Here is a 115,343-nt window from a genome sequence, read left to right as displayed (position 1 = left end):
TCGTGCACGAAGGCGGTCTCCGGCGTCAGGTCGCTGAAGTGGCGCGTGTCGCCGGCGCGGTAGACCACCGTCCGTGACCTTTCCGCCGCCCGAGCGCGAGCGTGCCGTACCGTCGGTCAGCGCCGTCCAGAAATAGGGCCGGTCGTGGCGATGGGGGCGAAGCGGTTCACCGGGCTTCAGCCGCAGATGCCAGACGCGCAGGCTCTCTTCCTCTAGCACCAGCTTCGGTGCCAATGTGATCGTTGACCAGGGCTTCCGCGCGCTCGTGTTCCGTCAATGGCGCGCTCATGCGGCGTCCTCCAGGGCCGGATAGGTACAATATCCGTCGGCACTGCCGCCGAAAAGCTTGGTTCCGTCGAAGGTCGCAAGCGGCAAGCCTTCCTTCAGCCGGCGCGGCAGGTCCGGATTGGCGATGAAGGAGCCCTGACCCTGCGTCGAGGCCGAGGCGCGCTGCGCATAGTATTCGGCCATCAGTGTATTCGGGACGTTGCCCGGCTGGCTGCTGCGCGCCCGCGTCATCGGCGCAAGCGCGATCCGGTTCGGCAGGGTCAACGAGCCGAGGGAGACAGGAGAAAAGAGCGTTGTCGGCATGGGACGGTCCTCTTGCGGGCGAAATGTCGGAACGGTTTGCGTCAGTTGATGAGCGCGCCGCCTTCGATGTCGATGACGGATCCGGTGACGAATGGATTGTCGATAGCAAAGAGGTAGCCGTGGGCGATGTCCTGCGGCTGCCCGAAGCGGCCGGCGGGCAAGGTCGCTGCGGCGCGATCGAACATGGCGTCGCGGGCGTCGCCGGTCATGCCGGCATAGGCCTCGGTCTGCGTCAGTCCGGGGCTGACGACATTGACGCGCAGCGGCGCCAGTTCCCTGGCCAGGATCTTCGCCACGGCTTCGAGAGCAGCATTCATCGCGGTCTTGACGAAGGTGCCGGGAACAGTCCGGCGGGCGAGAAAACCTGAGGTGAAGGTGATCGTGCCGCCTGGACGTATATACCTGGCCGCTTCGCGGGCGAGCACGATCGAGCCCCAGAACTTGACGTCGAAGGCGGCCTTGGCGGCATCCAGGTCGATATCGGCAACCTTGCCGCCGGGGGCCGAAGAACCGGCCGTGACGACCAGATGGTCGATCGGCCCGAGCTTGCGGAAGTAGGCGGCAACGGAAGCGGCGTCGGCGATATCGAGGCCGGTGGCGCGGCTGGCGATCTCGACCCGGCCGGGACGCTGGGTCAGCGCCTTGGCAACGGCGGCGCCGATGCCGCTCGTGCCGCCGATGACGACGGAAACGGTATTGTCATTGAATGTCATCGTCATTCTCATGCTCCAGGGGAATGTGGGGGAACGGGTTCGGAAAAGAGTGCTTCAAGCAACGGACCGCCGGGCGTGCGCAGAAACAGCCGGCGCTCGCCGATGTCGGCAAGGTCCATGGTCGAGTAGGGAATGGCGAGCCGGTCGAGCCTGGCCCGGAAGGCTGCGTAGTTGTCGAGCCGGAAGCCGACGTGATCGATAGCCTCGGCGGCCCGGTCGAAACCGCTGCCTTGGCTGCCGATGATGTGCACGATCGGTTTGCCGTCGGCGTAGAGCCAGTAGCCCGGGATGCGCCGGATCGCCGCCGGGCGCTCGCCGACGGTCAGGTCGAAGACCGTCTCGAAGAACGCGCGCGTGCCCGCGATGTCGCCTGTGCGGATGGTTACGTGGTCGAGATGCATGCCGCGTCTCCTTTCGGGAAGGAATTTAGCTCTTGCGGCGCATCCGGATAATTGGCTTATTTCCAAAAGTATATTTCGGAAGAGGCGAAAGATGTTGCTCGACAATCTGGCTCTGTTCCTTTTGATCGTCGAAAAGGGCGGGCTTTCCGCCGCAGGTCGCGAAAAGGGCCTGTCGCCGGCCTCTGTTTCCGAGCGGTTGGCGGCGCTTGAAGCCCACTACGGTGCTGCCCTTCTGAAACGCACGACGCGCGCAATCAGCCTGACGGAGGAGGGCCGTCTGCTGGTCGATGGCGCCCGCCGGCTGCTGGCGGAGGCCGACGAACTTGAGACAGGCATCCGATCGGGTACCCGAACGATCTCGGGGCCGATCCGCCTCAGCGCCCCCGAAGATATGGGACGGCGCTACATCGTGCCGATCCTCGACCGCTTTCTTGCCGAGCACCCTGACGTGACGGTGGATTTCAATCTCACCGACGGCTACGTCGACCTCGTCGGTCAGGGCATGGACTTTGCCATCCGCCACGGCCTTCTCGCCGACAGTACGCTCCGGTCGCGCTCCCTCGGCGAAAACCGCCGGGTCGTCTGCGCCGCACCCGCCTATCTGGAGGCCAGGGGCCGGCCGGAGCATCCGGACGATCTTTCCCGTCACGACTGCATCATCATGCGCTTCGGCGCCAATCTCGACAGGGAGTGGGCTTTTCAGGTCGATGGCAAGCCGCACAAGGTCATGGTGCGCGGCAGGCGCGTCGCCAATGACGGCGGGGTGGTTGGGGAATGGTGTCGCGCGGGGCACGGCATCGCGCTCAAATCCGTTTGGGACATTGCCGAGGACCTGGCGTCCGGTGCCCTTGTCGAACTCCTGAAGGATTTCTCTATAGGTGGGACGGGATTGCAGATCGTCTATCCGCCGCTCACCGTCCAGCCGCGCCGGGTGCGACTGCTGATAGACCGCATCGCCTCGGAGCTGAGTTCCATCGAGAGGCCGAGCAAGGGACGAACCTGAAGCCGCCAATCAGGGTCGCGCCCGTACCAGACGCCGTGGCCTTCGCGCAACAGTCCTTTTCCAATAGACGGCGCGGCCGGTCCTGACGCAGTTTCGGCTCGTCATGCCGCACGTCAGTGCATTGCAGCACACCTCCGCTTCACTTATGAAACATGAGTAACGTATTCAAGATAAGCGGCAGCGACCCGGGCCGTACGTTCAGGATGATGGTGCGACAGCCGCACGCTGGAGAGGCAGATTGATGACCGATGCGATGGTGCGGGGGCTTCACGAGCGGGAAGAGGGCAGGATCCGCCGCTTCTTCAGCCGCCGCCTCAGAAACCGCGAGGACGCCGTCGACGCCACGCAGGAGACCTTCATGCGCATGCTGGAGGCATCGCGCTCGACGCTGATCGAGAACCCGCAGGCCTACCTGTTCCAGGTTGCCCGCTCGGTGGCGCGGGTCGCGTCCGAACGCGCTGCGCGCGAGCAAGCGATGTTCGTTGCCGACGAAGAGGGCATGGAGCATGCGGAAGACAGGCCGATCCAGGACCGCATCGTCAACGCCCGCCAGTGCCTGCTGATCATGGCGCGCACCATCCAGGGCCTTCCGAACCGCTGCCAGCAGGTCTTCATCCTCAGCCGCCTGCACGGCCTCAGCAACAGCGCGATCGCCGATGAGCTCGGCATCTCGAGAAATATGGTCGAAAAGCATATCATCCGAGCGCTGCTCGAATGCCGGAAGATGCGCGCCGAGATTATTTTCTGAACCGACGTCAGGTCAAACCGTTCTTTCAACTCTAAGATGATTGAAGCGATTCCCTTGGAGGGTTCGCCTGACGGCATTTTCAGTTCGACCGGAAGACGTGCATGAACGGCAATCGCCAGACCATCGATGACAGCACTCTGGAAGCGGCGGCGACGTGGGTTGCGAAGTTGCAGTCCGACGACGCGACGGCCGCCGACCGTGCGGCGTTCGAGCTCTGGGTTTCCGCACATCCCGATCACCGGATGGCCTATGAAGAATTGCGGGCGCTCTGGAGCGATCTCGGAGACGTGCCGATCCCAAGCGAGCGCCTCGGTGAATTGCGCGCCCAACGCCGCCGTCGGGTCGGCGGTTTCGTCGGGCTCTGTCTTGCAGCGGGTCTTGCCATGCTCTCGCTCGCGACGCCCTACGGCGACCGCTGGCGTGCCGACTTTTACACCGGCGTCGGTGAAATCAGGCGGATCACCCTGGAGGACGGGACCGAAGTCGACATGAACACCGACACGGCCCTCGTGGTTCGCTACGAGCAGGGCCGCAGAAAGGTGCGGCTCCTGCGCGGCGAAGCATTCTTTGCCGTTGCGAGGAACCCGCTTCGGCCGTTTGTGGTCGAAGATGGGGCGCTGAGCGCGATGGCATTGGGGACCCGGTACTCCGTAGGCACGGCCGGTGCAGAACGAGCCGCCGGCGTCCAGGTGGAGGAGGGCCGCGTTGAGGTCGCGGCGGCCGGCCAGAAAGCGATCCTGGGTGCGGGCGAGGTGGCAACGATCGACAAACAGGGACGCCTGTCCCTGTCGAAGACGGATGTCGCGGCCGGGACGGCGTGGCGCGACGGCAAGCTCGTCTTTTCGCGCCGCCCGCTGCGCGACGTCCTGGCGACCCTCGAGCGCTACCGTCACGGCCGAATCCTGCTGCTCGACGAGGCGGCGGGCGGTCTCGAAGTCTCCGGTATCTTCGATCTGCACGACACCGACGCTGCCCTGCAGGTTCTGGAAGCCAGTTTGCCGCTGCGTGTCATGCGGATTTCGGGCCTGATGGTCGTCGTTCAGTCGCGCTAGGAAAAACCCAAGCAGGCAAGGCCGCTCCAGGCCTGGCCATATTCATCGCTCAAAAAAATCGTCCGGTGACGTCAGGAGATCGCGTTCCCCGAACTCTTATTCAGAAGTGGCGGCGCTGCACATGGATCGAGGCAGCCTGCCCAGGAGTTGAGTAGGGGATCTCGGATGAGAATTATGCAGGGTCGCGGATCACGACGCCATTCTTTCACACGCCTGGCGCTTGCCGGCGTTTCTTTCATCGCCTGCGCGACGGCAGTTCAGGCACAGGCGACAACGGCACTGGCCGCGGTCATTGCGCCGAAGGCGTTCGCCGTTCCCGCGGGATCCCTCGAAGCGGGCATCCTGAAACTTGGCCAGCAGGCCGACCTGCGCCTTCTTTATCCGAGCACGCTGACGAGCGGAAAGACCACCAGCGGCGTCAGCGGCACGCTGGCGACGGAAGCGGCCGTTGCATCGCTTCTGGAAGGAACCGGCCTTCGCTATCGCTTCGTCGGTGAGAAGACCGTGCAGATCTTCGATCCGTCGGATGCAACGATCACCACCGGCGCCGTCGTCAAGGATGGCGCGACACAACTCGAAAAAATCACCGCGACCGGTGAGCGGACCGGTGCTGAGGGTATTGTCGAGACCGACGGTTATGTCGCGAAATCGGCGCGCGTCGCCACCAAGACCGATACGCCGGTCATGCAGACGCCGCAGTCGATGTCGGTGATCAGCCAGAAGCAGTTGCAGGACCTGAAGCCTCAGAACCTGCAGGAGGCGTTGAACTATACGCCCGGCGCCCGCGTTGGCCAGTACGGCGCCGAACCGCGCTTCGACGCCTTCAAGGTCCGCGGCATCGACCTGACGCTGACCGGCATCTTCCGCGACGGCCTGCGCCAGATTGCGAGCCCGAACGGCCTCTTCCGGCTGGAGCCCTATGGCGTCGAGGCGATCGCCATCCTGCGCGGCCCGGCGGCCTCCATCTACGGCGCCAGCAGCTCCGGCGGCATCGTCGACATCGTTTCGAAGCGGCCGACCAGCGATCCGCTGCGCGAAGTCGAAGTCCAGTACGGCTCCTACGGTCGGGTGCAGGGCGCCTTCGATGTTTCCGGGCCGCTCGATGACGAAGGCACGATGCTCTATCGCATGACCGGCCTTGCGCGTGACGGGCGCACCGAAATCGAGGCGGTCAAGGACGATCGTCTGTTCATCGCGCCCGCCTTCACCTGGCAGCCGGACGAGGGCACCAAGTTCACGCTGCTCGGCGAATACATGGATTCGACGACCGGTGGCACCTGGGGCTATCTCAACCGCTACGGGCCGGACGGCAAGTCGATCGGCGCGATCCCGACCTATGGTGGCGACGCCCGCTTCAACGATTTCACCCAGAAGCAGGCGCGTATCGGTTATGAGCTCGAACATGAGCTCTCAGACAACGTCACGCTCTTTCACAAGCTGCGCTACTCCGACATCTCGACGCAGCAGGAATGGGTGTTCGCCAAGTATCCGGGCCTCACCGTCGAGGACAATACCGGCGTTGCCAGCGACACCTACCTGAAGTTCGACTTCGACACCGGCGCCGCAGCACACCAGCTCATTGCCGGTATCGACTACAGCTACATGAAATATACCTCGCAGCAGGGCAGCGGGCCGGACCTCTTCACCGACGATTTCACCTATGTGCCGAAGCTGACCTCCACCCAGAAGCAATCGCAAAGCGGCATCGGCATCTATCTCCAGGACCAGATCGAATATGACGCCTGGCGCCTGACGGCGGGCGTTCGTCACGATTGGGTAGACAACAAGTATTCGGTCGACGGCTCACCCTTTGACCGGAACGACAGCGAAACGACGGCGCGCGCCGCGCTTGGCTATGTCCTGCCAAACGGCATGATGCCCTATGTCAGCTACGGCACCGCCTTCGTTTCCAATCCCGGCGTGATCATCAATCTCGGCGGCACCGATACGCCGGCCATGCCGACGCTCGGCAAGCAATGGGAAGCGGGCGTCAAATACGAGATCCCCGGCCAGAACGCGACGATCACCGCCGCAGTCTTCAACATCGACCAGGAAAACGCCACCGTCTACGAAACGTCCTCGGGCCTGAACCTCCTGCGCCAGCTCGACCTCAAGTCGCGTGGCTTCGAACTGGAAGGCACCGCTTCGCTCGACAATGGCTGGAACTTCATCGCCTCCTATTCCTACAACGATGTCGAGATCACAAAGCTGACATCGGAAACGCTCGGCAACCAGCTCAACTCCTCGCCCTACCACATGTTCTCGCTCTGGGCGGATTACGAGGTGCAATCCGGCGTGCTCGAGGGGCTCGGCGTCGGTGCCGGCGTGCGCTATGTCGGATCGAGCTTCGGCGACAACGTCCACACGCCGATCCTGAAGAACCAGGCGCGCACCTTCGTCGACGCTTCGGTCCGCTACGATCTCGGCGCCGCCAATCCGAACTTTGAGGGCGTGCGGCTGCAGCTCAACGCGACCAACCTCTTCAACGAGGTCGAGCAGCTCTGCACCACGGGCTTCTGCTACTTCGACGAAGGCCGCAAGGTCGTCGCCAGCGTCCGCTATCGCTTCTGATGGCGATCGATGCCAAGCCGTCAACAAGGCCGTCGCCCGCCGCGATCTTCTTCGCGGTCGGCGGGCTTTATGTGGCGCAGAGCGTGATCGGTGGGCTGACGATGCTCGGTCTGCCGGCGGTGCTCAGAACCCAAGGTTTGCCGCTCGACCAGATCGGCCTCGTCTATCTGACCGTGCTGCCCTGGGCACTGAAGTTCCTCTGGTCGCCGCAGGTGGAACGCTACCGCCTGCCGGCGATTGGCCGCAACCGCTCGGCTGTCATCGTGATTGCCGGCGGCGCACTCTCTGCCACGATGCTCGCGGTGCTGGGCTTGCTCGGGCCGGAGCGGCTCGCTCCGGTGCTCGCCTGCCTGGTGTTCATTGCGCTCTTCACCTCGACCGTCGACATCGCCTGCGACGGCTTTGCCGTCGAGACGTTGGCCGAAGAACACCATGGCTGGGGCAATGCCGCCCAGGTCGGCGGCTCCTATGTCGGCTCAGCGATCGGCGCCGGGCTGTTTCTGGTTCTGGTCGATTGGTTCGGCTGGGCGCCTGCCGTTTGGGTGATGGCGCTCGTCGTGCTTTTGCTCGGCCTTCCCTTCCTGTTTGGCCCGGGTTCGCGTCCGACAAGCGCAACGCGCAGCCATGTGCCGTCGCTCAAGGCCGCACTGCGGCGACCGGAGGTGCGCAAGGGGCTGCTACTCGCAGCGATCTATGTCTCGGCGCAGAAATGGGGCCTCGCCATGCTCGGGCCTTTCCTCATCGATTACGGCTTCGATCTTGCTTCGGTCGGAGTGCTGAACGGTGTTGGCAGCATGATCGTCGGTTTCGGCGGGGCGTTGTTCGGCGGCTTGCTCGTGCGGCTGTGCGGCGCTGCCACGATACTGATCGGCGCCCTGCTCTTGCAGGTCACGATGCTTGTCGCCTTCGCCTATGTCGGGGCGTCAGGCGATGTCTCGCGGCCGCTCGTGATGACCCTTGCGGTCGCCAGTTCTTCCGGCGTCATGGCGATCGGCTTCGTGGCGCTCTATGCCCAGTTCATGGGCTGGGCCGATCCGCGCCAGGCGGGGGTCGATTTCACGCTTTTCCAATGCGTGGACAGCCTCGTTGGCATGGCCGGCGGTCTCGGAGCCGGCTGGATTGCCGAGCGCTTCGGCTATGCGGCCTTTTTCCTTTGCGCCGCCGGCGTTTCAACCGCCGCAGTGCCTCTGCTGGCTTTTCTTCTACGAGCGCACTCGGTGACGCGAAGAATGCCTGTTTAATCAGTCTTGCGTATGGGAGCCATTGCCGCTCCCAGCGATATCCGCGCCTTCAACCGACTGCTTAATAGTCATACGCTCGCAAGTAGATAATTGGTCGGCCGTCGCGAACCAGGGCGATGCCCTCGTTGCCGTAGAGGGGCGCCACTTTCTTGGTGCGGCACAGCCATAAGGAATCCCCCGCGATCATCGCATCCAGCAAGGGCGCGAGCTCCACACGCGGGTCGGGGAGGCGGTAAACAAGATCTCGTGGAAGACTCTTGAGCCCACCAACCTTCTGAATAACCCACTCCCGAAAACCTTCAGGGGTGGTTTCCTGAACCAATTCAAGATCTTTGCGGTCGTAGTGTAGTCGTGGATCGTGGGCCATGTCGTTGGTCACCTGGATGAGCGCGGATCTAAGCGACGATATCAAGTGCCGGCCGGTTTCGGAACTGCCGGCGATAGCTCGCCGGCGAGATCGAGAAGGCGCGGGTAAAGTGCTGTCGGAGCGAGACGGTCGAGCCGAAGCCGGCCATCTCCGCCACGTGATCGACGGAACAGGAGCCGGTCTCAAGCAGGCGTTGGGCGACGGCGAGCCGCTGCTGAAGAAGCCATTGCGTGAAGGTCGTTCCCGTCTTCTTGCGGAAGTGCCGGGTGAAGCTGCGCAGGCTCATGCCGGCATGATCCGCCAGCCGTTCCAGCGAAAGCGGCTCATCGAGATGCTCGATCGCCCAGGCGATCGTTGCGCTGAGCGGATCGCCGCTGCCCGGAGCGGGCAGGGGCGCCTCGATATACTGCGCCTGGTCTCCGTGGCGATGCGGTGCAACGACCAGCCTGCGGGCGATGCGGTTGGCGATCTCGGCGCCGTGGTCGTTGCGCACGATGTGCAGGCAGCAGTCGATCGCGGCGGCGGTGCCGGCCGAGGTCAGGATATCGCCCTCGTCGATGTAGAGCGCGTTGCGGTTCAGGGCGACCCGAGGATAGGTCCGCTCGAATTCATCGGCCCAGGCCCAGTGCGTCGAGGCTGCTCGCCCGTTGAGCAGGCCTGCCTCTGCCAGCACGAAGGTGCCGAGACAGAGGCCGACAAGCCGGGCGCCCCTGATGTGGGCAGTGCGTAGCGCGTTCAGCAGGTTTTCCGATGGACGGGTGTTCGGGTCATCCCAGGCCGGGACGATGATCGTGTCCGCCTCCGCAAGACTGGAGAGGTCATCTTCCACCTCGATGCTGAAGCCGGACATGGTGCGGACAGATCCGGTCTTTTCACCGGCGATCAGCAGTCGGTAGCGCGGCACGCCGAGCTTCAGCAGGTCGTCGCCGAAGACGATGCAGGGAACGGACAGATGAAACGGGCTGATGCCCTCGAAGGCGACGATGGCGACGGTGTGCATTGCGGTATAAACCCGGTGGGCCTGAAGTTGGCCGGAACCTATCACATATTGTCGTTCAGGCCACTTTCGCAACATGGGCGTTTTCGCGACTTTCGCGGCGTCAGATTGCGAAAGGAACCTCCATGACACAACACCCGACCATCCGAACCATCGCCGGTGCGGCTGCTCCTGCTAGCCTCGATCCCCGCAAGACAGCCCTGTTGGTGATCGATTTCCAGAACGAATACTTTACGGGCCGCATGCCGATCCCGGATGGGGAAAAGGCGCTCGCCAATGCCAAGAGGCTGATCGAACGCGCCGACACCGAGGGCATGAAGGTCTACCACGTCAAGCACGTGACGCCGGCCGGCAGCCCGGTGTTTGCCGAAGACAGTGCGACCTCTGACTTTCACCGCGACATCCGGCCGGCAGCCAACCATTCCGTGGTCCGAAAGTCGTCGGTGAGTGTGTTTGCCAGCACCGACCTCGGCGAGCAGCTGAAGAAAACCGGGATCGATACGCTCATCATCACCGGGCTGATGACCCATGCCTGCGTTGCCGGCGCCGCGCGGGACGCCGTGCCGCTCGGCTTCAACGTGATCGTTGCAGCGGATGCCTGTGCCACGCGCGACCTCGACACTAACGACGGCGACGTCGTTCCACATGCCGTGCTGCATCGCGCGTCGCTGGCGACGATCGACGATACCTTCGGCGACATCCTGACGACCGATCAGATCCTGTCACTCGCGCGTCGGTCCTGATCTGCGCATAGGCTACCGGTTCGGCCCGGATTGTCGAAGGCGGAGCAATTCCAGGCGGACGCCCCCTCGTATCCTCTGGATCTGCCTAGGCCGAACCGCGCAGCATGATCTCGGCGCTGAGCAGAATGCGCTCATCCTCGGGGAAGGCACCGCCGTCGTCGGAGCTTTCCCCGAGCTTGAACAACAAGAGTTCGATCGCCAGTCGGCCGATCTCGTTGTAGTTCTGCGCCACCGTCGTCAGCGGCGGGCAGGTGTAGCGCGACAGCGGATGATCGTCGTGGCCGGCGACACGGATATCGGCGTCCGCCTCGCGTCCGACCTTGAGGCCCGACTGAAAGGCGGCGGCGATGACGCCGAAGGCGACGCGGTCGTTGGCGCAGAGCACCGTCTGCGTCGGGAAGCCGCCGGCGCCGAGGATGCGCAGCGTTTCGTCGAAGCCGAATTTTTCAAAATCCCAGGAGGCGTTCGGCGTGGTCTCGACCAGCGCCGGCTCCATCTTCAACTGCTGCATCGCTTCCAGATAGGCGTCGCGCCGGGCGATCGCGTTGTTGTTGACCGGCGGCATGCCGAAATAGCAGGGGGGGCTTCCCGAGCGGCAGAGATAATCGACCATCAGGCGGAAGCTCTGGCGGTTGTCGGTGCCGACGAAGGAGGAGCTGTCGTCGAGCGGCGAGTCCACGTAGATCAGGGGAATGCTTTCGCCGAGCGCCGTCAGGGTCTTGTGATGCGACTGCACACCGAGCGGTGCGATGATCGCACCGGCGACGTTCATCGACTTGAAGGTCTCGATCGCCCGCTCTTCCATCTCCGGCCGCCCATCGGAGGAGAGCACGAAGGCGAGGAAACCCGCCTGGTTGGCGATGTGCTCGATCCGGCGCGTCAGCGCCATGTAGAAGGGGTCGGTCGAGTTCGGGACGATGACGCCGAGGATGTTGGTGCGGCGGCGGTTGAGGTTGACGGCGAAGATGTTCGGGCGAAAGCCCGACTGCTTGATCGCCGCCTCGATAGCATCGCGGGTCTTCTTCCGAACAGAGCCCGGATCATTGAAGTATTTGGAGACCGTGGGGCGCGACAAACCGACGAACTCCGAAAAATCCTCCATCGTCTTGATCTGTCTGTCCACCGTTGCTGTACCCCATATTGTTTTGATTTCGTTTATAGGTTCATTTTGAGGGGATAGGCAGTACCGGCTCGGAAATATTTACCGAATGCATGACCTGCCGCTAAGCTCGGCAGGCCAAAAAATAATCCTCGAGAACCCGGTCGACCGCGGCAAGTGCCAGTGATTTTGCCTTGGCGGCAACTTCGCCGTCACGCACGCGCTCGTAACTGCCCGGAAGATACTGGCTGATCAGAGTTTCCGGGATGTTGACGCCTTCAAGCAGCGACAGAAGTTCTTCCACCGCTGCAGCAACCTTCGGGTGCGGCCAGTAATAGCGGATGCGGTCGCTGTAGGAGAAATGCCGCTGCAGCCGTTGGGCTTCCGGCGAGCCGTGGTAATACTTGCCCCAGTTCGCCGGTTCCTCGCGCATGACCATCTCGGTGACCGATGCCAGTGTCTGCTTGCGTGCCTCGGGGAAGAGGAAGGTAGCGATCTGGTCGAGGCCGTAGAGCGCCTCGCGCAGCGCGAAGGTAAGGCCGGGGCCGACCTTGAGGATGGCAAAGCCATCGGAGACGAGATCGCGCAATGCCTCCGGCGTCTGATAGTCGGTGGAATGCGCCTCGAAGACGATGCCATCCAGCTGCCTCAGGCTGGCGCTAAGCTTTGCCGCCTTCTGCCTGTCATAGGCGATGACGTTCTCGTTGCCGAACTCGACGCCCGGCTGGACGACGGCGCCGACCACACGCTTGAAAGCGTTAGCGGCGCCCGCCGCTTCGAAGGCCTGGCGATGGACGCCAACCGTCTCGATTGCCGCCTCGGGCGCCGTGACCTCCAGCGTATCCAGCTCTTCGAGTGCGCCGCCCGGAACCGGGACTTCTGTGCCGATGATATAGACGGGAGCGACCCCCTCTTGGCCGGAAATGGCGGCCTCGGCGGCGGCGGCAAGCCGCGCAGCGCGTTCCGCCGTCACGGCATCTGGAAGCGCCACCGGTTCGCCGGCGCAGCCCATGCTTGTATCGAGATGCAGCTTGGTGAAGCCGGCCCGCGCATAGGCCTCGATCATCGTCACGGCCTTGGCCATGGCGCCTTCCGCTGGCAGATGTTTCCACGGGTTTGGGCCAAGGTGGTCGCCGCCGAGGATGATCCTCTCCTTCGGGAAGGAGACGCGGTCGGCGATGCCGGCGACGAAACGGGTGAAATCGGCGGGCGTCATGCCGGTATAGCCGCCGTCCTGATTGACCTGGTTGCAGGTCGCCTCAATCAGCAGGGCGGCGTCTTCCTGTAGCGCACGCAGCATCGCGGCCTCGATCACCAGCGGGTGGGCGGAGCAGACGGAGGGAATGCCGCGCGGGCCGGGGCGTTCGTTCCAGCGGGCGATGTCGATCAGCAGGTTCGGTTGCATGGGTCAGCCCTTTCGCGCGTAGATGAAGGTTTCGAGATCGGCGCGCGTCGAGGCGCCTTCCATCGGGCCGGAGATCATGACGGCGCGTGCGCCCGAGGCGTTGGCGAATTCCAGCGCTTCTGCGGGTGCCGCTCCGTTCAGCCAGAAGGTGACGAAGGTCGCGCCGAAGCAGTCTCCGGCGCCGGTCGGATCGACCTCTTCGGCCGGAAAGCCGGGATGCGAGAGCGTGATTTCCCGATCGAAATAGCTCGCGCCTTCAGCGCCGCGCTTGACGACGATCACCTTGATGCCGGCGGCAAGCAGTTCCGAAACCGCCTCGGCCTCGGTCTTCGCCTTGGTGAACAGGAAGAGCTCCTGCCCGCTCGGCAGGAAGACGTCTGTCCTGGCAAGCACCGCGCGCAGCGCCTCGCGCATGCCGGGGCTATCGAGGATTTCCGGCCTGAGGTTCGGATCGAAGGACACCGTGCCGCCGGCCGCCTTGATCATCTCGATCGCTGCGATAATGCTCTCCACCACGCTTGGTGCGTAGAGCGACGAGCCCATCACATGCAGATGGCTGCAACCGCGCACCAATGCCCGCGCGGCGTCATCGAGACGGATCGCGCCGCAGGCGCTGTGGCGGATATTGAAGACGAAGGCGCGGCTGCCGTCGGGGCGATAGCGCACGAAGGCGCTGCCGGTGGTGCCGAGCGGATCAACCGCGATGCCGGAGATGTCGACGCCATCAGCCTTCAGGCGGTCGAGATTGACGTGGCCGAAATCGTCGTCGCCGACGCGCGAGATGATCGCGGCTGCCTGCCCGAGTTTGCCGACCTGGTCGATGAAGATCGCCGGGGCGCCGGAGGGGTAGGGGCCGATGAGCGGCGTGGCCTGCCGGAAGCCGTCGCCCTTTTCGGTGGCGATGATCTCCACGAGGATTTCGCCGATCGTCAGTATCTTGTGCATGGGTATGTTTCTCTTCTGAGGATCAGCGCTTGGCCTGCTTGGCGCGGACGTCGAGCCAAACCGCGATCAGGATCACCAGGCCCTTGACGATGAGCTGGTAGAAGTAGGGGACCGACAGCATGTTCATGCCGTTGTTCATGACGCCGATGATGAGCGCGCCGATCAGCGTGCCGACCATGGTGCCGACGCCGCCGGCAAGCGAGGTGCCGCCGAGCACGGCCGCAGCGATGGCGTCGAGCTCATAGCTCATGCCGGCATTGGTCTGGGCGGAGAACAGCCGGGAGGACAAGAGCACGCCGCTGATTGCCGCCATGACGCCGGAGATCATGAAGATCGTGATCTTCAGCCGGTCGACCTTGATGCCGGAATAGACCGCCGCCTCGCGGTTACCGCCCGTCAGATAAGCGCGGCGGCCGAAGCTCGTCTTGCTCAGAAGGATGTGGTTGACCACGAACAGAACGGCGACCACCCAGATGATGATGGGCAGGCCGAGGAAGCTCTCCGTGCCGATGGCGGTCCAGGTCGCATTCTCGATCATCGCCGGCGCGCCGTTGGTCGGCAGGCTGACCATGCCGCGGTAGATGCCCATCGTCGCGACCGTGACGATGAAGGAAGGCAACAGCAATTTCGCCGTCAGCACGCCGTTCAGCATGCCCATCAGGGCGCCGGCCAGAAGCGTGATGACGATCGCCGGCGCGAAGCCGAGACCGAAGGCGAAACATTGCGCCCCAACCATGCCGGCAACTGCGATGATCGAGCCGACCGAAAGGTCGATCTCGCCGAGCAGGATCACCCAGGTCATGCCGAAGGCAGCGATCGCCACCACCGCCACCTGCTGCAGGATGTTCATGAAGTTGACGACTGACATGAAGCGCGGGTTGAGGAAGGAGAAGATGACGCAGAGCATCACCAGCGACAGCAGGATGCCGCCATATTGTTTCAACGCCCGCATGAAGGCGGCCTGGGTCTCGGATTGCTGTGTCATGATTGGAATCCCGTTGCGTGCGCCATGATTGTTTCCGGGCTGAGGTCGGCGCCGGAAAGGGTCGCGCCGATGCCGCCCTCGTGCATGACGACGACGCGGTCGCTCATTCCCAGAACTTCCGGCAGCTCGGAGGAGATCAGCAGGATCGCCGTGCCCTCGGCCGCCAGCTGGCGGATGATCTTGTAGATTTCAAACTTGGCGCCGACGTCGACGCCACGGGTGGGCTCGTCGAGGATCAGCACCTTGGGCCGCGTCAGCAGCCACTTGGCGAGCACGATCTTCTGCTGGTTGCCGCCGCTGAGCGAACCTGAGGGCGTGTCGAGCGAGTGCGTCTTGATCGCCAGCCGGCCGACTTCCACGGCCGCGGCTTCGCGCTCGGCGCGGCTCCGGGTGAAGCCGAGCGGTCCGGTGAAATCGGCAAGGGCTGCCATCGAGATGTTCCAGCCGACGCTGTGGCTGAGAACGAGGCCTTCTTCCTTACGGTTTTCGGTGACGAAGCCGATGCCGCGCGAAATCGCCTCTGCCGGCGAGCGGAAACGAACCGGCTGCCCCTCGAAGCGAACCGTGCCGGTCGCCGCCTTCATGCCGAACAGTGCGTTCATCACTTCGGAGCGGCCGGAACCGACGAGGCCGAAAAAGCCGAGGATTTCGCCGGGGCGGACGTCGAAGGAGATGTCGTCGAACTCGCCATCACGGGTAAGGCTGTCGATCGAAAGAACCGGAGCTGTCTTCGCCGACTGCTCGTGGGTCCGTGGCGGATAGATCTCATCCATGCGACGGCCGACCATCAGCGCGATCAGCGCCTCGATGGTGACGTCGTCGCGATCATGGGTCGAGACATATTCGCCGTCGCGGATGACGGTGATGTCGTCGCTGAGCCGCATGATCTCTTCCATGCGGTGGGAAATGTAGATGACGGCGACGCCACGTTGCTTCAGCCGGGTAATGATCTCGAACAGGATCTCGGCTTCGCTGTCGCTCAGCGACGAGGTCGGCTCGTCGAGAATGACGACCTTGGCCTCGTGGCTCAGCCCCTTGGCGATTTCCACGAGTTGGCGCTGGGCGATCGAGAGATTGCCGATCTTCTCGCTGACGTCGATCGGCAGACCGAGATCGGCGACGATCGCGCGGGCCTTGGCGACGAGCGCCTTGTCGTTGATGAAGCCGAAGCGGCGCGGCTCGCGGGTGGCAAGAATATTTTCGGCCACCGTCAGGTTGCTGCAGAGGCTGAGTTCCTGGAAGACGATGGCAAGCCCGAGGGCTGCGGCGTCCTGCGGATCAGCCGGCCGGTAGGGGCGCCCATCAAGCGTGATGACACCCGAAGTTGCCTCGTGCACGCCGGCCAGAATCTTCATCAGTGTCGATTTGCCGGCGCCGTTTTCGCCGAGCAGCGTGTGCACCCGGCCGCGCCTGACCTTGAGACGCATGCTTTTCAGCGCCGCGACCTGACCGAAGGATTTGGTGACGTCACTGATCTCGAGGACGGTGTCCGTGGTCGAACCATGCATGGTGGCCTCCATACGACGCCGCGCGTCCCATCCGCGCGCGCAAAGGGCGAGCCGAGGCGCCTCCGGCCATATGCCGGAGCGCTCACTCCTGAGGTTGCCGCCGCCCGGAGGCGACGGCTGTCCTGGGAGGACTTATTTCGCGGTATAGACGCCGGGCACGATCGGCTGTTCGGCCGGAACGGTCTCGCCGGCGGCGACCTTGACGGCGGTGTCGACTGCCTGCTTGCCCATCTGGTCCGGGAACTGCTGGATGACGCCGACCATGACCGGGTTGGTGTCGACGGCGTCGCGCGCTTCCTTCATGCCGTCAAAGCCGATGACCTTGACCTGGGATTCAAGACCCGCGGCCTTGACCGCGACGGCGGCTGCGAGGGCTGCATCGTCGCCAAAGCCGAAGATGCCGGTGATATCGGGATTGGCCTGCAGCATGTTCTGGGCCGCAGCCAGCGCTTCGGCGCGGGTAATGCCGGTCTGGATGGCGACGATCTCCATGTCCGGATGCTTGGCGATCGCTTCCTTGAAGCCGTTGACGCGGTTCACCACCGACTGGACGGTCGGATAGTCGATGACGGCGACCTTGCCCTTGTTGTCGAGGACCTTGGCCATCAGCTCGCCAGCCTTCACACCACCGGTGAAGTTGTCGGTGCCGATATGCGAAGTGACCGTCGCGCCATTGGCCGGAACGTCGACGGTGATCACCTTGATGCCGGCCTTCTCGGCCTTCTCGATCGCAGCGCGCACGCCCTGGCTATCGACCGGCGAGATGACGATGACGTCGACGCCCTTGACGATGAAATCCTCGACATCGGCGAGCTGCTTGTTGAGATCCTGGTTGGCGATCGAGACCTCGAGCTTGACGTTCTTGGCTTGCGCCTCGGCTTTCATCGCGTCGGCGAGCTCGATGTAGAACGGATGCTGCTGGGTGAGCAGCGATGCGCCGATGCCGTCGGCAAAGGCCGTGGAGGCAAGGAGCGAGAGCGCCGTGCCGGCGACGAGCGATTTCAGAATGCGGGACATGTTCATGGTTTCCTCCCTGGAAACGGCGCGGGCCTTCGGTGTTGTGCAGCCAAGCTGGCGAGGCCCTCCCACCGCCGTCTTGGTGAGGGCGTAAAAACCACAAAACTTTGCGCGCGTCAATTTTTAAAAATACGCAAACAAAAAATAAAAAGTATACCGAGGAAATTTACTATACCTCCCCACGGTTCATCGCAGCCTGCTGAGCAGCCGCAAGGGCTCCCTCCAACTTCGTTGCGCGGATGACTTGCCTTTGCCCCTCCTCGCGCCAGATAGCGTGGCAAACGGTGACGGAGACGAGATCATGTCTGAGACCAGCAAGACGGTGTTGGTCCGAATCCTCGGGCGGGTACAAGGCGTTAGCTTCAGGGTTTGGGCCCGTGACGAGGCGCAGAAGCTCGGTCTCGTCGGATGGGTTCGAAACGAAGCCGATGGCTCGGTTGCCGCTCTGATCAGCGGTCCGGAGGAGGCAATCACCCTCATGCTCGAGCGTCTGCATGAAGGGCCGCCGGCCGCATGGGTTTCGAAGGTCGTTGCCGAGTTCGTCGAAGCGCCGGAAGGCGTCAGCGGCTTTCGGATCACCAGATAGGCATTCGTGCCTCTCGTGATGCTGCCCAATACAGGTTGAGCTTCAGTTCTCCCGCCGCATCAGAGCGTGCGCGGCTGTCGCAATGGGCACAGCTCTGCGGCGATCGTGCGCGAAATCAATGTTGCGCTTCGAGACCGCTCGTTCTCCGCTCGCGGCCATAGGCACGGAGAAACGTCCTGACCGCCTGATGGGCGCTGACTTCCAGTTCCGCTTCGCTCGGGGCCTCGCCGAAAAGCCCGCCCATCTGCAAGTCTGCCTTGATCAGCGCGATGAACTGCCGGGCGGCGAGGTCGAAGTCATCGATGTCGAGCGGTGCTGAATGGGCGAGCCGGGCAAAAAGCGCCGCCAGCGCCCTGTCGGTCTTGCCCGGGCCCTGTTCCCGCCAGAACTGGAACAGATGCGGATAGCGATTGCCCTCCGTCGCGATCAGCTTCTGGATGAACTTGGCGTCCTGGTTGCAGATGCAGCTCTTGTTGAGGCGCACCGCAAAGGCGGCAAGCTCTTCCTCGAGGTTGTCGGCCTTTTCGGGAAACGTCGCGAGGATGGAGAACAGCATGCCGTTGGTGCGATCCATGATGTCCTGGATCACTGCCATGAACAGCGTCTCTTTTTCGCGGTAGTGGTTGTAGATCGTCTGGCGCGACACGCCGGCTTCGGCGGCGATCTCGTCGATGCTGGCACCGGAAAAGCCCTCGCGGCAGAAGACGTCCGCCGCGGCCTCCAGGATCGAAACGCGTTTCGCGAGTTGTCCTTTTTGCGCGCGGACGTCCGGTGAGGCGAGGCCAGATTTTTTCATGGACTGAAGATAGAGCCCATTGACGATTTAGACAATGCTGTCTAATTTTACATCTGTGTCCAAATTAATGGACTAAGTAGTCAGCGCAGGATGCGTCTCCCAAACGTTCGATCCTGGCACGACCGTCATCTTTCGAGTTTCAATCCCGGCGACAGCGATGTCGGCCCCTGGGCCGGAGCGTTGTCGTGATTTCTGAAAGATCATTGCCATGACAGCGTCCTTCCTTCGCACGGCCATCGTCCTCGGTCTGATTTCGGCGATCGGTCCCTTCGCAATCGACATGTATCTGCCTGCCTTGCCGTCGATCGGCAAAGACCTGGCTGCCGAAACCGGCGTCGTGCAGCTCAGCCTGCTCTCGTTCTTCATTTCCTTTGCCATTTCGCAGCTCATCTACGGGCCGCTTTCCGATATCTGGGGGCGCAAGGCGCCGCTCTATCTCGGCATCGGCCTCTTCACCGTTGCCAGCGTCGGCTGCGCGCTCGCAACCGACATCGAAACCCTGATCGCCTTTCGCTTTCTGCAGGGTATAGGCGGCGCCGCCGGCATGGTTATCCCGCGCGCCGTCGTCCGCGACATGCACACCGGCGTTCAGGCGGCGCGGCTGATGTCGCTGCTGATGCTCGTCTTCAGCATTTCGCCGATCCTGGCGCCACTGGCCGGCAGCGCGGTGATCCAGTTCTACGGCTGGCGCGGCGTCTTCTATGCCGTGATGATCGCCGCCTTCATCGGCCTGATCCTCTTGTCGACCCAATTGCAGGAAACCCGACCCAAAAAGGACCGTGCCGGCAGCAGCGTGGCGAGCGCGCTTGCCGCATACCGCCTGCTGCTTTCTGACCGCAACTTCCTGACGCTCACCTTCATCGGCGGGCTCGGGATCTCGGGCTTCCTGGTTTATCTCGCCAACTCGCCCTTCGTGCTGATCGACCATTACGGGCTGACGCCAACGCAATACAGCATCGCCTTTTCGATGAATGCCGTTTCGTTCTTCGCGGTGTCGCAGGCTACCGGCTGGCTTGGCGAGCGTTTCGGCCTGGTGCGGGTGATGCACCTCGCCGTCGCCGCCTTTGCGCTGACGATGGTCACGATGTTCATCGTCATGAGCCTCGGCTTCAACCAGTTGCCCGTCATGGCCGCCTTCCTGTTCGTCGGCTACGGCGTGCTCGGGCTGGTGATCCCGACCTCGGCGGTGCTGGCGCTTGAGGATCACGGCGAAATCGCCGGCACCGCATCGGCGCTGATGGGCACGCTGCATTTCGTCACCGCCGCCGTCGCGATGATCATCGCGAGCGTCTTCTTCGATGGAACCGCTCTGCCGATGACCGGTGCCATCGCGGCTTGCGCGCTTGCCGCCTTCCTGCTGACGCAGGCAACGATCGGCCGCAGCCGTGTGGTCGCGGCGGAATAACCACACCCCTTTGATGCGCGGAGCCGCCCAAAGACATCATGTCCTCGGGCGGTTCTTCATGTTCCCGCAGGTACCTGGGGTTCCTCAGAAATCCCAGTCCTCGTCTTCGGTCGCGACCGCCTTGCCTATGACATAGGACGAGCCAGAGCCGGAGAAGAAGTCGTGGTTCTCGTCGGCGTTGGGTGAGAGCGCGGAGAGAATGGCGGGGTTGACCTTGCAGGCTTCTGCCGGGAACAGCGCCTCGTAACCGAGGTTCATCAGGGCCTTGTTGGCGTTGTAGTGCAGGAACTTCTTCACGTCCTCGGTAAGCCCGACGCCGTCATAAAGGGCTTCCGTATATTTCGCCTCGTTGTCGTAGAGTTCGAGCAGCAGGTCGAAGGCGAAGTCCTTGATTTCCTGCCGGCGTTCCTCGGTCAGCCTCTCCAGGCCGCGCTGGAACTTGTAGCCGATATAGTAGCCGTGCACCGCCTCGTCACGGATGATCAGCCGGATCATATCGGCGGTGTTCGTGAGCTTGGCGCGGCTCGACCAGTACATCGGCAGATAGAAACCGGAATAGAACAGGAAACTTTCGAGGAAGACGCTGGCGACCTTCTTCTTGAGCGGATCGGCGGAGGCATACTGCTCCATGATCAGCGCCGACTTCTTCTGCAGAAACTCGTTTTCCTCCGACCAGCGATAGGCGTCGTCGACATCGGGCGTCGGGCACAGCGTCGAGAAGATCGAGGAATAGGAGCGCGCGTGCACCGCTTCCATGAAGGAGATGTTGGAAAGCACCGCCTCCTCGTGCGGAGTGATGGCATCCTCCATCAGCTTGACGGCGCCGACGCCGTTCTGGATCGTGTCGAGCAGCGTGAGGCCGGTGAAGACGCGGATGGTGAGCTTCTGCTCCTCCGGCTTCAGGGTCGCCCAGGAGGGGATGTCGTTGGAGAGCGGCACCTTCTCCGGCAGCCAGAAATTGCCGGTAAGCCGGTTCCAGACCTCCAGATCCTTGTCGTCCTCGATGCGGTTCCAGTTGATGGCGCGGATGCGGTTTGCTGGCTTGGTGTGCATGTTCATTTCGTTGTCCTCTCGGGCGTGGACGCCCCTCATCCGCCTGCCGGCACCTTCTCCCCGCTTGCGGGGAGAAGGTGTATGCCGCGCCATCTCGCATAATCTGGGCCGTCAGTGTGGCAGGTACCCTCTCCCCGCAGGCGGGGAGAGGGTTAGGGTGAGGGGCACTTAATGGGAACGCGGCGCTACAACGCGCAGGAAACGCAGCCCTGGACCTGCGTGCCCTCAAGCGCCATCTGGCGAAGGCGGATGTAGTAGATCGTCTTGATGCCCTTCTTCCAGGCGTGGATCTGCGCGCGGTTTATGTCGCGCGTCGTCGCCGTGTCGCGGAAGAACAGGGTCAGCGACAGGCCCTGGTCGACATGCTGGGTCGCAGCCGCATAGGTGTCGATGATCTTCTCCGGCCCGATCTCGTAGGCGTCCTGGTAATATTCGAGGTTGTCGTTGGTCATGAAGGCGGCCGGATAGTAGACGCGGCCAATCTTGCCTTCCTTGCGGATCTCGATCTTCGAGACGATCGGGTGGATCGAGGAGGTCGAGTGGTTGATGTAGGAGATCGAGCCCGTCGGCGGCACCGCCTGGAGGTTCTGGTTGTAGAGGCCGCCTTGCGTGACCGCCTGTTTCAGTTCCAGCCAATCGTCCTGCGTCGGGATGCGGATGCCGGCCGCTTCGAACAGGCCCTTCACCTTCTCCGTCGCCGGCAGCCATTCGGCTTCGGTGTATTTGTCGAAATATTCGCCTGACGCGTATTTCGAGTTCTCGAAGCCCTTGAAGGTCACGCCCTTCTCGACCGCCAGCCGGTTGGATGCGCGGATGGCGTGATAGGTCACCGTGTAGAAATAGATGTTGGTGAAATCGATGCCTTCCTCGGAGCCGTAGAAGACGCGCTCGCGGGCGAGGTAGCCGTGCAGGTTCATCTGGCCAAGGCCGATCGCGTGGCTGTCGTCATTGCCCTTCTCGATCGAAGGCACGGAAGAGATGTGGCTCATTTCGGAGACGGCGGTGAGCGCGCGGATCGAGGTCTCGATCGTCTGGCCGAAATCCGGACTGTCCATCGCCGCGGCAATGTTCAGCGAGCCGAGATTACAAGAGATATCCTTGCCCATCTTTGCGTAGGAGAGGTCGTCGTTGAATTCGCTCGCCTCGCTCACCTGCAGGATTTCCGAGCAGAGGTTGCTCATGGTGATGCGCCCGGCGATCGGGTTCGCCCGGTTCACCGTGTCCTCGAACATGATGTAGGGGTATCCGCTCTCGAACTGGATTTCGGCAATGATCTGGAAGAAATCGCGCGCCTTGATCTTCCGCTTGCGGATACGAGCATCCTCGACCATCTCGCGGTACTTCTCCGTCACCGAAATTTCGGTCAGCGGCACGCCGTAGACGCGCTCCACGTCATAGGGCGAGAACAGATACATGTCCTCGTTGTTGCGGGCGAGCTCGAAGGTGATGTCCGGGATGACGACGCCGAGCGACAGCGTCTTGATGCGGATCTTTTCGTCGGCATTTTCCCGCTTGGTATCGAGGAAGCGCATGATGTCCGGGTGGTGGGCATGCAGATAAACAGCACCTGCCCCTTGGCGGGCGCCAAGCTGGTTGGCATAGGAGAAGCTGTCTTCAAGCAGTTTCATGACAGGGATGATGCCGGAGGACTGGTTCTCGATCTGCTTGATCGGCGCGCCCATCTCTCTGATGTTGGTGAGCGACAGCGCCACGCCACCGCCGCGCTTGGAGAGCTGCAATGCGGAATTGATCGCGCGGCCGATGCTCTCCATGTTGTCCTCGACCCGCAGCAGGAAGCAGGAGACGAGCTCGCCGCGTTGCTTTTTACCGGCATTGAGGAAGGTCGGCGTCGCCGGCTGGAAACGCCCGGAAATGATCTCATCGACGAGATCGCGGGCAAGTCCCTCGTTGCCGCGCGCCAGTGTCATGGCCACCATGCAGACGCGATCCTCGTAGCGCTCCAGGTAGCGCTTTCCGTCAAAGGTCTTCAGCGTATAGGACGTGTAGTATTTGAACGCGCCGAGGAAGGTCGGGAAGCGGAACTTCTTCCCATAGGCGTGGTCATAGAGATCGCGGACGAAGTTGAAGGAATACTGGTCGAGAACCTGCTGCTCGTAGTAGCCCTCGGTCACCAGATAATCGAGCTTCTCCCTGAGGTTATGGAAGAAGACCGTGTTCTGGTTGACGTGCTGGAGGAAGTATTGTTTCGCCGCCAGCCGGTCTTTGTCGAGCTGGATCCGTCCCTCTTCATCATAGAGGTTCAGCATTGCGTTCAGCGCATGATAGTCCAGCGCCGCTTCCGTCGCCTTCAGGGGGCGTTCGAGTGTTGAGACGTCCAAAATCGTTCCATCCCGTTTCTGACATTGGCGACGTCCTCCTCTGTTCCGAGAAGCTCGAACCGGTAGAGGTAGGGCACCTGGCACTTGGCCGCGATGACGTCGCCGGCGATCCCGTAGGTCGCGCCGAAATTGCTGTTGCCCGCAGCAATGACGCCGCGGATGTGAGAGCGGTTGCCCGCATCGTTGAGGAAGCGGATGACCTGTTTCGGCACCGCACCCCGGCCGTCATCGCCGCAATAGGTGGGCACGACCAACACGAAAGGCTCGGAAACCGTAAGTGAAGCCTTACTTTCTTTGAGCGGTATGCGCGCTGCGCGAAGGCCGAGCTTTTCGACGAAGCGATGGGTGTTTTCCGAGCGGCTGGAAAAATAGACGATCAGGCCCACCGCCCGTCTCCTCTAGGAAAGCGCGCTGATCTTGTCGGGGCGAAAACCCGCCCAGTGTTCGGGGCCGGCGACGACGACGGGAAGCTGCATGTAGCCGAGGCCCTTGACCGTTTCGAGCGCGTCTTGGTCGATGGAGATATCAATGACCTCGTAGTTGACGCCCTGGCGATCGAGCGCTCGGTAGGTCGCGGTGCATTGGACGCAGGCGGGCTTGCTGTAGACGGTAACGTTCATTTCTTCCTCGTTTGGTCGGCTGGATGAGAGCATGAGAAGGCGCACGGACACGCAGCCGCGATCCGGCGAAATGCAGGGCTGTCATGGCTGTGGCTCGCTCGGATCTGGACGCCCGGGCATGCCTCTTCGTCAGCTGCGCGGGAAACCGCGCCTCTTGATTGGCGAGCGATAGAATTTCAATGACGCGGACATGACTTCACCCCGAAGCTTTCGACAGGCTGCCGGGGAGATGTCGAGACGATCAGGCAGGCTCATCCTGCCGCACGACAGCGCCGTGCGTCCTATCAGACGCGCAAAGATCGCTGTAGCACTTCGATTTGCTGCATGTTTTTATCCTTAAATCGGCGACGATTTAAGGAAACATGCAGTAGACTCAACCCCTCCGGACACCCGCCCGTGGACGTTTGTTGCTCGAGGCAGGTCTCCTGGCTCACGGGTCTCAGCTTCCATCCCGACCTTCCCGAGGCCTCATGCCTCAGTGGTCCAATTCCGGACAGTCGCTCGCCGTCTACAGTTGCGGGGGCAGCTACGGCATAGCCTAGCGAAAACTCGCCGACGCACCGTATTCCCGTCTTAGCTACTCAATCCCTGCGAATCGAGAGAACCTCGAACACTAGATATAGTAGTTCATCGCAAATCTGCGTCAATAGGTTCGAGGTGCCCGAAGCCGGGGTGAGAAGGTGATTTCTTTCGCCGTGTGGATAACAAGGAGTAAACGGCGGGAGGCGGCGAAACCTGTGGGTGAAGAACTTCTCGGCTTTGAGCCCCGCGCTCGCTCCGTTGCGATCACTTGCGAAGGGGCTTCGGCACGCCGCTTTTAGAAACGCCACGCCGGATCTCTCCCGAATTCGGTCCGCGGGCTGGGAAGGTGGCAGATCACGATAACTGCGCTGTGTCTTGCCTCTGCGCTCCGTCAATCGCAGAGCGACATGCTTATGTCTTTGTTTTCTCCGGGCTGGGCTCGAGGCGAAGCCCTTGCCATTTGCGGCGCGTCGCCGCAATCCCGCTCCGGCGAGGGCGGTGACCTGCGCGGATTGTCGTCCTTCGGCCAATGCCAAGGATCGGCACCATCGCCGACGCGCGCCCGGATGGTCTCCTGATCTCGCGTCAGCCCGATATCCTTCAGCTGGAATTCGCTGAACGTATCGATGGCGATGATTGGGTTGAGTGCGTTGCCGGCCCAGTTCAGGGCATGAAGGATCGTTGATCGCACTGCGCTAAGCATTGCTATCCTCTTTGTTTTTGCTGTTGTGTTCACGAAAAAAGTGAGGATTTTTGCTGCTTCGCGCAAAGCGATTTCTCGCATGCTGGCATAAAGAATGCTTATCTCAGGGCCATGAGCAAGATTCCTCCCATGAGTGCCGTGCGCGCCTTCGAAGCGGCCGCCAGACATCTGAGCTTCACCCGCGCCGCCGACGAGCTCGGCATGACGCAGGCGGCGGTCAGCTACCAGATCCGGCTGTTGGAGGAGCGCATCGGCACGCCGCTCTTCGTTCGTCTTCCGCGCGAGGTTCGGCTGACGGCGGCCGGGCGGCAGCTGGCGCCGAAGGTGACGGAAGCGATCGACCTTCTCGGGGCGGCCTTCTCGGAGATTGCCGACAAGACCGAACACCACCTGCACATTTCCGTGCTGCCGACCGTCGTGTCGAGCTGGCTCGGCCAGCGGCTCGCCTCGTTCCAGACGGCCCATCCGAACATCAGCATCCGGGTGCACATGTCGACCGAGCTGATCGACTTCAAGCGTGACGCCATCGATCTCGTGGTGCGCAGCGGCAACGGCGACTGGCCCGGCAACGACGTGTTCCCGCTTTTCCCTATCGATTACATGCCGGTCTGCACGCCGTCTTTCATGGAGAAGCACCAGCTCAGGCATCCCTCGGACGTCCTGCGTGTACGGCGCTTCGGCAACGCCAGCTGGTGGCGGCGATGGATGATCGAAACCGGGGTGGAGCCACCGGCGAGCAACGGTACCGAACTGATCTTCGACGTCCAGGCGATGGACGTCACGACGACTTTGAACGACCATGGCATCGCGATTGCCGTTTCAACCTTCCTGATGGACGAACTGAAGAGCGGCAGGCTCATCCGGCCCTTCGACCATGTGGTAAGAGATGGTCGCGCCTATTGGCTGGTCTATCCGCAGAGCAGCAGGCGGCAGAAAAAGATCCAGGCTTTTCGCGATTGGATTATTGCCGAGGCCGACGCATCGAATGCGCTGCTGGCGACAGTCGTGGGCGATTCCAGGTCGGCATCACCTCAAGCCGGGGTCGGAGCGAGCGCGCTCATGAAACCTGAATAGGGCTTGCTGAGCGGCGACGCATAGGCCCCGCGCTTGCTGGTCATAAGTCCCTGTGACACGAGTGCTTCCGCCTGCTTGACCGCGGCCGAAACGCCGTCGATGACAGGGACGTCATAGTCCGCTTGGAGCGCCCGGGCGAGATCGGCCATGCCGGCGCAGCCGAGCACGATCGCTTCTGCGCCATCCTGATTGAGCGCCAGCTCGATCTCGCGCCGGAGTTTGGCGAGCGCGTCTGATGCCTTGTCCTCCAGTTCGAGCACCGGGATGTTGGCGGCGCGGACCCTTGCCCGGTCGCCCATGCCGTAATGCCGGACGAGATTCTCGATCAGCACCCGTGACCGTTCGAGCGTGGTGACCACGGTGAAACGTTGCGCCAGCATGGCAGCGGTCGCGACGGCGGATTCGCAGAGCCCCACCACCGGTATGCGGGCGAGCGCACGGGCCGCCTCGAGGCCGGTGTCGTCGAAGCAGGCGATGACCGCGGCATCGGCGCCTGCGGCCTCGCCGTCGCGGATTTCGGCGAGCAGGCCCGGCAGGGCGACGGCGCCGTCATAATGCCCCTCGATCGAGGCCGGTCCCGATCTGGAGGTGCGCGCGAGAATTTCCGTGGCAGGGTTGGCGACAGTCCGAGCGGCCGCGGCTGCCTTGGCCGTCATCGACGCGGTGGTGTTGGGATTGATGATCAGGATGCGCATCTAGCCTAGCTCAGCTTTGCCTGGCGGCGTCGCAAGGTCAGAATGACTGCGAGCGCGACGAGGATGATGGTGAAGGAGAAGAGGGTGGTGACCGTGCCGAGCGCATAGAGCACCGGCGTCGTCACATTCGTAGTCATGCCGTAGATCTCGAGTGGCAGAGTGTTGTAGCTGCCCGAAGTCATCAGCGTGCGGGCGAATTCGTCGTAGGAGAGCGTGAAGCCGAAGAGGCCGACGCCGATCAGGCTTGGCGCGATCATCGGCAGGAGAACGTGCTGGAAGGTCTGCCAGGACGTCGCCCCGAGATCGCGCGCCGCTTCTTCGTAGGCCGGTGAGAACCGGTTGAAGACCGCAAACATGATGAGCACGCCGAAAGGCAGTGTCCAGGTGAGATGCGCGCCGAAGCCGGAGGAGTACCAGGCGGGCTTCAGGCCGAACTGCTGGAAGACGACGCCGATGCCGAGCGAGATGATGATCGACGGCACGACGAGACTTGCGACGGTGAGATAGAAGAGCGCGGTTGCGCCGCGGAAGCGTCGGCGGAAGGCAAGGCCTGCAAGCAGGGCGACCACGACGTTGACCGTCATTACCATCAGGCCGAGCGTAAAGGAGCGCCGGAATGAGGCGCCGAAGTCCCCGACCGCCTGCCGTTCGAAAAGGTTGTAGAACCAGTGCAGCGATAGGCCGTTCAGCGGAAAGGTCAGGCCGCCGTCCGGTCCCTGGAAGGACAGGATCAGCACGGCCGACAGCGGGCCGTAGAGAAACAGCACGAACAGCGTGAAGAAGATTGCGAGCAGGTAGAATTCCTTGCCGCGTCTCTCGTGGTTCATGTCAAAGCTCCTTGCGGACGTCGACGACGCGCAGGATCGCGGCGACCATAAAGAGCACGACGATCAGAAGCACCACGGCATTGGCGGCCGCTGCCGGATATTGCAGCAGAGACATCTGGTTTTTCATCATCAGCGCGACGGAGGCGCTCTGGCCGCCGGACATGACCTGCACCGTTGAGAAATCTGCCATGACGAGCGTGACGACGAAGATCGAGCCGATCGCGATGCCCGGCTTGGCGAGCGGCAGGATGACGTTCCAGAGGATCTGGCCGCCGGAAGCGCCGCAGTCGCGCGCCGCCTCGATCAGCGAGCGATCGATCCGCATCAGCGTATTGAAGATCGGCGTGACCATGAACAGCGTGTTGAGATGCACCATGGCAAGCACCACGGCAAAGTCGGAGTAGAGCAGCCACTCGATCGGCTGTGGGATCAGGCCAAGCTCGATCAGGGTCGAATTGACAAGGCCGTTGCGGCCGAGCACCGGGATCCAGGAAATCATGCGGATGATGTTCGAGGTCAGGAACGGCACGGTGCAGACGAGGAACAGCACCATCTGCATGGTTGTTGTGCGGACATGGAAGGCGAGGAAATAGGCGACCCAGAAGCCGATTAAGAGCGTCAGCGCCCAGACGAGGACGGTGAATTTCAGCGTGTTGAGATAGGTCTTCCAGGTGACCCACGAGCCGAGCGTATCGGCGTAGTTCATCGTCAGGAAGTCCGGATAGAGACCGGCGAAGTCATAGTCCCAGAAGCTGACGACGATGATGGTCAGGATCGGCAGCACGAAGAAGAATCCGAGGATCAAAAGGAGAGGGGTTGCCTGGAGATGGGAGGCCAGCGCGCGCGGAGCGCCCCGGCGACGTGATGCCTTCTCTGTCCTGATTTCCCCTGGCTGGGACGTCGCAAGTGTCGCCATCGTCGTTCCTCTCTGGATTTCTGCGATCGGGGTCCGCCCCTCATCCGCCTGCCGGCACCTTCTCGCCGCTTGCGGGAGAAGGGAGATGCGTCGCCGTCCCGCTCATTCTTGATCGCCTATGTGCACGCTCGGCCGGCCGATGTGGCACGTCCCCTCTCCCCGCCTGCGGGGAGAAGGTTAGGGTGAGGGGGCGCTTCCGCGCCGGCGATTACGCCGCGATGAACTCGTTCCAGCGCTTGATCATGTAACGGTCCTCGTCCATCACAGAGTTCCAGCAGGCGACCTTGCCCATGCGTTCCTCGAACGAGCCGCCGTCGCGCACCGCACCCGCTTTCTCCATGATCTTGCCCTCCGGCGAAAGGATGTCGCCTTGGGCGGGCTTGCCTTCCACCCAGAAACCCCACTCGTCCTCGGACATGAAGCCCTTGGCGGTCTCCATCGCGGCGGAGTAGTAGCCCTGACGGTTGAGGTAGGCGCCGACCCAGCCGGAGAGGTACCAGTTGATGTACTCATAAGCCGCGTCGAGCTGTGCGCCCTGGAGATGGGCGGCAAGCCCGAGGCCGCCGCCCCAGGCGCGATAACCTTCTTTCAGCGGCTGGTACTTGCAGGCGATGCCCTTGGAACGGACGGCGGCGACGGCCGGCGACCACATGGACTGGATGACGACTTCGCCCGAAGCCATCAGGTTGACGCTCTCGTCGAAGGACTTCCAGAAGGCACGGAACTGGCCGTCCTGCTTGGCCTTGATCAGGAAGTCGATCGTCTTGTCGATCTCGTCCGTGGTCATGTTGCCCTTGTCGGCATATTTGATGTTGCCGAGCGCCTCCATGATCATCGCGGCGTCCATGATGCCGATCGAAGGAATGTTGAGGATCGCGGTCTTACCCTTGAACGCCGGGTCCATGATGTCGGCCCAGGTCGAGATCTCGCGCCCGACGAGATCGGGGCGAATGCCGAGCGTGTCGGCGTTGTAGATCGTCGGGATCAGCGTCATCCAGTCGGTCGGCGACTTGGCGAAGGTCTTGGAATCTTGCGCCTCGACGAAGCCGACGGTGTGCGGTGCGGTCCCCTGGGCGACCACGCTTTCGGGTTTCAGCTTGCCGTCGATGAACAGCGGCACGATCTTGTCGAAGTACTTGATCTTTTTCACGTCCATCGGCTGCATCACGCCGGCTGGGAAGACCTTCTTGGCAATCCAGTATTCGATGTCGGCGATGTCGTAGGAATCGGGCTGGGTCACCGCACGCTGGGCGGCGGCGTCGGAATCGGTCGCCGTCATTTCCAAGGTGATGCCGAGGTCCTGTTTGCACTTCTCGGCAATCGCATTGATGTTGGAAACGCCGGTGCCGAACTGGCGAAGCGTGATCGGGTTCTGGGCCCAAATGGTCGGGAAGCCGGTAATGGCACCCGATCCGGCGATGGCGCCGACGGCGGCAGCGCCGGTCTTCAACAACGATCGGCGTGTCAGGCCGGCGCCAGGCTTTTCGGTTTTAGTTTCAGTCGTCATGTGCAGTTCCCCTTCTTGTGATGGTTGATTAGCTCATGCGGAAAGGCGGCCGAGGGGGACGACGTCCTCCAGGGTCCAGCTCAGGGACACCGCGTCACCGACCGCGACAGGCTTCCTGAAATAGTCAGCGTCGCTGACGATCAGCGTGAAGTCGTCGCTGCCGGCACCGATGGCGGTGAGCTTCACCGAGGCGCCGCGGTACTCGATGTTGGAAACCACCGCCTGGAAACCGAGGCCCTTCTCGCCCGGCGGGTCGAGCCGCACGCGATCGGTGCGGATGCCGATGTCGATGGGCCGGCCGACCTCCTGGGCGATGTCGCGCACCGCGAAGGTCTGGCCTTCGGCGGTCTCCATTTCGACGACATCGCCGCTGATCGCGCGGACTTTTCCGGAGAGAACGTTGTGGTCGCCCATGAACCGCGCGACGAAGGCAGTGGCCGGGTGCTCGAACACCGTACGAGGTGCGGCCGCCTGCTCGATCCGGCCGCTGTTCATGACGACAATAAGATCGGCGAGCGCCATCGCCTCTTCCTGGCTATGGGTGACATGCACGAAGGTGATGCCGAGCGTCTTCTGCAGCTTCTTCAATTCCGCCCGCATGCGGATCTTCAGGAACGGGTCGAGCGCCGACAGCGGTTCGTCGAGCAGCAGCGCTTCCGGCTCGGTGATGAGCGCACGGGCGAGTGCCACGCGCTGCTGCTGGCCGCCGGAAAGCTGGGCCGGGCGCCTGGAAGCATAGGCCTCCATCTGCATCAACTTCAGCATCTCGAGTGCCTTGGCGCGGCGCGCGTCGCGTTCTACGCCCTTCATCTTCAGGCTGAAGGCAACGTTGTCGACGAGGTCGAGGTGCGGGAACAACGCATAGGACTGGAACATCATCGCTGTGCTGCGCCTGGCCGGCGGAAAATCGGTGACGACGACGTTGCCGAGCCGCAGGTCGCCTGAGGAGATGCTCTCGTGGCCGGCGATCATGCGCAGCGTCGAGGTCTTGCCGCAGCCCGAAGGGCCGAGGAAGCAGCAATAACTGCCCGCGGGGATCTTCAGGCTGATCGAGTGCACGGCGGTGGTCGCACCGTACATCTTGGAAACGGATACGATATCGATCTCTGCGGCTTTCGACATGAGCGTTCTCCTTGCACCAGAGAAGAAGCATCAATCGTGCCAATTTCGTTCGCCGAGCCTAAGGCTATGTTTTCGCGCGAGAATGGCCGTTTCGGTTGCCGGCTGCAGTCGTTATCGGTTTAGGGCGACTGCTCACGAATTGAGCTTTTCGTCGTCAATATGCGCAAATTATTGTATACAATAGTATGAAATTTTGAGCACACCCACCGCAACGCTTCCATCGGGACGCGCAAGGGTGAACTTCGCGACCGGTTGGCTTTCCTGAAGGTGACGCTTTCATGGAGAAACTGAAAATCAGCTGAGAACGACTGTTACCAAACTGACATGGCAAGCCCCTAAAGACTGCGGCCAACCGCATCGGAGGGGAGAGAAATCCATCCGATGAGGCACGCCTTGAAGCCATCGTCGGAGGCCCGTTCCCATGAAGATCGTCCAGATCAGCGACACCCATCTCAGCCCCTCCAAGAGCCATTTCAACAACAATTGGGAGCCGGTTCGCGCCTGGATCGAGGAAATGGCGCCTGATCTCGTCATCCACACCGGCGACCTCACGATCGACGGCGCCGACCGTGAAGACGACATCACCTTTTCGCTGGGCCTGATCAACCGGCTCTCGATGCCGGTGCTCGTCGTTCCCGGCAATCATGACGTCGGCCATCTGCCGGGCTCGCACCAACCGGTCGACCCGGAGCGTCTTGCCCGCTGGCGCGGACTCGCCGGCCCGGACTACTGGGTCTCCGATCACGGTGATTGGCGACTGGTCGGCTTCAACAGCCTTCTTGTGGGCTTCGAGGACGAGGAAGAGGAGAAGCAATTCGCCTGGCTGGAAGAGCAGTTGCGAGACCGCGACGGGCGCAAGGTGGCGGTCTTTGCCCACAAGCCGCTCTTCGTCGATGGACCGCAGGAAGGCGACACCGGCTACTGGGGCATCCGCCCCCGCCAGCGCCGGCGTCTGTTTGATCTCTTCGCCGCGTCCGGCGTGGCGTTGCATGCAAGCGGCCATCTGCATTGGGCCTGGACGGGGGAACACGCCGGAATGTCGCTCGTCTGGGCGCCGCCGACCTCCTTCATCATCGACACCCTGGAGCGGCCGATGCCGGGCGAACGGCTGGTCGGTGCCGTCGTGCACACGTTCAGCGAAGCCGGCGTCGTGAGCGAGATCGTTGCCGTTCCGGGGCTTGTCAGCCACGTGCTCGATCCGATCGTCGAGGAGGTCTATCCGCTCGCCGCCAAGAAGAAGCTTAAGGTGGAGGCGGCGCAATGAGCGTGCTTTCGCTTGATGGCATCACCAAATCCTATGGCGGCAACGCCATCCTGAAAGGCGTCAGCCTGGAGGCCGAAGTGGGCGAATTCATCGCGCTTGTCGGTCCTTCCGGCTGCGGCAAGAGCACGCTTCTTCGAATCGTGGCCGGGCTTGATCACGGCGATACCGGCGAGATCGTCATCGGTGGCCGCAGCGTCGTGCGCAAGGCTGCGGCCGATCGCAATGTCGCGATGGTGTTTCAGTCCTATGCCCTCTATCCGCACCTGACCGCCGGAGAAAATATCGCTGTGCCGCTCGCCATGCGGCGCCTGACGGCGGCGCAGCGTCTGCCGTTCGTTGGCAATGTCCTGCCGGGGCAGAAACAGATCCGCACCGATATCCAGCGTCAGGTCAAGGAAATGGCTCTGGCGTTGAAGATCGACCACCTGCTTGACCGCAAACCGGGCCAGATGTCGGGCGGCCAGCGCCAGCGCGTGGCGCTCGCCCGCGCCATGGTGCGGCGTCCGGCCGTCTTCCTGATGGACGAGCCGCTCTCCAATCTCGATGCCAACCTGCGCGTCCATGCCCGCGGCGAGATCGTCGATCTCCACCGCCGCGCCGGCGTGCCGACGCTCTATGTCACCCACGACCAGTCGGAAGCGCTGTCGATGGCCGATCGGGTCGCCGTCATGATCGGCGGCAATCTGCTGCAATTGGCGAACCCGAAGGAGATCTACGACAACCCCTCCCATGTCGAAGTCGCGCGCTTCCTCGGCCAGCCGAAGATCAACGTGGTGGAAACCCGCACTGATGCCGCCGGCATCGTCCGCTTCGGTGATCTGGTGCTGATGGCGAACCGGGGGCAGGCACCTGACGCGCCGGTGAAGCTTGCAGTCCGCCCGGAATTCGTTCGCTTTAGTCCGCAAGGTGCCGGCCGGCTGAGCGCGCGGGTCGAGCGGATGGAATTCCTCGGCTCGGAAGTGATCGTCCATGCCCGCCTCGATGCGATCGGCGAGGTGATGACCTCCAAGTCGGCGCCTGCCGAGGCCGCATCGCTTGCGATCGGCCAGCCTGTCGACGTCGAGATCATGCCCGAACGCGCAATGCTCTTCGATCACGAAGGTGCGCGGCTTCCGGCCGAACCGCTTGCTGTTGCGGCGACGCGGGAGAAGATTCATGGCTAGCGTCGCGACCTTCGAAACCGCACTCGCCGAGCCCGCGACGCGCGAGGCCCGCATCGCCTGGCTGCTCGCGCTTCCGGCGATCCTCCTCCTCTTTCTCTTCATCCTGCTGCCGACGCTTGCGGTGATCGTGCTCGGTTTTACCGATTTCGAGCTCGGCTACGGCAGCTTTCGTTTTGTCGGCTTCGAGAATTACGCCGAACTCTTCGGCGACCGCACCTTCCGCCGGTCGCTCTGGAACACCGCGGTCTACACGGCGATCGTCACGCCGGTCTCGATCGTTCTGGCGCTTGCGATCGCCATGCTGATCGAAGCGGAAACCAAGGGCCGGGCTTTCTTCCGCACGGTCTATTTTCTGCCGGTCGCCTCGCTGCTCGTCGCCATGGCGACCGTTTGGCAGTTCCTCTTCCATCCGACCATCGGCCCGATCAACACCTTCCTTGCCCTCTTCGGCATTGCCGGCCCCAACTGGCTCGGCGCCTCCGGCACGGTGCTCTACGGCCTCTCGATCATCGGCGTCTGGCAGTCGGTCGGCTTCAACATGGTGCTGTTCCTCGCAGGTCTCACCGCCATCCCGCGGGAGCTCTATTCAGCGGCCGAAGTCGACGGTGCGAGATCCTGGTTCGACCGCTTTCGCCTGGTGACCTGGCCAATGCTTGGGCCGACGACGCTGTTTGTCACCACCATCAGTATCATCAATTCGGTGAAGGTCTTCGAGACGGTGAAGACGCTGACCGAGGGCGGGCCAAACAAGGCATCGGAAGTGCTGCTCTTCACCATCTACCAGGAGGGCTTCGTCTACCTGCGCGTCGGCTACGCCTCGGCGATGACCGTCGTCTTCCTCTTGATCCTCGTCGTCCTGATGTTCCTGCAGTACCGCGTGCTCGACCGGAAGGTGCACTACGCATGATCACGAACGCTCTTTCCGTCGCCCGTATCGTCCGCCTCGCGGTCCTGTCGCTTGGCGCGCTGCTCTTCCTCGCGCCCTACATCTTCATGGTCTCGACCGCGGGCAAGGCGCAAAGCGAGATCTTCTCCTCGTCGCTGTCGCTGATCCCGGAGCAGTGGTCCTACATCGAGAACTTCTCCAAGGCTCTGTCGCGCGTCTCGATGACGACCCTGCTTTTCAACGGCGTTGTCGTCTGCGCACTGATCTTCGTCATCCAGATCGTCGTCGCCATTCCGTGCGCCTATGCCATGGCGAAGCTGAAGTTTCGCGCGGCCCGCGCCATGATGGTGCTGGTCATGCTCGGACTGCTGGTACCGATCCATGCGACGGCGCTGCCGATCTATGTCGCTTTCGACAAGCTGTCGGTGCTGAACAGCTACGCAGCACTTGTGGCGCCGTTCTCGATCTCGGTCTTTGCGATCTTCCTGTTCCTGCAGTTCTTCCGCGCCATGCCCGACGACCTGATCCACGCAGCAAGGCTCGACGGCATGTCGGAGGCGGGCATCGTCGCACGGGTCATCGTGCCGAACGCCTGGCCAGCGATCACCGCCTTTGCGATCTTCTCGGTGGTCGCCCACTGGAACGACCTCTTCTGGCCGCTGATCGTCGTCACCAACCAGGACTACGCGACTCCGCCGCTCGGCCTTCTCTTTTTCCGCGCGGCTGAAGCCGGCGACGACTACGGCGCGCTGATGGCGGCGACCCTCATCATTACCCTTCCCCTCGTTTCTGCATTTCTGCTGGCGCAGAAGCGCTTCGTCGAGGGCATCACCATGACCGGTCTCAAAGGCTGAACGGTCCAACCTGGAGCGCACCCCATGAAACATCTGAGACAGCTTTTCACCGCGGCTGCCGCATCGCTGATGCTCGCAGCCCCTGCCTACGCCGAGACCCAGCTTACGGTCCACTATCCGATGCCCGGGTTCTTCAAGGACGTGATGGACACGATCTCGAAGAAGTTCATGGAAGAAAACCCCGACATCAAGATCACCTTCGCCAACCCGTCGGCCACCTATGAGGAAGGCATCCAGACGATCATGCGTCAGGCAGGCACGGCCGAGATGCCCGATCTGACCTTCATCGGCCTCAACCGCCTGCGCATGGTCAACGAGCGCGACATCCCCGTCGATCTCGGCCCGTTCATTGCCAGGGACGGCAATATGGCCGAGCAGGGCTTTTCAGAAAACATCCTGAAGCTCGCCCAGGTGGGCGGCAAGCAGGTGGGCCTTGCCTTCGCCACCTCCAACCCGATCATGTACTACAATGCCGATCTGGTGCGCAAAGCCGGCGGTGACCCGGACAGCCCGCCGAAGACCTGGGACGAGGTCATCGCGCTCGGGGCAAAGATCAAGGCGCTCGGCGACGGCAACGAGGGCATCGACTTCCGCTGGCAGGGCGACGACTGGATGTTCTCCGCACTGCTCTTCGGCGCCGGCGGCGACATGCTGAGTGCAGACGAGAGCAAGGTTGCCTTCAACGGGCCGGAGGGCCAGAAGGCCGTCGACGTGCTCGACCGCATGGTCAAGGAAGGTGGGCTGCCGGTTCTGACCAAGCAGGCTGGCGAGCAGGCCTTCGTTGCCGGCAAGATCGGCTTTGCGTTCCAGACGACCGGGGCGCTGCGCAACACGATCAAGAATGTTGGCGGCAAGTTCGACCTGCGCACCGCGCACATTCCGCTGATCGATCCGGTAAACGGCAAGCTGCCGACCGGCGGCAATGCCGTCGTCATCCTGACGCGCGATGCCGAAAAGCAGGAAGCGGCCTGGAAATTCGCGAAGTTCGCCGCCGGCCCCTATGGCGCCTCGGTCGTCGTTCCCGGTACCGGCTACGTGCCGAACAACGAGCTCGCCGCCAAGTCGCCGGAGTATCTCGCCAACTTCTACAAGGAAAACCCGTTGTTCCGCGCCGGTCTCGAGCAGATGCCGCTGATGCGCCCCTGGTATGCCTTCCCCGGCAGCAACGGCGTGAAGGTCACGCAGACGATCGTCGAGAACCTGTCGCGCATCGTTGAGCAGTCGACGACGCCGAAGGAAGCGCTGGACGAGGCTGCAGCCGAAGTCGAAAGCCTGCTGCCGCGTAGCTGATACTATTTCCTTGATGATTGTCGCCGCCCCGGAGGAAATCCCGCGGGCGGCGTTCCTGTGTCGCTCAGACGAGGTGGCGAACGGTCCCGCCCGCGTAGAGGCGGCAGTCGAGGTTGAGATGGTGGCAGCCGGAGGCGTTCTCGGCCATGTCGAGCAATAGCGCCGCCGCCGCAAGCCCCATGTCTCCGTCGGGCATCGCTATCGTGGTGAGTGTTGGGCTCATCAATCGCCCGAGGGCGATGCCGTCGAAGCCGGCGACCGAGACATCATCCGGTACGGAAAGGCCTTCGCGTCGGAGCGCCGCGATTACGCCGAGGGCGAGAAGGTCGTTGGAGGCGATGATCGCCGTCGGGCGGTGATGCGCGAGGACCGCCGCGAGGTCGAGGTTCTCGTAACCGTCGACGAAGGGGATCTCGACAGCCTCCATCGGCTGGACGCCCGCCTCCTGCATGGCGGCGGAATATCCGTCGTAACGCAGGCGCGCCCGGTCGGAGGAGTGGAAATGGCCGGTGACCACGACAATGCGATGATGCCCATGCGCAAGGATATGCCGGGTCAATTCGTAGCCTGCGCGGTAATTGTCGACCGTGACGGCGGCGGCGAAGCGGGCGACGGGGCGGTTGTTGAGAAGCACCGTCGGTGGCAGTGCCGCCGAAAGCGCTTCGCTGGTGCGGGCGTCGCAGAGTGTCAGGATCAGTCCGGTCGGGCGCTGCTCGAGCAGCGAGCGCACGGCGCGCGCCTCGAGTGCGGGATCATAATTCGATTGCGCGATCAGAACGCCATGGCTTGCTACCTGCATGCGGTGCTGGATGCCGGCAAGCGAGGCGGCGAAGACCGGGTTGGTGACGCTCGGCACCAGCACGCCGACGACCGGTTGGCTGCGGCTGGCGGTGCGCCCCGCGGCCGTCGCCGGCCGATAGCCGAGCTCGGCGGCGGCCCGACGCACGCGCCGTACCATCTCGTCGCTGACGGGGCCTTCGCCGTTGAGCACGCGCGAGACGGTCGCCAGCGAGCAGCCGGCATGAAAGGCGATCTGTTGCAGGGTGGCCATCGCTGCCCTCTAGCCGATCCCCGTGACAGCAGATTGAAGGCCACCCCTCGCTGTTTTTTCACATCGCGCATGAATTATTATTCATGCCATGAATTATATTGACAGACGGTGAGTCCGCGGCTTTAATCGCAATCGTCGGAAGTCGAGGAGGAGTTCCGGCGAACTCACATATTCAGCGGCCGCAAACAGGCGGTCCATCGGTTTTTGGGAGGGGCTTCGGCCCCGAGGAGGAACGCGTGCGCAAATTTTTCAGCACGACCGCTCTGGCGGTCATTGCAACGTCATTCTGGGCCGGTTCGGCAAGCGCCGAAACGACAAACCCGTTTCGCTGCCAGCCCGGCGAAAAATACGTCATGAACGTCATGGTATCCGGCGTCGAATACTGGTTCCCGGTCTATGAGATGTTCAAGCAGGCCGGCCAGCAGTTCGGCTGCGAGACCGAATATACCGGCACGCCGGAGTATGACGTCAACAAGCAGATCGCCACCTTCGACCAGGCGCTCGCCCAGAATCCGGCCGGGATACTGGTGCACCCGATGAACTCCGATCCGTTCATCGAGCCGATCAACCGGGCGATCGACCAGGGCACGGCCGTCGTCACCTTCGCCGCGGACTCGCCGCTGTCGAAGCGTGTTTCCTTCATCACCTCGGACAACAGCCGCGAAGGCACCTACGCCGCCGACGCGATCGCCGAGAAGATGGGCGGCAAGGGCGAGTACGCGGTTCTCGAAAACCCCGGCCAGGACAACCACGACAAGCGCATCACCGCCTTCGTCAATCGCATGGCCGAGAAGTGGCCTGACATGAAGCTCGTCGGCCGCGCCGCCTCGAACCAGGATCCGAACAAGGCCTATCAGGGCCTGATGAGCATCATCCAGGCCAATCCGAACCTCGGCGCAGTCTTCATGCCGGAAGCGAACTCTGCCATCGGTGCGGCCCAGGCCAGCAAGGAAAGCGGCGGCAAGGTGCTCGTCATGTGCGCCGACGTCAACGCCAACATCCTCGACATGATCAAGGCCGGCGAAGTCTTCGGCTCCATCAACCCGAACCAGGGCATGCAGGGCTATATGGGCTTCATGCTGCTGTGGATGGCCAAGCACCCGGAACTGATCGACCCGATGAACGACGCCAAGCGCGCCGGCTTCAACCCGATGAGCATCCCCTTCGTCGACAATGGTCTCTCGATCGTCACAGCCGAGAATGCCGACGACTTCTACTGGGACAAGTACCTGAAGCGTCGTGGTACCAAGGGTATCGACGAGTAAGGGCGAAAAATGGCTGCCCGGTCCGCTCCGGGCAGCCAATGATACGGGTGGAGGACGGCATGACAGCACAACCGGTTCTGGAGGTCCGGCGCGTCACCAAGCATTTCGGTGCGGTGAAGGCGTTGACCGAGGTGAATTTCCAGCTGGAGCGGGGAGAAATCCACGCGCTCTGCGGCGAAAACGGCGCCGGCAAATCCACGCTGATGAACATCATTGCCGGTGTGCTGCAGCCGAACGAGGGCGAGATCCTCGTTGACGGAGCACCTGTCAAAATAGGCTCTCCGGCGATCGCCCAGACGCTCGGGATCGGCCTCGTCCACCAGGAGATCGCGCTCTGCCCGGACGCGACGGTGGCAGAAAACATGTTCATGGCCGCCACCAATCGCCGCCGCTCGCCGCTGATGAATTACGGCGCGCTTGAGCGCGAGGCGCAAGGTGTGATGAACCGGCTGGCACCGATCGACGTCCGCCGGAAGGTCGCCGACCTCGGCATTTCCAGCCAGCAACTCGTCGAGATCGCCAAGGCGCTGACGCTCGACTGCCGCGTGCTGATCCTCGACGAACCGACGGCGGCGCTGACGGAAGCGGAAGCCCAGGCGCTGTTCGGCATCGTCCGCGATCTCAAGGCCGCGGGCATTTCGATCATCTATATCAGCCACCGCATGGCGGAGATCTTTTCGCTCTGCGATCGGGTCACCGTGTTTCGTGATGGTCGCCATGTGGTCACCGAGAAGATTGCGGACGTCACGCCTGATGACGTCGTGCGCCGCATGGTCGGCCGCGAGATCAGCCAGCTCTATCCGCCGAAACAGGCGCCGGAAGCGCGCTCGGGCGAACCCATCCTTTCGGTCCGCAACTTGAGCGACGGCGACCGCATCGACAGTGTTTCCTTCGATCTGAAGCGCGGCGAAATCCTCGGCATCGGCGGCCTGATCGGTTCGGGGCGCACCGAAATCGCCGAAGCGATCTGTGGTCTGCGGGCGAAATCGACGGGCGAGGTCGCTCTGCGCGGAAAGCCGCAGCGCATCGCCAATTACCGCGACGCGGTCAACGCCGGCATCGTCTACCTCTCCGAGGATCGCAAGGGCTCAGGCGTCTTCATCGACCTGTCGATCGCCCAGAATATCTCGGTCCTCGATCTGAAAACGCTGACTGGCCCGCTCGGATTGTTGAATTCCAGGGCCGAGGCCGATCTGGCGCGTGAGTTCGTCCGCCGCCTTGGCGTGCGCATGGGCGGCATCGACATGCCGGTCTCGTCGCTTTCGGGCGGTAACCAGCAGAAGGTGGCGATCGCCAAGCAGCTGGCCGTCCGCCCCCAGGTGATCCTGATGGACGAGCCGACGCGGGGCATCGACGTCGGCGCGAAATCCGAGATCCACCGGTTGCTGCGCGAGCTTGCGGAAACCGGCATCGGCATCGTCGTGATCTCGTCGGAACTGCCGGAGCTGCTCGGACTCTGTGACCGGGTGCTGGTCATCCGCGAGGGCACGATTGCTGGCGCACTCGATGACACTGAAATGAGCGAGGAGGCGGTGATCCGCCTGGCGTCCGGCGTGACGCCGACGGATCGGATCGCGGCAGGCAGGGCAGCAAATGTCGCCTGAAAGAACGGAAAGAGCCGAGGAGGCGGAAATGGCAGTTGATACGATGGTTGCAACCGAGAGGGCGGTGCCGGCCTGGAAGCGCATTGGCACGATGCGCGAAGCCGGGCTGATCGCGATCATCCTGGCGCTTGGGCTCGTCATGAGCTTCGCATCGCCGCATTTTCTCACCTTCGGCAACATGCGCGCCATGCTGATGAGCTTCTCGGTCGAAGGCATCGTCGTCGTCGGCATGACGATCCTCTTGATCGTCGGCGGCATCGACCTTGCCGTCGGCTCGGTGGTCTGCTTCGCCATGGTGCTTGCCGGTTCGCTGTTTCTTGCCGGCGTCGATCCCTGGACGGCCTCGCTGGTCGGCATCCTCGCCAGCAGCATGATCGGCATGATCATGGGCTTCTTCGTCACCGTCGTCGGGCTCAACCACTTCATCACATCGCTGGCAGCGATGGTCATCGTGCGCGGCCTTTGCCTCGTCATCACCAAGGGCACGCCGCTGTCGCTCTTCACGCTGCCGGCCTCGTTCAAGGCGGTGGGGCAGGGCACCTTCCATGGTGTCCCCTATGTCATCCTGATCTTCGTCGCCGTCGTCATGCTCTTCGATTTCCTGCTCCGTCGGGCAACCGCCTTCCGCAAGGTGTTCTATACCGGTAGCAACGAGAAGGCGGCGCTCTACTCTGGCATCAAGACCAAGCAGGTGAAGTTCTGGGTGACGGTGCTCTGCTCGACGCTCGCCGGTGTCGCCGGCGTCATCTACATGTCGCGCTTCGGAGCCGCGACGCCGACCTTCGGCGTCGGCATGGAGCTCAACATCATTGCGGCGGCCGTCATCGGCGGCGCCTCGCTCAACGGCGGCTCGGGCACGATCCTCGGCGCCATTCTCGGCATCGCGCTGCTTTCGGTCGTCACCAGTTCGTTGATCCTGCTCGACGTGTCCGTCTATTGGCAGGACATGATCAAAGGCTGCATTCTCTTAGCTGCCGTTTCCATCGACCACTTGCTGCACAAGCGGAAGGCCGTCTGAACATGCCGATTGCCAAATCCACGCTGTCCCCGGTTTCGAATGCGCGCGAAGAACTTGTCGTCGCAAGGCAGATGCACCAGGCGCTCGTCCTGCATTTCCTCGAAGGGCTGACCCAGTCGCAGATCGCCGACCGGCTCGGCATTTCGCAGCCGACCGTCAATCGGCTGATCAAGCGCGGCCGCCAGCTCGGCCTGGTCGAGATCAAGATCAAATCGCCGATCGAGCCGCTGGTCGACATGGAAGAGCAGCTGCTGGCGATCGGCGGCATCCGCCGTGCGATCGTCGTGCCCACTGTCTCCGACAACCAGCAGACCGCCCTTCAGGCGGTCGGCGAGGCGGCGGCGCGTCTGCTGCTCGAAGAGATCGGCGATGGTGACACCATCTGCATCACCGGCGGCAAGGGCGTCAGCGCCGTCGTTGCCGGGCTGCAGGCACCGCGCCGCTTCGATGTCGAGGTCATCCCGGCGACCGGCTGCGTCCAGGGCAAGCACTATACCGACGTCAACCACGTCTCGACGCTGATGGCCGACCGGCTCGGCGGCCGGTCCTTTCAGATCCATGCGCCGCTTTTTGCCGACAGCGCTGCCGAGCGGGCGATGCTGATCAATATGCGCGCGGTGGCCGACGTTTTCGGCAGGGCGCGAGAGGCGAAGGTCGCGGTGGTTGGCATCGGTTCGATCCTGTCAGACGATTCGAGCTACTACGACCTGCATCCGTCATCGAGCACCGACCGGGCGGCGATCGAGCGCTCCGGCGCGAGCTGCGAACTGCTCGCCCATCTGCTCGATGAACAGGGCCGCGTCTGCGACTACAGCCTCAACCGTTCGCTGGTGTCGCTGACGCTTGAGGAGTTTGCCTCGATCCCGACGAAGATCGGAGTGGCAAGCGGCCCGAACAAGGCCGGGCCGATCCTCAGCGTCATGCGCGGGCGGCATCTCGATACACTGGTGACGGACGAGGCGACCGGTGAGCGTGTGCTCGCCATGGCAAGCGAAAAGGGACTTCTGGCATGAGTGGGGAACAGTTGATGCGCGAGATCGGCCGATCGGGCGGGAAGGCTTCGGCCGTCGGGCTCGGCACCTGGGCGATCGGCGGCTGGATGTGGGGCGGCACCGACGAGCGGGAATCGATCGCCGCGATCCAGGCCTCGCTCGACGCCGGCGTGACGCTGATCGACACGGCGCCCGCCTACGGCCTCGGGCGTTCGGAAGAAATCGTCGGCAAGGCGCTTGCCGGCCGGCGCGACAAGGCCATCATCGCCACCAAATGCGGTCTCGTCTGGCATACGGACAAGGGGCGGCACTTCTTCGACCAGGACGGCAAGCCGGTGCATCGCTACCTCGGCCGCGACGCCATCCACCATGAGGTCGAGCAGAGCCTGAAGCGGCTCGGCACCGACTATATCGACCTCTACATCACCCACTGGCAGGACCCGACGACGCCGATTGAGGAAACCATGGCCGCCCTCGAAGAGCTGCGCCAGGCGGGCAAGATCAGGGCGATCGGCGCCAGCAATGTCGGCCGCGGCGAACTGGAACAATACATCGCAATCGGCGGGCTTGATGCGATCCAGGAACGCTTCAGCATGATCGATCGCGAGATCGAAGCCGATCTTTTGCCACTGACGAGGCGCAACGGCGTCGCGACGCTCAGCTATTCCTCGCTGGCGCTCGGTCTTCTTTCGGGCGGCATCGGGCCGGAGCGCGTCTTCTCGGGCGACGACCAGCGGCGCGATAATCCACGTTTCTCCGTCGGCAATCGCGAGAAGGTCGCAGCCTTTGCCAAGTCGATCCGGTCGATCGCCGAGAAACATGGCGCGACGATTGCCCAGATCGTGATTGCCTGGACGCTGGCACAGGAGGGCGTGACCTTCGCGCTCTGCGGTGCACGCAATCCGGGCCAGGCGCTCGACAATGCCCGAGCGGGTACGATCCGGCTCGACGAAGAAGACCTTAAGGGAATCGACGCGGCGATCGCGGCGAAGCTCGTCAACATGGACAGGTAACGGGCTGGCATCATGAACCGTGAAGAGATTTTCAACAGGCTCGTAGAGAGCCCGAAGGTGGACGTGTGCGTCCTCGGCGGCGGCATCAACGGCCTCAGCGTCTTTCGAGAGCTGGCGCTGCAAGGGATAAACGTGCTGCTCGTCGAGAAGCACGACTACTGTTCGGGCGCCAGTGCTGCGCTGTCGCGCATGGTGCATGGCGGCCTTCGCTATCTCGAAAACGGCGAGTTCAGCCTGGTGCGGGAATCGCTCGTCGAGCGTGACCGGTTGCTCAAGAACGCGCCGCATTACGTGGCGCCGCTTCCAACGACGGTGCCGATCTTCGATATTTTTTCCGGTCTCGCCAACGGGGCCGTGCGGTTTATGGGCCTGACCCGCCGTCCGAGCCGTCGCGGCGCCGTTGCGGTCAAGCTGGGCCTCGGTATCTATGATTTCCTGACGCGCAAGCGGGCCCTGATGCCGAAGCACGCCTTTCGAGGCCGGCGCGCGACGCTTGCCCGTTGGCCGGCGCTCAATCCCGACATCAAGAGTTCTGCCACCTACTACGACGCCTGGGTCAGCCAGCCGGAGCGTCTCGGTCTCGAGCTCCTGAAGGACGGACTTGCTGCCGGCCCACATGCCCATGCGCTCAACTATGCCGAACTGGTCCTTGCGGCGCCCGGGCGATACGAGCTGAAGGACGGTGTCAGCGGCGCGGTCGTTACGATCGAGCCCACGCTTATCATCAACGCCACTGGCGGCTGGATCGATATCGCCAACGGAGCGCTATTTCCCTCGACGTCAAAGCCGGCGCCGCTGATGGGCGGCACCAAGGGATCGCATCTCATCATCGACAACCCGGCGCTGATGGAAGCGCTCGACGGCCATATGATCTATTATGAGAACGAGGATGGCCGCATCTGCATCCTCTTTCCCTATCTCGGCAAGGTGCTGGTGGGCTCGACCGATATCCGCGTCGACGACCCGGAAACGGTGCGCTGCGAACCGGACGAGCGTGACTACATCCTGCAGTCGCTCGCCTGGGTTCTGCCTGATATCAAGATCCGGCGGGAGGAGGTGGTCTTCCAGTTCTCGGGCGTGCGGCCGCTGCCGGCAAGCGAGGACAGTTTTACCGGACGCATCCCGCGCGACCATTTCTGCACCTTCGTCGAAGCAGTCGACGATGGCCCGCCGGTGCTGTGCATGATCGGCGGCAAGTGGACGACCTTCCGCTCCTTCGGCGAAATGGCGGCAGATCTCACATTGGAGCGTCTAGGCCGGGCGCGCCGTGTCAGTACCGGCGAACGCGCCATTGGCGGCGGGCGGCAGTATCCGTCCGATCGCGATACATGGATCGACGACGTCGCGGCATCCACCGGACTTTCGCGCGAGCGCATGCGCACGCTGTTTACGCGTTATGGAACGGGCTCGAGGCAGATCGCCGATTTCATCGCTGGCGGTGCCGATCACGCCTTGCCATATCCGGATTACTCCGCGCGGGAGCTGCAGTTCCTGGTCCGCAACGAGGCCGTCGAGCATCTCGACGATCTCCTGCTGCGCCGCACGACGCTGGCGATATCTGGCGAACTCTCGCTCGACATGGCCGACGCCGCACTCGCCTTGCTCGCGAGCGAAAAACACTGGTCGTTGCCCCTCGCCGATCACGAGCGCAAACGCTTTCTCACCCTCCTCGCCGAGCGCCATGGCGTCGACGAGGAAACCCTTTCCGCACGGAATGAACAAAGGAGTGCATTATGCGAAACAACAGCAAGGTCCGGATGAACCGTCTTTTCGGTGGTGGACGTTGCCTCGATGTCGCGATCGATCACGGCGTCTGCAATGAACCGTCCTTCCTCAATGGTCTCGAAGACATGTCCGCCGTGGTGAAGGCTCTGGTTGCGGCGGCACCGGACGCGATCCAGATGAACTATGGCCAGGCTGACCTCTTGCAGGACGTGCCCGGCAAGGACAAGCCGGCGCTCGTCATGCGTCTCGACATGGGCAACCCCTATAACCGCATCCGCCACCGGCACATGTGGGCGGTGCTGCAGAACGAGGCCGAGCCGCTGATCGGCGCGCTGGCGATGGACGCCGCCTGCGTCGTCGTCAACCTGTTCATGCTGCCGGACGAGCCCGATCTCTTCCGCCAATGCGTCGCCAATATCTCGCGGGTGCGGGCCGATTGCGACAAATACGGCATGCCGCTGATGATCGAGCCCCTGGTCATGCAGCCGGTGACCGAACAGGGCGGTTACATGGTCGATGGCGATGCCGAGAAGATCGTGACCCTGACCCGGCTTGCGCGCGAGATGGGAGCCGATATCGTCAAGGCGGACCCGACCACCAACGCGGAAGATTTCCACAGGGTCGTCGAGGCGGCGCGCTGCCCGGTCCTGGTGCGCGGCGGCGGCAAAGAAGATCTGCGCAACGTCTTTGCCAAATCGGCGGCCTTGATGCGCCAGGGCGCAATGGGCATGGTCTATGGCCGCAACATCTACCAGCACGCCAATCCGAGCGCCGTCGTGCGCGGGCTGATGGCGATCATCCATGAGGATGCGGGCGGCGAAGAAGCTTACGCGCTCTATCAGCGCGGCTGAGATTGGCTGGGACGGCATCGCGCCTCAGGGCGCGACGCCTCTTGTGACAGGGTGGAGCGCGTCGCCGTGGAGGACAGCGGCGACGTCTCGGTCGAACGGATTTAGAACCTTGGGAGGGGTTCGCGCATGGGAGAGTATCTGCTCGGGATCGACGCCGGGAACACCGTGATCAAGGCGGTGCTATTTGACCGAGAGGGCAACGAGATCGCGATGGCCGCTGAGGAAGGGCATAGCCAGGTTCCGACGCCCGGCCATGTCGAGCGAGGGCTCGGTGAGCTCTGGAGCCACGCAAAGGTGGTGATCCGCGCCTGTATCGAGCGTGCCGGTATCCGTGCTGATGAGATCGCTGCGATCGGCTGCGCCGGGCATGGCAACGGCCTCTATGCGCTCGATCGTAGCGGCGCGCCTTTGATCGGCATCCAGTCGCTCGATACCCGCGCAGCCGGCCTCGTGGAGGAATGGCAAGCCGAAGGCGTCGGCCAGCGCACCTATCCGATCGCCGGGCAGCGGCCCTGGCCATCGCAGACGCCGACGCTGCTTGCCTGGCTGAAACGCTTTCGCCCGGACCTCTTCGCTAAGATCGGCACGGTGTTTCTTTGCAAGGACTTCGTCGTCAATCGCCTGACCGGTGCCCGCGTCAGCGACGTCTCCGACATGAGTGGAGCGGGGCTGCTCGACGTCGCCGGGCGACGTTATGACGATGGGCTGATGAAGGCCTATGGCCTTCACGACTGCATGGATCTGTTGCCCGATCTCGCCGAAAGCGACGCGATCGTTGGAAGGGTGAGTGAAGAGGCAGCCGTGCAAACGGGACTGGCGGCCGGTACGCCTGTTGTCGGCGGCCTCTTCGACGTCGTCGCCTCGGCGATAGGATCCGGCGTGACAAAGACCGGAGCGGCCTCGATCATTGCCGGTACCTGGAGCATCAACCAGGTCATCATCGAAAAGCCGGACGTCAGCAATCCGATCTTCATGTTCTCGACCTTCGATCGAAACCGCTACATGGCGATCGAGGCGAGCGCGACGTCTGCCGCCAATCTCGAATGGCTGGTACGGGAACTGTTTCCACACGACGGCAAGGACGGCCGCTCACCCTTCGATCTGTGCTGCCAATTGGCGGCCGAGGTCGCGCCTGCGGCGAACGATCCGCTCTACCACCCGTTTCTCTATGGAGCGCAGCAGGATGGCAACGCGCGGGCGGGTTTCTACGGTGTCGCCGGCTGGCACACCAAGGGCCATCTGGTCCGTGCCGTGCTCGAAGGCGTCGCCTTCGGACATCGGCAGCACATCGCGACTATGCGAGCTGCAGGCGCGGGTTTCGACGAGGCGGTGCTCTCAGGCGGCGGATCGCGCAGCCTGATCTGGCCGCAGATCTTTGCGGATGTGCTTGATGTGCCGGTGACGGTCGCGCGTTCGCGCGAGACCGGCGCGCTTGGTGCTGCGATCACCGCGGGTGCCGGCATCGGTCTCTTTGTGGACATTTCCGCCGGAGCTGCGGCGATGGTGCAAACCGACCGCCACTACCGACCGAATGCCGCGCTCGGTGCACACTATGACCGGCGCTTCGCGATCTACGGTGAGATCGCCGCCGCCATGGCGCCGATCTGGCGCCGGCTGGCGACATCAGAGCCGTTGGCGAGGGAAGCGGCGGAGTGATCCGATTTCGGCGTGACGCCCTGCCGTTTGCCGGGCCTGCAACGGCAGGCCCCCTTTCGGGAAGGTCGTCGGATTAGCAGGGCGCCGCTGCGAACCGGCGGCCCCGTCAGAAGCGCATGTTGATACCGGCCTTGATGACGTGGCTGTTGATGTCCTTTTCACTGGAGCCTGAAACGGTGCTGGTGCGGACATCGGGCGTCATGATGTAGTTGTACTCAAGCTTGGCCGACAGGCCGCCTGCGAAGGCTTGCTCGATGCCGGCGCCAACGAGATAACCGCCCTTGAAGCCGACGTCGTTGCGAACATCGCCGCCTTTCTTGTAGTTGGTCATCGCATAGCCGGCTGTGCCGTAGACGAGCGTCTGGTCGAAGGTGAGGCCGGCCTTCGCCTTGATCGCACCGCGCCATTTTTCCTTGAGCTTGCCACCATTGACCTTGTGCTCCGTGTCGCCGAGGTAGGAGCCCTCGATCTCGGCACCGACGATGCCCGGGCCCGCCTGCATGTTGTAGCCGGCCTGGACGCCGAGCGCGACGCCATTGCGATCGGCGAAGGGATTGGGGCTGCCGCTGAAGCCGAGGCCACCATGCGCACCGACATAGGCGCCGCTCCAGCTGAATGCTGGCGGATCCTGATAATCGGGCACGGAGAAGTCGGTCGCCTGGGACTGCTGGACGCCGAGGAAGGTTAGCAGGGTGAGACTGGACCAGATCGAAAACTTGCTGGATTGCCGCATGATATTGCTCCGTGGATTGGATTAGGGCGCCCTTCGCGGCGCTTTCGCTCTTCCAATTCGCGTCTCGTGCCGGGTAGCGTGGTCGCGAAGCTTGGAAGATGCGCATCCTTTGTCGGCTCCACGGATTGCGCCAACATTGCACAAATTACCTAAGCTGCTGATTTCGTTATTAATTGTCTATTAATCATGTTGGGAGCCGCGCGATCTGTATCATGCCGCGGGCAAGGTGATGCGGAAGCAGGCGCCGCCGGCGGGTTCATCGACAACGGAAATGTGGCCCTTATGCCGACCGACGATTTCGCTGACCAGATGCAGGCCGAGGCCGGCGCCGTGGTCGCGTGGCTGCAGGCGATGGAACGGCTCGAAGATGCGTTCACGCTCGCGTTCGGGAATGCCGGGGCCTTCATCGGTGACCTCGATCACGCCGCCGCGTTCGACGCGGATGGTGATGAGACCACCGGCATGCTCGATGGCATTGCGCACCAGATTGGTGACCGCCCGCTCAATGGCGCCGGCATCGCCGCGCGCAACGACACGCTCGACGTCCGAGGCGAAGGAGAGTTCGCAGCCGGCCGAAAGCGCGAGCGGCGCGAGGTCGGCGGCGACGTCACGGCACAGCGACACAAGGTCGAGCGTGGAAAAGTCCGCGCCATCGCGATCGATCCGCTCAAGGTCCAGCAACTGTTCCGCAAGCCCCGCGATGCGATTGGAATCGATCAACAGGCGGTTTCTGAGCGGCCCGGCGTCCATGCTTTCCAGCCGCGTCTGCAGGATGGCGACCGGAGTCCTCAGTTCATGCGCCGCATCCAGAATGAAGCGCTGTCGCCGTTCGTACCCCTCGTCGAGTCGCTGCAGCGCGCCATTGAATGCCTCGACCAGCGGACGCACTTCGCCGGGAACCCGATGATCGGACAAGCGGGCGCCGCGGCGATCGACGTCGATCTTCTTGGCCTGATCGACCATATCGGCGAGGCCGGCAAAGGCACGCCTGACGATGATCGGGATGGCAAGGGCCGGGATCAGCACGACGATGAGCACGATCGGCAGCAGCACCAGGTTTGCCAGCAGGAAAACCGCGAAGGACGCGCTCCACAACCGGCCGCCGCCGGCGAGCACCGTGTAGGTTCCGCTTTCCGTGGTCACCGAGCGCACGATCGACGAGAGCGTGTAGGGCTCGACGCTGTCTCGGATATCGCCAAAGGCGATCCGATCCAGATGTTCGCCAATGCCGCGATAGGCGTCCGGCACGGGGCCGCTGCGGATCATGTCGCCGCGTTCGTTTCTCGCGACGAACCAGAAATCCGGCGACTCGGCCCGCATGGCGAGCAATTGCGGTGTCTCGACCAGCGTCAGTCCACCCGCGGGCTGCGAGCGGATCGCTCCGGCGGCGACCGAAGCTGCGTCGGCATCGAGGAACTTTCCGCCAAGATCGGCGCGCGTCAGCAATGCCATGAGGCCGGCGATGACCGCCATCAACAGCAGCACCTGAAAGGTGAGGATCTGCCAGATCAGGCGCTTCTTCAACGAGTTGACGGATGACGTGCTCATGGCGAAGGCCTCAACAGATAACCAACGCCGCGGATGCTGTGGATCTCCACGCCGGCGCCGGTGTCGGCAAGCTTCCGGCGTAGTCGCGAGACATGCGCGTCGAGCGAGTTGGATTGGATCTCGTCATCGTAGCCGTAGACAGACTCCTCCAAGGTCGAGCGCTGCACCGTGCGGCCCTGCCGCCGCGCCAGCGTTTCCAGTACCAGCAGTTCGCGACGGGGCAGGTCAAGCAACTGGCCGTTCACCTGCGCCTGCCTGCCGTCGAAATCGAAGACGAGTTTGCCGATGCGCGCCGTCATGGGGGCGATATCCGGCGAACGCCGCATGAGGGCGCGGATCCGCGCCAACAGTTCTTCCACGGCAAAGGGCTTGGCGAGGTAGTCGTCGGCGCCCATGTCGAGGCCACGGACACGCTCGTCGACCGCGCCACGCGCGGTCAGAACGATCACGGGAATTCCGGATTTCAGCGCACGGACGCGCGGGATCAGTGACAGCCCGTCGCCATCGGGCAATTGGCGATCGAGGATGATGCCGTCATGCACGTGATTGGCGAGCGCCGCCAATGCATGGTCGAGCGTTGGCGCATGATCCAGGATCATGTCGTAGCGACCGAGCGCGGCGCTGAGCGCCGCCGCCATTTCCAGCTCGTCCTCGACAAGGAGCAGGCGCATTGAATTCTCCGAATACGATAGATGTTGCCTCACGTCTGGTCGACGAGGATTGCAGCAACGTTGCGGCGCATGGGTGCGCGGGCGTGTGCCGGTTCTAGCGGGACACGCAATGGCACGGCAATGCAGCCTCGTCAGGCTTTACCGTATTCGGTGGTGGGGCGTCGGATGGCCAAAATCGCCAGCGGCGGCTTGTCGCTTGCGGGGAACGCTCAAGGGGTCGGCTTTTGGGCGGCGGCACTGGATACCGTCGCCCTGTGAGGCTTTAGGCGATGGCCATCATCCGCTGAAACGCGTCGTAGGCGGCAAGCACCGTTTCCTTCTGGGCGTCGTGGCCAGCGATGAAGGCATCGCCATAGATGGTCTCGTCCGGATATTCGGTGATCAGCGTCAGCGGCGCCGTGTGGCGGTCGTCGACCGAGATCATGCAGGGAAAGCCGTTGATGATCCGGAAGCCGGTTTCGCCGGCGTGGGTCTCGTAGAGCGCGATCTGCGCGTCGTTATAGGCGAGCAGGCCAGGAACCTTGGCGAGCCGCTCGGTGACTGCCTCGACCAGCCGTTCGGCGCGGTCGGTCCAATCGGCATGATGGCGCATGATCAGGAAGAAGCCCTTGGGCAGCGTCCACATGGCGAAGCCCCGCGGCACGTAGCCCGAAAGCGGCCGGGTCCATTCGTGCGAGGGATAGCCGTGCAGGTTGACGTGCAATTGTGCGCCGGTCAGGCGTTCGGCTTCCTTGCGGATTTCGCGCTCGTTGAGCGCTGCGCCAGTGCGGTATTCGAGGTCATCGCCAAGTGCTGTGTAGCGGGCGGCGTGATGCATGTGCAGCGGATTGTCCACCCGCAGCCGCTGGTGCACGGCGTAGCCGTCGGGGTTTTCGAGCGGCGAGATGGTGAAATGGGTGCCTGAGCGGGCGGCAAGCGCCTGGGCTGCGCGCAGCACCCCGACGATGCCGGTCGTCTCGTTCGGATGCTGGCCGCCGCTGATCATGACCGGCGCATCAGTCCCCTTGTGGTAGCGGGCCTTCACCGGCCGGCCGGCGCGCGACTGTGCCTCGAAGGGCTGGCCATCGATCGCGGCGAGTTCCGTGTGGATCTGCGCCACCGTCAGCGGCGCTTCGGCGGTTTCGAGCGTCTGGGCTTCGCCCTCGGCATCCCCTGCCTGCAAGGGCCGCGCTTCGACGACGACGGTCGGCTTGCCGACGCCAAAGACGATCTCCGGTATGATCTGACCGGGTTTCAGCCCGCGGTCGCCGAGGGGACGACCGGACTTCTTCTGGAAGACTTCGAGCAGCGAGAAATAGAAGTCCTCGTGCAGCGCCTCACGAAGGCTCAAGACCTCTTCGCCGACGGGCAGGCGGAAGTCGGTGATCGGCAGGGTCACGCGGATGTTGAGCTCTTCGAAATAGGGCTCGCTATCGCCCCAGGCATAGTCGGCAATTGCCCGCATAGTGCCCGCGAAGAGCCGCTCATAGTCGGTTTCGAGATGGCATTCGCGACATTTGTCGCAGCCTTCGTCGAGACGAATCCACCCGGTCGGCGACAACAGAGTTTCACCGACGAAGTCGGTATGGATACGGTTTGGCGCGAAGACGGCGTGGCTTTGCTGGCGCCCATCGCGGAAAGTCAGCGCGACGTCGTAGGTGAAGGCCGGCTTGCTGCCGGCCTCGAAGCGGATATCGGCATCGCCGACCAGAGCGGCAAGCGGATAAGCTTCGAGCAGGAAGCGGTTCTGCGCAGCACCCTCATGCTGGGGATAGCCGACGACGACGCTGGCGAGCGCATTGCGGTCGACCTCTTCGAGGAAGAAATGCAGCAGCGGCTTGTAGGCGCTCCTGAGTGTCGCCTTCACGCCAAAGCTGGCGAGCTTCTGTTCCGCCGCCTTGCGGCTAGCGGCATCGTCGAAGAGCCAGGCTTCGACTTTGGTGCCGCGGGCCGCTTCCTTGCCGTAGGTGGTGAGAAGGGTATCGAGCGTGCGCTCGAAGGCGCCTTCGAAAATCGTCGTCATCGTGAAGTTCTACCGGTTGGGTCGAGGCTGTCGCGCAGCCAGTCGCCGAGAAGATTGAGGCCGAGGACGGTGAGCAGGATCGCCAGGCCCGGGAAGACGCTGACCCACCAGGCGTTCTGCAGGTAGGTGCGGCCGTCGGCGAGCATGCCGCCCCAACTCGGGATCAGCGGATCGACGCCGAGGCCGAGGAAGGTAAGGCTGCTTTCAAGCAGGATGTTGTTGGCGACGTTCAAGGTCATCAGCACGATGACCGGGCCGATCAGGTTGGGCAGCAGGTGCTGGAACAGGATCTTGTAGTCGCGCACGCCGATGGCGCGGGCCGACTGGATGAATTCGCGCTCGCGCAGCGACAGCACCGAACCGCGAACCAGCCGGGCATATTGCACCCACTGCGAAACGATCAGGAGGATGATGGTGTTGGTCAGCCCGCCGCCGACGATGGCGATGAAAGTGATCGCAAGCAGGATGAAGGGGAGCGCGAGTTGAACGTCGGCAAAGCGCATGACGAGCATATCCCAGAAGCCGCGATAGTAGCCCGAAACGAGCCCCATGACCACGCCGACGACGACGGCGCCGGCAACCGAGGTCAGGCCGACGAGCAGCGAGATCTTGCCGCCGGCAACCACGCGGGCGAGCACGTCGCGGCCGAGCGGGTCGGTGCCGAGCGGATGGGCCCAGTTGACGAAGGGCGGCGTCAGCCGCGCCATCAGGTCGATCTTGTCGACGCCACCCGGAAAGAGCACGCCGGAGAAGACGACGGCGAGGCAGATGCCGCCAGTCAGAAGCGCGCCGAGGATGAATTCGAGATTGCGGAAGCGGGCGAAACGGGTGTTTGCAGCCTTGGTGGTCATCGGCTCACTCCGTCCGGATGCGCGGATCGACGAGGCCATAGGCGATGTCGACCAGGAGATTGACGAACACGATCATCAGGGAAAGCACCGTGATGACCGCCTGAAGCACGGGGTAGTCGCGCGAGGCGACCGCATCGAAGGCGAGCGTGCCCATGCCCGGCCAGTTGAAGACGAGTTCGACGACGACGATGCCGCCGAGCAGGCCGCCGAACTGCAGGCCGAAATAGGTGATCAGCGGGATCGCGCAATTGCGCAGCGCATGCTTGTAGAGCACTTTGGTCTCACTGAGGCCCTTGGCGCGGGCAACCATGATGTATTGCGACTGCAGGGTTTCCAGCATCGCGGTGCGCACCAGGCGCACATTCGTCGCCGTCAGGATGATGCCCATGGTCAGCGCCGGCATGATGAAGCTCGCAAAGCCGTCCATGCCGCTCGGTGGCAGCCATTTCAGAACGATCGAGAACAACAGCACGAGCATGATCGCCAGCCAGAAGTTCGGGAAGGACAGGCCGATCAGCGATAGGATGCGGATCGTCTGATCTGCCCACTTGCCGCGCGCAACGGCGGCGCGGATACCGAGCGGGATGGAAATCGCGATCGAGACGATCAGCGAGGCGAAAGCGAGCAGCATGGTCGCCGGCAGGGCAGAGGCAATCAGCTGCGAAACCGGGGTGCCGCCGAGGAAGGAGCGGCCGAAATCGAGCGTGAACATGCCTTTGATGAAGTCGGCATATTGCGAAAGGAAGGGCTGGTTGAGGCCGAGCCCCTCGCGGATGCGCACGAGGTCTTCCTCAGTCACGCTGCCGGCGCCCTGCGCCAGCATCAGGGCCGGGTCGCCGGTGAACCGGATGGCATAGGAAACGGTCAGTGTCACGACGAACACGACGAAGACCGCCTGCAGAAAACGTTTGATCAGAAATCCGGCCAAGTGACCCGCCCTTTAAAGAAAATGGTCCGCCGCCTCACGCGCGGCGGCGGACCGGATTGTTTACTCGACCGTCACGTCCGTGAGCCGCAGGCGGCTGTCCGGCACCGGGGTGAAGTTCTTGACGCGCTTGCTCACGCCGAAGATGGCATTGAGGTTGTAAAGCGGCATCTCGAGCGACCGGTCGGCGGCGTAGTTGGCGATCTGCTTGAGGATCTCCTCGCGCTTGGCCCGATCGGTGATCGAACGCTGGGATTCGAGCAGCTTGTCGAGTTCCGCATCCTGGTCGTAGGGATTCCACTTTTCGCCGGAGTGGTACATGGAGTAGGCGGTGTTGTCGTAGTCGAGTGTCCAGCCACCCCAGGACTGCTGGAACATCGCGCCGGTCTTGCCGGCCGGGATGATGTCGTTCAGCAGAACGTTGGTTTCATAGGGCTTGATCGTCGCGTTGATGCCGATCAGCTGCAGGTAGCTGGCAATCGCCTGTACGACCTCGTTGAAGGTCGCATCGTTGCCGCGAACGTCGATCTGCACGGAGGCGCCCGGCGCAACACCGGCTTCCTTCAGAAGGGCCTTGGCCTGTTCGGGATCGTAGGGCAGCGGCTTCATCGCCGGGTCGAAGCCGAAGGAGAGCTTGCCTTGGAAGCTGGCGATCGGGTCCGCCTGGCCGCCGAGGATCGACTGGATGATGGTGTCGCGATCGACGCCGAGGATGAGCGCCTTGCGCACCTTCGGATCCTTGGTGATGCCGTCGCGGGTGTTGAAGCGCAGAGCGTAGACCGTCGGGCCGGCGCTGGTGACGATCTCCAGGTTGCTGTCGTCCTGGATGGTCGGGATCATGCCGATCGGAATGGTCGGCGGGATCACGAGATCGACCCGGCCGGCCTGCAGTTCGGCAACGGCAGTCGCGGGCTCCGAGATGAAGCGGTAGTTGAGGTTTGAAAGCTTCGGCGCGCCGCCCCAATGGTCGGCAAAGGCTTCGAGCTTGATCCCGACCTTCGGCTCATAGGAGACGACCTTGAACGGGCCGGTTCCGACCGGATGGGCGTTGAAGTAGTCCTCGCCCTTCTCCTGGATGTACTTCGGCGGCACGATCATCGCGCCGTAGCCGGCAAGCTTGGTGAGCAGCACCGGATCCGGGGACTTGAGATGCAGGTCGACGGTCTTCTCGTCGACGATCTCGACCTTTTCAATCACGGCATAGTTGGACTTCTGCGGGCCCTTGGAGCCCTCCTCGCCGAGCAGGCGGTCGAAGGTGAATTTTACCGCTTCGGCATTGAATGGCTCGCCATTGTGGAACTTGACGCCTTCGCGCAGCGTGAAGCGCAGGCGCTTGCCGCCATCGAGCTCTTCCCACGACGTGGCAAGGCCGGGCACGAGCTTGAGATCCGGACCGCGATAGGTCAGGCCGTCATAGATGTTGGTGGCGACGGACGCCCAGTTGACGAGGAAGGTGTCGACCGGGTCCCAGCTACCCGGATCCTGCGGCGACGACACGGTCAGCGTGCCGGCGGCAAAGGCCGGGGCTGCGGTCATGAAACTGCCGGCCATCGCGAGGGCGATGAAAGCGGCGTGGATCCCCTTTTTGTTGATCATTTACTCACTCCTGTTTCGACAGCCTTCTTCTGAAAAAGAAAGCGGCTCATGCGCCCTTGGTCACAAAGTGGCCGGGGGCGATCTCTTTGCGGGGCAGAACCGCGGGTTCGTCGCCGACACGGCGGATCGGGCTCGGGATTTCGCCTTCCAGCAAAGCGCGCTCGCGGCCCTTGCCGGGCTCGGCGACCGGGACGGCGGAAAGCAGCCGGCGGGTATAGGGATGGGATGGCGTTTCGAAGACCTGCTGGCGGCTGCCGAATTCCATGATCTGGCCGAGATAGAGCACGGCGACGCGATGGCTCATGCGCTCGACCACCGCCATGTCATGGCTGATGAAGAGATAGGCGAGGCCTTCCTGCTCCTGCAGTTCCATGAACAGGTTGATGATCTGCGCCTGGATGGAGACGTCGAGTGCGGAAAGCGCCTCATCGGCGATGATCAGCTTTGGGCGGGAGGCAAGCGCCCGGGCGATGCAGACGCGCTGGCGCTGGCCGCCGGAGAATTCATGCGGGTAGCGCCTGGCATGCGCCGCCGTCAGGCCGACGCGCTCCAGGAGTTCGTGCACGCGCTTTTCGATTTCCTTTTCGCCGAGGATCAGACCATGGGTGCGGATCGGCTCGGCGATCGAGAAGCCGACGGTCTTGCGCGGGTCGAGCGAGGCGAACGGGTCCTGGAAGATGTACTGGATTTCCTGCTTCAGTCTCTGCCGCTCGGCATAGCTCATCGCCGAGACGGGCCGGCCGTCGAAGAGGATCTCGCCCGATGTCGCGTTCTGCAGCTGCTGGATCGTGCGGCCGATCGTCGACTTGCCCGAGCCGGATTCACCGACGAGCGCCAGGGTCTCGCCCGGGAAGATGTCGAAGCTGACGTTTTCGATGGCGTGGACGCGGTGCGTCGCCTTGCCGAACAGGTTCTTGCGTACGTCGAAACGAGTGACGAGATCGCGCACAGAAAGGATCGGTGCGGCCTCATAGCGGGCGGTTCGCTGGATATGGACGTCGCCGACGCGCTTCGGCTCGCCGTCGACCATCATGGTCAGCGGCAGGCGCTTTGGGAATTCCTCGCCCACCATGCTGCCGAGCTTCGGCACGGCGGAAAGCAGTGTCTGGGTGTAGGGGTGCTTGGGGCTTGCGAAGATCTCGTCGACCGGGCCTTCCTCGACCTTGCGGCCCTTCCACATGACAACGACGTCATCGGCCATTTCGGCGACGACGCCCATGTCGTGGGTGATGAAGATCACCGCCATGCCGAGTTCCTTCTGCAGGTCTCGGATAATCGTCAGGATCTGCGCCTGGATGGTCACGTCGAGTGCGGTGGTCGGCTCGTCGGCGATCAGGAGTTTCGGCCGGCAGGCAAGCGCCATGGCGATCATGACGCGCTGGCGCATGCCGCCGGAAAGCTGGTGCGGATAGCGGCCGATCAGTTCGGCGCTATCGGGAAGACGGACCATGTCGAGCAACCGGCGCGTCTCGGCGAGCGCCTCGGCCTTAGTCATCTTCTCGTGCAGCATCAGCACTTCGGCAACCTGGTCGCCGATGGTGAAGACCGGATTCAGCGAGGTCATGGGCTCCTGGAAGATCATGGCGATCTCCTTGCCGCGGATCGCACGCATGGTCTTCTGCGGCGCGCTCGTCAGGTCGATCTCGCCACCCTTGCCGCGAAACAGAATGCGGCCTGAGGGGAACTGGCCACCCATCATGTCGGATAGCCGCATGATCGACAGGGACGTCACGGATTTGCCGGAACCGGATTCGCCGACGATCGCGAGCGTCCGCCCGGGCGTGACCGTGAAGCTCAGATCTTCGACGACGGGGTTGCCGTTGAAGGCAACGGAAAGCTTCTCGACGGCGAGCAGGGGCGCAGGCATTTCGACAGTCACGCGGTCTTCCTCGTTACAATGTGGTCGCGGCGCGCGCGGACTGTTCATAGGCGCCCGACATGAAACGCAGGACGGCGGCGATCTCGGAGAGTGTCTCTTCGGAGGGGCGGGCTTTCGCGGTCGAGGAAACCAGCAGGCGTTCGCGGATCTGAGCGTAGCGCGTGCAGGCGTCCGACCCCTTGTCGGTGATGAGGATGGTCTTTTCCTTGCCTTCCTTGCCCGTGGTTACCAGGCCGGCGGCTTCGAGCTTGCGGATGGCATAGGTCGCGACATGGGTGTCTTCGATATCGAGGACCAGACAGATGTCGGCGAGCTTCTTGCCGCGGTCGCGGTGGCGGATCGTGTGCAGGATCAGGATTTCGATCGGCGAAAGGCCCGGCACGCCGGCGGCCGCCATGCAGCGCATCATCCAGCGATGAAAGGCGTGCGACGCGAGGATCAGGCCGTATTCCACTTCCGAAAGACCAGGGGAACCGCCTTCCGCCAAGTGCGCGGAGGAAACGATCGGGCCGATGGCCGCGACCGGCTTTAGATGTTCGGGCAGGGCGTTTTCGGCCCATTCCCGACCCTCGAAGCTATCCTCAGGCTTCTTCGTCATTCAGCTCTTCCTCATCTTGACGATTTTATGTCATCATTTTATCGACATTTTGTCAACGAACTGCTTTGATGAATTTCCGGGCTTGCACAGTCATGCGGCTCGCGAACGAGAGGGATGGACAATGAGCGCACGCGAAACCGGCAGTTGGGACTTCTGGGTCGACCGCGGCGGCACCTTCACCGATGTCATCGGCCGCGATCCGCAAGGGAACCTGCACGCACGCAAGGTGCTTTCGGAAAATCCGGAAGCCTATCGCGACGCCGCAGTGCAGGGCATTCGCCTGCATCTGGGCCTTGCGACCGGTGCCGCGATCCCGACCGGTCTCATCGGCGAAGTGCGCATGGGCACGACCGTTGCCACCAATGCACTGCTCGAACGCAAGGGCGAGCCGCTGGCGCTCGTGACCACCAAGGGTTTCCGCGACGCGCTGAAGATCGGCTACCAGGAGCGCAAGAAGATCTTCGCAACCGAGATCATCAAGCCGGAAGCGCTCTATCAGGACATCGTCGAGCTCGACGAGCGCGTGCTGGCCGACGGAACAGTCGAAACGCCGCTCGATGAGGCAAAGGCGCGCGCGGCACTCGAAGACCTGAAGGGCAAGGGCTACAAGGCCGTCGCCATCGTCTTCATGCACGCCTACAAATATCCCGAGCATGAGGCGGTCGTTGCCCGAATTGCCCGCGAACTCGGCTTCGAGCAGGTCTCGGTCAGCCACGAAGTCTCGCCGCTGATCAAATATGTCGGGCGCGGCGACACCACCGTCATCGACGCCTATCTGTCACCGGTTCTCCGCCGCTACGTCGCCCAGGTCTCGGGCGAACTCGATATCGCCCGCACCGGCGCGCGCGTCATGTTCATGATGTCTTCGGGCGGCCTCACCGCGGCCGAGATGTTCCAGGGCAAGGACGCGATCCTCTCCGGTCCGGCCGGCGGTGTCGTCGGTCTTGCCAAGACCGGTGAAGCCGCAGGTTTCGACCGCGTCATCGGCTTTGACATGGGCGGAACCTCCACCGACGTCGCGCATTTCGACGGCGAATATGAACGCGCCTTCGAGACCGAAGTGGCCGGCGTGCGCGTGCGTGCGCCGATGATGCTGATCCACACCGTCGCTGCCGGCGGCGGCTCGATCCTGCATTTCGACGGCGAGCGTTTCCGCGTCGGTCCCGATTCCGCTGGCGCCAATCCGGGCCCTGCCTGCTACCGCAACGGTGGTCCGCTCGCGGTCACCGACGCAAACGTCATGCTCGGCAAGCTGCTGCCGGAATTCTTCCCGGCGCTCTTCGGTCCAAACCAGGACGAACGCCTCGATGTCGAGGCCGTGCGCGACCGCTTCGCGGCGATGGCCGCCGAGATCGGCGACGGCCGCAGCCCGGAGGACGTCGCTGACGGCTTCATCCGCATCGCGGTCGCCAACATGGTCGAGGCGATCAAGAAGATTTCCGTGCAGCGCGGCTATGACGTCACGCGTTATGCGCTGAGCTGCTTTGGCGGCGCCGGCGGCCAGCATGCGTGCCTCATTGCCGATCAGCTCGGCATGAAGAGCATTCTCGTGCATCCGATGTCCGGCCTGCTCTCGGCCTATGGCATGGGGCTCGCGGACATCCGTGCCACACGGCAGAAGGCGCTCGGCGTGGCGCTTGACGACAAGGCGCCGGCAGCGCTCAGCACCCTTGGTGCCGAGCTTGAGGTCGAATGCCTTGCCGAACTCGACGCGCAGGGCATAACCCGCGACGAGATCCGCACGCATCTGCGCGCCCATATCCGCTATGCCGGCACCGATACGGTGCTCGCGGTCGACGCGACCTTCCCGGATCATGACGATATCGCCCGCCTGCGCGCCGAGTTCGAAGAGTTGCACAAGCGCCGCTTCGGTTTCGTCGCCGACAACAAGGCGCTGGTCATCGATGCCGTCGAGGTCGAAACGGTCGGCGGCGGTGCCGCCCAGATGGAGCGCGAAGGCGGCTCGATCACGGCGGGAACGCCTGACATCGTGCGGCGCACGCGCTTCTATTCGCAGGGCCAGTTCCACGACGCGCCCGTTCTGCTGCGCGCAGAAATCGCGCCCGGCCAGCGGCTCGACGGTCCGGCGATCATCATCGAACCGAACCAGACCATCGTCGTCGAGGATGGCTGGCAGGCGGAACTGACGGCCAAGGACCACATCGTGCTTCGCCGCGTGAAGGCGTTGCAGCAGCAGAGCGCGATCGGCACCCATGCCGATCCGGTCATGCTGGAGATCTTCAACAACCTGTTCATGTCGATCGCCGAGCAGATGGGCGTGACGCTGCAGAACACCGCCTATTCCGTGAACATCAAGGAGCGGCTCGATTTCTCCTGCGCCGTTTTCGACAACCGCGGCAATCTCGTTGCCAACGCGCCGCATATGCCGGTTCATCTCGGCTCCATGGATGCCTCGGTCGCGACCGCGATCCGCGAGAACCCGGTGATAAAGCCGGGCGACGTGTTCCTGATCAACGCGCCCTATAACGGCGGCACGCACCTGCCCGACCTTACCGTTTGCACGCCGGTCTTCGACGATGCCGGCAAGGAGATCCGTTTCTGGGTCGCCAGCCGCGGCCACCATGCCGATATCGGCGGCATTTCGCCGGGCTCGATGTCGCCGTTGGCCACCAATATCGAGGAGGAAGGCGTCTACATCGACAACTTCAAGCTCATCGATGCCGGCCGGTTCCGCGAGGCGGAACTCGAAGCGCTTCTGAACGGCGCCCGTTATCCGGTGCGCAACATCCTGCAGAACGTCAACGACCTGAAGGCTCAAGTTGCGGCCAACGAAAAGGGCGTCGCCGAACTCAGGAAGATGATCGCCCAGTTCGGCGAGGACGTGGTCGAGGCCTATATGGGCCACGTCCAGGACAATGCCGCCGAGAGCGTGCGCCGTGTGCTCGACCAGTTGCCGGATGGCGAATTCTCCTACGAGATGGACCAGGGCTGCAAGATCGTCGTCAAGATCACCGTCGACCGCGACAAGCGCGAAGCGACCGTCGATTTCACCGGCACGTCTGAGCAGCGCGGCGACAACTTCAACGCCCCGGCGCCGGTGACCCGCGCAGCGGTGCTCTATGTCTTCCGCGTGCTGGTCGAGGCGGAGATCCCGATGAACGCCGGGTGCCTGCGCCCCATCCACATCGTCATTCCCGAGGGCACGATGCTGACGCCGCGCTATCCGGCAGCAGTTGTTGCCGGCAATGTCGAAGTCAGCCAGGCGGTGACCAACTGCCTGTTCGGCGCGGTCCAGAGCCAGGCCGGCGCGCAAGGCACGATGAACAACCTGACCTTCGGCAACCAGAACTACCAGTATTACGAGACGATCTGCTCCGGTGCGCCGGCCGGTCCCGGCTATAACGGTGCCGATGCGGTCCACACCCACATGACCAATTCGCGGCTGACCGATCCGGAAATCCTCGAAACCCGCTTCCCGGTGGTGCTCGAAGATTTCCATATTCGTGTCGGCTCGGGCGGCCGTGGCCAATGGAACGCCGGCAACGGTACCAAACGCACGATCCGCGCTCGCGAGAAACTGGATTTCGCCATCCTCTCCGGCCATCGCCGTGTAGCCTCCTTCGGCATCAAGGGCGGCAGCCCCGGCGAGCTTGGCCGCAACCTGGTACGCCGCAACGACGGCCGGACGGAAGAATTGCCGGGCTGCGCCCACACGGTTCTCGAAGCCGGTGAAGCCTTTACCGTGGTAACGCCGACCGGCGGCGGCTACGGCCGGTCGTAGGCTTCGAAACAAGATCTCCCAAGACTGCTGCGGTGGTCTGCGGGCGGGCGAGCGATCGTCCGCCCGTTTTTCGTTTTCGCTCCCGTCTCCATTTTTTGCTGCACTGCGAAAAGCTGCGATCGCTTTTTTAACCCGAATTTAAATGCAAGATTACTATGTACTTATCGGTCAGTGCGCGCTGCAATTCCTCCTAAATAGCGCACGCAAACAGCCGGTCCTCCTCCCGCCGGTATGGCTGACCATGTCCTCCCAACAACGCGATCGCGACATCACAGGAGTCACGGCAGTGACGTTCAAGAACCTATCGATATTGACCAAGGTCGGCCTTGTGGTCGTGGTCATGGGCATATCTTCCATTCTGATCGCGCTTGCCGGTGCGCGCGGTCTTTCCTCTCTCGGCGCGACGATCATCGACGTCGGCGCGCGCGAAGAGGCAGCACGCGAGGCGATGGACCTGCGCGTCGATATCATCGCCATCAGCCGCATGACCTACCAGCTTGCTGCAGCGCCCGAGAAAGCCGCCGATTTCGGCCAGGAAACCGAGAAGCGCGCCGGGGAAATGCTCGGCCGTCTGACGAAGATCGAGGCTGTTGCCGACGATGCGGAAGACAAGCTGCTGAACGACATCCGCATCACGCTCAACAGTTATTTCGACGAGATCCGCGCGATGATCGCCGTTGCCGCCGACAAGGGCACAAACACTGGCGCCGTCAAGGCGGCACTCGACAAGGCGCTCGAAGCCCAAAAGACGGTGACGGCGACGGTCAAGACCTACAGCACCTACTCCGGCGACGCGCTCGCCGCCGCCCGCTCCGAAGCGCTCAATTCCTCTTCCGTCGCGATGACCATCCTGGCCGCCGCCGCTGCGGCCTGCGTCCTCTTCGGCGTCGGCGTCAGCCTCTTCGTTGCCCGTCGTGGTATCGTCATGCCGGTGCGCGAACTCACCTCGACCATGAGCGAACTTGCCGACGGCAAGCTTGATGGCAACGGTACCGATGTCTCGCGCCAGGATGAAATCGGCGAGATGGCCCGTGCCGTCGAAGTCTTCCGCAAGAACGGCATTGCCATGCGCGCGATGAAGGCGCAGGAAGCCGCACTGCATGCCCGCAGCAGCGACCTGCAGTCGAACATCAGCGTCGTCGTCGCTTCCGCCGTTGCCGGCGACTTCACCGGCCGCATCACCAAGGACTATGAAAACGACGACCTCAACCGCTTCGCATCGAGCGTCAACGAGCTCGTCTCGAGCGTCGACCAAACGGTCAACGAAGTCCGCCGCGTGATCGCCGCACTCGCCGATGCCGACCTGACGCAGACCATGCGTGGCGAATTCCACGGCGCATTCGCCGAACTGCAGACGAACGTCAACCAGACGATGGTGACGCTGCGCTCGACGATGCAGAACGTACGCACCGCGGCAAGCACCATCAACGACAACTCTGCCGAGCTGAGTTCTGCCGCCAACGATCTGTCGAAGCGCACCGAACAGCAGGCCGCAGCGCTCGAAGAGACGGCCGCCGCTCTCGACGAGATCACTTCGACCGTGCGCACAGCTTCCGAGCGGGCGAATGAGGCGCATGAAATGGTGCGCGCCACCAAAGACAGTGCCGGCCGATCCGGCGCGATCGTGCGCAGCGCGGTCGATGCCATGGGCCGGATCGAGGATTCGTCCAACCGCATCAACCAGATCATCTCGGTGATCGACGAGATCGCCTTCCAGACCAACCTTCTGGCGCTAAACGCCGGCGTCGAAGCGGCCCGCGCCGGCGAGGCGGGTCGTGGTTTCGCCGTCGTCGCCCAGGAAGTGCGCGAACTGGCGCAACGCTCGGCCAACGCCGCAAAGGAGATCAAGACGCTGATCCACAGCTCAGCGTCGGAAGTCGAGAATGGCGTGGCGCTGGTGCGCTCCACCGGTGAGGCTCTGCTGGAGATCGAGACGCTGGTCAACAATGTCAGCGGCCACGTCAATACGATCGCGACGGCCGCCCGCGAACAGGCGACGGCGCTGCAGGAGATCAACACCTCGGTCAACCACATGGACCAGATGACCCAACAGAACGCGGCGATGGTGGAAGAAACGACGGCGGCAAGCGGCACGCTTGCCGAAGAAAGCCGCCAGCTCCGTACGATGCTGGCGAAGTTCAAGCTCGAAGCGCAGAGTGCACGCGACAGCTGGAGCCGGGCGGCCTGATCGAGGGGCGAAAGTTACACGCGCTCAAGTGAAGCCATATCTGCGGCGGCACTGTCCTTCCTGCACTGCATTTGCGGGGCAGGGCGCGGAGGCCGCCGCAGGCTTTTCAGAGGGGCGATAGTCTCCGCATTGCCGCCCCCGGGGATCCGGGCGCTGGTGCGTCTGGCGAAGACGCTCCTTCCCACCCGCCGATAGCGCCGCGTCGGTTCGGCCGGCCCCGTTTGCGAGAACAAACCCGGTCGGCCCGCGGGGCTTGCGCGGGTGGTGGCTCCATCATTCTTCCTGAATTGCTGTGAAGCGCTGTTAGCGGCTATTCTGGAAGGCACACGTGTGAGTCGTTGATTTGCGGGACAACCGAATGACGCAGCAGTTCGACCTCTTTGCTTCGAACGAGGCAGCTACCAAAAAGGCAGGCGGCGGGTCAGCGGTCAAGAGGACCTCGTTGAACGAGGAAGATATGGTCCGTCACCTTCAGGCGACGGGCCGCTACCGCCTGCTGCAGCGGCTTGTGCCGCGCGCCGTGGTGCCTGTTGCTCGTCCCGGCTTTCCGCTGAAAGGCGTCATCCTCGATACCGAGACCACTGGGCTCAACAATCGCAAGGACGAGATTATCGAGATCGGGCTGATCGCTTTTACCTTCGATGAAAAGGGGAACCTCGGCGATGTGACGGGCGTTTATGGCGGTTTGCGGCAACCGGCCAATCCGATCCCTGCGGACATCACGCGCCTGACCGGCATTACCGATGCGATGGTCGCGGGAAAGGCGATCGATCTCGCCGAGATACGGACGCTGATGGAAAGAGCGGACCTTGTCATCGCGCATAATGCCGGCTTCGACCGTCCCTTCTGTGAGGCCTTTTCACCCGTCTTCGAAGGAAAGGCATGGGCCTGTTCCGTCTCTGAGGTCGATTGGTCCTCTCGCGGCTTCGAAGGCACGAAACTTGGTTATCTGATCGGGCAGGCCGGCTATTTCCACGACGGCCACCGGGCGGTCGACGATTGTTTCGCCCTGCTCGAAGTCCTTGCCAAGGATGGCGGCTCCGAAAACATGCCCTTTGCCGAGCTTTATCAGGCAAGCCAGCGAACGCGCATCCGCATTTTCGCGGAGAACAGCCCGTTCGACATGAAGGACCATCTGAAAGCGCGCGGTTATCGCTGGTCTGACGGAAGCGACGGCCGTCCGAAATCCTGGTGGATCGAGATCGCCGATGCTGCGCTTGAGGACGAGCTCCTTTATCTGCGCTCGGAGATCTATCGCTGGAATGAAGCCGATCCGCCGATCAAACGCTTGACCGCTTTCGATCGGTTCCGCGCCTGACAATCAGACGAGCACGCGGGATCGCCAGGGTAGACCTTGCGTGGACGCGGCCCCTGTCAATCAAATTATCCCGTTTTCTGCCGGCCTTTGTATGAAGGCAACCTGCCGATCGTAGCGCCAGCGCTGGCACCGGGCTGCACTGGCGGCGCCTTTCTCCTCGGTCGCGCCCGATGATGCTCAGTGCGGCGCTGTTCGAGATCCGGCAGCCTAACTGCTTCACCGACCCGCCTCTTCTCGATGAGCGGCCTTCAGGTCAATCGTGGCCTTGAGCTCTCTGCCTTCGGTGAGCCGATGGACGGTCTTCGTCTGCTTGGCGGCATTACTTTCATGGATGTCGAGCTGGCAAAGACACAAGGCGGCCTGCACGACGGCAAGAGCGTCACGGGCGTCCCAAAAAAACGGTGATCAGCCTTTACGGCGAATACGATATGCCCTGGGTTTGAGGACCTGACGCGCACGGGTCGCGTCATTTACACCGGCAGCAGCTATTATGATCGGGCGAACACGCAGAAGGTTTCGGACTGGACGCGGGTTAATCTCGGCGCGCGCGCGAGAAAACGGCAATCCGTTGGAATTCCGGGCGACGGTCGAGAACGTTTTCAACGAGAACTACTGGGCATCGTCTGCCTGTGGCTTCCTCTCGGCCGGCGCACCACGCACGTTCATGCTTTCGGCTTCGGTTGATTTCTGAGGCTGCTGCCCAGATTTCAGTTAGCAAAAAGAAACGGCCGGCATATGCCGGCCGCTTCTCGTTTAAACTGCGTATCGATCACGTTTCCGGCGCATAGCCGAAGACGATGGCCGGATTTTCTGCTGTTTCAACCCAGACGCTCTTCGTCTGGGTATAGGCCATCAAGGCATCACGACCGGAGGAACGGCCATAGCCGGAGCGACCAAAGCCGCCGAAGGGCGACATGACGCTGATCGTCTTGTAGCCGTTGATCCAGAAGGTTCCGGCCCGTACCTTGGAAGCAACGCGATGCGCGCGACCGACATCGCGGGTCCAGACCGCACCGGCAAGGCCATAGGGGTTGTCGTTGGCGAGCGTGATTGCCTCTTCTTCATCGTCGAAGACGGTGACACCGACGACAGGGCCGAAGACCTCCTCACGGGCGATCGTCATCTCCGGTTTGACGTTGTCGAGAATGGTCGGGGCGAAATAGAAGCCGCCGGAGGATTGAAGTGCCGTTGGCTTGGCGCCGCCGGTCGCAAGCGTGGCGCCTTCCGCCACGCCCTGCTTGACCATTTCCTCGATCTTCGCCCACTGACGGGCATTGTTGATCGGGCCGATCTGCGTCGTTTCGAGATAGGGATCGCCGACCGGGATGCGCGCGGCGGCCTCGGCATAGCGCTCGACGAACTGCTGATGCACCGAGCGGTGGACGAGCAGGCGCGAGCCGGCAACGCAGCTCTGGCCGGCGCCGGAGAAGATCGCCGACTGAGCGCCGACGATGGCGCGGTCGATATCGGCATCGGCAAAGACGATGTTGCCGGACTTGCCGCCGAGTTCGAGGATGCAGGGCACGACGTTCCTTGCGGCCGCCGCCGCAATTGCCGAACCGGCCAGCGCCGAACCGACGAAGACGACGAGTGCCGTCTTCGGATGCGCGACCATCGCCTGGCCTGCCGTCACGCCCTGGCCGGCGATGACGTTGACGAGACCACGCGGCGCGCCGCCCGCCTCGCAGAGCGCACCGAGCACCAGCGTGCTGAGCGGCGTCAGTTCCGACGGTTTGATGACGACGCCGTTGCCGGTGCAGATCGCCGGTGCGATCTGCCAGCCGCCGGTAAAGAGCGGCGCGTTCCAGGGGGTGATCTGCGCGACGACGCCGAGCGGCTCGTTCCGGGTGTAGTTCAGGTGCGAAGTCGGCACCGGGATGACCTCGCCATGGAGCTTGTCGCACCAGCCGGCATAATATTCGAACATTTCGGCGACGCGGACGGCCTCGCCGCGGATGTCGCGGATCGGTCTTCCGGCCGAACGGCTTTCGAGCTCGGCGATCTCGCCGGCGCGCTCGCGGATATTGCGGGCGATCTCGTTCATCACCCGGCCACGGGCCGAAGCGGTCATCGAAATCCACTCGCGCTGGGCACGCGCTGCGGCCTGCATCGCCGCGTCGACGACGTCCTTGCCGGCATCCTTGAAGGTGGCAAAGACTTCGCCGGTCGCCGGATCCGTCAGCTTCTGCTCATCGCCGGAGCCGGGCACAAGCGCGCCATCCACATAGCTGCCGATTTCCGTGCCAGGAAGGAAACCGTGAAAGAGAGCGCGGATGCGCTCGGCCTTGGCGGGCATGGTCATTTCGTTCATCGTCGTTCCCTTGGGTATCAGTTGTCGTTGGCGGGGCGGAAGGCGCCCATGCGGGTGAAGTCATCTGCATTGTCGAGCGGGCTCTCGGCCCAGAGCCTTGCGACAGCACGCGAAAGCGGCAGCTCGGCGCCGGTGCGCGCTGCAAGTTCGCTCGCAAGCCGCACGTCCTTGCGCATCAGCCCCATGGTGAAGCCGCTGTCGAAGCGGCCGTTCATCACCCAGGTCGGGAAATGCACCTCGCTGATCATCGACTTGCCGGAGGCGGCGTTCAGCACCTTCAGCGCCACTTCCGCGTCAAGCCCGGCCGCAAGCGCCAGCTTCAGGCCTTCGCCCGTCGTAACCATATGGGCGGCGGCGAGCAGGTTGTTGACAAGTTTGGCGACGTTGCCGGCGCCGCTTTCACCCACATGCAGCGCCTTCGCCGACATCGCCTCGATGACGGGGCCGGCAAGGGCGACGTCCGCATCGCTGCCGCCGATCATCATCGTCAGTTTGCCGCTTGCGGCACCGGCCGGCCCGCCGGACACGGGCGCGTCGATGAAGCCGTGGCCGAGGCCGGCAAGGGCTGCGGCGAGATCACGCGAGACATCCGGCTCGGATGTCGAGGTGTCGATGATCACGACCCGCGGGCTGGCCGATTTCAGCGCCTCGAGATTGGCCTCGACGACAGCGGCGACGTCCTTCGCGGTCGGCAGAGAGAAGACGATGAAATCGGTATCGAAGAAGACGTCGGCGAGCGAGGCGACCGGGGAAACGCCACCTTCGGCCGCAAGGGTGCGCCGGGCTTCCGAAAGGTCGAAACCTTTGACCGCGAAACCCTCTCGGGCGAGCGTCGTCGCGATGCCGAGCCCCATGGCGCCCAATCCCACCACGCCCACTGTCGTTCGTTCCGCCGTCATGATCTTCTCTACCCTCGTCTGGTTCTGATGATCGGGCGAAGGTGGCATGCGGGGTGGCGAGCGGGTAGACGGCGCGCCTGGTACAATGCGTTGCTGGCGTGGCAACGTCTGCGGCGTTGTCCAGCGGCGCCGAGAGGGCGCGCTTAGCTGCCGAGAACCGTGGACGGCCGTTCAGAACTAAGGGCGAGGTGGCGCGGAGCCGATGCGTCAGCCGCGGAAGGATTGCATTTCTTCCGCGAGATGTTGGCCGAGTTTTTCGACCGAGAGCGGCAGGCGGCGGTGGGCGCGCACCATGAGGTGGGCACTCGCCTCGCGCAGCAGCGGATCGGCGAGGTCGATCGCCTGCATCGCCCCGCGCGCGATTTCGACGGCAACGGCCGTGCGCGGCAGGAATGTGACGCCGAGGCCGGCGGCAACGAAGCGGCGCAGCACCTCGATCGAATGGGTTTCGAGCAGCGGCGCCAGCGCCAGTCCCGCATCGGCCGCCACCCGCGCCACCAGTTGCGTCACGCCATTGCCCTTGCCGAGCAGCGCACAAGACGAGGTCAGGCAATCGGCGAGCTTCAGGTCGCGGCGTGTTGACAGCGGGTGACCTGTCGGCACGATGACGCAGAGCGGTTGGCGGGCGATTGCCAGCGCCCGGATGCGCGGGTCGGTGAAGGGGGTGTAGGCGATGCCGATATCGGCGTCGCTGTTGGCGATGGCGTCGACCACGTCTTCGGTGCTGCCGAGCTCGACGATGTAGCGCACGTAGGAGTGCGCCCTGGAGAACGAGGAAAGCCCGTTTTCCACCAGATCGGCCATGAAGCCCTCGCCGCAGCGAATACGGATGCGGGTCTGCTGCACGCCGCGGATCTGGTCGAGCTGTTCAGCGAGCAGTCCGTTGTCTTCGAGTACCCGCTTGCCGTGTTCGAGCACCAGTTCGCCGGCATCGGTCAAGACCGTGCCGCGCGCGGTGCGTTCGAAGAGGGAAAGGCCGATGTCGCGTTCGGTGTCGGCGACCTGCCGGCTGACGACCGATGGCGCCAGCCCCATATGCTCCGCAGCACCCCGGATCGAACCGATGCGCGCAACCGCCATAAAGATCCTGAGCGCTTTCGCGTCGAGTACATCCATGGCGGTCATGGATGCGACGGAATCCCCTCGGGGTCAACGACCAAGCGATGTGGAGATGAGGCGTGTCCAGAGGTTTACGCCCTCACCGATGATCGCGTCGTTGAAATCGTAGTGCGGTGAATGCAGGCCGGGATTGGCGCCTTCGCGCCGGGCGCCGAGCCAGAGATAGCAGCCCGGGCGTTCGTCGAGCATGAAGGCAAAATCTTCCGCGGCCATGCTTGGCGGCGCGTCGACGACGGTCAATGTGGTGTCCTCGGCGGCAATGGCACGCACAAGGGCGGCGGCAGCCGGGTCGTTGATCGTGGCGGGATAACGCCGCTGATAGTCGAACTCCGCCTTGCAGTCGAGCCCTTCGGCAAGCGCCGTGACGAGTACGCGCATGCGTGTTTCCAGCGTGTCGCCGACCGATTTGTCGAACCAGCGCGTGGTGCCGCGGATCACGGCTTTTTCCGGGATGACGTTCCAGGCGTCGCCGCCATGAATCTGCGTGACGGAGACGACGGCAGCTTCGAGCGGCGAGACGTTGCGGCTGGCGATAGTCTGCAACGCGGTGACAATCTGGGCGACCGCGACCAGCGGGTCGGCGCCCTCGTGCGGCATGGCGCCGTGGGCGCCGCGGCCGGTGATGGCGATTTCGAAAACGCCGAAGGCGGCCATCATCGCATCGTCGCGCGCGACCACCGAGCCGACGTCGAGCGCCGGCCAATTGTGCAACGCATAGACGGCATCGGCCGGAAAATCGCGGAAGAGCCCGTCGGCGACCATGACCTGCGCGCCGCCTTCGGCCTCTTCGGCCGGCTGGAAGATGAAGTGCACCGTGCCGTCGAAATCCATTTCGCTTGCCTGCCGCGCGGCGGCAAGCAGCATTGCGACATGGCCATCATGGCCGCAGGCATGCATCTTGCCCTGCGTTTTCGAGGCATAGGCAACGCCGCTCGTCTCTATGATCGGCAGCGCGTCCATGTCGGCGCGGATGGCGATGGCGCGGCTCGACGTGCCGCGCGTGAGCGTGCCGACGAGGCCGGTGCCGCCATAGCCGTCCTTCACCGTGATGCCCCATTCGGCCAGCCGGCCAGCGATGAAGGCCGCAGTCTGCCGCTCTTCGAAGGCAAGCTCGGGATAGGCATGCAGGTGATGACGCCAGCGGATCGTTTCCTCGATGCGTTCGGGGCTGATGTCGTGGCGTGTCATGGTTTGCATCCTGTCGATGAAGGGATGGCTGGCCGGCCTGCGCGGGCCGGCCAATCCTTGTGTCAGGGTCTCGGTTATTGCCCGAGGCGCAGGAAGAGGTCGGCAACGACGACGGAACCCATGTAGGTGCCGACCATCACGCAGATCGCGACGATGACGATCTTCCAGCCCGAGCGGCGGGCGATGGTGAATTCGCTGGCGGTGAGCGCGAGGCCGCCATAGGCAAGCGCCGGCGTTGCCAGCGCGAGAAAGTTCAGGTGTTCAACCTGTTCGCTGACCCAGGCCGCACCCGGGATGCCGGGGATGGTGATGAGGATCGCGATCAGCGACACCCAGGCGACACCAGGCAGGTAGAAGGGCACAAAGCGGGCGAGCGCCAGGCCGACGATGCAGGCGACGTAGAGCGTTGCCATGCCCGGGAGCGCCGTCAGCGGCGAGGTGCCGGTGCCGACCCAATTGGCGATAAGCCCGATGGCGCAAGCGATCAGAAGCAGGCCGGCATGGCCGACGACATCGATCTTGCGCTCGTCTTCGGCGTTAAGAGGGAGATCGTCGGCGTAGTTGGCGGAGGTGTTGGTCTGGTTGGCCATGATATCTCTCCCGATCAGGCTTGAGCGCGACGCTCGGACGGCCGAGCCTTGTTGTAGAGCCACTCGGTCAAGGGCAGCGCGACGAACATGCCGACATAGAGCCCGGTGGCATAGGTCAGGATGTTGCTGGCGGCGGCAAGCGCGAGGATGATGTCCTTCTGGTCGGGCACGGCAGCCACGAGGCCGCCGGTGCAGGCCGCCAGCATCGAGCCGGAGCCGACGCCGCAGGACATGGCGAGCGCACGCACGTCGAAGATGCCGAGGCCATGGACGATCGGCGGCATGATGGCGAAGACGAAGGTGCCGATCAGCGTGCCAGTGGCATAGACGCCCATGGCGCCCGCACCTTCCGGCGAGTTGAGACCGTACTTGTCGGCGATCAGCGCGAGGTTCGGTTCACGGTCGATCGAATAGGTCGCGCCGACGGCCTCGCGGCCCATCTTGAGCAGGAATACCGCGACCGGGAAGGCGACGAGAATCGTGCCGAGATTGCCGAGCTCCTGGAGCACCAGCGCCGGGCCGGCCTCGATGATCTTGGAGATCTGCGGGCCGACGGTCGTTCCGAACTTGGCGATGAACGGCATGATGGCGACGGTGATCATCGCGCCGGAAAGCTTGACCGCATCGCGCGACAGGAACTTGGCGCTCGCCTTGAAAATGGCGGGATTGACGAGGATGCCGAGCGCGAAAGCGTAGAGGATCGGCAGGAAGATGACGGTGCCGATGCCGATCGGAAGGCGTTGAATGCCGATCAGCTCGGAGACGATGACGATCGCCAGCACAAGGATGTGCAGATAGAGCGCGCCCGAGGCGGCTCCGGTTTTTCCGGTCATGATGTTCTCCTCTGGTTGGGAGCCAGTTGTTGTTCTTTGCCCAGATTTCACAGTAGGGGGAGAGGGCAAATTGCGGCTAGCCGGCCGGCAAGCAACGAAGTGTTGCGATTTGAGCAACGGGCTGGCCGTCGCTCCGGCGGCAATCGGGATCAGTCCCGCAGCGCCTTCATGTCATGGCTTCATTCCTGCATTTCATTCCAGCTGGCGTCACGACGAATCGTCGTCGCCTCTGCCCCAGCTGTTGCACAGCGGGAAGGGGGTGCCAAGCGCTATTGCCCCCTCCTTTGCACTCCTCCGGAAGTGGCCAGGCGTCTGCGCGTTGCCGCATTCCATTGCTCCGGGGGTCAGGTGAGTGGCCGAAATAGAATCCTCTGTAAAAATCCCTGGAAAACCCCCATTGAAATCGATTACATTTTCTGGCTTCATAGGTTTCGCAAGATTTGGGAGGATCTTATGAAGAGATTTATCGCCGCAGCGCTTGGCGCTGTCGCTACCATTGCCATTTCCGCTTCTTTCGCCAATGCCGAGACCTTCAAGATCGGCCTGTCCAACGGCTGGGTCGGCAGCGAATGGCGCACGCAGATGATCGACGAGGCCAAGGAGGCCGCGGCGAAGTGGAAGGAAAAAGGCGTCGACGTCGAAGTCTCGGTCCAGAGTGCCAATGTCGACGTGCCCGGGCAGATTGCGCAGGTGCGCAACTTCATTGCCGAGGGCGTGAACGCCATCATCATCAACCCCAACAGCCCGACCGCCTTCGATCCGATCTTCGCTCAGGCGAAGGAAGCCGGCATTCTGGTGATCGCGACGGACGCCGAAGTGTCGTCGCCGGATGCGATCTATGTCGGCATCGATCAGACGGCCTGGGGTGCGGCCGGCGCCAAGTGGCTGGCCGATACGCTCGGCGGCAAGGGCAAGGTCGTTGCCATCAACGGCGTCGCCGGTCATCCGGCAAACGAGATGCGCGTTGCCGGCTACAAGAGCGTCTTCAAGGATTATCCGGATATCCAGGTGGTCAACGAAGTCAACGCCAACTGGGATCAGGCGCAAGGCCAGCAGGCGATGCAGAACATCCTTGCGACCTATCCTGACATCAACGGCGTCGTCGTGCAGGACGGCATGGCCGCCGGGGCCTGGAAGTCGATCATGGATGCCGGCAAGACCGGCCAGATCGCCGCCACCGGCGAAATCCGCAAGGACTTCATCGACCTCTGGGTGAAGGACAAGCTGAATTCCGGCGCGACCGTCAACCCGCCCGGCGTCATGGCGAGCGCGCTCAACGTCGCGGTGCTGATGCTGCAGGGCAAGGAACTGAAGGAGCCGGCAACGGCGGGGCAGTACAAGAACGCCATGTATCTGCCGATCCCGTTCATCGATTCCAAGAACCTCGCGGACGCGGCCAAGCAGCTCGACGGCAAGCCGGGTTATTACTCCTACACCAACGCGCTTTCGATCGACGACGCGACGGCGTTGTTCAAGTAAGCGCTGATCCACCGGGCAGCTCGCATCTGAGTTGCCCGGCGGCCAATGCCGCCGACGGCTCCCAGGGCAGGATCGTATCGGGCATGAAATCAGCTGCAGCGGAGCTCGCCAAGGCGCGACTTGAGGTGGTGCAGCAAGCAACCAAAATGGTGGACAGCCGATGTCGAAACTGAGACTGAACGGCGTGAGCAAGGCTTACGGCGCGACGCTGGCGTTACGCCGCGGCGATCTCGACGTCGCCGCCGGCGAGGTGCATGTGCTGATGGGCTCCAACGGCTCCGGCAAGAGCACGCTCTGCAAGGTCATCGCCGGCAGCGTGCGCCCCGACGGCGGCCAGATCCTGATCAATGACAAGCCCGTGACGATTTCCGGGCCGCAAGCCGCGCGCGTTGCCGGCATCGGCATCTTCTATCAGGAACTTAGCCTGGCCAGCCATCGTTCGGTCGAAGAGAACATCTGCCTCTCCGCCCTGCCGGTGAAGGCCGGCTTCTTCATCGACCGGCGGGCGCTGAAGGCGCGGGCGGCGCGTTACATCGCGCTGTTCGCCGAGGTCGCCGGCGAAGGCTTCCATGCGGAGGCGCTCGTTGGCAATCTTAGGGCCGACCAGCGGCAACTGGTCGAAATCATGAAGGCGCTCGCCAGTGAAGCACCGATCCTGATCTTCGACGAGCCGACCTCGGCGCTCGATCGCGCCCAGGTCGATCGCTTCTTCGAAATCCTGCGTGGCCTCAAGGCGCAAGGGCGCGGCGTCATCTTCATCTCGCACCGAATGGACGAAATCACCGCGATCGGCGATCGCGTGACGATCATCCGCGACGGCGAGACCATCGAGACGCTCAAGCTCTCCGATACCGATCCAGCAACGGTGATCCGGCTGATGGTCGGCGGTGCCAGCGACATGCCGGCGGCCCGGTCCTCGGCGCCAGCGGTGGTGGAAACCCGGGCGAAGGCGGCGATCTCGGTCCGAAATCTAACCGGCAAGGGCTTTCGCGATGTCAGTTTCGAGGTGGCACGGGGAGAGATCCTCGGCCTTGGTGGTCTGCACGGCCAAGGGCAGTCGGCGCTGCTGAGAGCGATCTTTGGCACAAGCGCCGTGACGTCAGGTGAGGTGACGATCGGCGGCGAACGCTATAACGCCAAGAGCCCGCGCGATGCGATCCGGCGCGGCTGCGCCTATGTCTCCGGCGACCGCGGCCGTGACGGGGTCATCAGCGGCCGCCCAATCATCGAGAATGTCACGCCGATCCACTATCTCCGCGACCGGCTGATGATTGCGCGGCCCTCAAGCCTGAAAAACAAGGCGATGCCGGCGCTCGCGGCGATGCACACGAAGTTTGCCAGCCTCTTCCATCCGATCAATTCGCTTTCCGGCGGCAACCAGCAGAAGGTGATCATCGCCCGCTGGCTGATCGACCGGCCCGACGTGCTGCTGCTCGACGATCCGACCAAGGGCATCGACCTCTCGGCCAAGGCCGATCTCTTCGCGCTGATCCGGCAGCTTGCGGCCGACGGCCTCGGTATTCTGCTCTATTCGTCTGAAGACGCCGAGCTGCTTGGCAATGCCAACCGCATCCTCGTCTTCAACGGCGGCTCGGTGACGCGTGAACTGACCGGCGACGATCGCACCCGCTACAATCTCTACCAGGCTGCATACGAGGCCGCGTGATGACATCGACAACGACCGACATGCGAACTTCCGGGGCGGGCGGCCTCCGTTCCTGGCTGGAGCGCTACCCCTTCCTGCCGGCGCTTGTGATCGTTGTTGCACTACTGGCGCTCAACGGCCTCTTCTCTCCGAATAGCCTGAGTTTTCGATCGCTGACTGGACTTCTCAGCACCTATATGGCGCTGATCATGCTGGCGATCGCCCAAACCTATGTGGTGTCCGCCGGAGACATCGACCTCTCGGCCGGCGCGACGCTGTCGCTGGTCAACGTGGCGATCGTCGTCTTGATGGAGCGCTGGGGCGGCGGTGCCGGTGCGGTGCTGCTCGCGCTTGCGCTCGGCGTCTTGATCGGCCTTGCCTGCGGCCTGGTCAACGGCCTCGTCGTCGCAGCCCTTCGCCTGCAGGCGATCGTCGCCACCTTCGCCACCAGCATCTTCTTCATCGGCCTGGCGCTCTACGTCATGCCGGTCGCCGGTACGCCGGCGCCGGCGCTCTTCTGGCACACCTATGGCGGACGCCTGCTCGGCCTGCCTTTCGTCTTCTACGTGCTCGCGGCTCTCGCCGTGCTGCTCTATCTCCTGTCGCGCACCCGTATCGTGACCGAACTGCTGGCCGTCGGCGATGACCAGCAGGCCGCCTATCAGACGGGGCTGCCGGTCGTGGCTGTCCGCATTAGGGGCTACCTGCTCAGCGGCCTCTTCTCGGCGCTCGCGGCCTTCTGCCTGACCGGCGATACGGCCAGCGGCGATCCGCTCGTCGGCGGCAAGATGACGCTCTACAGCGTCGCGGCGGTCGTGCTCGGCGGCAGTGCGCTCGCCGGCGGCTGGACGACGGTGGTTGGTTCGCTGCTCGGCGCTCTGACGATCGGCCTCGTCAACTCGCTGGTCTTCTTCATGGGCACGCCTTCGGAATGGCAGAACTTCGTCCAGGGCCTTGCCATTCTCCTGGTGTTGATGGCCGGCGTGCTTGCCGGCCGGAGGGCACGCGTATGACTGCGGTTACCACCTTCTTCAAACAGCCATTGGTCGTTGCGCTGATCCTCATCGTCGCGCTGCTTTATCTCGGTCAAAGCCTTTCGCCCGGCTTCGCCTCGGCCGACCAGATCCTGCGTCTCCTGATCGTCGCCTCGCTGCTCGGCATCGTCGCCGCCGGCCAGAACGTCGTCATTCTCGGTGGCCGCGAGGGCATCGACCTCTCCGTCGGCGGTATCGTCTCCTTGTCGGCGATCATCGCCGGCAACGTCATGAACGGCGCCGATGGCGGTATCCTGCCGGCGGTGCTGGCCTGCCTGGCGGCCGGCGCGTTCTTCGGCTTCTTGAACGGTCTCGGCGTGACGCTTTTGCGCATACCGCCGCTGGTCATGACGCTTGGCATGCTCGGCGTGCTGCAGGGCCTGCTCGTCGTCATCCGCCAGGGTATCCCTTCGGGTCGGGCCGCGCCGGGGCTTTCGGCCTTCGTCACGCAACCCTTCGCGCTCGGCATTCCCGGCATCATCTGGCTCTGGATCGCGATCGGCCTGTTGATGGCCTTCATGTTGAACCGCACCGTCTTCGGCCACCGCATCTATGCGATCGGCTCGAACGAACATGCGGCCTATATGACCGGCGTCCCGGTCCGCCTCATGCGCGTCGGTCTGTTCATGATTTCGGGCATGTTCGCTGCGATCGCCGGGCTCTGCCTGCTCGGCTATTCCGGCTCGTCCTTCGCCAATGTCGGAGAGCAATACATGCTCTCCTCGATCATCGCGGTCGTCTTCGGCGGCACCTCGCTTGCCGGCGGCAAGGGCGGCTACACCGGCACCATGGCGGGCGCCCTGCTGCTCGTCATCCTCCAGGGCATCCTGACGACGGTCAATATCGACGAATCCGGCCGCCAGATGGTGTTTGGCGCGACGCTGCTGCTCCTGATGTTGTTCTACGGCCGTGGGCGGGCGATGCGGGCATGAGCGAGCGGCCGAAAATCAAGGACATTGCGGAGAGGGCCGGAGTCTCGGTCGCGACCGTTTCCCGCGCGCTCAGCGGCTCCAGCCTGGTGACCGACGAGACGCGCAAGCGCATCCACGAGCTTGCGCGCGAGTTGAACTACCGGCCGAACGTCAGCGCAAGAAACCTGAGGACACGCCGGTCGATGTCGGTGCTGCTCGTCGTGCGAGATGTTGGCAACCCCTTCTATCTCGAGATCCTCAAGGGCGTGGAGGCGACGGCCCGGGCGGCCGGGTACGCCGTTCTCATGGGCAATACCGAGAATGATCCGGATCGCGAGGTCGAATACTTCAACATGCTGCGCGATGGCCATGCCGACGGCATGATCCTGATGACCGGCAAGCTGCCGGAGCCGCAGCCGGGCGAAAGCGCTGCGGTTTCTCACCTTCCCATCGTCGTGGCGCTCGAAATGATCGAAACTGCAGGCTTTCCGCATGTGCAGATCGACAACTCTGCCGCGGCGCGTTCGGCGGTTGAGCATTTGATTGCACTCGGGCATCGCCGCATCGCCCATGTCGCCGGCCCATTGCCGGAGGTGATGGCGATGCACCGGCGTGACGGTTACCGGGCCGCGATGGCAGCCGCCGGTCTGCCGATCCCTGAGGGTTACGAGGTGCGCGGCGACTACCTGCTCGAAAGCGGAGAGGCCTGCGTCGCCGAACTCTTCGCCCTGCCGGAGCCACCGACGGCGATCTTTGCCGCCAACGACGAGATGGCCTATGGCGCGATCCACGCCTTGCGACGGCTCGGCTGCGATGTTCCGGGCGACGTCTCGGTCGTCGGCTTCGACGATCTCTATCTGAGCAAGGCCTTCTATCCGCCGCTGACGACGGTCAGCCAGCCGCGCGCCGATATCGGCCGCACGGCGATGTCGCTGCTTCTCGATATCCTGTCCGGCGACGATGTTGCCGCTGCACCGGCCGTCGTGCTGCCGACCGCCCTCAACATTCGCGGCAGCACCGCGCCGCCGAAGAAATGACCAGAGCGGGATGAGGAAAGTGAGGGCGGTATTCCGCCCGCATCCCGCGCCGACTTCAGAAAAACGACAACCCGGGAGAACAGAATGACACAGCTACCGAAGCAGACGCTGCGTGTGGGTTTCGTCGGATCGGGCTTCATCGCCCATTTCCATCTGAAATCGATGATCGGTGTGCGCAATGTCGAGGTGACCGGCGTCTTCAGCCGCAAGCCCGAAAACCGGGAGAAATTTGCCAAGGAGGTCGCCGCACTTGGTCTTGGCACCTGCCGCACCCATGGGAGCCTGGAGGCGCTGCTGACCGCCGATGATGTCGACGCGATCTGGATTCTCTCGCCCAATTACACCCGCCTCGACGTCATGCGTACTCTCCACAAGGCGGTCAAGGATGGCCGCAGCACGGTGTTTGCCGTCGCCTGCGAGAAGCCGCTTGCCCGCACCATTGCCGAGGCGCGAGAGATGCTATCGCTTGCCGAGGACGCCGGCCTCAATCACGGCTATCTTGAAAACCAGGTGTTCTGCACGCCGGTGCTGCGCGGCAAGGAGATCATCTGGCGGCGCGCCGTCTCGACCACTGGTCGCCCCTATCTGGCGCGCGCCGCGGAGGAACATTCCGGCCCGCACGAGCCCTGGTTCTGGCAGGGCGACAAGCAGGGCGGCGGCGTGCTCTCCGACATGATGTGCCACAGCGTCGAGGTGGCGCGCTACTTGCTCACGGCGCCCGGCGCACCGCGCAACTCACTGAAAATCAAGGCTGTCAACGGCACCGTCGCCAACCTCAAATGGACGCGACCCAATTATGCCGAACAATTGCGCAAGCGCTTCGGCAACGAAGTGGACTACCGCAACCGGCCGTCGGAAGATTTTGCCCGCGCCACGGTGACGCTCGAAGACCAGGACGGTAACGAACTGATGATCGAGGCGACCACCTCCTGGGCCTATGTCGGCGCCGGGCTGCGCATCCAGCTTGAACTGCTCGGGCCGGAATATGCGCTCGAATACAATTCGCTGAGCACGGGCCTGAAGATCTTCATGTCGCGCGAGGTGAAGGGCTCCGAAGGCGAGGATCTTGTCGAGAAGCAGAACGCCGAGCAGGGTCTGATGCCGGTGCTTGAGGACGAAGCCGGTGTCTATGGCTATACCGATGAGAACCGCCACATGGTCGAGTGCTTCCGCAAGGGCGAGAAGCCGCTCGAAACCTTCGAGGACGGGCTCGCCGTCGTCGAGATGCTGATGGGCCTCTACCGCTCGGCGGAAATCAACGCGACGCTCAAGTTCCCGGCACCGGAGCTCGAGCACTACGTGCCGGTCGTCGCGCGCCGAAGTGCCTGACGACCGCCTTTCCTCCCCGAACTCCATCACCAAACGTAGAGGTGTCGAGACGACGGGGCCACGTTCTGGGTCGTGCAGTTCATCGGCGGCGCTATGCGCCCATCCCACCTGTTCTCGCCGCCGCGAAAGACTGCGGCTGCGTGAGGGCAAAACTCTTTCGGAATTATACGCCCATGTCCGCGATCTTTGTTGACGGGGATCAATGCCGCCGCACGGGCTTCTACCTACGCTGATGCTGACCCCAAATCTGGTCGCCAGGAGAAAACCCGATGACATACAAGACCATTCTCGCCGTCGTTGGTGTCGATCATTCCGTGGAGCATCTGCGTTCGGCAGCACAGGTCTGTGCTTCCGCAAACGCCCACCTCTCCCTGTTGATCGTCAAGCTCGCCGCCTCACCGCCGATCGGCGATTATGCCGCCGCCATCTCCATTGGTTGGCTGAACGAGCGGCAGCGTGACGTCGACAAACTCGAATCCTGTGCGGAAAAAGCTGTTGATGTTCTCACCAAGGAAGGCATCTCGTTCGGCGTCGAGACGAAATATACCGAGGTCGCCTGGGCCGATGACGAGATCGGCGAGCGTGCGCGTTACGCCGACCTGACGCTGGTCGGTGATGGCCTGATGCTGGACCCGGAACTGCGCTCCCGCACCATCGACGGGACGTTGTTCAGCTCAGCGCGCCCAGTCCTCATCATGCCCAGGGGCAAGGCCGTGCGGCTTGATCCGAAGACCGTGGTACTCGCCTGGAACTCCAGGCTGGAAGCCGCGCGCGCGGTGCGTGAAGCGCTCGATCTGCTGATCGGAGCCGAGACCGTCTACGTCACGATGGTCGACCCCCGTTCCGCCTATGGCAAGAACGGTGAGGAACCGGGCGCCGATATCGCCGGCTATCTCGCGCGGCACGGCGTTTCCGTCTCCGTCGAGAGACTGCCGAGCGGCGGACATCCGGTTGACGACGTGATCAATCGGTTTGCGTCGGATGTTGCGGCCGACCTGATCGTCATGGGTGCCTATGGGCACTCCAGGATGCGTGAACGCGTCTTTGGCGGCGTTACCCGTTCGATGCTCGAAAACGCCGTGGTCCCCGTGCTCATGGCGCATTGACCGGCAGCGCCCGGAACGGCGCGCAGCATTTGCCTGCGCGCCGACAATCGTTAGCCGGCAGAGGCGGCACGTCCGGTCACATCGTCGATCTCGATTTCGAAAAAGAGATGCGGCGATGCGCCTGCAACCGGCTGTTCACCGGGCTTCAGGCCACCCGGTTCCCACCAGTTGATGCGCTGTTCGAGAAGCGACCAGGCATTCATGCGCTCGCGGTGCCATTGCTTGGTGTCCGGCAGTTCCTGGTAGCGGCCGTGGATGACGACGCTTCGCCAATTCTGCCGATCCGTTGCCGTGTCGACCTGTACGCAGACACGCGGATTGGCGCGCATCCAGTCTATCTTCTGCCCGGGCATCGAAAAGCTGTAGAGCCGGTTGGCGGCCAAAGCATATTGGATGGGAACGATATAGGGCTGGCCATCTCGGGTACAGCCCAGGCGGGCGATATGGTTCTCAGCGACAAGGTCGAGACATTCCTGTCGCGTCATTTCTCTGATCAACATGAGGCTCTCCTCTTCTAAAGAGATCGTCCAACCGCCAGTCTCCGCCGACCAGGTATCCTGGCATTGATCTCGCTCAAGTCTCGTCGATTTCGGCTGCGTCCGTCGCCAGGCCCGAAGGCGGAGACGGATATGCGCCCGCCTCGTCGCTCGAAACCGTCGACGCCTTTCTGACATCGATCGGCGCCGGCCAGCCGCTAGATGCGGAAGCGGAGAAAAAGGCGCTCACGGGCTCGAAATAGGGGGGTGGAACAACGCCATTCGAACGGCGACTGTTAGTGGCACCACTCTAAATCGGCACCGACAGGCCGACCTTGACCGGGTCCATCGTCACGAAGGTGCGGAACCGCCTGATATTGGCATTGCCGAAGAACATTCGCCGCGTAAAGGCCTCGTAGTCGGCCATCGTCGGCACGATGACGACGAGCATGAAATCGACATCGCCGGTCACGTAGTAGCATTGCTGCACCTCGGGCGCGGCGGTGAATGCCACCTTCGCCGCGTCGAGCAGGGCGATCTGCTCGCTCTCGACCTCCACCTCTACCAGGATCGTCAGCGCCTGGTTGACGCTGACCGGATCGATCAGCGCGACATTGGCGCGGATGACGCCGGTTTCCTCCATGCGCTTGATCCGCCGCTGAACGGCCGGAGCGGATAGATTGACCGCTTCGCCGATCTGGCGCTGCGGCGTCGTGTTGTCCTTCTGCAGAATGGCGAGGATCGCGAGGTCGAAACGATCCAGTTCGACCTGGGGTTTTTTCGAAGGGGCCATCCGGTGCCTATCGGTTCATGCGTTCAGAGCGGTTGTGAGCGGAATGCCATGCGTCGGCATACCTGATCTGCTTTACAAACTTGCATCAGCGGTGATCATTTAGAGCGCATTTCTCGCCCGCGATGAAATAGATTTTCGCTGGTCTACGGAGATTGCACCATGTTCCTTGCCAACACCCATGCCGATTTCGGCCATCACCTGCTGCCCGAGGATGAGGACATGCTGTCGCTCGCGGCCGCAGCAGATGTCGAGCGGCAGCTTGCCCGGCGCCCCGATCATCGGCCGACACCGCTTCATGCCTTGCCTGCCTTGGCCAGCGAGATCGGTGTTGCGTGCATCTTCGTCAAGGACGAAGGCCATCGCCTGGGCCTTGGAAGTTTCAAGGCGCTCGGCGGCTCCTATGCTGTGATCCGTCTGGTGATCGAAGAGGCGGAACGGCGTCTCGGGCGCAGCCTCGATCTCGATGACCTCGATCAGCCCGAGGTCCGGGCGATTGCCGGGGCGATGACCTTCGGCTGCGCCACCGATGGCAATCATGGCCGGTCCGTCGCAATGGGCGCCCGGCTCGTTGGTGCGAGATCGGTGATCTTCGTGCATGCGGGCGTCAGCGAGAAACGCATCGAGGCGATCGCTCACTATGGCGCCGAGATCGTTCGGGTGGCCGGCACCTATGACGATTCTGTCCGCGAGGCGGCGCGGGTCTGCGACGAGAATGGCTGGACGGTGGTTTCCGACACATCCTGGCCCGGCTACGAATACATTCCCGGCCTGGTGATGCAGGGCTACACGGCGCTGCTCAGCGAGGCGTTGCGGCAGATGGAAGAGCCGCCGACCCATGTCTTCGTGCAGGCAGGCGTCGGTGGCATTGCCGCCGCCACCGCGGGACATCTGGCGTTGCGCTATGGAGCGGAGAGACCGCGTTTCGTCGTCGTCGATCCCGCACGGGCCGCCTGCCTCTACGAAAGCGCCAAGGCGGGGCAAACCGTCAAGGTACCACATGGCGAGCCGACCATCATGGCGATGCTCGAATGCTACGAGCCGTCGCTCGTCGCCTGGCGTATCCTGTCCCGCGTGGCCGATGCCTTCATGACCGTCGATGATGAGGACGCCGTTTCGGTCATGAACCGGCTCGCGCGCCCGAAGGGGGCTGACCCGGCGATCGTCGCCGGTGAGAGCGGTGGCGTCGGGCTGGCCGGGCTTCTGGCGGTTGCCCGAGATCCGGCGTTGCGGGAAGCGCTCGGATTGACCGCACAGTCGCGCGTCTTCGTCATGAATACCGAGGGGGCCACGGATCCCGAGCGTTATGCTGCCTTGGTGGGTCTGTCGCCCGAGACTGTCGCGAACACACCGAACGAAAGAGGGTGACTCATGGTGGGAATCGACTTTGATCGGCTTGTCGAGGATATGACCGCCTGGCGCCGTGATCTGCACGCGCATCCGGAATTCGGTTTTGAGGAGCAGCGCACCGCATCCTTCGTCGCGGCGAAGCTTCGAGAATTCGGGCTCGACGAGGTCGTGGAAGGCGTCGGCGGCACCGGTGTCGTCGGCCGGCTGAAACGCGGCAGTGGCAATCGCGCCATCGCCCTTCGCGCCGACATGGACGCGCTCCGGATACCGGAGCAGGGAGAGCAGTCCTATCGCTCGACCCGGCCCGGCACTATGCATGCCTGCGGCCATGACGGCCACACCGCAATGCTGCTCGGGGCAGCGAAAATGCTGGCAGAAGGCGGAGGCTTCGACGGCACCGTTTGTTTCATCTTTCAGCCGGCCGAAGAGTGGGGCAAGGGCGCGCTGGCGATGCTCGACGACGGCCTGATGGAGCGCTTCCCCTTCGACGAGATCTACGGCCTGCACAACATGCCGGGGCTGCCGGTCGGCCGCTTCGAGACCCGTGTCGGCGCGATCATGTCGGCGGAGGACAATTTCGAAATCGTGCTGAAGGGTGTTGGCGGGCATGCGGCGCGGCCGCATTGGGGCAATGAGACGCTTGTCGCGGCTTGCGCTACCGTCGTCAATCTGCAGACGATCGTCTCGCGGCGCCTTTCGCCGACGGATATCGGCGTCGTTTCGGTGACCGAACTCTTGACCGACGGCACGCGCAATGCCTTGCCCGGCCTCTCCCGGATCCTCGGGGACGCCCGCAGCTTCCGCCCCGAGGTCAGCGCCAAGATCGAGGCGGAGATGCGCGTGATCGCCAAGGGCACGGCGGATGCCTATGGCTGCGAGGTCGAGGTCAGCTACACACGCGAGTTCGTGCCGCTCATCAACGACCCGGCCTTGACCGGCCACGCCTTTGCTGCGGCGCAAGCGGTGTTCGGGCCTGAGAATGTCGCGACGGCCGCTGAGCCTATGACCGGTTCGGAGGATTTCGCGCGCTTCCTCGAGCACGTGCCGGGCTGCTTCGTCTTCATCGGCAACGGCGAGACGTCGGCGCCGCTGCACAATCCGCGTTACGATTTCAACGATGATGCCCTGATCTTCGGCGCGCGCTACCACGCGGAAATCACCCGGCAGAGACTGGCGCCGACTGAGCCCCGGCCATGAACAGAAATCCGCATGAAAGCAGGACAGCCAAGCCAATGCAGACCATCGATGCCGCGCGCCTCCTCGGGCGTATTCACGATCTTGGCGAGATCGGCCGCGATCCCCACGGGCAATTGACGCGACTGGCCGGTTCCGACAACGACAAGGCTGGCCGCGATCGCCTCGTCGCCTGGATCGAGGCGGCGGGTCTCGAAGTCGCCATCGACCGCATCGGCAATATCTTCGGCACCTGGCGCGACGAGGGTAATGCCGGCGAGGCGCCCATCATGCTCGGCTCGCACGTCGACACGGTCATCAATGCCGGCATCTATGACGGCTGTTACGGCGTGATTGCCGCGCTCGAAGTGATCGAAACTTTGAGAGAGCGCGGTCTGACGCCGGCCCGGCCGATCGTCGTTGCCGCCTTCACCAACGAGGAGGGCGTGCGTTTTGCGCCCGACATGCTCGGCTCGCTCGTCTATGCCGGCGGGCTGCCGGTGGAGAAGGCGCTTGCGACCGTCGGCACAGATGGCGCGGTGCTGGGAGAGGAACTCGCGCGGATCGGCTATGCGGGCAATGTCGAACCGGGGTTCCTCATCCCCCACGCCTATGTCGAGCTCCATATCGAGCAGGGACCGGTGCTGGAGCGCGAGGGCATGGCAATCGGCGCGGTCGAAAACCTGCAGGGCATTTCCTGGCAGCGGGTGACGATCGACGGTGTCGCCAATCACGCCGGCACGACGCCGATGGCGATGCGCTGTGACGCCGGGCTTGCGGCCGCCCGCATCGGCCTTTTCCTGCGCGATCATATAACCCGCTCGAACGCTCCGAGCGTCGCGACCATTGGCACCATGCGTTTCGAGCCGGACGCAATCAACGTCATTCCGTCGCGGGCGGTCTTCACCGTAGACCTGCGCGACCCGGACGAGGATCGGCTGCAGGCGCTGGAGGCGGCGCTTGCGGATTTCCTCCTGCGTGTCGCCGCTGAAGAGGGTGTCGAGATATCGGTCGAGCGCCTGGCGCGTTTCCAGCCGGTCGCCTTCGATCTGGGCATTGTCGCCACGATCGAGGCTTCGGCGAAGGCGCGGGGCCTGAAGAGCCGGCGCATGACTTCGGGCGCCGGCCACGATGCGCAGATGATCGCACGCATCGCGCCGACGGCGATGATCTTCGTGCCGAGCCGCGACGGCATCAGCCACAATCCGCGCGAACACACGGAGGCGGATGATCTGGTTGCCGGGGCGAATGTGCTGCTCGATGTCGTCGAGCGGATTGCTTGCAGCGGCTGGAAAGGCAGTTAGGAATACTCGCGGCGAGAAAGACGATGGTCTGTATCCGTAACTCCGCCGCCACACTCCGGCAGGTCGTGATCGGGATAGACATATCTCGAATGTAAAGCTCTGACGCCGGCTGATCTGTTCTCGCGCGTCAGAACCCGTTCCTACCGCACATCCGGAGTCCGGTTTCGAGAAATAGCGCAGGTCCCCCTCCGTTGCGACGAAGTTGACCTGTCTTCAAGGCTCTCATTTCGTGTCAACGGTCTTCTGCCGGGCAGACGATTCAGGCTGGCTCCGTTCGAAGCGCCTTTCCGGCGTCTGGCGGAAAAGGTTAAGGAAATTGCTGCCGCCGTGCCAGACCTTGCCGCTTGGTCCGTAATCCCGTGAGTCGCGCATCGATGAGTGGGGCTCGCTGTGGCTATCGCTGTCGATGACGGCAGCACCTCCGCCGCCTGCGCCGGTGCCGCCGGGGACGCCGCCTACGCCGCTGCCGTCACCGGTGCCCCAATCGCCACCACCCCCATCGCCGCCACCCTCTGTGCCGTTGCTTCCGCCGCTCCCGACGTTTTCGCCACCTTGGTCGCTGCCATCAGCGCCATTTTCACCATTCCCGCCGACATCGGCGTCGTCCGCATGGGCGGCGGAAATCCAGGAAAAACCCGCGGCAAAACTCCCGCTGTCGTCGAGGCGTGGCAGATCTCCAGCGAGTGCCACAAGGCCGCCTATCGACAGGGCCGTCAGTCTCAGCAGGCGTGTCCTCAAGTCATTCTCCTCGTAAACGGCGTTTTTTTCGTCGTCCTGCAAGAGCGCCGCAGAGGACGGCAGCTTGGCGTGAATGACGGGTCCGCCGGCGGCGACTTTTGCGTGAGTTTTACATATCGTTCAACCGATAAGGGGGCAAGCTATTCCCCCAGGGCCCAGCATCCGCCTTGCCGTCGGAAGGGACTACGAGGCGTCCCTCCCGACGTGTTGCGCTTTAACTCTTAGCTTCGACCTCAGCGACCGGCATATAGAGATCGCCGCCCTCGCGGTATTTCGCGGCCATTGCCTCCAGCCCTTCCTTCTGCGCTTCCGCACGAATGTCGTGCGAGATCCGCATCGAGCAGAATTTCGGGCCGCACATGGAGCAGAAATGCGCGACCTTGTGTGCCTCCTTCGGCAGGGTCTCGTCGTGGAAGTTTCGGGCCGTCTCCGGGTCGAGAGAGAGGTTGAACTGGTCCTCCCAGCGGAACTCGAAGCGGGCGCGCGAGAGAGCGTCGTCGCGCACCTGGGCGGCCGGGTGACCCTTGGCGAGATCGGCGGCGTGGGCGGCGATCTTGTAGGTGATGACGCCCACTTTGACGTCGTTGCGGTCGGGCAGGCCCAGGTGTTCCTTCGGCGTGACGTAGCAGAGCATGGCGGTGCCGAACCAGCCGATCATCGCAGCGCCGATGCCTGACGTGATGTGGTCGTAGCCCGGAGCGATGTCCGTCGTCAGCGGCCCAAGCGTATAGAACGGCGCCTCGCCGCAGACGGCGAGCTGCTTGTCCATGTTCTCCTTGATCTTGTGCATCGGCACGTGGCCGGGGCCCTCGATCATCACCTGACAATCCTTCGCCCAGGCGATCTTGGTGAGTTCGCCGAGCGTTTCGAGTTCGGCAAACTGCGCCGCGTCGTTGGCATCGGCGATCGAGCCCGGGCGCAATCCGTCGCCGAGCGAGAAGGAGACGTCATAGGCGCGGCAGATGTCGCAGATCTCCTCGAAATGCTCGTAGAGGAAGCTTTCCTTGTGGTGATGCAGACACCACTTGGCCATGATCGAGCCGCCGCGGGAGACGATGCCGGTGACGCGATCGACGGTGAGCGGGATGTAGTGCAGGCGTACGCCAGCATGGATGGTGAAATAATCGACGCCCTGTTCGGCCTGCTCGATCAGCGTGTCGCGATAGACCTCCCAGTTGAGGTCCTCGGCAATGCCATTGACCTTTTCCAGAGCCTGGTAGAGCGGCACGGTGCCGATCGGCACCGGTGAATTGCGGATGATCCATTCGCGGATGTTGTGGATGTTGCGGCCGGTCGAAAGGTCCATAACCGTATCGGCGCCCCACCGCGTCGCCCAGACCATCTTCTCGACCTCCTCGGCCATCGACGAGGTGACAGCGGAGTTGCCGATATTGGCGTTGATTTTCACCAGGAAGTTCCGCCCGATGATCATCGGCTCGGATTCCGGATGGTTGATGTTGGCGGGCAGGATCGCTCTGCCGCTGGCGATTTCCTGGCGCACGAACTCCGGTGTCACATGGTCGGGGATATGGGCGCCGAAGCTTTCGCCGTCGCGAGCTATCGCGCGTGCCGCATCGCGGCCGAGGTTCTCGCGGATCGCCACGAACTCCATCTCCGGCGTGATGATGCCGGCGCGGGCGTAGGCAAGCTGCGTTACCGCCTTGCCGCCAGTCGCCTTGAGCGGCGCGTGCTGGAACGGGAAGGTCGGCGTCAGCCGGTCGCCGCTGGCAAAACCGTTGTCTTCAGGACGGACGATGCGCCCCTCGTAGGTTTCCACGTCGCCGCGCCCGACGATCCAGTTGCGACGGAGTCGCGGCAGCCCCGCCTCGATGCTGATCTCCGCATCGTCGGCGGTATAGGCGCCGGAGGAATCGTAGACGGTAACCGGCGGCTCGCCGGAGGTCGGGTGCAGCGCGATCTCGCGCATCGGCACGCGGATATCCGGGTGGAGGATGCCTGATTTGTGGACCTTGCGGGAGGCGGGAAGCGGGCCTTGGGTGACCGTGAGAGGGGTGGGCTTTGTGGCAATATTCATGACGAGGCTCCAAGTTTGCGATTGGAGACCCAGTTCTGATGCCGGAAGGATGAAAGACGCTCCGCCAGGTGCTGGACGCACGGAATCCTGGCTTCGATATCTGCACCGTCCCTACGCCAGTATGAACTGGATCAGGTTCAACGGGTCACTGCGCCACAGCCGGTAAGCCGGCCATCCAGCAGAATCTCAGCCCCTTGCGGGACCCCCCTGGTGAATGCCCAAGAGATAGCCATCGAACGGCACGGGTCGTCAAGCGCGAATTCGCCCGTCGACGAAGATGCAATTTTTGGGTGTATTTTGGCCGCTGACGAGAGTTAGCTGCCGGATTTTTCCGGAACGCCGCGCTCCGCATAGTCGGCTCGGTTGATGCCGTGGCGCTGGAGCTTGTCGTAGAATGTCTTGCGCGGAATACCGAGCGCCTCGATCGTCGCCTTGACGTCGCCGCGCTGGGCGCGAAGCACTTCCTTCAGGATCTCTGCCTCGTAGTGTTCGAGCCGTTCCGGTAGCGCGAAACCCGGCTGTTCTGCTGGCGCAACCGGCTGTCCCAGCGGGCCTTCGACGCCGAGCGCCACGCGTTCGGCAAAATGTGAGAGTTCGCGCACATTGCCGGGCCAGGCATGGGTCATCAGGTGTTGCTGCACTGCCGGCGAGACGTGAGGCACGTCCCGCTTGAAGCGCTCCGCCGCCCGCGTCAGGAAGTGCGAAAAGAGCAGCGGGATATCATCGCGGCGCTCGCGCAGCGGCGGGATCGACAGCGTTACGACGTTCAATCGGAAGTAGAGATCTTCACGAAAGTCCCCGCGCTGGGCCGGGTCGCCGAGATCGATCTTGGCGGCGGCGATGACGCGAATATCGACGGGGCGCACCTGGTTGGTGCCGAGCGGCGTGATCTCGCGGGCTTCGAGAACGCGCAGCATCTTGACCTGGGTCGCCGGCGGCATCGCCTCGATCTCGTCGAGGAATAGCGTGCCGCCGCTCGCGTGTTCGATCCGGCCCACACGCTTCTTCAGGGCGCCGGTGAAGGCGCCCTGTTCGTGACCGAAGAGTTCGCTCTCGATCACCGTTTCCGGCAGCGCGCCGCAGTTCAGCGCCACGAAATTGCCGTCGCGGCGCCGGCTCCAATTGTGGAGCAGCGTCGCGACCACCTCCTTGCCGCTGCCGGTTTCACCGGCGACGAGCACGTCGACATCCGTGTCGGCGATGTGCCGGATCGTCTGGCGCAAGCGCTCCATGACCGGCGTCTGGCCGATCAGCGGCAGGCTGTCGCCGGCCGTTTCGGCCGCCCGTTTGAGCGCGCGGTTCTCCATGACGAGACTGCGCTTTTCCAGCGCGCGGCGCACGCTCTGCACCAGCCGGTCGGCGGCAAAGGGTTTTGGGATGAAGTCGTAGACGCCATCCTGCAGCGCCTGAACTGCCATCGGTATGTCGCCGTGGCCGGTCACCAGGATCACGGGCAGGTCGGCATCGAAGGCAGCGATGCGGCGAAAGAGCTGCAGCCCGTCGATGCCGGGCATGCGGATATCACTGACGACAATGCCATCAAAATTCGCGTCGAGGGTTCCCAAGGCTTCGGCGGCGCTTGCAAGCGAAGTGACGGCGAATCCGGCGAGCTCCAGCGTCTGCGTCATCGCCTTGCGCAGATCGTTGTCGTCGTCGATGAGGTAGACGGATGGCTGCATCGCTCAGGCCCTCTTCAGGCGCACCGTGAAGACGGTGCCCTTGTCGCTGGTTTCGACTGATATCTCGCCGCCATAGTCGGCGACGATCTCCTGGGAGATGGCGAGTCCAAGGCCGAGCCCTTCGTCCTTCGAGGTGTTGAACGGCGTGAACAGATCCTCGCGGATATGCTGTGGTATGCCGGGGCCGTTGTCGGTAACGACAAGCAAGACCGTGCCGGAAGGGTCCTCCTCACAGCGCACGCGGATCTCGGCATCGCTGCGCTCGCCGAGTGCCTCCAAGGCATTCTGCAGGAGATTGATCAGGACCTGTTCAAGACGGATGCGGCTGCCGTAAACGCTGAGCCCGTTTTCCGGCAGGTCGATGACGATGGCATCCATGCGGCCGGCAAAGCGGCTGCGAAGCAGCATCAAGGCGCCCTCGATCACCTCGCGCATCGGTGTCGGCTCGGCGACGAAGCGGCCCTTGCGGGCAAAGCTGCGGAGTTCGTCGGTGATGGTACCGACCCTTTCGGTCAGCTCGGCGATGCTGACGAGGTTCTCCACCGCCGTTTGCTGCTGCCCCCGGTCGAGGAAGGTGCGGGCATTGTCGGCATAGGCGCGGATGGTCGCGACCGGCTGGTTGATCTCGTGGGCGACGCCGGCGGCCACCTGGCCGAGGATCGCCAGACGGTTCGCCTGAACCAGTTCCTGCTGCACGGCCTGGAGCTTCTCGCCGGTGCGCCGGTGATCGGCAATCTCCGTTTCGAGATGATCACGCGCAAGGCTGAGATCCTGGGTGCGCTCCGCCACGCGGTGCTCCAGTTCATCGCGCGCGGCACGCTCCCTTGTCGCAACCAAGGTCAGGGCCTGGCGACGACGCAGGAGGAAGGCCGCAAGCGCAAGCAGCGGCACGATCACGGCCAGCGCAATCAGCCGGGCCTCGCGGGTTGCCGCCGAGACCGCCCCATCCAATGGCGCCAGTTGCTCCAGCCGCCAGCTCGTGGTCGGAACCATGGTTTCGACCCGCAGGAACCGCCGCTCGCTGTCGCCGGGCAGCAGCGCATGCAGCTCGCTGGAGCCGTCGCTGGTCGGCTCGATGTCGCGGAACGGCAGCGGCAGCAGCGAGGCATCGCCGAATTGCAGGCTGTCGCGGATCGCAGCGACACGATCGCGCGGAATGGTTCTGGTGGTCATGAAGCGCCAGGACGGGAAACTGGTGATGAGCACGATGCCGCGCCGGTCGGTAACATAGACCGGCTTGCCGGAGGCGAGCCACTCCGCTTCCACATCGTCGAACTCGAGCTTGGCGACGACGACGCCGATCGGGCCGTCCTGCCCCTGCACCCGCCGGGAGATATAGAGTCCCGGCCGTTTGCTGACCGTGCCCATGGCGAAATGCTCCGCCTTGCCGTCCCGCATCGCCATGCGGAAATATTCGCGGAAGGCGTAGTCGTTGCCGACGAAGCTCGTCGGCTCACGCCAGTTGCTGGCGGCGACCGCGACGCCGTCGTTGCCGATCACATAAATGACGGCGGCGTCCGTGTTGGCGGCAAGTGCCTGCAGCTTCTCGTTCAACCGCTGCAGCGCCTGGCCGTCGCGGGTCGAAAGCGCTGCTTTCACCTCGACGTCGTCGGCCAGCACCAGCGGCGTCGAGCGCTGACGTTCGAGCACGGCGCGCAGCAGCGAGGCTTTCAGATTGGCATCGATCCGGCTCTGGGCGTCGACGGTTTCGAGCGCCTGGTTGCGTCCATATTCACCGGCGAACAGAAGGCCGGCGACGAGCAGCGCCAGAGCGAGGCCGGCGAACACCAGCCAGGTGCGGCGCATCGACCGGTCGAGATCTGCCAGGTTGAGGGGGGCGGATAGGGCACTGAACATGGCGCGATTGTGCATTTTTTCGCTCAGACTTCCAGGTGACCTGTGCGGAAATCCGCTCAACTCTTTGTGCGTGTCGAGCCGTGTGAACGAAACATCCACGTCGATTCAAGGGCTTGGCTCTCGCCGCAGAGAACTGGCACGCCCGTTGCAAATGACATCCTCATGACAGCCCGAGCTGTCGCGCATCGGAAATTGACCCGGGAGGCCCGGCATGACGCCGGACTGGGTCCAGTGGAGGATATCATGATTATCGACCAATCCGCGGAACCGCGCGGCAAGACACCTTTCTATCGTCATCTCTATGTCCAGGTGCTGGCGGCGATCGCCGCGGGCATCCTGCTCGGCCATTTCTATCCGTCGCTCGGCACCGAGCTGAAGCCGCTCGGCGATGCCTTCATCCGCCTCGTCAAGATGATCATCGCCCCGGTCATCTTCCTCACGGTTGCGACCGGCATTGCCGGCATGACCGATCTCGCCAAGGTCGGCCGCGTCGCCGGGAAGGCGATGATCTACTTCCTGACCTTTTCGACGCTGGCGCTGATCATCGGCCTGATCGTCGCCAATGTCGTTCAGCCGGGCGCCGGCATGCACATCGATCCGGCGTCGCTCGACGCCAAGGCGGTGACGACCTTTGCCGAGAAGGCACATGAGCAGACGATCACCGGCTTCCTGATGAACATCATCCCGACGACACTGGTCGGTGCCTTTGCCGATGGCGACATCCTGCAGGTGCTGTTCATCTCCGTGCTCTTCGGTCTTGCGCTGGCGATGGTCGGCAAGAAGGCTGAGCCAGTCGTCGATTTCCTGCACGCGCTGACGCTGCCGGTCTTCAAGCTCGTCGGCATCCTGATGAAGGCCGCCCCGATCGGCGCCTTCGGCGCCATGGCGTTCACCATCGGCAAATACGGCGTTGCCTCGATCGCCAATCTGGCGATGTTGATCGGCACCTTCTACTTGACGTCCTTCCTCTTCGTCTTCCTGGTTCTCGGCGCCGTCGCCCGCTACAACGGCTTCTCGATCATCGCGCTGATCCGCTACATCAAGGAAGAACTGCTGCTGGTTCTCGGCACATCCTCGTCGGAAGCGGCACTGCCGGGCCTGATGAGCAAGATGGAAAAGGCCGGCTGCAAGCGCTCGGTCGTCGGCCTGGTCATTCCGACCGGCTACTCCTTCAACCTCGACGGCACCAACATCTACATGACGCTGGCGGCCCTCTTCATCGCCCAGGCCATGGATATCCAACTGTCGCTCGGCGACCAGGTGCTGCTGCTGCTCGTCGCCATGCTGAGCTCCAAGGGTGCCGCCGGCATCACCGGCGCCGGTTTCATCACGCTGGCCGCAACGCTCTCGGTCGTTCCCGCCGTTCCGGTTGCCGGCATGGCACTCATCCTCGGCATCGACCGCTTCATGTCGGAATGCCGCGCACTCACCAACTTCGTCGGCAATGCGGTCGCGACGATCGTCGTTGCGAAGTGGGAAGGCGAGCTGGACGAGGCACAGATGGCGGCTGTCCTTGGTGGTCGCACGCCGGAAGCGCTGCCGCAGCCGGCACTGCAGCCGGCCGAATAAGCTTGCCTCCCAAGGCATGACTGCCTAAGCGCAGTCCGAACGCGGCCCGTGGCAACACGGGCCGCGTCGTCGTTTGGGCTCATTGCCCGCTCAGCGTCATCTTCGGTTTATCAGGCGCACCACCGTTCAAGTAGGCGATGAACTCCCTAAGCATCGGCACCCGGCGCGGGCGGAAGCTCTCGTCCGCCATGCGGACATCGGCGATGCGATCGACGCGGAATTTGCGGTAGTCCTGCCGGAGGCAGCACCAGGCGAGCAGCACCAGCACCCGCTCCAGATAGACGATCGCCAGCGGCAGCACCTGCCGGTCGGTCCTCTGTTGCCCAGCGTCCACATAGCCGATGACGACCGCGCGCTCCTGCCAGCAGGCTTCGCGCAGCAGGCTGACATCGGCCACCGGTGGATCCCGGCGTTCGAAGCGATAGACCTGCGATGCGGCGTGCAGCGCCTGGCGCTGCAACCGGTCGGGCAGCGTCGCCGTGATCTTCGAAAGCACAGCGCCTGCCGCGGCCGCGAGATCAGGCTCGCCCATGTGCTGCACTTCGGCGAGGCCGAGCACCAGTGCCTCGATTTCGAGACGTGTGAAGGTCTGGGGTGGCAAGGCGATGTCCTCCGTCAGCCGGTAGCCGAAGCCCCGCTCGCCATCGATGACGGCGCCGGCGGCGCGCAGGCTGTCGATGTCCCGGTAAAGCGAGCGCAACGACACACCGGTCTCCTCGGCGAGCCGAGCGGCCGTCACCGGGGAAGGGAGGGTGCGCAGCGCCTGCAGCAGGCGGAACAAACGATCACTACGGGCCATGACTGAAGATAGACGAAGCCTACTGACGGAAACTGACAGTTGGGCAACTGTATAGGTTCCGCATTCGCTAACGCAACCGAGGACTTCATCATGCTGACGCTCTTTCACGCCCCGCGCTCGCGCTCGTCGCGCATCATCACGCTGCTTCGCGAACTCGACGCCCTCGACAAGGTCGAAATCAAGATCGTCGACATCACCCGCGGCGACGGCAGTGGCCGGAAGGACCCGGCGAACCCGCATCCGGAAGGCAAGGTGCCGCTACTCGTTCATGACGGCGTCGTGCTGTGGGAAAGCATTGCGATCATTCAGTATCTGACCGATCTCTTTCCGGAAAAGAAGCTGGCGCCGCCTGTCGGCGACCCGCAGCGCGGCCGTTATCTGAGCTGGCTTGCCTGGTATGCCGGCGTCGTCGAGCCGGTGCTGATCACGCAGGCGGCGGGGCTTTCGCATCCCTATCTGGATAGCACCTTCCGCGGTCCGGAACAGATGGCACAGCGCCTTGAAAACGCGCTGAAGGACAGGCCCTATCTGATGGGCGAACACTACTCGGCGGTCGACCTGCTGCTGCATTCGCCCTTTGCCTGGTATCCTGCAGCGACACCGGACAGCGCGGTCGTCAAGGCGTGGGTCGAACGCTGCGGGCAGCGCCCGTCGCTGCAATGGACAGCCGACTACGACACTCGCACCGCGGCCGCGGCCTGACTGCGCTGAGTGGCCGCTCTCGTCGAGGGCGGCACTTCTTCCGCTATTTTCGCTTGAGGTTGATCTCGCTCGTCACCACCCGCTTGCCGGAAGCTGGGTCGACATCAACCGTCGTCAACTGCATGCCGTCGGCGCCGATCTTGCGTACGGTCAGGTCGGCGCGGCGGTCGCCGTTGACTTCCTTAGCCCAACGGATGGTCAGATTGATCGCATCGCCGCGGCGACTGCCGTTGAGACCGGCACGGCCGCCGCGCGGGCCGAGATAAGAGCCGCTATAGGTTGAGCCTGTATAGCGAAGCTTCGCGTCGATGGAGCGTGAGATCAGCAACATGCCCCGGCAGACACCGGCCATCGACAGCGCGAGGCCGATTGCTTCGGAATTGAAGCTGCAGGACACGTTGACTGGCGACATGTTGGTCCGGATACGGACGACGCCGCTGCCCGCCCAGCTCCCGCCCAAGGACTTCAGGAACGCGCCCTCGTCCGCGCGCGCAACGCCGGCGGCGCATGCGGTCATGACGACAAGCAACAGCCATCGTGGCATGGATGCAACCCTCCGTTCAGCGGCATCAATAGTACATCAGTGGGCATCTGGGTCACCAGCCGAACGTGTCAGCGTGGCGGATGTTCCATTCTTCGCTTCAGATCCCGTGCAGAACCTGCGTTGCCTTGACGGCGGCCGATGCCCGGTTCTCGACGCCGAGCTTCACATAGATCTGTTCCAGATGCTTGGTTACTGTGCGCGCGCTCAGGCCGAGGATCTCGCCGATGTCGCGGTTCGCCTTGCCCTTGGCGATCCACAGAAGCACCTCGGATTCCCGCTGCGTCAGCGCGAAGTGCTGGCGCAGCATTTCGTCGTCCGTCAGCCGGTTCTCGGCCGTCAGGCGGAAGAGATATTCATTCGGGCCGATGCCGCCGAGATAGGATATCTGCAGGCCCGCTTGGCCGGGTTGGTCGAGCGTGAAGCTCTCTTCGGGCGATGACGGCCCGCGGGTGCGGTTATCCATCCAGCGCGCTATGCGTTTCGTGACCGTGCTCAGTCCATCGTCACGGCCGGTTGCGGCATTGACGAGGCGGGTTGCCTGCGGCGTCGACCAGCAGATGCTGCCATCTGCGCGCACAGCCAGGAGATGGCGCCCGGCCGCATCGAGCGCGACGCGGGCGCTCTGGGCGGAGCGCGCGTTGGAGAGATGGACGCGGATGCGTGCCCGGAGCTCGTCGATGTTGATAGGCTTCGTCAGATAGTCGACGCCGCCGGCTTCAAGGGCGCGGACAACATGCTCGGTCTCGGTCAATCCGGTCATGAACAGTACCGGCGTCTGGCCGACGGCGGCGTTGGCCTTGAGGCGCCGGCAGGTTTCGAACCCGTCCATGCCCGGCATGACCGCGTCAAGCAGAATGACGTCGGGAGTAATGCGCTCCGCGATCGAAAGCGCGGCGTTGCCCGACGTTGCGATCAGCGCGGAGAAGCCCGATTGCTCCAGCGCTTCGGTCAGGAAGCCGAGAGCTTCCGGCGAATCATCGACGAGCAGAACGATGTCGCGGCGGTCATAGGTATCAGCCACGGGCGTCGCCTCCTTCTTGGGTGTCGTTCCTGAGGAAGGCGTCGTAGCCGGAAAGATCGAAGGCCTGCACATAGGTCCGCGCCTCCTCGACAAAGGATTGGTGTTCGGGTGCCAGCGCGATCTCCGTCAATTTGGCCTCGATGCCCCTGATGTAACCGATCTCGCCGAGGCGGATCAGTTCCTGCACATGATGGAGGTCCGGACGCGTCATCGACCGGACCGTTGGCGCGGCATGCGGCGGCTGTTCCTCGTCTTCGTGGATCCAGGTGAGGTCAAGATGCACCGCAAGTTTGTCGACGAGTTGGCCGACGACGAAGGGTTTGGCGAGCGTGTCGTTGTGGCCGGTGAAGGCGCCGGTGGTCGAGCCGTCGCCGATATTGGCCGACAGCATGATGATCGGCGCCGTTTGTCCTGCTTCACGCAGCCTGGCGGCGAGTTCCCAGCCGTTCATGCCCGGCATCGAGATGTCGATCAGGAAGAGGTCAGGGCTGACGTCCGCAAGGAGGGACAGGCAATCGGCCCCGGATGGGATGGCGAAGACCGTGAAATCCATGGGCACCAGGATCTCGCGCATCAACGTGCGATGATCGGCATTGTCGTCGACGACGACGATCGTGCGCCGCGAGCCGAGATAGGAAGTGACGCGCCGGACGGGTGCCGCGAGCGCCGGACGGTCGACGGCCGAAAGCATCAGCCGGACGCGGAAGGTGGTGCCTTTGCCAAGCGTGCTCGTGACGGCGATTTCGCCGCCGAGCGTCTGCGTCAAAAGCCGGGTGATCGTCAGGCCCAGCCCGAGGCCTGGCATGCTGCCTTGATGCTCGGCCTCGCCGCGCTGGAAAGGGTCGAAGATGCGCGGCAGGTCCTTGTCAGCAATGCCACGACCGCTATCGATAACGGTGAAGGTCGCCACCTGGCTTCGATAGGCGACATCCAGGCGGATGCCGCCGCGCTCCGTGAATTTCAGTGCGTTGGAGAGAAGGTTGACGAGGATCTGGCGCAGGCGCTTCTCGTCGGTTTTCACATAACGCGGCAGGCTGGCGGCGCGCTCGTGCTCAAAGGCGATGCCTTTTGCCTGCGCCTGCGGCCGGAACATTTCGACGATCTGGTCGAGGAAATCGAAAATGTTGATCTCGTTGGAATAGACCTGCAGCTTGCCGGCCTCGATCTTGGAGATATCCAGCAGCCCGTCTATCAGGCCGGAGAGATGGTCGGCGCTGCGCTTGATGACCTTGATCGCGCCCTGTCGCGCCGGCGGAATGGTCTCGTCGCGCTCCAGCACCTGGGCGTAGCCGAGCACGGCGTTGAGCGGCGTTCTGAGCTCATGGCTGAGGCCGACGACATAGCGGCTCTTGGCGCGATTGGCGGCTTCCGCAGTTTCTTTTGCCTGCTGCAGGGCGGCGTCCGTCTTCTTGTGGGCGGCGATTTCTTTCAGCAGCAGCGTGTTCTGGCGGGAGGATTCTTCTTCGGCCACCACGCGGCTGTCATGGGCGAGCACATAGAACCAGGAGACGATGCCCGCGAGCACGGCGAAGACAAAGAAGACGACGGCGACGGTACGCTCGACCACCGCGGCGACCTCTGGGGATGATCCGGCCGTCTGGTGGGCGATCATAGCCAAAATCAGGCCGATGCCGGCGATCGACAAAACGGCGGAGATCGCGTAGCGGCCGAGACGGGTCGCCAGCTTTTCGGTGATCGCGCTGGGCAGCAGGGTGTTGGCAACGGTCGCGACCTGGGCGTTGAAACGCGCCTTCGGCTTGCACATGTCGTGGCAGCGGCTGTCGAGCGAGCAGCAGAGCGAGCAGATCGGCGCCGCATAGGCCGGGCACCAGGCCATGTCCTCCGGTTCGAACGGATGTTCGCAGATCGAGCAGGTGATCTCGGTCTTGCTGGCCCAGCTCCGGCGTGGCTTGCGGGCGAGGTAGAACTTGCCGTCGGTACCCCAGGCAATCAACGGCGAGGCGATGAAAGCCACAACGAGTGCGATATAGGGTGCGAGCGAAGCGGCGATGTCGCCGAATACGCCGAAATGCGCCGTCAGCGCCACCGTCGCCGAAATCGCCATGGCGCCGAGGCCGACCGGGTTGATGTCGTAGAGATGCGCGCGCTTGAATTCGATACCGGGCGGCGATAGGCCAAGCGGCTTGTTGATGAAGAGGTCGGCCGAAATCGTGCAGAGCCAGGCCATGGCGATGATCGAAAAGACGCCGAGCGTTTCCTCGAGCAGCCGATAGATGCCGAGTTCCATCAGAAGAAGCGCGATCGCGACGTTGAAGATGAGCCAGACGACGCGGCCCGGATGGCTGTGCGTCAGCCGCGAAAAGAAGTTCGACCAGGCGAGCGACCCGGCATAGGCGTTCATCACGTTGATCTTCAGCTGCGAGACGACGACGAAGGCGACCATCAGCAGGAGGGCTGCCGTTTCCGACGGGATCATGTAGCCGAAGGCGGTGTAGTACATCTGCGCCGGATCGGCCGCCCTGGTCGAGGGCACGCCGGCAGAAAGCGCCAGAACCACGAGGAAGGAGCCGGCGAGCAGTTTCGGCGCGCCGACGAGCACCCAGCCGGAGCCGGCAAGAAAGATGGCGATGCGGTGATGCAGCTTGCGCTGGCCGTCCGGCGGCAGAAAACGCAGGAAGTCGACCTGCTCGCCGATCTGCGCCATCAGCGCGAAGATCACGGCCGATGCCGCCCCGAATTCGACGAGATCGAAAGGGGCGATCGTACCGGGCGGCCCTGATGCGTGATGAATGCCGGAATAGGCAAGCCAGGCGCCGACTTTTTCCCAATCGGCAAAGGCGATGAACGCGAAGGGCAGGATATTGAGAACGATCCAGAAGGGCTGGGTCACGAGCTGGAACTTGCTGATCAGCCGCACGCCGTGGGTGACGAGTGGGATGACCATGACGGCACTGACGATGTAGCCGATCCACAAGGGGATGCCGAGTGCGAGTTCGAGCGCTCCCGACATGATAGAGGCCTCGATCGCAAAGAGGATGAAGGTGAAGCTCGCATAGATCAGCGAGGTCAGCGTCGAGCCGATATAGCCGAAGCTGGCGCCGCGGGTCAGAAGATCGATGTCGACGCCGTGGCGGATGGCATAACGGCTGATCGGCAGCCCAACCGTCAGGATCATCAGGCTCGCGACCAGGATCGCGACGATTGCGTTGGTGGTGCCATAGGACATGGTGATCGCGCCGCCGATCGCTTCCAGCGCCAGAAAGGAGATCGCGCCAATCGCCGTCTGGGAAATGCGTTCGGAGGAAAAGCGTCGCGCGCTCTTGGCGGTGAAGCGCAGCGCATAGTCTTCCAGCGTCTGGTTTGCGACCCAGCGATTGTATTCACGCCGAACGGGGATAATGCGCTGGCGTGCCGCCATGGGGTTCCTAACGTGCCGTCGAGGGAGGTCCTGCCTTTTTTCTTAGCACGGTTGTTTTCTGCTTAAAATTACTGCAACGGTGAAAATGTGCGGTGCAGCAAAGAAAAAGCGCGACCAGCGGATTCGGCTATGGGGATAGCCGAATGCGGTGATCCGGGCGCATTTGAGGTCTGATGGTCTCGGCGGTCAGGCGGGGATGCAATAAACCGGATTGCTGATGGCGCGGCGAACCGTGCGCTGCGCGAGATCGTCATTGGAGAGTTGCCACGGCAGGCTATTTCCGGGCAGCGCCTCGCGGAAAGCAGCGACGATGGCGTCTCGGCTCGCGAACGCGACGATCTCGGCTCGCAGGAAAATCGACGGCGAACCCATATAGTGGCCCGTCCAGTCGTCTGCCTCGATCATCTGCTCCCCGACGATGCCGGAGGCATCGAGCCACAGGAGTTTGTCGCCCTTGGCGCCGCGAACCAAAGCCTCTGCCGCAACTTGCCCGGTGACGGTCGATCCCATGGGCTGGCCGTTGGCGGTGAGTTCCAGATGCGGTCCCGTTGGGCCTTCGGTGACATAGCAGTGGCCGGATTTCATCGCGCCGAGCACGGCCTCTTCCGAAAGTTCTTCGAGAAAGAGCACCGTCGTCGGGCGGGCGAGCACGAGCGGGCCCTCCGGCATCAGTCGCGCCGGCTGATGGAAGTCGCTGCCGCCGATCGCCGAGATCTTCAGACCGGAGGCCAGCCGCTGCTGGTAGCGCTCCAGCGATACCCAGTTCCAGGCAAGCCAATGGGATTGCCAGACCTCCATGCAGTCGATCTTGGGCAGGTCGTAATCCCAGGGGATGGTCGGCTTGTCGTGGTTGATCGACAGCAGTCCGCCGCGCTCATGCACGAGACGTTCGAGCGTATGGGCATGCTCGGGCCTGGTCATGCGGAAATCGATCCAGTCGTCGACGCCGAAGACATTGGCGTGGCCGACGGCGGTGGTGATTTCCATGGCGCGGATGAAGACGAGGTCGGCGGAGGAATGCGGATGGAAGTAGCGCCGCTGGGTTATGGTGTTGTGGTCGGCGACCGCCAGGAAGTCGAGCCCTGCCTGTCGCGCGGCGGCGTGCAGCAGTTCCGGGGAACCGGCCGCATCCGAATGGAACGTGTGGCAATGAAGGTCGCCGCGATACCAGCCGGCCCCCTTGCGGACCGGAAACTGTCGCGACGGCTGCGGCGCGATCGCACGCCGGCTGCTGTCATGGTCTACGATCACCAGCACGTCGACGCCGTCTTCGGGGACTTTATAGAGACCCAACATGACCTTCCACCGCCCGGAGGGTATCTCGCCATGGATGTAGCCGGGGGTGGCGTCGTCGGTGGCGACGAAAAAGTGGTCGCGCGCGCCGCCGCTCCAGCCGCGAAATCCCTGATCGGTCGGATAGTCGGTTGCGCGCGGGTCAAGCACGCCGAGATCGATGATGCACTGCTCCGACTTCGGATAGCTCAGCGTCACGTCGATCCGCGTCACGCCCTCAGGTACATCGAAGGGGACGTAGAAATAGGGATCGGCCGCCTGATCCCTGCGGGTGATCCTCGCGGAAAATTCCAACATAGCGGCCTCAGCGCTCGTCGGCTGCGGGAATGCGCGCGCCGGTGTCGTCAAAGAGGGTGACGTGCCTGGCGTCAAAGGCGAGGTGCACGGAGGTTCCGACCTTGATTTCGTCATCGGTGAAAATGCGCGCCGTGACGCGGCCGTTGTCGCCGCGCTCGAGCGTAACGAGGCTTTCCGGCCCCATGTTCTCGTTGGCGAAGAGCTCGCCGGAAAGAATGTTGTGGTCGGTGGCGCCGGCGATGCGTAGGTGCTCCGGGCGCACGCCAAGCGTCATCTTGCCTGATCTCGCCGCCTTGGCGACGGCGTCGGTGAGTTCGATCGGCGCAACCTGAAGTCCGTCGGCGCGCAGATGCAGCGCGCCGTCGCCTACGGACGCCTCGACCGGAACCAGGTTCATCGGCGGGTTGCCGACGAAATTGGCGACGAAAGTGGTCGCCGGCCGGCGATAAATCTCGATCGGCGGGGCGAATTGCACGATCCGTCCCTTGTCCATGACGGCGATGCGGGTCGCGAGCGCCATCGCTTCCGCCTGGTCGTGGGTGACGTAAACGGCAGTCATGCCCATGTCGCGCTGCAGATGGTTGAGGAAGCCGCGGGCTTCGAGCCGGAGCTTCGCGTCGAGGTTCGAGAGCGGTTCGTCGAAGAGATAGACTTCGCTCGGATAGACCAGTGCGCGGGCGAGCGACGTGCGCTGCTGCTGGCCGCCGGAAATCTGGCTCGGCAACCGCTTCAGAAGGTCGCCGATCTTGAGCACGTCGGCCACATCCTTTGCCCGGGCATGACGCTTGGTTTCGGCCTCGCCGCGCACCTTCAGCGGATAGGCGATGTTGTCGGCGATGTTCATGTGCGGATAGAGCGCATAGTCCTGGAAGACCATGGAAATGCCGCGGTCCTTCGGATGCAGATAGGTGACGTCCCTGCCGCCGATCATCACCCGGCCGGAGCTTGGCGTTTCGAGACCCGCGATCATGCGCAAGCTCGTCGTCTTGCCGCAGCCCGACGGGCCGAGCAGGCAGATGAACTCGCCGTCGGCGATCTGGAAGCTGATGTCGGGCACGGCGACGAAGGCGCCGAAGGTCTTGGAGATGTTCTGGAATTCGACAGAGGCCATGACAGATTTCCGATTACGACTTGATGCCACCGAAGAACCGGAAACCGAATTTCCAATTCACGAAGAGATAGAGGGCGATGACGGGCAGCGAATAGATCAGCGAGTAGGCAGCCAGCAGCGTGACGATTGGTGTGCCGGCCTCCGAATAGAAGGAGTAGATCGCGACGGATGCCGGCATCAGCTTGTCGCTGCGCAACAGGATGAAGGGGATGAGGAAGCTGCCCCAGATGTTGACGAAGGCCCAGACGACAACCACGACGATGCCCGGCCGGATGACCGGCAGCGCGACATCGAAAAAGGCCTGGAGCGGCGAGGCGCCGGCGACCATCGCGCTCTCCTCATAGGAGCGCGGGATGGCGTCGATGAAGTCCCTGAGAATGAACATCGCTGTCGGCAGCAGCCCGCCGGCAAAGACGAGGATGACGGCGAGATGAGTATCGATGAGGCCCGCGGCCGAGATGATCAGGAAGATCGGCACCATCGCGGCCGAGCCCGAAACGACTGACGAGAACAGCAGCAGGATATAGGTGACCGCGCCCTTGCCCGGGATCGGCGAGCGCGACAGCGCATAGGCCGCAAGCGTAGCCGCTCCACCGACCAGCACCACGCCGCCTGCTGCCTGGATGAGGCTGTTTAACAGCGCCTGCATGGCGAAAGTGTTCTGGAAGACGGTCGCGAAATTCGAGAGCGTGAAGGGCGAGGGGATGGCGAGCCCGAGTTCGGCCCGCGCATTGAAGGGCGCGAAGATGAACCAGACGAGCGGCAGCGCGAAGACCGTGCCGAGGAAGGTGGCGGCAGCGGAGAAGACCGTGCGCCTTACGAAGATGTTGGGAGCTTTGCGCATCATTCCGCCTCCACCGGCTTCTTGTAGGCAAGGCGAAGGTAGATGAGCGCGAATGCCAGGTTGATCAGCATGATGACGACGCCGACGGCGGCCCCCTTGCCGAACTCGAAGTCCTTGAAGGCGATGCGGTAGGTGTAGATCGAGAGGATTTCGGTACGGTAGGACGGACCGCCATGGGTGAGCAGGAACGGCGTGAAAACGTTGAAGGTCCACATGGTAATGAGGATCAGATCGGTCACGACGTGGCCGCGGATCAGCGGCAGCGCGATGTCACGCAGCTTCTGCCAGGAGGTGGCGCCGGCGACGTCGGCGGCTTGAAAGTAGCTCGGCGGGATCGACTGGAAGGCCGAATTAAACAGCATCATCGAGAAGGCGGCACCCCGCCAGGTGTTGAAGAACACGATCACCCAGAAGGGCTGCTGCAGCAGCCAGTCGCCGGGCGGCAGGCCGAGGCCGCGCAGGATCATGTTGAGCGTGCCGTTGTCGTAGTCGAGAAAGGCAAACCAGGCGAAGCCGATCACCACTTCTGGCAGGATCCAGGCGGCAATGACTGCCGTCTGCAGGAAGGACTTGAGTGTGGGCGTCACCGACTGGCTGAGCCAGGCGAGCAGCAGGCCGAGGAGCGCCTGGCCGATCAGCGCCGAGAGCAGCACGAACTGGATCGTCAGGATCAGCGAAAACCCGAACTGGCCGCGGGTAAAGAAGGTCGCCGGATTGAAGAGCGCGAAATAGTTCTGCAGGCCGACGAAATCGGGGTCGACGGCCGTGCGGCCGAGCAGTGTGCGGTTGGTGAAGGAAACGAAAATCACCCAGAAGAAGGGAACGATGACGAAGACCCCGACGAGGGCCGTGGCCGGAGCCAGGAAAAGCGCGCCGGCGCGCGTCGAAAGCAGGGAGAATTTCTTCATGCGCGTTTCATGCCCATATCCTGGATCGGGAGCCCGGCCACGGATGGCAGCCGGGCGCTCTGTCGTTGGATCGAAGCGGGATGAGGGCCCCGTTGCGGCCACATCCCGCATTGGCTTTAGAGAGTGCTGACGGTGTTTTCTTCGCCGACGATGGCGATGACGGCCGCCTTGTACTGGGCCATCGCGTCCTCAGGCGAGAGCTCGCCGGAAACGACGCTTTCGGTCATGCGCTGGATCTCGGTCGAGACCTTGTTGTAATTGGCGTCGTTCGGACGGGCCGTGGTGATCGGCAGCAGCGTCGTTGCCGTTTCCGTCAGGAACGGCGAGTTCGGGATCGCCACGTCGTCGCGGATACGGATGGCGGGCTGGATTTCCTGGAACGCGTCGAGCTGCTCCTTGCTGTTCATGAACGAGAGCAGCGCCCAGGATTCGACAGGCGCGTCCGTATGCGGATTGATGACGAAGCCGGTGCCGCCGGACATCGTGACGAAATCCTGGCCGCGTAAGCCCTTTCCGGGTGCTGCGGCGGGCATCTTCTTCCAGGTCATGGTGTTGTCGCGATCGGCGACGGCGAATTCGGCGCCGGGTGCTGTGACCGAGCGATAGAACCAGTCGCCCTCGACGAGCATCGCAGTCTTGCCATCGCGGAAATTGGCGAAGGTGCGGTTGCGGCCGTCGGCAAGCAGCTGCGCGCGCTGGTCGCCGAGCTTGTCGTCGACATAGATGGTCTTGTAGAGCTTCAGCGTGTCGAGGATGCCCTGGCTCGACACGATATATTTGCCGCTGTCGTCGGTGACCTGTTCGCCGGTGCCGAGCAGCGCCATCCAGTAGCCCTGCATCGTGGTCGCCTCGCCCATGGAGACGCCGGCGTTGAGCTGCAACGGGAAGCTGTCGGGGGCCGCCTCCTTGATCTTGCGGGCGGCGTCGAGCAACTCATCCCAAGACTTCGGCTGCCAGCTGTCGGCATCGAGGCCGGCCGATTTGAAGAGGTCCTTGCGCACGAAGATCATGCGGGCGTCGGTGCCGAGCGCGATGCCATAGGGCTTGCCCTGGTAGCTCATCAGCGCCTTGGTGCCGTCGGAGATATGCTGCCAGCCCTCCCACTTCGGAACGTCTGGGCCGGCCACTTCCTCGAGCGACTTCAGGAGATTGCCCTGGACGAAGCTCGGGATCAGGAAGCCGTCGAAGCCGGAGACATCAGGGCCGGCGCCGGTGGAGAAATCGAGCGCGAGCTGCTGCGTCAGCTGCTCGTCCTCGCCGCCGAACTGGGTGAGCTTGACGGTGACGTCCTTGCCTTCGGCCTTCATCTTCTCGGTAAAGGCCGGAATGACCTTCTTTTCGATCCACTCGGCCATGCCGCTGTTTACGCCGCCGATGATGCAGCGGCAGGTGATGTTGAGTTCGGTGGCGCTCACGGGCGCGGCAAAGGCGATGGCCGCGGCTGCGCTGAGCAATAGGGAATGAAACCTGGTACGCATGTTTTCTCCTCCCGGTCGATCCTCTCAAGGACCCATGTGTCTGGCTGCGACAGTCCGGTCCTCCTCCAGGTCCGCTGTCCCGACGACGATCAAGAATGAACACGCTTTCATCTTTGTCAACACGGACCAGGTGTTCTTTCTGCGATTGTCGGGAGAATTTCTATTCCACTTGACGAAATCGGCGAGTTGTCCTCTTTTGTGAGTGAACACGTTTTCATTTTGTGACGGATAGATGAACGATCGCGCCGAAAAGAAAGCTGCCCGAGCCACCGCAGACCAGGTGGCGCGCGCGGCCAATGTCTCCCGTGTCGCGGTGTCCCGGGCCTTCAACCCGAACGCCTCGCTGAAGCCGGAAAAACGTGACCGCATTCTCAAGGTGGCGCGCGAGTTAAACTACACGCCCGACATGGCGGCGCGTTCGCTGGTTACCGGACGTTCGCACCTCGTCGGCATGATCGTGCCTGATGTCTGCAGTCCCTGGGAGAGCCAGGAGATCGACGCGTTGACGACGGCGCTGCAGGCGGAGGGCTTTGCCACGCTGCTCTTCAAGGCCAAGGCTGATTTCAGCATGGATCCGCGCCTGCTCACCTATATGCGCGGCTTCAATCCGGATTCGGTGATCGCCTTTACCGAAAACATCCTGCCCGATGTGCTCTGCGGCTTTCTCGACCGCGCCGTGCCGGTCTACGTGATCTACGACGACGTGAAGCAGTTTGCAGGCGCCGCATCCGGCACACTCTATGACCGGCTGCTCGTCCGGCAGAAAAACGGCATCGAACAGGCGGTGGCCCTGCTTCAGGGCTATGGCGCGCGCCGCATCGCCTATCTCGGCGGCAAGGCGCAGTCGCTCGCCAATGCCGAGCGCGAGCGCACGCTCAGAGAAACGTTATCCGAACGCGGCATGGATGCGCCGATCCTGCTTGCCGGGGACTACACCTATGACACCGCCTACCAGGCGACGCTTGATCTGTTCCGGATCGGCGAGGGCGCCGATGCGATCTTTGCGGCCAATGACGTCGGCGCCTTCGGCGCGATCGACGCGCTGCGCCACGAGCTCGGGCTTTCGGTGCCTGAGGACGTCAAGGTCGTCGGTTTCGACGACATCCCGCAGGCGCACTGGAAGAGCTACAACCTCACCACCGTGCGCATCGACCTCGAAGAGCGCGTGCGTGCGCTCGTCCGCCTCATCCTGATGCGGCTTCGTGCGCCCGATGCCGAGCCGTTTACCGAGACACTCAACACCCGCCTGATCGTGCGGGGCACCGTCGGCTGAAGGTAGCGAACATGACCAAAAAACGCATCCACGTCGTCTTCAAGACCCATCTCGACATCGGCTTTACCGATCACGCCGAGAAGATCCGAAAGCAGTATCACGAGCGCTTCATTCCGCAGGCGATCGAAACCGGCGCACACTTCTACAATGAGAACCCGGACGAGCCGCTGTTCGTCTGGACGACGGGCGCCTGGCTGATCTGGGATCACCTGAATTCTCGCTCGAAGGAAGAGGTCGCGCGGCTGGAGCAGGCGATCGAGCGCGGCCTGATCCGCTGGCACGCGCTGCCGTTCACGACGCATACGGAGTTGATGTCGCCGGACCTTTTTCGCACCGGGCTTTCCTATGCGCAGGAGCTCGACCGCCGCTTCGGCCTGAAGACGATCGCCGCCAAGATGACCGACGTGCCCGGCCATACGCTCGGCATGGTGCCGCTCTTGGCGCAAGCCGGCGTACGCTTCTTGCACATCGGCGTGAACTCGGCATCGCCGCCGCCGGAAATCCCTGACGTTTACCGCTGGCGGGCGCCTGATGGCGCGGAAATCGTCGTCATGTACCAGCGCTCCTACGGCGAGACTTATTTCCCGGAGGGGATTTCCGACGGCCTGAGCTTCGCCCATACGAGCGACAATATCGGACCGCAGAGCGTGTCGCAGACGGCCGAAGCCTATCGCGAGATCCTGAAGCACGAGCCCGGCGCCAGCGTGCGCGCGGCGACGCTTGAGGACTACGGCGCATTGATGTGGGAGGCACGCGAGCGCTTCCCGGTCGTGGAAAAGGAACTCGGCGATAGCTGGATCCACGGCAGCGGCACCGATCCGGAAAAGATCTCCCGCTATCTCGCACTGCAGCGGCTCTACGGTCGCTTCGCTGAGGAGCGGATGACGGCGAGCCGTCAGGCCTTCGGGCGCAAGCTGGCGCTGGTTGCCGAACACACCTGCGGCGTCGATATCAAATCTTTCCTGCGCGACGAAAAGGCCTGGGCGCGCCCGGCTTTCGAGGCGGCGCGAAAGACGGATCCTCGTTTCCACTATACGGAGGCATCCTGGGCGGAGCAGCGCGCCTATCTCGACCAGGCCGTTGCGGAGCTGGATGCGGAGGATGCCGCGCGCGCCGAAGCGGCGCTTGCCGAACTTGCCGTTTCGCCGCGGCCCGAACCTGGCAGTGCTGCAGCAAGACTTGAAGTTGGCGGCTGGGTCATCGACCTCGATCCGGTAACGGGCGACGTTGCCGCGCTGACAGCGCCCGACGGTCGAACGATCCGCGGCGCCAACGGCTCGCTGATCGCCTATCGCTACGAAAGTTATGATGCCGGCGATGTGCGCCGTCACATGGATACCTACCTGACGCATTGGATGGACTGGGCGGTGCTCGATCATGACAAGCCCGGGCTTGCCCAGGTCGCGGAGGCCCGTTCGCAAACCTATTCACCTAAGCTTCGGGGCACGACGGCGACGTCGATCGTCGCGGCAATGCCGGCCGAGGCGGTCGAGCAATTCGGCGCACCGGCTGAGATCGCCATTGAATTCTCCGGCGGGAAGGACGGCCTCGATATCCGGCTGACGCTCTACGGCAAGAATGCCAACCGTATGCCGGAAGCAAGCTTCCTGTCGTTCACACCCGAGGGGCGCTCTGAGTGGATCGTGCGCAAGATGGGGCTCTGGCACGCGACCGACAATTTCGCCCGTGCCGGCGGTGCCCAACTTCAGGCGGTCACGGCCGTCCGGGGGACGCACGAAGCAGGCGCAGAGCTGATGGTCGAGAACCTCGATACGCCGCTGGTAGCACCTCAAGCATGGCCGTTCATGGCCTTCTGCAAGGATCTGCCCGATTATTCCGCCGGCATCCGTTTCAACATCCATAACAACAAATGGGGCACCAACTTTCCCATGTGGTGGGGCGGCGATTTCACGACGCGCTTCAGGCTCAGCCTCGGTGGCCGGTAAGCGACGAGGCATGGACTATCCCGTGCGGGCGTCGGAATCGGTTGATTGGAAAACCGGTCTCCTGAGAGCGGTTTGCATGGCGCCGCTCCCATAGGGGGACGTCGACGCGGCGGACATGCCTGCGGCGTGGCGGGGCAGATACCAGACATCGACAGGGAGCCTGCGACCGGGTAGCGAGACGTCGTTCTGCGCCAGCCAGTTGGCGGGCGGAACGGGGGCCCGGAGGCGCGCCATCAGCGCGGCCGATACCACCAGTGGCGCGTCCAGCGATTTGGACAGGCTTTCCAGGCGCTGGGCGACATTGACCGCATCGCCGATGACCGTGAATTCGCTGTGGCAACCGCTGTCCAGCACGCCGCCGACCACCTTACCGTAATGCAGGCCGATGCCGGCATCGAGGGCGGGCTGGCCGTTTAGCGCATTGTGGTTCTTCCAGTCGTTGAGCGCGTCGACGAGATCAAGCGCGCAGGCCATCGCCCGGTCTGCGTCGTCGTCCATGGGCCTCGGCTGGCCGAAGACGGCCATCACACCGTCGCCAATGAATTTGTCCACCGTGCCGCCATGCTCGAAGATCGTCTGCGAGACGAGCTGACGATACTCCGCCAGGACGAAGGCGAGTTCAGGAGCAGGGGCTATCTCGGAAAACAGGGTGAAATCGCGCAGGTCGACGAACATGATCGCAGCGTCTCGGCGTTCGAGGCCAAGCGCATCGCCTTTTTCCTGCAGCGCCGAGACCACCAGCGGCGAGAAAAACCGGGAGAGGTTCTGGCGTCGTTGATCCGCTTTTAGCGCTTCCTTGCGGGTGCGGTCGTGATCGCGCGCGAGAAGATAGATGGCAAAGGCAGTGAAACCGAAGCTGACGGTCAGGCCGAGATCCTGGTTGAAGAACGATCCGAGCAGGGAAAGCGTGCCGGCGGCCTGATGCCTCGCGGCGGTCGTTGCGAGCATCGCCACCCAGGCAACGAGCACGATGCTTGAAAAGATGAGAACGAGCCGACGTTCGAGCTTCAGGCCGACATGGACGAGCAGGATAAAGGCGACGACCAGGCCCGTGGTCGTCAGATTGTGGTTTTCCGTCACCGGCCCGGCAAGAATATGCGCGTAGAGGAGCAGCGCGACCAACACGGCGTCGAGGACCACGAAAAAGGTCTTCAGCCACGAACGGCCAGGCAGGTAGCGGGCCGTCGCCACGGAGGCGATGCTGATCGCGAGATAGCTGACGACGACGATCGCGTGCATCCATTCTGCGCCCTCGTTGCCGCCGAGCAGGAGGTTTGCGAGCAGGATGGCGAAAGCGACGAAGCGAAGCAGGATCGAACGCATTTCGCGGGCGAAGTCCCAATGGGGATGCAATGAAGACGTCATGCCTGTCGGCCCCGAGATTTGAAACACCCTGCCCCCCGCGCAAGCACGACCGTTGCTGTCGTTGCCAGCCCTTGCTGACAGTCGATTCGCGTCGATTCCGTGACGCGATTGCGCGGTCCGATGCCGTTGGCGTGTCTGGTTCTAGAGCTTCCAACGGTGGCAAGGTCAAGCATGACGGCGCAATTGTGCGTGAGCTTCGGCCTTCCCGTCGTCGGCCGTTCCTCTTTGCCCCCGGCGCCTACGTAGAATGACGTATGTGCAGTGCAGCGTGGCTGTCCGATGATCCCCTCAAGCAACGGCTAAAAAGCACCGAAGGCCTTGTTGCTCCAGAACGAGAGGGGTTCCATCAGATGAATATCAAGGCAAGCGTCACCGGCGCATTCCTGGCTGCCGTCCTGTCGACGACGGCGTTCAACGGCGCCTTCGCCGCCGATGACACGATCAAGGTCGGCATCCTGCATTCGCTTTCCGGCACCATGGCGATCTCCGAGACGACGCTGAAAGATGCCATGCTGATGCTGATCGACGAGCAGAACAAGAAGGGCGGCCTGCTCGGCAAGAAGCTCGAAGCCGTCGTCGTCGACCCGGCGTCCGATTGGCCGCTCTTTGCCGAAAAGGCGCGCGAGCTGGTCTCGGTCGACAAGGTTTCGGCGGTCTTCGGCTGCTGGACTTCGGTGTCGCGCAAGTCGGTCCTGCCGGTGTTTGAGGAGCTCAATTCGATCCTCTTCTATCCGGTCCAGTACGAGGGCGAGGAAAGCCAGCGCAACGTCTTCTATACCGGTGCCGCGCCGAACCAGCAGGCGATCCCGGCCGTCGATTATCTGATGGCGAACGAAAGCGTCGAGCGCTGGGTGCTCGCCGGCACCGACTATGTCTATCCACGCACGACCAACAAGATCCTCGAGGCCTATCTCATCTCCAAGGGCGTGAAACCCGAGGATATCATGATCAACTACACGCCCTTCGGCCATTCCGATTGGCAGACGATCGTCTCCGACATCAAGAAGTTCGGTTCGGCCGGCAAGAAGACCGCCGTCGTCTCAACCATCAACGGCGATGCCAACGTACCCTTCTACAAGGAACTGGCGAACCAGGGCGTGAAGGCTGAGGATATCCCGGTCGTCGCCTTCTCGGTTGGCGAAGAGGAACTCGCCGGCCTCGATACCACTCCGCTTGTCGGGCATCTGGCGGCGTGGAACTATTTCCAGTCGGTCGACACGCCGGCCAATGCCGAGTTCATCAAGACCTGGAAGGCCTATACCAAGAACGACAAGCGCGTGACCAACGACCCGATGGAAGCGCATTATATCGGCTTCAACATGTGGCTGAAGGCAGTGGAGAAGGCAGGCACCACTGATACCGACGCCGTTCTCGACGCGATGATCGGCGTCTCCGTGCCGAACCTCTCGGGCGGCTATTCGACGATGATGCCAAACCACCACATTACCAAGCCGGTGCTGATCGGCGAGATCCAGGGCGACGGCCAGTTCGAGACCGTCTGGGAAACCCCCGGCCTCGTCGTCGGCGACGAATGGTCCGACTATCTGCCCGACTCCAAGGACCTGATCTCCGATTGGCGCGCGCCGATGTCGTGCGGCAACTTCAACGTCGCCACCGGCAAGTGCGGCGGCAAAGGCTCCTGATTTCATCACCGAGTCATAGACCGGGCGGGCAGTCCGCCCGGCCAATCCTTGCATGACGAAATCCGGGGGCAAGCATCCCTCCGTCCGATGATGCGGCCGGGCGGAGGGATCTTAACGTGAAATCCTCGACCGAAACGCCAGTCGCCCACGCGACACGGCAAGACCCGAGCGAGAGGGTAATGTACCGAATTCTGCAGATCCTGTTTGTTGCGCTGTGCCTGTTGATATCGACCCATGTGGTCGGTCTGCGTGCGGCGGACGACCTTGGTGCGCTGGTCGACCAACTCGGCGCCGCGAAACTTTCGGATATGGACGAGCGGATCTCGGCGCTCGCCAAGACCGGTGACGCCAAGGTCATTCCCGTATTGGAGGCGTTGGGCGAGGGGGAACTCTACCAGCGCAAGTCCGACGGCAAGGTCTTCCTCGTCAAGGCGCAAGGCGCGGACCTGTTGCTCGTCGATCCCGTGACAGGCATGGAAGCCGGCGAAGCGCCAAAGGCGGCGATGCAGAAGGTCAAGGTCAACAATGCCGTGCGCCGCGCGGTTCGCAGCGCGCTGGGCGGCCTGACCCTTTTCAGCGATGACGCCGGCGCGCGACTGAAGGCGGCGCAGTCGATGCTGCAGACGCCGAATGCCGATGCGCTCGAGGCGATCGAGACGGCCATCGCGGCCGAAAAGGATGCAACTGTCCGCAAGGTTCTCGACGAGGCACGTGCGGTTTCGCTGCTCGTCTCGGATCGCGGCGACGATGAAAAGCACCAGGCGATAACACTCCTTGCCGAGGGCAATGGGCGCAACGGGCTTGCCGTTCTGACATCCGCGCTGGCCACTGCCGATGCTTCCCTCAAACCCGATATCGAGGCGGCGATCGCCCGCATCGAACAGACCCAGGCGCTTTGGAGCGCCGGCCAGAATGTCTGGTACGGCCTTTCGCTCGGCTCCGTTCTGCTGCTGGCGGCGATCGGGCTCGCGATCACCTTCGGCGTCATGGGCATCATCAACATGGCCCATGGCGAGATGGTCATGCTCGGCGCCTACACGACCTTCATGGTGCAGGAGGTCGTGCGCAATTCCTATCCCGCGCTTTTTGACTGGTCGCTGGCGATCGCCTTGCCGCTTGCCTTTCTCGTCACCGGCGCCGTTGGTCTTGCAATCGAACGCGGCGTCATTCGTTTCCTCTATGGCCGCCCGCTGGAAACCCTGCTTGCCACCTGGGGCTTGTCGCTGATCCTGCAGCAGGCGGTGCGCTCGATCTTCGGGCCGACCAACCGTGAGGTCGGCAACCCCTCCTGGATGTCCGGCGCCTTCGAGCTTGGCGGGCTGACGATCACCTGGAACCGGCTGTGGATCATCGTCTTTGCGCTGGCCGTCTTTGCCGCTCTGCTGTTCCTGTTGAAACGGACATCGATGGGCCTGCGGATGCGGGCGGTGACCCAGAACCGCCGCATGGCTTCCTCCATGGGCATCCGCACGCCCTGGGTCGATGCGCTGACCTTCGCACTCGGTTCGGGCATCGCCGGCATGGCAGGCGTGGCGCTGTCGCAGATCGACAATGTCTCGCCCAATCTCGGCCAGGGTTACATCATCGACAGCTTCATGGTCGTCGTCTTCGGCGGCGTCGGCAATCTCTGGGGCACGCTCGTCGGCGCCATCTCGCTCGGCATCCTCAACAAGTTCCTCGAACCCTATGCCGGCGCCGTGCTCGGCAAGATCCTCGTTCTGGTGCTGATCATCCTGTTCATCCAGAAGAAACCGCGCGGGCTCTTCGCGCTCAAGGGAAGGGCGGTCGAAGCATGATCACCTCGTTTCTGATGAAATCGCTGGATCGCAGCATCTTCGTCATCGTGGCGATCCTCCTCGGTCTTGCCATCGCCGTACCCGCGCTCAACCTTCTGACCGCGCCCGACCATCCGCTGCACGTGCCGACCTATCTGGTCTCGCTGTTCGGCAAGTATCTCACCTATGCGCTGCTGGCGCTGGCGCTCGATCTTGTCTGGGGCTTCTGCGGCATTCTTTCGCTTGGGCACGCCGCTTTTTTCGCGCTCGGGGGCTATG

At 63.3% G+C, this 115,343-nt stretch carries 98 protein-coding genes and 2 riboswitches (2 of these 100 only partly in view); of the genes, 43 read left to right on the top strand and 55 right to left on the bottom strand.

The genetic code is table 11. The features are described 5' to 3' along the window. From AC070A_RS05880 to AC070A_RS05865, 4 genes are all read right to left on the bottom strand, one after another. Positions 1 to 68, bottom strand: partial view of a hypothetical protein gene (locus AC070A_RS05880; RefSeq protein ID WP_492383743.1) — the beginning only. Its footprint begins 91 nt before the window's first position; only the first 68 of its 159 coding nucleotides appear in the window; the start codon lies at positions 66 to 68; its stop codon lies beyond the left edge, outside the window. Positions 69 to 285: 217 nt separating this feature from the next. After that, positions 286 to 591 (bottom strand): oxidoreductase, encoded by a 306-nt coding sequence (locus AC070A_RS05875; RefSeq protein ID WP_057251832.1) that lies wholly within the window; start codon positions 589 to 591, stop codon positions 286 to 288. Between the two features lie 41 nt (positions 592 to 632). Further along, the gene (locus AC070A_RS05870) at positions 633 to 1,310 is read right to left on the bottom strand and encodes an SDR family oxidoreductase (RefSeq protein ID WP_200964187.1); all 678 of its coding nucleotides are present in this window, start codon (positions 1,308 to 1,310) and stop codon (positions 633 to 635) included. 2 nt (positions 1,311 to 1,312) lie between these two features. Continuing rightward, a complete protein-coding gene (locus AC070A_RS05865) occupies positions 1,313 to 1,705 on the bottom strand; it encodes a VOC family protein (RefSeq protein WP_112996262.1) in 393 nt (130 codons plus the stop codon). A 91-nt stretch (positions 1,706 to 1,796) separates the two neighbouring features. On the opposite strand from AC070A_RS05865, the gene AC070A_RS05860 reads away from it, so the two are divergent. The 5 genes from AC070A_RS05860 to AC070A_RS05840 all read left to right on the top strand — a co-directional run bounded on the left by AC070A_RS05860 (position 1,797) and on the right by AC070A_RS05840 (position 8,320). Next, entirely contained in the window at positions 1,797 to 2,708 is a 912-nt protein-coding gene (locus AC070A_RS05860; protein ID WP_057251830.1) for a LysR family transcriptional regulator, read from the top strand. 241 nt (positions 2,709 to 2,949) lie between these two features. Continuing rightward, complete coding sequence (locus tag AC070A_RS05855; RefSeq protein ID WP_057251829.1) at positions 2,950 to 3,456, top strand: sigma-70 family RNA polymerase sigma factor; 507 nt, start codon at positions 2,950 to 2,952, stop codon at positions 3,454 to 3,456. Between the two features lie 101 nt (positions 3,457 to 3,557). Further along, a complete protein-coding gene (locus AC070A_RS05850; RefSeq protein ID WP_057251828.1) occupies positions 3,558 to 4,508 on the top strand; it encodes a FecR family protein in 951 nt (316 codons plus the stop codon). Positions 4,509 to 4,673: 165 nt separating this feature from the next. Beyond that, positions 4,674 to 7,079, top strand: coding sequence for a TonB-dependent siderophore receptor (locus AC070A_RS05845; RefSeq protein WP_082615909.1), 2,406 nt, complete (start codon positions 4,674 to 4,676; stop codon positions 7,077 to 7,079). Beyond that, positions 7,079 to 8,320, top strand: a complete 1,242-nt coding sequence (locus AC070A_RS05840; protein ID WP_112996261.1) for an MFS transporter — start codon at positions 7,079 to 7,081, stop codon at positions 8,318 to 8,320. Before AC070A_RS05845 ends, AC070A_RS05840 begins: the two co-directional genes overlap by 1 nt. 61 nt (positions 8,321 to 8,381) lie before the next feature. Here AC070A_RS05840 and AC070A_RS05835 read toward each other — a convergent pair whose 3' ends face one another. Together AC070A_RS05835 and AC070A_RS05830 are read right to left on the bottom strand one after the other, a co-directional pair. Beyond that, complete coding sequence (locus tag AC070A_RS05835) at positions 8,382 to 8,687, bottom strand: hypothetical protein (protein ID WP_156414672.1); 306 nt, start codon at positions 8,685 to 8,687, stop codon at positions 8,382 to 8,384. 28 nt (positions 8,688 to 8,715) lie between these two features. Continuing rightward, the gene (locus tag AC070A_RS05830; protein WP_112996311.1) at positions 8,716 to 9,687 is read right to left on the bottom strand and encodes a GlxA family transcriptional regulator; all 972 of its coding nucleotides are present in this window, start codon (positions 9,685 to 9,687) and stop codon (positions 8,716 to 8,718) included. A 122-nt stretch (positions 9,688 to 9,809) separates the two neighbouring features. Between AC070A_RS05830 and AC070A_RS05825 the strand changes: the two genes are divergently transcribed. Beyond that, positions 9,810 to 10,427 (top strand): isochorismatase family protein, encoded by a 618-nt coding sequence (locus AC070A_RS05825; RefSeq protein ID WP_057251825.1) that lies wholly within the window; start codon positions 9,810 to 9,812, stop codon positions 10,425 to 10,427. An 85-nt stretch (positions 10,428 to 10,512) separates the two neighbouring features. Here AC070A_RS05825 and AC070A_RS05820 read toward each other — a convergent pair whose 3' ends face one another. The 6 genes from AC070A_RS05820 to AC070A_RS05795 form a co-directional block, all read right to left on the bottom strand. Beyond that, positions 10,513 to 11,529 carry a LacI family DNA-binding transcriptional regulator gene (locus tag AC070A_RS05820; RefSeq protein WP_057252102.1) on the bottom strand — a complete coding sequence of 339 codons (1,017 nt, stop codon included), beginning with the start codon at positions 11,527 to 11,529 and terminating at the stop codon, positions 10,513 to 10,515. Positions 11,530 to 11,650: 121 nt separating this feature from the next. Beyond that, positions 11,651 to 12,931, bottom strand: coding sequence for a D-tagatose-bisphosphate aldolase, class II, non-catalytic subunit (locus tag AC070A_RS05815; protein WP_057251824.1), 1,281 nt, complete (start codon positions 12,929 to 12,931; stop codon positions 11,651 to 11,653). A 3-nt stretch (positions 12,932 to 12,934) separates the two neighbouring features. Next, positions 12,935 to 13,876: a tagatose kinase gene (locus tag AC070A_RS05810; protein ID WP_057251823.1), complete on the bottom strand. Its 942-nt coding sequence runs from the start codon at positions 13,874 to 13,876 to the stop codon at positions 12,935 to 12,937. A gap of 22 nt (positions 13,877 to 13,898) precedes the next feature. After that, positions 13,899 to 14,861, bottom strand: coding sequence for an ABC transporter permease (locus AC070A_RS05805; RefSeq protein WP_057251822.1), 963 nt, complete (start codon positions 14,859 to 14,861; stop codon positions 13,899 to 13,901). Continuing rightward, entirely contained in the window at positions 14,858 to 16,369 is a 1,512-nt protein-coding gene (locus AC070A_RS05800; RefSeq protein ID WP_113479256.1) for a sugar ABC transporter ATP-binding protein, read from the bottom strand. The genes AC070A_RS05805 and AC070A_RS05800 overlap by 4 nt, the downstream gene beginning before the upstream one ends. Positions 16,370 to 16,501: 132 nt before the next feature. After that, positions 16,502 to 17,392, bottom strand: coding sequence for a substrate-binding domain-containing protein (locus tag AC070A_RS05795; RefSeq protein ID WP_057251820.1), 891 nt, complete (start codon positions 17,390 to 17,392; stop codon positions 16,502 to 16,504). A 295-nt stretch (positions 17,393 to 17,687) separates the two neighbouring features. Between AC070A_RS05795 and AC070A_RS05790 the strand changes: the two genes are divergently transcribed. After that, entirely contained in the window at positions 17,688 to 17,972 is a 285-nt protein-coding gene (locus tag AC070A_RS05790; protein ID WP_057251819.1) for an acylphosphatase, read from the top strand. A gap of 115 nt (positions 17,973 to 18,087) precedes the next feature. On the opposite strand, the gene AC070A_RS05785 is transcribed toward AC070A_RS05790, so the two are convergent. Further along, positions 18,088 to 18,768, bottom strand: a complete 681-nt coding sequence (locus tag AC070A_RS05785; protein ID WP_057251818.1) for a TetR/AcrR family transcriptional regulator — start codon at positions 18,766 to 18,768, stop codon at positions 18,088 to 18,090. A 208-nt stretch (positions 18,769 to 18,976) separates the two neighbouring features. Between AC070A_RS05785 and AC070A_RS05780 the strand changes: the two genes are divergently transcribed. Further along, positions 18,977 to 20,173 carry a multidrug effflux MFS transporter gene (locus tag AC070A_RS05780; protein ID WP_057251817.1) on the top strand — a complete coding sequence of 399 codons (1,197 nt, stop codon included), beginning with the start codon at positions 18,977 to 18,979 and terminating at the stop codon, positions 20,171 to 20,173. 84 nt (positions 20,174 to 20,257) lie between these two features. On the opposite strand, the gene nrdF is transcribed toward AC070A_RS05780, so the two are convergent. From nrdF to AC070A_RS05755, 5 genes are all read right to left on the bottom strand, one after another. After that, positions 20,258 to 21,232: a class 1b ribonucleoside-diphosphate reductase subunit beta gene (gene nrdF / locus AC070A_RS05775; protein WP_057252101.1), complete on the bottom strand. Its 975-nt coding sequence runs from the start codon at positions 21,230 to 21,232 to the stop codon at positions 20,258 to 20,260. Between the two features lie 179 nt (positions 21,233 to 21,411). After that, on the bottom strand, positions 21,412 to 23,565 hold the full coding sequence (gene nrdE / locus AC070A_RS05770) for a class 1b ribonucleoside-diphosphate reductase subunit alpha (RefSeq protein ID WP_057251816.1): 2,154 nt from the start codon (positions 23,563 to 23,565) through the stop codon (positions 21,412 to 21,414). After that, a complete protein-coding gene (nrdI, locus tag AC070A_RS05765; RefSeq protein ID WP_057251815.1) occupies positions 23,535 to 23,951 on the bottom strand; it encodes a class Ib ribonucleoside-diphosphate reductase assembly flavoprotein NrdI in 417 nt (138 codons plus the stop codon). Before nrdI ends, nrdE begins: the two co-directional genes overlap by 31 nt. A gap of 12 nt (positions 23,952 to 23,963) precedes the next feature. Further along, a complete protein-coding gene (gene nrdH / locus AC070A_RS05760) occupies positions 23,964 to 24,185 on the bottom strand; it encodes a glutaredoxin-like protein NrdH (protein ID WP_057251814.1) in 222 nt (73 codons plus the stop codon). Between the two features lie 398 nt (positions 24,186 to 24,583). Continuing rightward, positions 24,584 to 24,809: riboswitch (cobalamin riboswitch) on the bottom strand. Positions 24,810 to 25,098: 289 nt separating this feature from the next. Continuing rightward, entirely contained in the window at positions 25,099 to 25,578 is a 480-nt protein-coding gene (locus AC070A_RS05755) for a hypothetical protein (RefSeq protein ID WP_162770844.1), read from the bottom strand. On the opposite strand from AC070A_RS05755, the gene AC070A_RS05750 reads away from it, so the two are divergent. Beyond that, a complete protein-coding gene (locus tag AC070A_RS05750) occupies positions 25,540 to 26,484 on the top strand; it encodes a LysR substrate-binding domain-containing protein (protein ID WP_057251812.1) in 945 nt (314 codons plus the stop codon). The genes AC070A_RS05755 and AC070A_RS05750 overlap by 39 nt on opposite strands. Here the strand turns inward: AC070A_RS05750 and AC070A_RS05745 are convergent. The 5 genes from AC070A_RS05745 to AC070A_RS05725 all read right to left on the bottom strand — a co-directional run bounded on the left by AC070A_RS05745 (position 26,442) and on the right by AC070A_RS05725 (position 31,551). Further along, entirely contained in the window at positions 26,442 to 27,179 is a 738-nt protein-coding gene (locus AC070A_RS05745) for an aspartate/glutamate racemase family protein (RefSeq protein WP_057251811.1), read from the bottom strand. The genes AC070A_RS05750 and AC070A_RS05745 overlap by 43 nt on opposite strands. A gap of 5 nt (positions 27,180 to 27,184) precedes the next feature. Next, positions 27,185 to 28,006: an ABC transporter permease gene (locus tag AC070A_RS05740; RefSeq protein WP_057251810.1), complete on the bottom strand. Its 822-nt coding sequence runs from the start codon at positions 28,004 to 28,006 to the stop codon at positions 27,185 to 27,187. Position 28,007: 1 nt separating this feature from the next. Then, a complete protein-coding gene (locus tag AC070A_RS05735) occupies positions 28,008 to 28,922 on the bottom strand; it encodes an ABC transporter permease (protein ID WP_113479254.1) in 915 nt (304 codons plus the stop codon). 208 nt (positions 28,923 to 29,130) lie between these two features. Beyond that, positions 29,131 to 30,429: an ABC transporter substrate-binding protein gene (locus AC070A_RS05730; protein ID WP_057251808.1), complete on the bottom strand. Its 1,299-nt coding sequence runs from the start codon at positions 30,427 to 30,429 to the stop codon at positions 29,131 to 29,133. A gap of 33 nt (positions 30,430 to 30,462) precedes the next feature. Then, positions 30,463 to 31,551, bottom strand: a complete 1,089-nt coding sequence (locus AC070A_RS05725) for an ABC transporter ATP-binding protein (RefSeq protein WP_113132486.1) — start codon at positions 31,549 to 31,551, stop codon at positions 30,463 to 30,465. A 421-nt stretch (positions 31,552 to 31,972) separates the two neighbouring features. On the opposite strand from AC070A_RS05725, the gene AC070A_RS05720 reads away from it, so the two are divergent. The 5 genes from AC070A_RS05720 to AC070A_RS05700 are packed head-to-tail and all read left to right on the top strand — an operon-like array spanning position 31,973 to position 37,008. Beyond that, entirely contained in the window at positions 31,973 to 32,815 is an 843-nt protein-coding gene (locus AC070A_RS05720) for a metallophosphoesterase family protein (protein WP_057251806.1), read from the top strand. Beyond that, positions 32,812 to 33,978 (top strand): ABC transporter ATP-binding protein, encoded by a 1,167-nt coding sequence (locus AC070A_RS05715; protein ID WP_057251805.1) that lies wholly within the window; start codon positions 32,812 to 32,814, stop codon positions 33,976 to 33,978. Before AC070A_RS05720 ends, AC070A_RS05715 begins: the two co-directional genes overlap by 4 nt. Next, positions 33,971 to 34,885 (top strand): carbohydrate ABC transporter permease, encoded by a 915-nt coding sequence (locus AC070A_RS05710; protein ID WP_058329780.1) that lies wholly within the window; start codon positions 33,971 to 33,973, stop codon positions 34,883 to 34,885. The genes AC070A_RS05715 and AC070A_RS05710 overlap by 8 nt, the downstream gene beginning before the upstream one ends. Continuing rightward, positions 34,882 to 35,718 carry a carbohydrate ABC transporter permease gene (locus AC070A_RS05705; RefSeq protein WP_057251803.1) on the top strand — a complete coding sequence of 279 codons (837 nt, stop codon included), beginning with the start codon at positions 34,882 to 34,884 and terminating at the stop codon, positions 35,716 to 35,718. Before AC070A_RS05710 ends, AC070A_RS05705 begins: the two co-directional genes overlap by 4 nt. 24 nt (positions 35,719 to 35,742) lie before the next feature. Then, entirely contained in the window at positions 35,743 to 37,008 is a 1,266-nt protein-coding gene (locus AC070A_RS05700) for an ABC transporter substrate-binding protein (protein WP_113479253.1), read from the top strand. 64 nt (positions 37,009 to 37,072) lie between these two features. Here AC070A_RS05700 and AC070A_RS05695 read toward each other — a convergent pair whose 3' ends face one another. Next, a complete protein-coding gene (locus AC070A_RS05695) occupies positions 37,073 to 38,059 on the bottom strand; it encodes a substrate-binding domain-containing protein (protein ID WP_113132484.1) in 987 nt (328 codons plus the stop codon). 236 nt (positions 38,060 to 38,295) lie between these two features. Between AC070A_RS05695 and AC070A_RS05690 the strand changes: the two genes are divergently transcribed. The 8 genes from AC070A_RS05690 to AC070A_RS05655 all read left to right on the top strand — a co-directional run bounded on the left by AC070A_RS05690 (position 38,296) and on the right by AC070A_RS05655 (position 48,183). Next, positions 38,296 to 39,324 carry a substrate-binding domain-containing protein gene (locus tag AC070A_RS05690; protein WP_057251800.1) on the top strand — a complete coding sequence of 343 codons (1,029 nt, stop codon included), beginning with the start codon at positions 38,296 to 38,298 and terminating at the stop codon, positions 39,322 to 39,324. A gap of 59 nt (positions 39,325 to 39,383) precedes the next feature. Further along, positions 39,384 to 40,928 carry a sugar ABC transporter ATP-binding protein gene (locus AC070A_RS05685; RefSeq protein ID WP_057251799.1) on the top strand — a complete coding sequence of 515 codons (1,545 nt, stop codon included), beginning with the start codon at positions 39,384 to 39,386 and terminating at the stop codon, positions 40,926 to 40,928. A gap of 28 nt (positions 40,929 to 40,956) precedes the next feature. Continuing rightward, positions 40,957 to 41,946, top strand: coding sequence for an ABC transporter permease (locus AC070A_RS05680; protein WP_113132483.1), 990 nt, complete (start codon positions 40,957 to 40,959; stop codon positions 41,944 to 41,946). Positions 41,947 to 41,948: 2 nt separating this feature from the next. Then, positions 41,949 to 42,959 (top strand): sugar-binding transcriptional regulator, encoded by a 1,011-nt coding sequence (locus AC070A_RS05675; RefSeq protein WP_057251797.1) that lies wholly within the window; start codon positions 41,949 to 41,951, stop codon positions 42,957 to 42,959. Next, positions 42,956 to 43,951, top strand: a complete 996-nt coding sequence (locus AC070A_RS05670; protein WP_113132482.1) for an aldo/keto reductase — start codon at positions 42,956 to 42,958, stop codon at positions 43,949 to 43,951. The genes AC070A_RS05675 and AC070A_RS05670 overlap by 4 nt, the downstream gene beginning before the upstream one ends. Positions 43,952 to 43,963: 12 nt before the next feature. Next, positions 43,964 to 45,712: a glycerol-3-phosphate dehydrogenase/oxidase gene (locus AC070A_RS05665; protein ID WP_113132481.1), complete on the top strand. Its 1,749-nt coding sequence runs from the start codon at positions 43,964 to 43,966 to the stop codon at positions 45,710 to 45,712. After that, positions 45,685 to 46,527, top strand: coding sequence for a class I fructose-bisphosphate aldolase (locus tag AC070A_RS05660; protein WP_057251794.1), 843 nt, complete (start codon positions 45,685 to 45,687; stop codon positions 46,525 to 46,527). The genes AC070A_RS05665 and AC070A_RS05660 overlap by 28 nt, the downstream gene beginning before the upstream one ends. A 126-nt stretch (positions 46,528 to 46,653) precedes the next feature. Beyond that, positions 46,654 to 48,183, top strand: coding sequence for an FGGY-family carbohydrate kinase (locus AC070A_RS05655; RefSeq protein ID WP_113132480.1), 1,530 nt, complete (start codon positions 46,654 to 46,656; stop codon positions 48,181 to 48,183). Positions 48,184 to 48,289: 106 nt separating this feature from the next. Here the strand turns inward: AC070A_RS05655 and AC070A_RS05650 are convergent, their stop codons facing one another. The 9 genes from AC070A_RS05650 to AC070A_RS05610 all read right to left on the bottom strand — a co-directional run bounded on the left by AC070A_RS05650 (position 48,290) and on the right by AC070A_RS05610 (position 58,986). Further along, positions 48,290 to 48,916 carry an outer membrane protein gene (locus AC070A_RS05650; protein ID WP_057251792.1) on the bottom strand — a complete coding sequence of 209 codons (627 nt, stop codon included), beginning with the start codon at positions 48,914 to 48,916 and terminating at the stop codon, positions 48,290 to 48,292. A gap of 210 nt (positions 48,917 to 49,126) precedes the next feature. Further along, a complete protein-coding gene (locus AC070A_RS05645; protein WP_112996789.1) occupies positions 49,127 to 50,464 on the bottom strand; it encodes a sensor histidine kinase in 1,338 nt (445 codons plus the stop codon). Next, on the bottom strand, positions 50,461 to 51,135 hold the full coding sequence (locus AC070A_RS05640; RefSeq protein ID WP_057251790.1) for a response regulator transcription factor: 675 nt from the start codon (positions 51,133 to 51,135) through the stop codon (positions 50,461 to 50,463). The genes AC070A_RS05645 and AC070A_RS05640 overlap by 4 nt, the downstream gene beginning before the upstream one ends. Positions 51,136 to 51,397: 262 nt before the next feature. Next, a complete protein-coding gene (locus tag AC070A_RS05635) occupies positions 51,398 to 53,137 on the bottom strand; it encodes a M14 family metallopeptidase (protein ID WP_113132479.1) in 1,740 nt (579 codons plus the stop codon). Further along, positions 53,134 to 53,988: an ABC transporter permease gene (locus AC070A_RS05630; protein ID WP_112996791.1), complete on the bottom strand. Its 855-nt coding sequence runs from the start codon at positions 53,986 to 53,988 to the stop codon at positions 53,134 to 53,136. Before AC070A_RS05630 ends, AC070A_RS05635 begins: the two co-directional genes overlap by 4 nt. A 4-nt stretch (positions 53,989 to 53,992) precedes the next feature. Beyond that, positions 53,993 to 54,916 carry an ABC transporter permease gene (locus AC070A_RS05625; RefSeq protein WP_057251787.1) on the bottom strand — a complete coding sequence of 308 codons (924 nt, stop codon included), beginning with the start codon at positions 54,914 to 54,916 and terminating at the stop codon, positions 53,993 to 53,995. Between the two features lie 60 nt (positions 54,917 to 54,976). After that, on the bottom strand, positions 54,977 to 56,464 hold the full coding sequence (locus tag AC070A_RS05620; RefSeq protein WP_492384385.1) for an ABC transporter substrate-binding protein: 1,488 nt from the start codon (positions 56,462 to 56,464) through the stop codon (positions 54,977 to 54,979). 91 nt (positions 56,465 to 56,555) lie between these two features. Then, positions 56,556 to 58,376 (bottom strand): ABC transporter ATP-binding protein, encoded by a 1,821-nt coding sequence (locus AC070A_RS05615; protein WP_113132521.1) that lies wholly within the window; start codon positions 58,374 to 58,376, stop codon positions 56,556 to 56,558. A 25-nt stretch (positions 58,377 to 58,401) separates the two neighbouring features. Beyond that, positions 58,402 to 58,986 (bottom strand): winged helix DNA-binding protein, encoded by a 585-nt coding sequence (locus AC070A_RS05610; protein ID WP_057251784.1) that lies wholly within the window; start codon positions 58,984 to 58,986, stop codon positions 58,402 to 58,404. A 121-nt stretch (positions 58,987 to 59,107) separates the two neighbouring features. On the opposite strand from AC070A_RS05610, the gene AC070A_RS05605 reads away from it, so the two are divergent. From AC070A_RS05605 to AC070A_RS05590, 4 genes are all read left to right on the top strand, one after another. Continuing rightward, complete coding sequence (locus AC070A_RS05605) at positions 59,108 to 62,728, top strand: hydantoinase B/oxoprolinase family protein (protein ID WP_113132477.1); 3,621 nt, start codon at positions 59,108 to 59,110, stop codon at positions 62,726 to 62,728. Between the two features lie 286 nt (positions 62,729 to 63,014). Next, entirely contained in the window at positions 63,015 to 64,916 is a 1,902-nt protein-coding gene (locus tag AC070A_RS05600; protein WP_113132520.1) for a methyl-accepting chemotaxis protein, read from the top strand. Between the two features lie 358 nt (positions 64,917 to 65,274). Beyond that, positions 65,275 to 66,234, top strand: a complete 960-nt coding sequence (locus tag AC070A_RS05595) for a 3'-5' exonuclease (RefSeq protein WP_113479703.1) — start codon at positions 65,275 to 65,277, stop codon at positions 66,232 to 66,234. Positions 66,235 to 66,471: 237 nt separating this feature from the next. Continuing rightward, positions 66,472 to 66,639, top strand: coding sequence for a hypothetical protein (locus tag AC070A_RS05590; RefSeq protein WP_244495652.1), 168 nt, complete (start codon positions 66,472 to 66,474; stop codon positions 66,637 to 66,639). A gap of 364 nt (positions 66,640 to 67,003) precedes the next feature. Here the strand turns inward: AC070A_RS05590 and AC070A_RS05585 are convergent, their stop codons facing one another. The 6 genes from AC070A_RS05585 to AC070A_RS05560 form a co-directional block, all read right to left on the bottom strand. Further along, entirely contained in the window at positions 67,004 to 68,536 is a 1,533-nt protein-coding gene (locus tag AC070A_RS05585; RefSeq protein WP_082615917.1) for an aldehyde dehydrogenase family protein, read from the bottom strand. A gap of 26 nt (positions 68,537 to 68,562) precedes the next feature. After that, positions 68,563 to 69,444, bottom strand: a complete 882-nt coding sequence (locus AC070A_RS05580) for an NAD(P)-dependent oxidoreductase (RefSeq protein ID WP_057251780.1) — start codon at positions 69,442 to 69,444, stop codon at positions 68,563 to 68,565. A 207-nt stretch (positions 69,445 to 69,651) separates the two neighbouring features. Then, positions 69,652 to 70,569: a LysR family transcriptional regulator gene (locus tag AC070A_RS05575; RefSeq protein ID WP_244495651.1), complete on the bottom strand. Its 918-nt coding sequence runs from the start codon at positions 70,567 to 70,569 to the stop codon at positions 69,652 to 69,654. Positions 70,570 to 70,593: 24 nt separating this feature from the next. Beyond that, positions 70,594 to 71,751 carry a M20 aminoacylase family protein gene (locus AC070A_RS05570; RefSeq protein WP_057252098.1) on the bottom strand — a complete coding sequence of 386 codons (1,158 nt, stop codon included), beginning with the start codon at positions 71,749 to 71,751 and terminating at the stop codon, positions 70,594 to 70,596. A 74-nt stretch (positions 71,752 to 71,825) separates the two neighbouring features. Beyond that, positions 71,826 to 72,341: a hypothetical protein gene (locus AC070A_RS05565; protein ID WP_113132475.1), complete on the bottom strand. Its 516-nt coding sequence runs from the start codon at positions 72,339 to 72,341 to the stop codon at positions 71,826 to 71,828. A gap of 14 nt (positions 72,342 to 72,355) precedes the next feature. Beyond that, entirely contained in the window at positions 72,356 to 73,174 is an 819-nt protein-coding gene (locus AC070A_RS05560) for a DUF3100 domain-containing protein (RefSeq protein ID WP_057251778.1), read from the bottom strand. 453 nt (positions 73,175 to 73,627) lie between these two features. On the opposite strand from AC070A_RS05560, the gene AC070A_RS05555 reads away from it, so the two are divergent. The 7 genes from AC070A_RS05555 (at position 73,628) to AC070A_RS05525 (ending at position 81,715) form a co-directional block, all read left to right on the top strand. Then, positions 73,628 to 74,653, top strand: a complete 1,026-nt coding sequence (locus AC070A_RS05555; RefSeq protein WP_057251777.1) for an ABC transporter substrate-binding protein — start codon at positions 73,628 to 73,630, stop codon at positions 74,651 to 74,653. A 160-nt stretch (positions 74,654 to 74,813) separates the two neighbouring features. Further along, positions 74,814 to 76,319 carry a sugar ABC transporter ATP-binding protein gene (locus tag AC070A_RS05550; protein ID WP_057251776.1) on the top strand — a complete coding sequence of 502 codons (1,506 nt, stop codon included), beginning with the start codon at positions 74,814 to 74,816 and terminating at the stop codon, positions 76,317 to 76,319. Beyond that, positions 76,319 to 77,311 carry an ABC transporter permease gene (locus tag AC070A_RS05545; RefSeq protein ID WP_057251775.1) on the top strand — a complete coding sequence of 331 codons (993 nt, stop codon included), beginning with the start codon at positions 76,319 to 76,321 and terminating at the stop codon, positions 77,309 to 77,311. Before AC070A_RS05550 ends, AC070A_RS05545 begins: the two co-directional genes overlap by 1 nt. After that, entirely contained in the window at positions 77,308 to 78,264 is a 957-nt protein-coding gene (locus AC070A_RS05540; protein ID WP_057251774.1) for an ABC transporter permease, read from the top strand. Before AC070A_RS05545 ends, AC070A_RS05540 begins: the two co-directional genes overlap by 4 nt. Continuing rightward, a complete protein-coding gene (locus AC070A_RS05535; RefSeq protein ID WP_057251773.1) occupies positions 78,261 to 79,280 on the top strand; it encodes a LacI family DNA-binding transcriptional regulator in 1,020 nt (339 codons plus the stop codon). The genes AC070A_RS05540 and AC070A_RS05535 overlap by 4 nt, the downstream gene beginning before the upstream one ends. Before the next feature lie 84 nt (positions 79,281 to 79,364). Then, positions 79,365 to 80,609, top strand: a complete 1,245-nt coding sequence (locus AC070A_RS05530; RefSeq protein ID WP_057251772.1) for a Gfo/Idh/MocA family protein — start codon at positions 79,365 to 79,367, stop codon at positions 80,607 to 80,609. A gap of 269 nt (positions 80,610 to 80,878) precedes the next feature. Further along, entirely contained in the window at positions 80,879 to 81,715 is an 837-nt protein-coding gene (locus AC070A_RS05525) for a universal stress protein (protein WP_113479704.1), read from the top strand. Positions 81,716 to 81,765: 50 nt separating this feature from the next. On the opposite strand, the gene AC070A_RS05520 is transcribed toward AC070A_RS05525, so the two are convergent. Both AC070A_RS05520 and AC070A_RS05515 read right to left on the bottom strand, forming a co-directional pair. Next, positions 81,766 to 82,215: a pyridoxamine 5'-phosphate oxidase family protein gene (locus AC070A_RS05520; RefSeq protein WP_057251770.1), complete on the bottom strand. Its 450-nt coding sequence runs from the start codon at positions 82,213 to 82,215 to the stop codon at positions 81,766 to 81,768. Between the two features lie 286 nt (positions 82,216 to 82,501). Continuing rightward, a complete protein-coding gene (locus tag AC070A_RS05515) occupies positions 82,502 to 82,984 on the bottom strand; it encodes an Lrp/AsnC family transcriptional regulator (RefSeq protein WP_057251769.1) in 483 nt (160 codons plus the stop codon). Positions 82,985 to 83,143: 159 nt separating this feature from the next. Between AC070A_RS05515 and AC070A_RS05510 the strand changes: the two genes are divergently transcribed. Genes AC070A_RS05510 through AC070A_RS05500 form a run of 3 tightly spaced genes read left to right on the top strand, consistent with a single transcriptional unit; the run spans position 83,144 to position 86,808 of the window. Then, a complete protein-coding gene (locus AC070A_RS05510; protein ID WP_113479706.1) occupies positions 83,144 to 84,349 on the top strand; it encodes a diaminopropionate ammonia-lyase in 1,206 nt (401 codons plus the stop codon). Between the two features lie 3 nt (positions 84,350 to 84,352). Beyond that, on the top strand, positions 84,353 to 85,528 hold the full coding sequence (locus AC070A_RS05505) for a M20 aminoacylase family protein (protein ID WP_113479707.1): 1,176 nt from the start codon (positions 84,353 to 84,355) through the stop codon (positions 85,526 to 85,528). A 35-nt stretch (positions 85,529 to 85,563) separates the two neighbouring features. Beyond that, positions 85,564 to 86,808 (top strand): Zn-dependent hydrolase, encoded by a 1,245-nt coding sequence (locus tag AC070A_RS05500; RefSeq protein WP_113479708.1) that lies wholly within the window; start codon positions 85,564 to 85,566, stop codon positions 86,806 to 86,808. A 222-nt stretch (positions 86,809 to 87,030) separates the two neighbouring features. Here AC070A_RS05500 and AC070A_RS05495 read toward each other — a convergent pair whose 3' ends face one another. The 4 genes from AC070A_RS05495 to AC070A_RS05480 all read right to left on the bottom strand — a co-directional run bounded on the left by AC070A_RS05495 (position 87,031) and on the right by AC070A_RS05480 (position 93,132). Beyond that, a complete protein-coding gene (locus tag AC070A_RS05495) occupies positions 87,031 to 87,546 on the bottom strand; it encodes a hypothetical protein (protein WP_156414670.1) in 516 nt (171 codons plus the stop codon). Between the two features lie 214 nt (positions 87,547 to 87,760). Further along, entirely contained in the window at positions 87,761 to 89,581 is a 1,821-nt protein-coding gene (thiC, locus tag AC070A_RS05490; RefSeq protein WP_057251765.1) for a phosphomethylpyrimidine synthase ThiC, read from the bottom strand. A gap of 90 nt (positions 89,582 to 89,671) precedes the next feature. Then, a riboswitch (TPP riboswitch) is annotated at positions 89,672 to 89,800 on the bottom strand. Positions 89,801 to 89,895: 95 nt separating this feature from the next. Next, positions 89,896 to 91,260, bottom strand: a complete 1,365-nt coding sequence (locus tag AC070A_RS05485; protein WP_057251764.1) for a sigma-54-dependent transcriptional regulator — start codon at positions 91,258 to 91,260, stop codon at positions 89,896 to 89,898. Between the two features lie 3 nt (positions 91,261 to 91,263). Continuing rightward, a complete protein-coding gene (locus AC070A_RS05480; protein ID WP_113480178.1) occupies positions 91,264 to 93,132 on the bottom strand; it encodes a sensor histidine kinase in 1,869 nt (622 codons plus the stop codon). Between the two features lie 228 nt (positions 93,133 to 93,360). On the opposite strand from AC070A_RS05480, the gene AC070A_RS05475 reads away from it, so the two are divergent. Beyond that, positions 93,361 to 94,686 carry a dicarboxylate/amino acid:cation symporter gene (locus AC070A_RS05475; protein ID WP_057251763.1) on the top strand — a complete coding sequence of 442 codons (1,326 nt, stop codon included), beginning with the start codon at positions 93,361 to 93,363 and terminating at the stop codon, positions 94,684 to 94,686. 79 nt (positions 94,687 to 94,765) lie between these two features. Here the strand turns inward: AC070A_RS05475 and AC070A_RS05470 are convergent, their stop codons facing one another. Continuing rightward, positions 94,766 to 95,485: a helix-turn-helix transcriptional regulator gene (locus tag AC070A_RS05470; RefSeq protein WP_057251762.1), complete on the bottom strand. Its 720-nt coding sequence runs from the start codon at positions 95,483 to 95,485 to the stop codon at positions 94,766 to 94,768. A gap of 90 nt (positions 95,486 to 95,575) precedes the next feature. Between AC070A_RS05470 and AC070A_RS05465 the strand changes: the two genes are divergently transcribed. Continuing rightward, complete coding sequence (locus AC070A_RS05465; protein ID WP_057251761.1) at positions 95,576 to 96,187, top strand: glutathione S-transferase family protein; 612 nt, start codon at positions 95,576 to 95,578, stop codon at positions 96,185 to 96,187. Positions 96,188 to 96,230: 43 nt separating this feature from the next. On the opposite strand, the gene AC070A_RS05460 is transcribed toward AC070A_RS05465, so the two are convergent. The 8 genes from AC070A_RS05460 to AC070A_RS05425 form a co-directional block, all read right to left on the bottom strand. Further along, the gene (locus AC070A_RS05460; protein WP_057251760.1) at positions 96,231 to 96,731 is read right to left on the bottom strand and encodes a hypothetical protein; all 501 of its coding nucleotides are present in this window, start codon (positions 96,729 to 96,731) and stop codon (positions 96,231 to 96,233) included. A 97-nt stretch (positions 96,732 to 96,828) separates the two neighbouring features. Beyond that, positions 96,829 to 97,752 (bottom strand): response regulator, encoded by a 924-nt coding sequence (locus AC070A_RS05455; protein ID WP_492383738.1) that lies wholly within the window; start codon positions 97,750 to 97,752, stop codon positions 96,829 to 96,831. Further along, complete coding sequence (locus AC070A_RS05450; protein ID WP_113480176.1) at positions 97,745 to 101,131, bottom strand: ATP-binding protein; 3,387 nt, start codon at positions 101,129 to 101,131, stop codon at positions 97,745 to 97,747. The genes AC070A_RS05455 and AC070A_RS05450 overlap by 8 nt, the downstream gene beginning before the upstream one ends. 186 nt (positions 101,132 to 101,317) lie before the next feature. After that, positions 101,318 to 102,721: a CehA/McbA family metallohydrolase gene (locus tag AC070A_RS05445; protein WP_113480175.1), complete on the bottom strand. Its 1,404-nt coding sequence runs from the start codon at positions 102,719 to 102,721 to the stop codon at positions 101,318 to 101,320. A 7-nt stretch (positions 102,722 to 102,728) separates the two neighbouring features. Then, positions 102,729 to 103,832 (bottom strand): ABC transporter ATP-binding protein, encoded by a 1,104-nt coding sequence (locus AC070A_RS05440; RefSeq protein WP_057251756.1) that lies wholly within the window; start codon positions 103,830 to 103,832, stop codon positions 102,729 to 102,731. Between the two features lie 13 nt (positions 103,833 to 103,845). Further along, entirely contained in the window at positions 103,846 to 104,676 is an 831-nt protein-coding gene (locus tag AC070A_RS05435; protein WP_058329818.1) for a carbohydrate ABC transporter permease, read from the bottom strand. After that, entirely contained in the window at positions 104,676 to 105,584 is a 909-nt protein-coding gene (locus AC070A_RS05430) for a carbohydrate ABC transporter permease (protein WP_113480173.1), read from the bottom strand. Before AC070A_RS05430 ends, AC070A_RS05435 begins: the two co-directional genes overlap by 1 nt. A gap of 116 nt (positions 105,585 to 105,700) precedes the next feature. Further along, positions 105,701 to 107,062 carry an extracellular solute-binding protein gene (locus AC070A_RS05425; RefSeq protein WP_058329820.1) on the bottom strand — a complete coding sequence of 454 codons (1,362 nt, stop codon included), beginning with the start codon at positions 107,060 to 107,062 and terminating at the stop codon, positions 105,701 to 105,703. A 232-nt stretch (positions 107,063 to 107,294) separates the two neighbouring features. On the opposite strand from AC070A_RS05425, the gene AC070A_RS05420 reads away from it, so the two are divergent. Then, positions 107,295 to 108,335 carry a LacI family DNA-binding transcriptional regulator gene (locus AC070A_RS05420; RefSeq protein ID WP_113480172.1) on the top strand — a complete coding sequence of 347 codons (1,041 nt, stop codon included), beginning with the start codon at positions 107,295 to 107,297 and terminating at the stop codon, positions 108,333 to 108,335. 11 nt (positions 108,336 to 108,346) lie between these two features. Then, positions 108,347 to 110,281 carry a DUF5054 domain-containing protein gene (locus tag AC070A_RS05415; RefSeq protein ID WP_113480171.1) on the top strand — a complete coding sequence of 645 codons (1,935 nt, stop codon included), beginning with the start codon at positions 108,347 to 108,349 and terminating at the stop codon, positions 110,279 to 110,281. Positions 110,282 to 110,296: 15 nt separating this feature from the next. On the opposite strand, the gene AC070A_RS05410 is transcribed toward AC070A_RS05415, so the two are convergent. Next, positions 110,297 to 111,646: an adenylate/guanylate cyclase domain-containing protein gene (locus AC070A_RS05410; RefSeq protein ID WP_113480170.1), complete on the bottom strand. Its 1,350-nt coding sequence runs from the start codon at positions 111,644 to 111,646 to the stop codon at positions 110,297 to 110,299. A gap of 350 nt (positions 111,647 to 111,996) precedes the next feature. Here AC070A_RS05410 and urtA point away from each other — a divergent pair, with 350 nt between their 5' ends. The 3 genes from urtA to urtC form a co-directional block, all read left to right on the top strand. Next, positions 111,997 to 113,289 (top strand): urea ABC transporter substrate-binding protein, encoded by a 1,293-nt coding sequence (gene urtA / locus AC070A_RS05405; RefSeq protein WP_057251750.1) that lies wholly within the window; start codon positions 111,997 to 111,999, stop codon positions 113,287 to 113,289. Between the two features lie 179 nt (positions 113,290 to 113,468). After that, positions 113,469 to 115,085 (top strand): urea ABC transporter permease subunit UrtB, encoded by a 1,617-nt coding sequence (urtB, locus tag AC070A_RS05400; protein WP_058329824.1) that lies wholly within the window; start codon positions 113,469 to 113,471, stop codon positions 115,083 to 115,085. Beyond that, on the top strand, positions 115,082 to 115,343 hold the beginning of the coding sequence (gene urtC / locus AC070A_RS05395) for an urea ABC transporter permease subunit UrtC (RefSeq protein ID WP_058329825.1). Its footprint extends 899 nt past the window's final position; only the first 262 of its 1,161 coding nucleotides appear in the window; the start codon lies at positions 115,082 to 115,084; its stop codon lies beyond the right edge, outside the window. The genes urtB and urtC overlap by 4 nt, the downstream gene beginning before the upstream one ends.

This window comes from Ensifer sp. GW101-20A05, from assembly GCF_059424735.1.
This window is presented reverse-complemented; position numbering and strand designations above follow the sequence as displayed.

Coding starts and splice junctions, on each gene's coding strand:
- AC070A_RS05685 (WP_057251799.1), top strand. CDS start 39,384: ATGACAGCACAACCGGTTCTGGAGGTCCGGCGCGTCACCAAGCATTTC.
- AC070A_RS05460 (WP_057251760.1), bottom strand. CDS start 96,731: ATGCCACGATGGCTGTTGCTTGTCGTCATGACCGCATGCGCCGCCGGC.
- AC070A_RS05720 (WP_057251806.1), top strand. CDS start 31,973: ATGAAGATCGTCCAGATCAGCGACACCCATCTCAGCCCCTCCAAGAGC.
- AC070A_RS05740 (WP_057251810.1), bottom strand. CDS start 28,006: ATGAACCACGAGAGACGCGGCAAGGAATTCTACCTGCTCGCAATCTTC.
- AC070A_RS05715 (WP_057251805.1), top strand. CDS start 32,812: ATGAGCGTGCTTTCGCTTGATGGCATCACCAAATCCTATGGCGGCAAC.
- AC070A_RS05555 (WP_057251777.1), top strand. CDS start 73,628: ATGAAGAGATTTATCGCCGCAGCGCTTGGCGCTGTCGCTACCATTGCC.
- AC070A_RS05430 (WP_113480173.1), bottom strand. CDS start 105,584: ATGAAGAAATTCTCCCTGCTTTCGACGCGCGCCGGCGCGCTTTTCCTG.
- urtA (WP_057251750.1), top strand. CDS start 111,997: ATGAATATCAAGGCAAGCGTCACCGGCGCATTCCTGGCTGCCGTCCTG.
- AC070A_RS05870 (WP_200964187.1), bottom strand. CDS start 1,310: ATGACGATGACATTCAATGACAATACCGTTTCCGTCGTCATCGGCGGC.
- AC070A_RS05635 (WP_113132479.1), bottom strand. CDS start 53,137: ATGACGACGATTTTCGAAGGCGCCTTCGAGCGCACGCTCGATACCCTT.
- AC070A_RS05670 (WP_113132482.1), top strand. CDS start 42,956: ATGAGTGGGGAACAGTTGATGCGCGAGATCGGCCGATCGGGCGGGAAG.
- AC070A_RS05675 (WP_057251797.1), top strand. CDS start 41,949: ATGCCGATTGCCAAATCCACGCTGTCCCCGGTTTCGAATGCGCGCGAA.
- AC070A_RS05660 (WP_057251794.1), top strand. CDS start 45,685: ATGCGAAACAACAGCAAGGTCCGGATGAACCGTCTTTTCGGTGGTGGA.
- AC070A_RS05590 (WP_244495652.1), top strand. CDS start 66,472: ATGAGCGGCCTTCAGGTCAATCGTGGCCTTGAGCTCTCTGCCTTCGGT.
- AC070A_RS05485 (WP_057251764.1), bottom strand. CDS start 91,260: ATGCAGCCATCCGTCTACCTCATCGACGACGACAACGATCTGCGCAAG.
- AC070A_RS05750 (WP_057251812.1), top strand. CDS start 25,540: ATGAGTGCCGTGCGCGCCTTCGAAGCGGCCGCCAGACATCTGAGCTTC.
- AC070A_RS05535 (WP_057251773.1), top strand. CDS start 78,261: ATGAGCGAGCGGCCGAAAATCAAGGACATTGCGGAGAGGGCCGGAGTC.
- AC070A_RS05875 (WP_057251832.1), bottom strand. CDS start 591: ATGCCGACAACGCTCTTTTCTCCTGTCTCCCTCGGCTCGTTGACCCTG.
- AC070A_RS05805 (WP_057251822.1), bottom strand. CDS start 14,861: ATGACACAGCAATCCGAGACCCAGGCCGCCTTCATGCGGGCGTTGAAA.
- AC070A_RS05840 (WP_112996261.1), top strand. CDS start 7,079: ATGGCGATCGATGCCAAGCCGTCAACAAGGCCGTCGCCCGCCGCGATC.
- AC070A_RS05435 (WP_058329818.1), bottom strand. CDS start 104,676: ATGCGCAAAGCTCCCAACATCTTCGTAAGGCGCACGGTCTTCTCCGCT.
- AC070A_RS05825 (WP_057251825.1), top strand. CDS start 9,810: ATGACACAACACCCGACCATCCGAACCATCGCCGGTGCGGCTGCTCCT.
- AC070A_RS05480 (WP_113480178.1), bottom strand. CDS start 93,132: ATGCACAATCGCGCCATGTTCAGTGCCCTATCCGCCCCCCTCAACCTG.
- AC070A_RS05630 (WP_112996791.1), bottom strand. CDS start 53,988: ATGACCACCAAGGCTGCAAACACCCGTTTCGCCCGCTTCCGCAATCTC.
- AC070A_RS05575 (WP_244495651.1), bottom strand. CDS start 70,569: ATGACCGCCATGGATGTACTCGACGCGAAAGCGCTCAGGATCTTTATG.
- AC070A_RS05530 (WP_057251772.1), top strand. CDS start 79,365: ATGACACAGCTACCGAAGCAGACGCTGCGTGTGGGTTTCGTCGGATCG.
- AC070A_RS05845 (WP_082615909.1), top strand. CDS start 4,674: ATGAGAATTATGCAGGGTCGCGGATCACGACGCCATTCTTTCACACGC.
- AC070A_RS05440 (WP_057251756.1), bottom strand. CDS start 103,832: ATGGCCTCTGTCGAATTCCAGAACATCTCCAAGACCTTCGGCGCCTTC.
- AC070A_RS05860 (WP_057251830.1), top strand. CDS start 1,797: ATGTTGCTCGACAATCTGGCTCTGTTCCTTTTGATCGTCGAAAAGGGC.
- AC070A_RS05780 (WP_057251817.1), top strand. CDS start 18,977: ATGACAGCGTCCTTCCTTCGCACGGCCATCGTCCTCGGTCTGATTTCG.
- AC070A_RS05580 (WP_057251780.1), bottom strand. CDS start 69,444: ATGACGGCGGAACGAACGACAGTGGGCGTGGTGGGATTGGGCGCCATG.
- AC070A_RS05785 (WP_057251818.1), bottom strand. CDS start 18,768: ATGAAAAAATCTGGCCTCGCCTCACCGGACGTCCGCGCGCAAAAAGGA.
- AC070A_RS05850 (WP_057251828.1), top strand. CDS start 3,558: ATGAACGGCAATCGCCAGACCATCGATGACAGCACTCTGGAAGCGGCG.
- AC070A_RS05615 (WP_113132521.1), bottom strand. CDS start 58,376: ATGCCTGCGCCCCTGCTCGCCGTCGAGAAGCTTTCCGTTGCCTTCAAC.
- AC070A_RS05525 (WP_113479704.1), top strand. CDS start 80,879: ATGACATACAAGACCATTCTCGCCGTCGTTGGTGTCGATCATTCCGTG.
- AC070A_RS05620 (WP_492384385.1), bottom strand. CDS start 56,464: ATGGCCGGCAGTTTCATGACCGCAGCCCCGGCCTTTGCCGCCGGCACG.
- AC070A_RS05705 (WP_057251803.1), top strand. CDS start 34,882: ATGATCACGAACGCTCTTTCCGTCGCCCGTATCGTCCGCCTCGCGGTC.
- AC070A_RS05465 (WP_057251761.1), top strand. CDS start 95,576: ATGCTGACGCTCTTTCACGCCCCGCGCTCGCGCTCGTCGCGCATCATC.
- AC070A_RS05700 (WP_113479253.1), top strand. CDS start 35,743: ATGAAACATCTGAGACAGCTTTTCACCGCGGCTGCCGCATCGCTGATG.
- AC070A_RS05810 (WP_057251823.1), bottom strand. CDS start 13,876: ATGCACAAGATACTGACGATCGGCGAAATCCTCGTGGAGATCATCGCC.
- AC070A_RS05420 (WP_113480172.1), top strand. CDS start 107,295: ATGAACGATCGCGCCGAAAAGAAAGCTGCCCGAGCCACCGCAGACCAG.
- AC070A_RS05595 (WP_113479703.1), top strand. CDS start 65,275: ATGACGCAGCAGTTCGACCTCTTTGCTTCGAACGAGGCAGCTACCAAA.
- AC070A_RS05520 (WP_057251770.1), bottom strand. CDS start 82,215: ATGTTGATCAGAGAAATGACGCGACAGGAATGTCTCGACCTTGTCGCT.
- AC070A_RS05735 (WP_113479254.1), bottom strand. CDS start 28,922: ATGGCGACACTTGCGACGTCCCAGCCAGGGGAAATCAGGACAGAGAAG.
- AC070A_RS05835 (WP_156414672.1), bottom strand. CDS start 8,687: ATGGCCCACGATCCACGACTACACTACGACCGCAAAGATCTTGAATTG.
- AC070A_RS05505 (WP_113479707.1), top strand. CDS start 84,353: ATGGTGGGAATCGACTTTGATCGGCTTGTCGAGGATATGACCGCCTGG.
- AC070A_RS05565 (WP_113132475.1), bottom strand. CDS start 72,341: ATGGCCAACCAGACCAACACCTCCGCCAACTACGCCGACGATCTCCCT.
- AC070A_RS05695 (WP_113132484.1), bottom strand. CDS start 38,059: ATGGCCACCCTGCAACAGATCGCCTTTCATGCCGGCTGCTCGCTGGCG.
- AC070A_RS05450 (WP_113480176.1), bottom strand. CDS start 101,131: ATGGCGGCACGCCAGCGCATTATCCCCGTTCGGCGTGAATACAATCGC.
- AC070A_RS05645 (WP_112996789.1), bottom strand. CDS start 50,464: ATGAGCACGTCATCCGTCAACTCGTTGAAGAAGCGCCTGATCTGGCAG.
- nrdF (WP_057252101.1), bottom strand. CDS start 21,232: ATGAACATGCACACCAAGCCAGCAAACCGCATCCGCGCCATCAACTGG.
- nrdH (WP_057251814.1), bottom strand. CDS start 24,185: ATGAACGTTACCGTCTACAGCAAGCCCGCCTGCGTCCAATGCACCGCG.
- AC070A_RS05790 (WP_057251819.1), top strand. CDS start 17,688: ATGTCTGAGACCAGCAAGACGGTGTTGGTCCGAATCCTCGGGCGGGTA.
- AC070A_RS05755 (WP_162770844.1), bottom strand. CDS start 25,578: ATGTCTGGCGGCCGCTTCGAAGGCGCGCACGGCACTCATGGGAGGAAT.
- AC070A_RS05415 (WP_113480171.1), top strand. CDS start 108,347: ATGACCAAAAAACGCATCCACGTCGTCTTCAAGACCCATCTCGACATC.
- AC070A_RS05510 (WP_113479706.1), top strand. CDS start 83,144: ATGTTCCTTGCCAACACCCATGCCGATTTCGGCCATCACCTGCTGCCC.
- AC070A_RS05725 (WP_113132486.1), bottom strand. CDS start 31,551: ATGTCGAAAGCCGCAGAGATCGATATCGTATCCGTTTCCAAGATGTAC.
- AC070A_RS05815 (WP_057251824.1), bottom strand. CDS start 12,931: ATGCAACCGAACCTGCTGATCGACATCGCCCGCTGGAACGAACGCCCC.
- AC070A_RS05745 (WP_057251811.1), bottom strand. CDS start 27,179: ATGCGCATCCTGATCATCAATCCCAACACCACCGCGTCGATGACGGCC.
- AC070A_RS05445 (WP_113480175.1), bottom strand. CDS start 102,721: ATGTTGGAATTTTCCGCGAGGATCACCCGCAGGGATCAGGCGGCCGAT.
- AC070A_RS05800 (WP_113479256.1), bottom strand. CDS start 16,369: ATGCATGGTTCGACCACGGACACCGTCCTCGAGATCAGTGACGTCACC.
- AC070A_RS05655 (WP_113132480.1), top strand. CDS start 46,654: ATGGGAGAGTATCTGCTCGGGATCGACGCCGGGAACACCGTGATCAAG.
- AC070A_RS05500 (WP_113479708.1), top strand. CDS start 85,564: ATGCAGACCATCGATGCCGCGCGCCTCCTCGGGCGTATTCACGATCTT.
- AC070A_RS05610 (WP_057251784.1), bottom strand. CDS start 58,986: ATGACGAAGAAGCCTGAGGATAGCTTCGAGGGTCGGGAATGGGCCGAA.
- AC070A_RS05475 (WP_057251763.1), top strand. CDS start 93,361: ATGATTATCGACCAATCCGCGGAACCGCGCGGCAAGACACCTTTCTAT.
- urtB (WP_058329824.1), top strand. CDS start 113,469: ATGTACCGAATTCTGCAGATCCTGTTTGTTGCGCTGTGCCTGTTGATA.
- AC070A_RS05605 (WP_113132477.1), top strand. CDS start 59,108: ATGAGCGCACGCGAAACCGGCAGTTGGGACTTCTGGGTCGACCGCGGC.
- thiC (WP_057251765.1), bottom strand. CDS start 89,581: ATGAATATTGCCACAAAGCCCACCCCTCTCACGGTCACCCAAGGCCCG.
- AC070A_RS05410 (WP_113480170.1), bottom strand. CDS start 111,646: ATGACGTCTTCATTGCATCCCCATTGGGACTTCGCCCGCGAAATGCGT.
- AC070A_RS05650 (WP_057251792.1), bottom strand. CDS start 48,916: ATGCGGCAATCCAGCAAGTTTTCGATCTGGTCCAGTCTCACCCTGCTA.
- AC070A_RS05470 (WP_057251762.1), bottom strand. CDS start 95,485: ATGGCCCGTAGTGATCGTTTGTTCCGCCTGCTGCAGGCGCTGCGCACC.
- AC070A_RS05560 (WP_057251778.1), bottom strand. CDS start 73,174: ATGACCGGAAAAACCGGAGCCGCCTCGGGCGCGCTCTATCTGCACATC.
- AC070A_RS05585 (WP_082615917.1), bottom strand. CDS start 68,536: ATGACCATGCCCGCCAAGGCCGAGCGCATCCGCGCTCTCTTTCACGGT.
- AC070A_RS05570 (WP_057252098.1), bottom strand. CDS start 71,751: ATGACACGCCACGACATCAGCCCCGAACGCATCGAGGAAACGATCCGC.
- AC070A_RS05680 (WP_113132483.1), top strand. CDS start 40,957: ATGGCAGTTGATACGATGGTTGCAACCGAGAGGGCGGTGCCGGCCTGG.
- AC070A_RS05855 (WP_057251829.1), top strand. CDS start 2,950: ATGACCGATGCGATGGTGCGGGGGCTTCACGAGCGGGAAGAGGGCAGG.
- AC070A_RS05710 (WP_058329780.1), top strand. CDS start 33,971: ATGGCTAGCGTCGCGACCTTCGAAACCGCACTCGCCGAGCCCGCGACG.
- AC070A_RS05550 (WP_057251776.1), top strand. CDS start 74,814: ATGTCGAAACTGAGACTGAACGGCGTGAGCAAGGCTTACGGCGCGACG.
- AC070A_RS05640 (WP_057251790.1), bottom strand. CDS start 51,135: ATGCGCCTGCTCCTTGTCGAGGACGAGCTGGAAATGGCGGCGGCGCTC.
- AC070A_RS05515 (WP_057251769.1), bottom strand. CDS start 82,984: ATGGCCCCTTCGAAAAAACCCCAGGTCGAACTGGATCGTTTCGACCTC.
- AC070A_RS05730 (WP_057251808.1), bottom strand. CDS start 30,429: ATGACGACTGAAACTAAAACCGAAAAGCCTGGCGCCGGCCTGACACGC.
- AC070A_RS05830 (WP_112996311.1), bottom strand. CDS start 9,687: ATGCACACCGTCGCCATCGTCGCCTTCGAGGGCATCAGCCCGTTTCAT.
- AC070A_RS05795 (WP_057251820.1), bottom strand. CDS start 17,392: ATGAACATGTCCCGCATTCTGAAATCGCTCGTCGCCGGCACGGCGCTC.
- AC070A_RS05425 (WP_058329820.1), bottom strand. CDS start 107,062: ATGCGTACCAGGTTTCATTCCCTATTGCTCAGCGCAGCCGCGGCCATC.
- AC070A_RS05865 (WP_112996262.1), bottom strand. CDS start 1,705: ATGCATCTCGACCACGTAACCATCCGCACAGGCGACATCGCGGGCACG.
- AC070A_RS05540 (WP_057251774.1), top strand. CDS start 77,308: ATGACTGCGGTTACCACCTTCTTCAAACAGCCATTGGTCGTTGCGCTG.
- AC070A_RS05820 (WP_057252102.1), bottom strand. CDS start 11,529: ATGGAGGATTTTTCGGAGTTCGTCGGTTTGTCGCGCCCCACGGTCTCC.
- AC070A_RS05665 (WP_113132481.1), top strand. CDS start 43,964: ATGAACCGTGAAGAGATTTTCAACAGGCTCGTAGAGAGCCCGAAGGTG.
- AC070A_RS05545 (WP_057251775.1), top strand. CDS start 76,319: ATGACATCGACAACGACCGACATGCGAACTTCCGGGGCGGGCGGCCTC.